At 60.5% G+C, this 115,343-nt stretch carries 94 protein-coding genes, 2 tRNA genes and 4 rRNA genes (2 of these 100 only partly in view); 44 read left to right on the plus strand and 56 right to left on the minus strand.

The window, feature by feature from the left end:
• Window positions 1-357, plus strand: partial view of a DUF1826 domain-containing protein gene (locus NJC40_RS06230; protein WP_253143056.1) — the 3' portion only. The gene continues 294 nt to the left of window position 1, outside the view; only the last 357 of its 651 coding nucleotides appear in the window; its start codon lies beyond the left edge, outside the window; it ends in the stop codon at window positions 355-357.
• A gap of 3 nt (window positions 358-360) precedes the next feature.
• Here the strand turns inward: NJC40_RS06230 and NJC40_RS06235 are convergent, their stop codons facing one another.
• A complete protein-coding gene (locus NJC40_RS06235) occupies window positions 361-708 on the minus strand; it encodes a hypothetical protein (protein WP_045485491.1) in 348 nt (115 codons plus the stop codon).
• Between the two features lie 45 nt (window positions 709-753).
• Between NJC40_RS06235 and NJC40_RS06240 the strand changes: the two genes are divergently transcribed.
• On the plus strand, window positions 754-1,725 hold the full coding sequence (locus NJC40_RS06240) for a CobW family GTP-binding protein (RefSeq protein ID WP_253117774.1): 972 nt from the start codon (window positions 754-756) through the stop codon (window positions 1,723-1,725).
• A gap of 4 nt (window positions 1,726-1,729) precedes the next feature.
• Here NJC40_RS06240 and NJC40_RS06245 read toward each other — a convergent pair whose 3' ends face one another.
• A complete protein-coding gene (locus NJC40_RS06245; RefSeq protein WP_045485495.1) occupies window positions 1,730-2,122 on the minus strand; it encodes a DUF3301 domain-containing protein in 393 nt (130 codons plus the stop codon).
• A 259-nt stretch (window positions 2,123-2,381) separates the two neighbouring features.
• Here NJC40_RS06245 and NJC40_RS06250 point away from each other — a divergent pair, with 259 nt between their 5' ends.
• Window positions 2,382-3,443 carry an RNA-guided endonuclease InsQ/TnpB family protein gene (locus tag NJC40_RS06250; protein WP_492180508.1) on the plus strand — a complete coding sequence of 354 codons (1,062 nt, stop codon included), beginning with the start codon at window positions 2,382-2,384 and terminating at the stop codon, window positions 3,441-3,443.
• A 13-nt stretch (window positions 3,444-3,456) separates the two neighbouring features.
• On the opposite strand, the gene NJC40_RS06255 is transcribed toward NJC40_RS06250, so the two are convergent.
• On the minus strand, window positions 3,457-3,942 hold the full coding sequence (locus NJC40_RS06255; protein ID WP_045485497.1) for an acyl-CoA thioesterase: 486 nt from the start codon (window positions 3,940-3,942) through the stop codon (window positions 3,457-3,459).
• A gap of 291 nt (window positions 3,943-4,233) precedes the next feature.
• Here NJC40_RS06255 and NJC40_RS06260 point away from each other — a divergent pair, with 291 nt between their 5' ends.
• Window positions 4,234-5,997 carry a cation:proton antiporter gene (locus tag NJC40_RS06260; protein ID WP_045485499.1) on the plus strand — a complete coding sequence of 588 codons (1,764 nt, stop codon included), beginning with the start codon at window positions 4,234-4,236 and terminating at the stop codon, window positions 5,995-5,997.
• Window positions 5,998-6,023: 26 nt separating this feature from the next.
• Here NJC40_RS06260 and NJC40_RS06265 read toward each other — a convergent pair whose 3' ends face one another.
• The 3 genes from NJC40_RS06265 to uvrD all read right to left on the minus strand — a co-directional run bounded on the left by NJC40_RS06265 (window position 6,024) and on the right by uvrD (window position 9,779).
• The gene (locus NJC40_RS06265) at window positions 6,024-6,431 is read right to left on the minus strand and encodes an SMI1/KNR4 family protein (protein WP_045485500.1); all 408 of its coding nucleotides are present in this window, start codon (window positions 6,429-6,431) and stop codon (window positions 6,024-6,026) included.
• Between the two features lie 133 nt (window positions 6,432-6,564).
• Entirely contained in the window at window positions 6,565-7,410 is an 846-nt protein-coding gene (locus tag NJC40_RS06270) for a Tim44 domain-containing protein (RefSeq protein ID WP_045485501.1), read from the minus strand.
• Window positions 7,411-7,595: 185 nt separating this feature from the next.
• The gene (gene uvrD / locus NJC40_RS06275; protein ID WP_253142656.1) at window positions 7,596-9,779 is read right to left on the minus strand and encodes a DNA helicase II; all 2,184 of its coding nucleotides are present in this window, start codon (window positions 9,777-9,779) and stop codon (window positions 7,596-7,598) included.
• A 380-nt stretch (window positions 9,780-10,159) separates the two neighbouring features.
• On the opposite strand from uvrD, the gene NJC40_RS06280 reads away from it, so the two are divergent.
• Window positions 10,160-12,520 carry a putative bifunctional diguanylate cyclase/phosphodiesterase gene (locus tag NJC40_RS06280; RefSeq protein WP_492180550.1) on the plus strand — a complete coding sequence of 787 codons (2,361 nt, stop codon included), beginning with the start codon at window positions 10,160-10,162 and terminating at the stop codon, window positions 12,518-12,520.
• A gap of 146 nt (window positions 12,521-12,666) precedes the next feature.
• Entirely contained in the window at window positions 12,667-13,533 is an 867-nt protein-coding gene (gene hexR / locus NJC40_RS06285; protein ID WP_045485504.1) for a transcriptional regulator HexR, read from the plus strand.
• Window positions 13,534-13,623: 90 nt separating this feature from the next.
• Here hexR and NJC40_RS06290 read toward each other — a convergent pair whose 3' ends face one another.
• Window positions 13,624-13,941: a hypothetical protein gene (locus NJC40_RS06290; protein WP_253142654.1), complete on the minus strand. Its 318-nt coding sequence runs from the start codon at window positions 13,939-13,941 to the stop codon at window positions 13,624-13,626.
• A gap of 362 nt (window positions 13,942-14,303) precedes the next feature.
• Here NJC40_RS06290 and NJC40_RS06295 point away from each other — a divergent pair, with 362 nt between their 5' ends.
• Complete coding sequence (locus NJC40_RS06295; protein WP_084709911.1) at window positions 14,304-14,522, plus strand: PA3496 family putative envelope integrity protein; 219 nt, start codon at window positions 14,304-14,306, stop codon at window positions 14,520-14,522.
• On the opposite strand, the gene NJC40_RS06300 is transcribed toward NJC40_RS06295, so the two are convergent.
• Window positions 14,476-15,426, minus strand: a complete 951-nt coding sequence (locus NJC40_RS06300) for a LysR family transcriptional regulator (protein ID WP_045485513.1) — start codon at window positions 15,424-15,426, stop codon at window positions 14,476-14,478. The two genes, NJC40_RS06295 and NJC40_RS06300, sit on opposite strands and share 47 nt — an antisense overlap.
• A gap of 227 nt (window positions 15,427-15,653) precedes the next feature.
• On the opposite strand from NJC40_RS06300, the gene NJC40_RS06305 reads away from it, so the two are divergent.
• From NJC40_RS06305 to NJC40_RS06320, 4 genes are all read left to right on the plus strand, one after another.
• On the plus strand, window positions 15,654-17,069 hold the full coding sequence (locus tag NJC40_RS06305) for an acetyl-CoA carboxylase biotin carboxylase subunit (protein ID WP_253142653.1): 1,416 nt from the start codon (window positions 15,654-15,656) through the stop codon (window positions 17,067-17,069).
• An 11-nt stretch (window positions 17,070-17,080) separates the two neighbouring features.
• Window positions 17,081-18,889 (plus strand): sodium-extruding oxaloacetate decarboxylase subunit alpha, encoded by a 1,809-nt coding sequence (oadA, locus tag NJC40_RS06310; protein ID WP_045485514.1) that lies wholly within the window; start codon window positions 17,081-17,083, stop codon window positions 18,887-18,889.
• 211 nt (window positions 18,890-19,100) lie between these two features.
• Window positions 19,101-20,426, plus strand: a complete 1,326-nt coding sequence (locus tag NJC40_RS06315; RefSeq protein WP_253142652.1) for a type II toxin-antitoxin system HipA family toxin — start codon at window positions 19,101-19,103, stop codon at window positions 20,424-20,426.
• On the plus strand, window positions 20,423-20,698 hold the full coding sequence (locus NJC40_RS06320; RefSeq protein ID WP_045485517.1) for a helix-turn-helix transcriptional regulator: 276 nt from the start codon (window positions 20,423-20,425) through the stop codon (window positions 20,696-20,698). The genes NJC40_RS06315 and NJC40_RS06320 overlap by 4 nt, the downstream gene beginning before the upstream one ends.
• A 9-nt stretch (window positions 20,699-20,707) precedes the next feature.
• On the opposite strand, the gene NJC40_RS06325 is transcribed toward NJC40_RS06320, so the two are convergent.
• Genes NJC40_RS06325 through NJC40_RS06335 form a run of 3 tightly spaced genes read right to left on the minus strand, consistent with a single transcriptional unit; the run spans window position 20,708 to window position 22,483 of the window.
• A complete protein-coding gene (locus NJC40_RS06325) occupies window positions 20,708-21,385 on the minus strand; it encodes a GNAT family N-acetyltransferase (RefSeq protein WP_253142651.1) in 678 nt (225 codons plus the stop codon).
• Between the two features lie 17 nt (window positions 21,386-21,402).
• A complete protein-coding gene (locus tag NJC40_RS06330; protein WP_253142650.1) occupies window positions 21,403-21,849 on the minus strand; it encodes a GNAT family N-acetyltransferase in 447 nt (148 codons plus the stop codon).
• Between the two features lie 10 nt (window positions 21,850-21,859).
• The gene (locus tag NJC40_RS06335) at window positions 21,860-22,483 is read right to left on the minus strand and encodes an FMN-binding negative transcriptional regulator (protein WP_253142649.1); all 624 of its coding nucleotides are present in this window, start codon (window positions 22,481-22,483) and stop codon (window positions 21,860-21,862) included.
• Window positions 22,484-22,572: 89 nt separating this feature from the next.
• Here NJC40_RS06335 and pdxR point away from each other — a divergent pair, with 89 nt between their 5' ends.
• The 4 genes from pdxR (at window position 22,573) to NJC40_RS06355 (ending at window position 27,308) form a co-directional block, all read left to right on the plus strand.
• Window positions 22,573-24,129, plus strand: coding sequence for a MocR-like pyridoxine biosynthesis transcription factor PdxR (gene pdxR, locus NJC40_RS06340; protein ID WP_253142648.1), 1,557 nt, complete (start codon window positions 22,573-22,575; stop codon window positions 24,127-24,129).
• 42 nt (window positions 24,130-24,171) lie between these two features.
• A complete protein-coding gene (locus NJC40_RS06345; RefSeq protein ID WP_253142647.1) occupies window positions 24,172-25,383 on the plus strand; it encodes a YeeE/YedE family protein in 1,212 nt (403 codons plus the stop codon).
• 92 nt (window positions 25,384-25,475) lie between these two features.
• Entirely contained in the window at window positions 25,476-26,363 is an 888-nt protein-coding gene (locus NJC40_RS06350) for a bestrophin family protein (protein WP_045485528.1), read from the plus strand.
• 111 nt (window positions 26,364-26,474) lie between these two features.
• Complete coding sequence (locus NJC40_RS06355) at window positions 26,475-27,308, plus strand: DUF2314 domain-containing protein (protein ID WP_253142646.1); 834 nt, start codon at window positions 26,475-26,477, stop codon at window positions 27,306-27,308.
• Between the two features lie 75 nt (window positions 27,309-27,383).
• Here the strand turns inward: NJC40_RS06355 and NJC40_RS06360 are convergent, their stop codons facing one another.
• Together NJC40_RS06360 and aspA are read right to left on the minus strand one after the other, a co-directional pair.
• Window positions 27,384-28,832, minus strand: a complete 1,449-nt coding sequence (locus NJC40_RS06360) for an alanine/glycine:cation symporter family protein (protein ID WP_045485532.1) — start codon at window positions 28,830-28,832, stop codon at window positions 27,384-27,386.
• A 270-nt stretch (window positions 28,833-29,102) separates the two neighbouring features.
• Window positions 29,103-30,527: an aspartate ammonia-lyase gene (aspA, locus tag NJC40_RS06365; protein WP_253142645.1), complete on the minus strand. Its 1,425-nt coding sequence runs from the start codon at window positions 30,525-30,527 to the stop codon at window positions 29,103-29,105.
• 205 nt (window positions 30,528-30,732) lie between these two features.
• Between aspA and NJC40_RS06370 the strand changes: the two genes are divergently transcribed.
• Window positions 30,733-31,680: a LysR substrate-binding domain-containing protein gene (locus NJC40_RS06370; protein WP_253142644.1), complete on the plus strand. Its 948-nt coding sequence runs from the start codon at window positions 30,733-30,735 to the stop codon at window positions 31,678-31,680.
• On the opposite strand, the gene NJC40_RS06375 is transcribed toward NJC40_RS06370, so the two are convergent.
• Window positions 31,655-32,299: a hypothetical protein gene (locus NJC40_RS06375; RefSeq protein ID WP_253142643.1), complete on the minus strand. Its 645-nt coding sequence runs from the start codon at window positions 32,297-32,299 to the stop codon at window positions 31,655-31,657. The genes NJC40_RS06370 and NJC40_RS06375 overlap by 26 nt on opposite strands.
• A gap of 379 nt (window positions 32,300-32,678) precedes the next feature.
• Here NJC40_RS06375 and purE point away from each other — a divergent pair, with 379 nt between their 5' ends.
• From purE to NJC40_RS06395, 4 genes are all read left to right on the plus strand, one after another.
• Window positions 32,679-33,170, plus strand: coding sequence for a 5-(carboxyamino)imidazole ribonucleotide mutase (purE, locus tag NJC40_RS06380; RefSeq protein WP_045485536.1), 492 nt, complete (start codon window positions 32,679-32,681; stop codon window positions 33,168-33,170).
• A 9-nt stretch (window positions 33,171-33,179) separates the two neighbouring features.
• A complete protein-coding gene (locus tag NJC40_RS06385) occupies window positions 33,180-34,262 on the plus strand; it encodes a 5-(carboxyamino)imidazole ribonucleotide synthase (RefSeq protein ID WP_253142642.1) in 1,083 nt (360 codons plus the stop codon).
• A gap of 115 nt (window positions 34,263-34,377) precedes the next feature.
• Window positions 34,378-34,626, plus strand: coding sequence for a GlsB/YeaQ/YmgE family stress response membrane protein (locus NJC40_RS06390; protein WP_045485542.1), 249 nt, complete (start codon window positions 34,378-34,380; stop codon window positions 34,624-34,626).
• Between the two features lie 79 nt (window positions 34,627-34,705).
• Entirely contained in the window at window positions 34,706-35,239 is a 534-nt protein-coding gene (locus tag NJC40_RS06395; protein WP_253142641.1) for a DUF3299 domain-containing protein, read from the plus strand.
• A 236-nt stretch (window positions 35,240-35,475) separates the two neighbouring features.
• On the opposite strand, the gene NJC40_RS06400 is transcribed toward NJC40_RS06395, so the two are convergent.
• Complete coding sequence (locus tag NJC40_RS06400; protein ID WP_045485547.1) at window positions 35,476-36,384, minus strand: D-hexose-6-phosphate mutarotase; 909 nt, start codon at window positions 36,382-36,384, stop codon at window positions 35,476-35,478.
• A 96-nt stretch (window positions 36,385-36,480) separates the two neighbouring features.
• Window positions 36,481-36,882, minus strand: coding sequence for an acyl-CoA thioesterase (locus NJC40_RS06405; RefSeq protein WP_045485549.1), 402 nt, complete (start codon window positions 36,880-36,882; stop codon window positions 36,481-36,483).
• A 358-nt stretch (window positions 36,883-37,240) separates the two neighbouring features.
• Between NJC40_RS06405 and NJC40_RS06410 the strand changes: the two genes are divergently transcribed.
• The 9 genes from NJC40_RS06410 to NJC40_RS06450 all read left to right on the plus strand — a co-directional run bounded on the left by NJC40_RS06410 (window position 37,241) and on the right by NJC40_RS06450 (window position 51,259).
• Complete coding sequence (locus NJC40_RS06410; RefSeq protein WP_045485551.1) at window positions 37,241-38,530, plus strand: MFS transporter; 1,290 nt, start codon at window positions 37,241-37,243, stop codon at window positions 38,528-38,530.
• Between the two features lie 141 nt (window positions 38,531-38,671).
• Window positions 38,672-39,664 carry a PstS family phosphate ABC transporter substrate-binding protein gene (locus NJC40_RS06415; protein WP_045485553.1) on the plus strand — a complete coding sequence of 331 codons (993 nt, stop codon included), beginning with the start codon at window positions 38,672-38,674 and terminating at the stop codon, window positions 39,662-39,664.
• 98 nt (window positions 39,665-39,762) lie between these two features.
• Window positions 39,763-42,024, plus strand: coding sequence for an ABC transporter permease subunit (locus NJC40_RS06420; RefSeq protein WP_253117828.1), 2,262 nt, complete (start codon window positions 39,763-39,765; stop codon window positions 42,022-42,024).
• A gap of 16 nt (window positions 42,025-42,040) precedes the next feature.
• Window positions 42,041-43,711, plus strand: coding sequence for a phosphate ABC transporter permease PstA (pstA, locus tag NJC40_RS06425; RefSeq protein WP_253142640.1), 1,671 nt, complete (start codon window positions 42,041-42,043; stop codon window positions 43,709-43,711).
• A 77-nt stretch (window positions 43,712-43,788) separates the two neighbouring features.
• On the plus strand, window positions 43,789-44,622 hold the full coding sequence (gene pstB / locus NJC40_RS06430; RefSeq protein WP_253142639.1) for a phosphate ABC transporter ATP-binding protein PstB: 834 nt from the start codon (window positions 43,789-43,791) through the stop codon (window positions 44,620-44,622).
• Window positions 44,623-44,831: 209 nt separating this feature from the next.
• Window positions 44,832-45,593 carry a phosphate signaling complex protein PhoU gene (phoU, locus tag NJC40_RS06435; protein WP_045485563.1) on the plus strand — a complete coding sequence of 254 codons (762 nt, stop codon included), beginning with the start codon at window positions 44,832-44,834 and terminating at the stop codon, window positions 45,591-45,593.
• A gap of 252 nt (window positions 45,594-45,845) precedes the next feature.
• The gene (locus NJC40_RS06440) at window positions 45,846-46,751 is read left to right on the plus strand and encodes a response regulator (RefSeq protein ID WP_045485566.1); all 906 of its coding nucleotides are present in this window, start codon (window positions 45,846-45,848) and stop codon (window positions 46,749-46,751) included.
• A gap of 166 nt (window positions 46,752-46,917) precedes the next feature.
• On the plus strand, window positions 46,918-50,238 hold the full coding sequence (locus NJC40_RS06445; protein WP_253142638.1) for a deaminase domain-containing protein: 3,321 nt from the start codon (window positions 46,918-46,920) through the stop codon (window positions 50,236-50,238).
• Window positions 50,239-50,356: 118 nt separating this feature from the next.
• Window positions 50,357-51,259 carry a peptidoglycan DD-metalloendopeptidase family protein gene (locus tag NJC40_RS06450; RefSeq protein ID WP_045485571.1) on the plus strand — a complete coding sequence of 301 codons (903 nt, stop codon included), beginning with the start codon at window positions 50,357-50,359 and terminating at the stop codon, window positions 51,257-51,259.
• A 289-nt stretch (window positions 51,260-51,548) separates the two neighbouring features.
• Here NJC40_RS06450 and NJC40_RS06455 read toward each other — a convergent pair whose 3' ends face one another.
• The 5 genes from NJC40_RS06455 to NJC40_RS06475 form a co-directional block, all read right to left on the minus strand.
• A complete protein-coding gene (locus NJC40_RS06455; RefSeq protein WP_253117833.1) occupies window positions 51,549-52,889 on the minus strand; it encodes a hemolysin family protein in 1,341 nt (446 codons plus the stop codon).
• Window positions 52,890-53,025: 136 nt separating this feature from the next.
• Complete coding sequence (phoR, locus tag NJC40_RS06460; protein WP_492180552.1) at window positions 53,026-54,312, minus strand: phosphate regulon sensor histidine kinase PhoR; 1,287 nt, start codon at window positions 54,310-54,312, stop codon at window positions 53,026-53,028.
• Between the two features lie 81 nt (window positions 54,313-54,393).
• A complete protein-coding gene (gene phoB / locus NJC40_RS06465) occupies window positions 54,394-55,083 on the minus strand; it encodes a phosphate regulon transcriptional regulator PhoB (protein WP_045485577.1) in 690 nt (229 codons plus the stop codon).
• A 98-nt stretch (window positions 55,084-55,181) separates the two neighbouring features.
• On the minus strand, window positions 55,182-56,072 hold the full coding sequence (ubiA, locus tag NJC40_RS06470) for a 4-hydroxybenzoate octaprenyltransferase (protein WP_253142636.1): 891 nt from the start codon (window positions 56,070-56,072) through the stop codon (window positions 55,182-55,184).
• On the minus strand, window positions 56,072-56,626 hold the full coding sequence (locus NJC40_RS06475) for a chorismate--pyruvate lyase family protein (protein ID WP_253142635.1): 555 nt from the start codon (window positions 56,624-56,626) through the stop codon (window positions 56,072-56,074). The genes ubiA and NJC40_RS06475 overlap by 1 nt, the downstream gene beginning before the upstream one ends.
• A 334-nt stretch (window positions 56,627-56,960) precedes the next feature.
• On the opposite strand from NJC40_RS06475, the gene NJC40_RS06480 reads away from it, so the two are divergent.
• The 3 genes from NJC40_RS06480 (at window position 56,961) to NJC40_RS06490 (ending at window position 58,359) form a co-directional block, all read left to right on the plus strand.
• Window positions 56,961-57,233 carry an HU family DNA-binding protein gene (locus NJC40_RS06480; protein WP_045485585.1) on the plus strand — a complete coding sequence of 91 codons (273 nt, stop codon included), beginning with the start codon at window positions 56,961-56,963 and terminating at the stop codon, window positions 57,231-57,233.
• A gap of 215 nt (window positions 57,234-57,448) precedes the next feature.
• Window positions 57,449-57,886, plus strand: a complete 438-nt coding sequence (locus NJC40_RS06485; protein WP_045485588.1) for a hypothetical protein — start codon at window positions 57,449-57,451, stop codon at window positions 57,884-57,886.
• Window positions 57,887-57,984: 98 nt separating this feature from the next.
• A complete protein-coding gene (locus NJC40_RS06490; RefSeq protein WP_045485590.1) occupies window positions 57,985-58,359 on the plus strand; it encodes a hypothetical protein in 375 nt (124 codons plus the stop codon).
• Here NJC40_RS06490 and NJC40_RS06495 read toward each other — a convergent pair whose 3' ends face one another.
• The 10 genes from NJC40_RS06495 to NJC40_RS06540 form a co-directional block, all read right to left on the minus strand.
• Complete coding sequence (locus NJC40_RS06495) at window positions 58,360-60,321, minus strand: DUF7844 domain-containing protein (protein WP_045485592.1); 1,962 nt, start codon at window positions 60,319-60,321, stop codon at window positions 58,360-58,362.
• Window positions 60,318-60,638, minus strand: coding sequence for a DUF2388 domain-containing protein (locus tag NJC40_RS06500; RefSeq protein WP_045485593.1), 321 nt, complete (start codon window positions 60,636-60,638; stop codon window positions 60,318-60,320). Before NJC40_RS06500 ends, NJC40_RS06495 begins: the two co-directional genes overlap by 4 nt.
• A 33-nt stretch (window positions 60,639-60,671) precedes the next feature.
• The gene (locus NJC40_RS06505) at window positions 60,672-60,977 is read right to left on the minus strand and encodes a DUF2388 domain-containing protein (protein WP_253142634.1); all 306 of its coding nucleotides are present in this window, start codon (window positions 60,975-60,977) and stop codon (window positions 60,672-60,674) included.
• Between the two features lie 134 nt (window positions 60,978-61,111).
• Window positions 61,112-61,429 (minus strand): DUF2388 domain-containing protein, encoded by a 318-nt coding sequence (locus tag NJC40_RS06510; protein WP_045485597.1) that lies wholly within the window; start codon window positions 61,427-61,429, stop codon window positions 61,112-61,114.
• Between the two features lie 282 nt (window positions 61,430-61,711).
• The gene (locus NJC40_RS06515; protein WP_253117839.1) at window positions 61,712-61,927 is read right to left on the minus strand and encodes a DUF1127 domain-containing protein; all 216 of its coding nucleotides are present in this window, start codon (window positions 61,925-61,927) and stop codon (window positions 61,712-61,714) included.
• A gap of 319 nt (window positions 61,928-62,246) precedes the next feature.
• Window positions 62,247-63,740, minus strand: a complete 1,494-nt coding sequence (scpC, locus tag NJC40_RS06520) for a succinyl-CoA:acetate CoA-transferase ScpC (protein ID WP_253117840.1) — start codon at window positions 63,738-63,740, stop codon at window positions 62,247-62,249.
• 178 nt (window positions 63,741-63,918) lie between these two features.
• Window positions 63,919-65,373, minus strand: coding sequence for an NAD(P)(+) transhydrogenase (Re/Si-specific) subunit beta (locus NJC40_RS06525; RefSeq protein WP_045485606.1), 1,455 nt, complete (start codon window positions 65,371-65,373; stop codon window positions 63,919-63,921).
• A complete protein-coding gene (locus NJC40_RS06530; RefSeq protein ID WP_045485609.1) occupies window positions 65,370-65,687 on the minus strand; it encodes an NAD(P) transhydrogenase subunit alpha part 2 in 318 nt (105 codons plus the stop codon). The genes NJC40_RS06525 and NJC40_RS06530 overlap by 4 nt, the downstream gene beginning before the upstream one ends.
• An 11-nt stretch (window positions 65,688-65,698) precedes the next feature.
• Complete coding sequence (locus tag NJC40_RS06535; protein ID WP_045485611.1) at window positions 65,699-66,820, minus strand: Re/Si-specific NAD(P)(+) transhydrogenase subunit alpha; 1,122 nt, start codon at window positions 66,818-66,820, stop codon at window positions 65,699-65,701.
• Between the two features lie 433 nt (window positions 66,821-67,253).
• On the minus strand, window positions 67,254-68,162 hold the full coding sequence (locus tag NJC40_RS06540; protein ID WP_253142633.1) for a LysR family transcriptional regulator: 909 nt from the start codon (window positions 68,160-68,162) through the stop codon (window positions 67,254-67,256).
• A 156-nt stretch (window positions 68,163-68,318) separates the two neighbouring features.
• Here NJC40_RS06540 and NJC40_RS06545 point away from each other — a divergent pair, with 156 nt between their 5' ends.
• From NJC40_RS06545 to rrf (NJC40_RS06580), 8 genes are all read left to right on the plus strand, one after another.
• A complete protein-coding gene (locus NJC40_RS06545; protein ID WP_253142657.1) occupies window positions 68,319-69,500 on the plus strand; it encodes an acyl-CoA dehydrogenase in 1,182 nt (393 codons plus the stop codon).
• Window positions 69,501-69,519: 19 nt separating this feature from the next.
• On the plus strand, window positions 69,520-70,740 hold the full coding sequence (locus NJC40_RS06550; RefSeq protein ID WP_253142632.1) for a CaiB/BaiF CoA transferase family protein: 1,221 nt from the start codon (window positions 69,520-69,522) through the stop codon (window positions 70,738-70,740).
• A gap of 570 nt (window positions 70,741-71,310) precedes the next feature.
• Window positions 71,311-72,847, plus strand: a 16S ribosomal RNA gene (locus NJC40_RS06555).
• A gap of 125 nt (window positions 72,848-72,972) precedes the next feature.
• A tRNA-Ile gene (locus NJC40_RS06560) sits at window positions 72,973-73,049 on the plus strand.
• Window positions 73,050-73,056: 7 nt separating this feature from the next.
• Window positions 73,057-73,132, plus strand: a tRNA-Ala gene (locus NJC40_RS06565).
• A gap of 222 nt (window positions 73,133-73,354) precedes the next feature.
• Window positions 73,355-76,246: ribosomal RNA gene (locus NJC40_RS06570) — 23S ribosomal RNA — on the plus strand.
• Window positions 76,247-76,379: 133 nt separating this feature from the next.
• A 5S ribosomal RNA gene (rrf, locus tag NJC40_RS06575) occupies window positions 76,380-76,495 on the plus strand.
• A gap of 104 nt (window positions 76,496-76,599) precedes the next feature.
• A 5S ribosomal RNA gene (gene rrf / locus NJC40_RS06580) occupies window positions 76,600-76,715 on the plus strand.
• The 16S, 23S and 5S rRNA genes sit together here with 2 tRNA genes alongside, the layout of an rRNA operon.
• Before the next feature lie 65 nt (window positions 76,716-76,780).
• Here the strand turns inward: rrf (NJC40_RS06580) and NJC40_RS06585 are convergent.
• From NJC40_RS06585 to NJC40_RS06610, 6 genes are all read right to left on the minus strand, one after another.
• Entirely contained in the window at window positions 76,781-79,279 is a 2,499-nt protein-coding gene (locus NJC40_RS06585; protein WP_253142997.1) for a TonB-dependent siderophore receptor, read from the minus strand.
• A gap of 82 nt (window positions 79,280-79,361) precedes the next feature.
• Window positions 79,362-80,303 carry a DUF4880 domain-containing protein gene (locus tag NJC40_RS06590; protein ID WP_253142996.1) on the minus strand — a complete coding sequence of 314 codons (942 nt, stop codon included), beginning with the start codon at window positions 80,301-80,303 and terminating at the stop codon, window positions 79,362-79,364.
• Window positions 80,300-80,800: a sigma-70 family RNA polymerase sigma factor gene (locus NJC40_RS06595; protein WP_045485630.1), complete on the minus strand. Its 501-nt coding sequence runs from the start codon at window positions 80,798-80,800 to the stop codon at window positions 80,300-80,302. Before NJC40_RS06595 ends, NJC40_RS06590 begins: the two co-directional genes overlap by 4 nt.
• A 111-nt stretch (window positions 80,801-80,911) precedes the next feature.
• The gene (locus NJC40_RS06600) at window positions 80,912-81,652 is read right to left on the minus strand and encodes a GntR family transcriptional regulator (RefSeq protein ID WP_045485635.1); all 741 of its coding nucleotides are present in this window, start codon (window positions 81,650-81,652) and stop codon (window positions 80,912-80,914) included.
• A 298-nt stretch (window positions 81,653-81,950) separates the two neighbouring features.
• Window positions 81,951-82,958 (minus strand): aldo/keto reductase, encoded by a 1,008-nt coding sequence (locus NJC40_RS06605; protein WP_045485637.1) that lies wholly within the window; start codon window positions 82,956-82,958, stop codon window positions 81,951-81,953.
• A gap of 31 nt (window positions 82,959-82,989) precedes the next feature.
• Window positions 82,990-83,682: an HAD-IA family hydrolase gene (locus tag NJC40_RS06610; protein ID WP_045485638.1), complete on the minus strand. Its 693-nt coding sequence runs from the start codon at window positions 83,680-83,682 to the stop codon at window positions 82,990-82,992.
• A 252-nt stretch (window positions 83,683-83,934) separates the two neighbouring features.
• Here NJC40_RS06610 and NJC40_RS06615 point away from each other — a divergent pair, with 252 nt between their 5' ends.
• Window positions 83,935-85,419 carry a YdgA family protein gene (locus NJC40_RS06615; RefSeq protein ID WP_253142995.1) on the plus strand — a complete coding sequence of 495 codons (1,485 nt, stop codon included), beginning with the start codon at window positions 83,935-83,937 and terminating at the stop codon, window positions 85,417-85,419.
• Between the two features lie 159 nt (window positions 85,420-85,578).
• Here the strand turns inward: NJC40_RS06615 and NJC40_RS06620 are convergent, their stop codons facing one another.
• The 19 genes from NJC40_RS06620 to tssA all read right to left on the minus strand — a co-directional run bounded on the left by NJC40_RS06620 (window position 85,579) and on the right by tssA (window position 111,533).
• Window positions 85,579-86,406 (minus strand): mechanosensitive ion channel family protein, encoded by an 828-nt coding sequence (locus NJC40_RS06620; RefSeq protein ID WP_253142994.1) that lies wholly within the window; start codon window positions 86,404-86,406, stop codon window positions 85,579-85,581.
• Window positions 86,407-86,591: 185 nt separating this feature from the next.
• Window positions 86,592-87,182 (minus strand): hypothetical protein, encoded by a 591-nt coding sequence (locus tag NJC40_RS06625; RefSeq protein ID WP_253142993.1) that lies wholly within the window; start codon window positions 87,180-87,182, stop codon window positions 86,592-86,594.
• A complete protein-coding gene (locus NJC40_RS06630) occupies window positions 87,179-91,531 on the minus strand; it encodes an RHS repeat-associated core domain-containing protein (RefSeq protein ID WP_253142992.1) in 4,353 nt (1,450 codons plus the stop codon). Before NJC40_RS06630 ends, NJC40_RS06625 begins: the two co-directional genes overlap by 4 nt.
• 31 nt (window positions 91,532-91,562) lie before the next feature.
• Entirely contained in the window at window positions 91,563-91,997 is a 435-nt protein-coding gene (locus tag NJC40_RS06635) for a DcrB-related protein (RefSeq protein WP_253117009.1), read from the minus strand.
• Between the two features lie 21 nt (window positions 91,998-92,018).
• A complete protein-coding gene (locus NJC40_RS06640) occupies window positions 92,019-93,959 on the minus strand; it encodes a type VI secretion system Vgr family protein (RefSeq protein ID WP_492180509.1) in 1,941 nt (646 codons plus the stop codon).
• Between the two features lie 39 nt (window positions 93,960-93,998).
• Entirely contained in the window at window positions 93,999-94,190 is a 192-nt protein-coding gene (locus NJC40_RS06645) for a hypothetical protein (RefSeq protein WP_045485655.1), read from the minus strand.
• A 2-nt stretch (window positions 94,191-94,192) separates the two neighbouring features.
• On the minus strand, window positions 94,193-98,131 hold the full coding sequence (locus NJC40_RS06650; RefSeq protein WP_253142819.1) for an RHS repeat-associated core domain-containing protein: 3,939 nt from the start codon (window positions 98,129-98,131) through the stop codon (window positions 94,193-94,195).
• A 30-nt stretch (window positions 98,132-98,161) separates the two neighbouring features.
• Window positions 98,162-100,228 (minus strand): type VI secretion system tip protein TssI/VgrG, encoded by a 2,067-nt coding sequence (locus NJC40_RS06655; RefSeq protein ID WP_253142818.1) that lies wholly within the window; start codon window positions 100,226-100,228, stop codon window positions 98,162-98,164.
• A 90-nt stretch (window positions 100,229-100,318) separates the two neighbouring features.
• Window positions 100,319-102,994, minus strand: coding sequence for a type VI secretion system ATPase TssH (gene tssH, locus NJC40_RS06660; protein ID WP_045485661.1), 2,676 nt, complete (start codon window positions 102,992-102,994; stop codon window positions 100,319-100,321).
• 1 nt (window position 102,995) lies between these two features.
• Window positions 102,996-104,039 (minus strand): type VI secretion system baseplate subunit TssG, encoded by a 1,044-nt coding sequence (gene tssG / locus NJC40_RS06665; protein ID WP_253142822.1) that lies wholly within the window; start codon window positions 104,037-104,039, stop codon window positions 102,996-102,998.
• The gene (gene tssF / locus NJC40_RS06670) at window positions 104,003-105,859 is read right to left on the minus strand and encodes a type VI secretion system baseplate subunit TssF (RefSeq protein ID WP_253142817.1); all 1,857 of its coding nucleotides are present in this window, start codon (window positions 105,857-105,859) and stop codon (window positions 104,003-104,005) included. Before tssF ends, tssG begins: the two co-directional genes overlap by 37 nt.
• The gene (gene tssE / locus NJC40_RS06675) at window positions 105,856-106,359 is read right to left on the minus strand and encodes a type VI secretion system baseplate subunit TssE (protein ID WP_492180510.1); all 504 of its coding nucleotides are present in this window, start codon (window positions 106,357-106,359) and stop codon (window positions 105,856-105,858) included. The genes tssF and tssE overlap by 4 nt, the downstream gene beginning before the upstream one ends.
• A gap of 5 nt (window positions 106,360-106,364) precedes the next feature.
• The gene (locus NJC40_RS06680; protein WP_253142815.1) at window positions 106,365-106,775 is read right to left on the minus strand and encodes a hypothetical protein; all 411 of its coding nucleotides are present in this window, start codon (window positions 106,773-106,775) and stop codon (window positions 106,365-106,367) included.
• Window positions 106,776-106,798: 23 nt separating this feature from the next.
• The gene (locus NJC40_RS06685; protein WP_253142814.1) at window positions 106,799-107,248 is read right to left on the minus strand and encodes a hypothetical protein; all 450 of its coding nucleotides are present in this window, start codon (window positions 107,246-107,248) and stop codon (window positions 106,799-106,801) included.
• A complete protein-coding gene (locus tag NJC40_RS06690; RefSeq protein ID WP_253142813.1) occupies window positions 107,245-107,682 on the minus strand; it encodes a type VI secretion system amidase effector protein Tae4 in 438 nt (145 codons plus the stop codon). Before NJC40_RS06690 ends, NJC40_RS06685 begins: the two co-directional genes overlap by 4 nt.
• Before the next feature lie 80 nt (window positions 107,683-107,762).
• The gene (locus NJC40_RS06695) at window positions 107,763-108,251 is read right to left on the minus strand and encodes an Hcp family type VI secretion system effector (protein ID WP_045485680.1); all 489 of its coding nucleotides are present in this window, start codon (window positions 108,249-108,251) and stop codon (window positions 107,763-107,765) included.
• Between the two features lie 137 nt (window positions 108,252-108,388).
• A complete protein-coding gene (tssC, locus tag NJC40_RS06700; RefSeq protein WP_253142812.1) occupies window positions 108,389-109,882 on the minus strand; it encodes a type VI secretion system contractile sheath large subunit in 1,494 nt (497 codons plus the stop codon).
• Window positions 109,883-109,896: 14 nt separating this feature from the next.
• Window positions 109,897-110,427: a type VI secretion system contractile sheath small subunit gene (gene tssB, locus NJC40_RS06705; protein ID WP_045485686.1), complete on the minus strand. Its 531-nt coding sequence runs from the start codon at window positions 110,425-110,427 to the stop codon at window positions 109,897-109,899.
• A gap of 86 nt (window positions 110,428-110,513) precedes the next feature.
• On the minus strand, window positions 110,514-111,533 hold the full coding sequence (gene tssA / locus NJC40_RS06710) for a type VI secretion system protein TssA (protein WP_253142821.1): 1,020 nt from the start codon (window positions 111,531-111,533) through the stop codon (window positions 110,514-110,516).
• A gap of 425 nt (window positions 111,534-111,958) precedes the next feature.
• Between tssA and tagH the strand changes: the two genes are divergently transcribed.
• The 3 genes in view from tagH to tssK are tightly spaced (at most 29 nt apart) and all read left to right on the plus strand, a layout consistent with a single transcriptional unit that may run on beyond the window.
• Window positions 111,959-113,461, plus strand: coding sequence for a type VI secretion system-associated FHA domain protein TagH (gene tagH, locus NJC40_RS06715; RefSeq protein ID WP_253142811.1), 1,503 nt, complete (start codon window positions 111,959-111,961; stop codon window positions 113,459-113,461).
• 29 nt (window positions 113,462-113,490) lie between these two features.
• Complete coding sequence (gene tssJ / locus NJC40_RS06720) at window positions 113,491-114,006, plus strand: type VI secretion system lipoprotein TssJ (protein ID WP_253117064.1); 516 nt, start codon at window positions 113,491-113,493, stop codon at window positions 114,004-114,006.
• A gap of 15 nt (window positions 114,007-114,021) precedes the next feature.
• Window positions 114,022-115,343, plus strand: the 5' portion of a protein-coding gene (gene tssK, locus NJC40_RS06725; protein WP_253142810.1) for a type VI secretion system baseplate subunit TssK. 13 nt of this gene lie beyond the right edge of the window; only the first 1,322 of its 1,335 coding nucleotides appear in the window; its start codon is at window positions 114,022-114,024; its stop codon lies beyond the right edge, outside the window.

Genomic DNA, 115,343 nt, shown 5'->3' on the forward strand with positions numbered 1-115,343 from the left:
GTCAGCGCCTACGCCTGCCTGCTGGGTGCCGAACGGGTCGGCCTGCGTCTGCGGGCGATGGACACCGCCATGTGCCCGCGTTTTCATGTCGATCACGTGCCGATGCGGCTGATCACCACCTACGCCGGGATCGGCAGCCAGTGGCTCAAAGAGCGTGACATGGATCGCTCGCGCCTTGGGCAGGCTCAGGCCGAACCCAAAGACCCGGCGCTGATTCAGCAAATTCAGTGCGGTGCAGTGGCGCTGCTCAAGGGCGAGCGCTGGATCGGCAACGAGGGCCATGGCCTGATCCACCGTTCGCCGCCGTTGAGCCGTAACGAACGACGCCTGATTCTGACCCTCGACTGGCTGGCCTGACCCTCAAGGGGTCTGCCACTGCCCTTGGCTCTGGCCCTCGCAAAACGGTTTGAGGTACGCAGCATCGCTGGCCACGCCGTAATAGTGGATATGCTCGCGATAGGGCATATTGGCAACCTGAGCGTCACGGCATACGCCAAAAGCGCCTGCCGGGCATTGCTCGACAAACTGTACCTCGACCTTTTGCCCGGCCAGTTGCGGCTGGCAGAAACTGTCGTGGAACAGGTTGTCTGGCACTGAGACATTCTCCTGACACACCTTCACATCCAGGCGCTGCGCCTGGGTGTGGACAACACAGGCTGCGGCCCGCACCTGGCCTGAGGCGAGTGTCAGCAGTGCTGTCGCCAGCATGGTTGCCCATCGTGATTGCAAACCCTGTCCTCCTGAAGCGAACTGATGCTGCAGAACATTCCCACTCATGTCATCGGTGGCCCGTTGGGCGCCGGCAAGACCAGCCTGATCCGTCACCTGTTGGCGCACAAACCCGCTGACCAGCGCTGGGCGGTACTGATCAACGAGTTCGGCCAGATCGGCCTGGACGCCGCGCTGCTGACCACCGGCGCCGATGGTATCGCACTTGGCGAAGTGGCTGGCGGCTGCCTGTGCTGCGTCAATGGCGTGCCGTTCCAGATTGGCCTGGGTCGGCTGCTGCGCAAAGCCCGGCCCGACCGGCTGTTGATCGAACCGTCGGGTCTTGGCCATCCGGCACAGTTGATTGCCCAGTTGCAGCAGCCACCCTGGCAGGGCGTGCTGCGGGTGATGCCAGCGGTCATGGTTCTCGATGCCCAGGCATTGGCGGCCGGCCAGCCATTGCCCGATACCCAGCAGCAGGCGCTGGCGGCTGCCGGGTTGCTGGTGCTTAACAAGGCTGAGGGTTTATCCGACGCTGTCCGCCAGCGGCTGGCCGAGCGTTTGCCGGCGTTGCCACGGGTCTGGTGCAGCCAGGGCCGCTTGTCATTGTCACAGTTGCCGGGTGTGGACAGTTTGACAGCTGTGGATAACCCTCAGGCTGAGCAGGCACTGCCAGCGAGCATTCAGGCAGCAGCGCCGCACTGGGCAGATGTTGCGACGCCATGGGTGCTCAGCCAGGGCAGTGCCGACGGCTGGAGCGTAGGCTGGCGCTGGCACCCTTCGCAGCGTTTCGATTGCAGGCAACTGGCGCAGTGGCTGGCTGCCCTGAACTGGCGACGCGCCAAACTGGTGGTGCACAGCGAGCAGGGTTGGTGTTCAGCCAACGCGCTGGCAGGGGCGGGTGTGCAATGGCAAGCCAGCGAGTGGCGCCAGGACTCGCGGCTGGAGCTGATCTTTGATGAGGCTCAGGATGTGGCGGCCCTTCAAGCCGGGTTGAGTGCTTGCCGAATAGCCTGAAAAATCATTGCTTCCATTTCTGATGCGACTGGCGCCATTCGTCGAGACGGATCACTTCGGCAGACGGTGGAGGCGGCTTGATCTCGAAAGGATAGGGGGCCAGCTCGATCTGCGCGCTGTGCGCGCCGAATTGAGTAATGCTGCCAGGATGACGCTGTTCGCCAGTGACGGTGAATTCAAAACTGTAGATACGCGCCAGGCGTTTGCGGCCATGGGCGTCGGCGGTCCACGCCAGACGCTTGAAGGCGACGTTCTCGTCGAGCAGTTCCAGATCGAGCCGTGCGCAATGTTGCTTGACCCGCTCCAGCGCTTTTTCACGCAGACCGTGGGCATGCCAAAGCCAGGCTGCCCCGGTGGCGAGCAGCATCAGCACAAAAATATTACCCAGGGTCAGCATGACGGTGTACTCCAGCCGATGAGCCAAACAGGCTGCTACAGATTAACTGGGTGCGATCAATTCCAGCCAGAGCGGGCGCAGTAAATTTCGCACGACTGCATTTGTGTCCTGTTACGCAACGCAGATGAAACGTATCTGTATTTTTACCAAGCTGGCGCGAAAAGCCCCTTCCTTCAGGTGGGGGATGAAAGCGCCACCGCGAAGCGGTCATAGGGGTTAACATCCATAAAACCGCCCTATCCTGTGTTTCATGACTGAAATGAAAGCGACCAAAACCCTCAAGGTTCGAGTGCGGGACAAGCATGCAGCGCAGCTGCGTGAAGCTTCTCGTGCTGTGAATTTTGTGTGGAACTACGTAAACGAGTTGAGCCGTCGCTCGATTCGTGAGCGCGGTCGTTTTCTGTCAGCGTTCGACATTCACAAGTACACCAACGGGGCCAGCAAAGACCTGGGGCTGCACAGCCAATCGGTGCAGGCTGTTGCCGACGAATATGTCACACGGCGCAAGCAGTTCAAAAAGCACCAGCTCCGCTGGCGCTGCTCGGGCGGCGCTCGGCGCAGCCTGGGCTGGGTGCCCCTCAAGGCCGGCGCTGCTGTCTGGAAAAACGGCCAGGTCGTCTTCAACAAACAGCACTTCAAGGTCTGGGACAGCTACGGCCTGGCGGGCTTTAAATTCAGGTCCGGTAGCTTCAACGAGGACACCCGTGGGCGCTGGTATTTCAACGTCGTGGTCGAGGTCGATCGCCAGTTATCGCCAGGCCAGGACGCGGTGGGTATCGACCTCGGACTGAAAACCACGGCCACCTGCAGCGACGGTCATCGCCTTGAAAGCGGCAGGTTCTACCGGGATCTGGAGAGAGCCCTGGGCACGGCCCAGCGCGCCGGCAAGAAGGCCCGTGTGCGGGCGATTCACGCCAGGATTGCGAACCGCCGCAAGGATGCCCTGCATAAGTTCAGCAACGCGCTGGTAGCGCGTTGTGGCGTCATTGTGGTGGGCGATGTGAACTCACTGAAACTCGCGAAAACCAGGATGGCCAAGTCGGTGCTGGACGCCGGCTGGGGTCAATTGAAAACCATGCTGGAATACAAATGCGATCACGCAGGCACGGTTTTCAAGGTTGTTAGCGAGAGAAACACCACCCAAACCTGTTCGAGCTGCAAGCAATTGCCGGACTCGAGGCCGAGAGGTATCGCAGGGCTTGGAATAAGGGAATGGACTTGTTGTGGGTGTGGTGCCACCCACGACCGCGACGTCAACGCCGCCAAGAACATTCTCGCGCTCGGGCATGAGCGTCCAATTGTGGGAATCCCGGCCCTTTAGGGCGGGGAGGATGTCAAAGCGCCTCTTCCTTGATTTCCTGATAGCGCTTTTCCAGTTCCTGACGCAGTTGACGACGATGCTGGGCCTGCATGAAGCGGCGGCGGGCATCCGGGGTCTGCGGCTCCAGCGGCGGGACGCGCACCGGTTTGCGATTGTCATCAATCGCGACCATGGTAAAGAAGCAACTGTTGCTATGGCGTACCGAGCGCTCGCGGATATTTTCGGTGACCACCTTGATCCCCACTTCCATGGAGGTATTACCGGTGTAGTTCACCGAGGCCAGAAAGGTCACCAGCTCACCGACATGCACCGGCTCGCGAAAGATCACCTGGTCCACCGACAGGGTCACCACATAACTGCCAGCGTAGCGTGCGGCGCAGGCATAGGCGACTTCGTCCAGGTACTTGAGCAGGGTGCCGCCGTGCACATTGCCAGAGAAGTTGGCCATGTCCGGGGTCATCAATACGGTCATCGTCAGTTGCGCGTTTCCAGGTTCCATTGCTGATTCTCACGGTCAAGGTAGGGAGAAGACGCCTATGCTGGCATTTGCTGATACGTGCAGATAACGCGACGCCTGGCGAGTATTTTACGTCACGCGCGGTAACCGATCTGTTTCCATATATTGCACCGGCTTTATGGCAAAGGGTGCAGTGTTACTCTGCAAAAACCCTTGCACAGGGTTTTCCCACACCTATACCCAATTGACGACGTTGCCGGTCACCTGACCTTGCCTGCGCTATGGACCATGCGTGCAAGCGGCAGCGCCATTATTTAAGGAGCCACACCCGCCATGCATGCTGTTGACTTCATCCAGGATCTGGCAGTGATCATGCTGGTGGCCGGGGTGGTGACGATTGTCTTTCACCGCCTCAAGCAGCCGGTGGTACTGGGCTACATTGTCGCCGGCTTTCTGATCGGGCCGCATACGCCGCCGGTTGGTCTGATCCATGACGAACACACGATCAAGATTCTTGCCGAACTGGGGGTGATCTTCCTGATGTTCTGCCTGGGCCTTGAGTTCAGCCTGCGCAAGCTGTTCAAGGTCGGTGCGACGGCGTTCATCGCGGCGTTCCTGGAAATCTTCCTGATGATCTGGCTCGGTTACGAGATTGGCCAGTATTTCGGCTGGGGAACCATGGATTCGCTGTTCCTGGGGGCGATTCTGGCGATTTCCTCGACGACCATCATCGTCAAGGCGCTCAACGACCTGAAGATGAAGAACCAGCATTTTGCCCAGTTGATCTTTGGCGTGCTGATCGTCGAAGACATTCTGGGGATTGGCATCATCGCGCTGCTGTCGGGTATCGCGGTCAGCGGTGCGGTCAGTTCCGGCGAGGTGTTCTCCACGGTCGGCAAGCTGTCGCTGTTCATGATCGTTGCCTTGGTCGTCGGCATCCTGCTGGTGCCGCGTCTGCTGGCCTATGTAGCACGCTTTGAAAGCGACGAAATGCTACTGATCACCGTACTGGGCCTGTGCTTCGGCTTCTGCCTGCTGGTTGTGCGGCTGGAATACAGCATGGTGCTGGGCGCGTTCCTGATCGGCGCGATCATGGCCGAGTCGCGCCAACTGTTGAAAATCGAGCGCTTGATCGAGCCGATTCGTGACATGTTCAGTGCCATTTTCTTCGTTGCTATCGGCCTGATGATTGATCCGGCGATTCTCATCGAATACGCCTGGCCGATTGTGGTGATCACCCTGGCGGTGGTGCTGGGCAAGATGATCTCCTGCGGTCTGGGGGCGTTCATTGCCGGTAACGATGGCCGCACGTCGCTGCGCGTCGGCATGGGGCTTTCACAGATTGGCGAGTTTTCGTTCATCATCGCCGGGCTGGGCATGACCTTGCAGGTGACCAGCGACTTTCTCTATCCGGTGGCCGTGGCGGTGTCGGTTATCACCACCTTGCTGACGCCGTACCTGATCCGCGCGGCTGATCCTTTGTCGATCAAGCTGGCCGGTGTGGTGCCGCGTCGTGTCGGGCGGGTCTTCACCATGTACGGCGAGTGGCTGCGCAGCATCCAGCCGCAGGGTCAGAGCGCAATGCTGGCGTCGATGATCCGCAGGATTCTGCTGCAGGTCGGTGTCAACCTGGCGCTGGTGGTGGCGATCTTCTTCAGCGGCGGTTATTTCGCCGGCCGCATCGGCGCTTACATGAGCGATTGGGTGGCCGATGTCGGGCATCAGAAGGCCTGGATCTGTGGCGCGGCGCTGCTGTTGTCGCTGCCGTTCCTGATCGCCGCCTACCGCAAGCTCAAGGCGCTGTCGATGCTGCTGGCCGAAATGGGCGTGAAGCCGGACAAGGCCGGCCGTCACACCGAGCGGGTGCGCAAGATCGTGGCTGAAGTGATTCCGCTGTTGTCGCTGGTGGTCATCTTCGTCCTGCTGGCCGCATTGTCAGCCAGCATTCTGCCAACCCTGGAGCTGCTGGTGGTCATCCTGCTGGTTGCGGCGGTGGTCGCCGCAGTGCTATGGCGCTGGTTTATCCGTGTGCATTCACGGATGCAGATTGCCCTGCTGGAAACCCTGGGCAATAACCAGGACACCCCAGGGCATTGACCTTGCGCGCGGGTCTGGCTGGAAACTCAGCTTTCCAGCCAGACGTCGCGGGCCCAGTGCCAGACCGATTCCCAGCTCTCCTCGGTGACGATTTCTTCTTCGCCAGACCACAGCACCACGGTGCCGTCTTCTTCAACGCAGTAATAGTCGTCGCCATCCTGGCACAGCGGCACCAGATCGCGCTCGACACCGGCATCCCAGGCATTGGCTGCCACGTCGGGCAGGTAGGTGTGCGATTGCGGGTCGGTCACGGTGACCGGCTCAAGGCTGCCGTAGACCACATCGCTGACCTGCAGCAAAAACTCCCGCAAGCCAAATGGCATGTTGATCAGCAGTTCTTCCTCGATTTCGACCAGCAGGTCTTCGTCGGGCAGTTCAAGCCGCACCGGAACCGGCTCGTTCTGTTCACGCAATTGTTCGATGACTTCTTCCACGGCATGGATCCTCTGAGCTAGATGGCGCGGGTTATACAGTAGCCGAAAGCCGCTTTCAAAATAACTATCCGAACGGGTAACAAAAAACCCCGGAACGAGTCCGGGGTTTCGATCACACAAGGGCGCCGGTAGTTCAGCCGTTCTGGCGAATACCTGCAACCAGCCATGGCTGGTTTTCACCTGGCGCGCGTTCCATGTTCCAGCTTTCGCTAAAGGCTTCGCCCTTGTCGAAACGCGAGTTTTTGGACACGCCGTGGAAGGTCAGGGTGGCGATGGTGCGGTCGGCACGGTCATCCACACCGTCAAGTTGAACCTGCAGGTCGTCGATGTAGGTGGACTGGAAGCCGTCACCCTGTTCGGCACGTTCGCGTTTCAGGAATTGCAGCATGTTCGGGGTGACGAACTCGGCAATCTTGTCCATCTCGTTGGCGTCCCAGTGTTGCTGCAAGGCCTGGAAGTGCTGACGGGCGGCTTCCAGGAAGCGCTCTTCGTTGAACCAGGCAGGCGCATTGATCGCCGGGGCCGCAGCGGGCGCAGCCGACGAACCGAAGATCGGAGCGTTGTTCGGCTGAACGGTTTCACGCTGGTAGGGCGCACCGGCACCCGCCATGCTCGCTTGTTGCTGCTGGGCGCGGCGACGGGCGATGAAGCGGAAGATCAGGAAGGCGATCAGGCCGATGATCAGGAAGTCGAACAGCTGCATGCCGTCGAAGCCGTCACCCATGAACATGGCGGCCAGCATGCCACCGGCGGCGATGCCTGCCAGCGGGCCGAGCCAGCGCGATGCGCCGCTGGCCGCAGGGGTTGGACGGGCAGCAGCGTTAGGGGCCGCAGCCGGGGTGGCTGGAGTGGCCTGGCGCGATTGATGAACCGGTGCCGAGCCGCTGCTCTTGCCGCCGCCGAAACGTGCGGCGTTGGCGTCCAGGCTCAGCGTCAGGCTGAGGCACAAGGCCATGGCGATGCTGAAAAAGCGTTGCATAAGGGGATTCCCGTTTTTATGAATAGCACGCGCGCAATGGTGCACAGGGTGCAGGCCATTGGCTAGTGAAGGTATGTTTCGAGCTTTTGCATGAAGCTGAAAGCGGCACTGAAGACACCGCATACCGTAGGAGCGGCTTTAGCCGCGAAGGCTTCGCGGCTAAAGCTGCTCCTACGGGGGGCGTGTCAAATCGCTTCGAGCTTGGCGTAGCCCATCATCAGCCACTTGCTGCCTTCGGCGAAGTTGACCTGCACCCGGGCCTGGGCGCCGGCGCCTTCGAAGTTGAGGATCACGCCTTCACCAAACACTGCGTGTTTGACCTGCTGGCCCAGGCTGAACTGGGTTTCCGGGATGCCGGTACCGCTGAACAGGCTGCTGTTGTTGACCTTTGGGGTGCCGCCGAACGGCCGGCTGACGCTGTTGGACAGGCGTACTTCCTGGATCAGCCCGGTCGGGATCTCGCGTACGAAACGCGACACCTTGTTGTAGGTCTCACTGCCGTACAGGCGGCGGGTTTCGGCGTAGGTCATGACCAGTTGCTGCATGGCCCGGGTGATACCGACATAGGCCAGGCGCCGCTCTTCTTCCAGGCGCCCCGGCTCTTCGAGGCTCATCTTGTGCGGAAACAGGCCTTCTTCCATGCCCACCAGGAACACGTGGGGGAATTCCAGGCCTTTGGCGCTGTGCAGGGTCATCAACTGAATGCTGTCTTCGTGCTCATCGGCCTGGGCGTCGCCGGCTTCCAGCGAGGCGTGGCTGAGGAAGGCCGCCAGCGGCGACAGGTCTTCTTCGTTTTCGCTGTTTTCGAAAGCGCGGGCGGCGCTGACCAGTTCCTCAAGGTTTTCTACCCTGGCCTGGCCTTTTTCGCCCTTTTCCTGCAGATGGTAGTCGATCAGCCCCGATTGCTCGATGACGGTCTGGGTCATCAGGTGCAGCGGCATGTCCATGACCTTGGCGGCCAGGTTGTCGATCAGCTCGACAAAACCGTTGAGGGCGCTGGCAGCGCGGCCGGTCAGGCCCTTGTTGGCCACCAGCAGGCACATGGCTTCCCACATGGAGACGCTGCTGTGCCGGGCATGTTCGCGGATGGCTTCGACAGTCTTCTCGCCGATGCCGCGGGCCGGCACATTGATGACCCGCTCCAGCGCAGCATCGTTGCCACGGCCTTCGAGCAAGCGCAGGTAGGCCATGGCGTTTTTGATTTCGGCGCGTTCGAAGAAGCGCTGGCCGCCATAGATACGGTACGGAATTCGTTCGCGCAGCAGCGCTTCTTCAAGCACCCGGGACTGGGCGTTGGAGCGATACAGGATAGCGATATCGCTACGTGACAGACCGCTCTTGAGCGCGCTCTCGATGGTCTCGACCACATAGCGTGCTTCGTCGTGTTCGTTGAAGGCCGCATACAGGCTGATCAGTTCGCCATCGCCGCCGTCGGTCCACAGCTCTTTGCCCAAGCGGCCACTGTTATTGACGATCAGACCGTTGGCCGCCTTGAGAATGCTGGCGGTGGAGCGGTAGTTCTGCTCCAGGCGGATGACTTCTGCGTCGGGGAAGTCTGAAGAATACTGCTGGATGTTCTCGATGCGTGCGCCGCGCCAGCCGTAGATCGACTGGTCGTCGTCGCCGACCACCATCAGGCTGTCGCCGCCCTTGGCCAGCAAGCGCAACCAAGCGTACTGCACGGCGTTGGTGTCCTGGAACTCGTCGACCAGCACATGCCGGAAACGGCGCTGATAGTGTTCCAGCAGGCCGGGATGGTCACGCCACAGGTCCAGGGCACGCAGCAGCAGTTCGGAGAAGTCGATGACCCCGGCGCGCTGGCAGGCGACCTCGTAGGCCTCATAGATGCTGCGCATGGTCATCAGGAACAGATCGCCACTGGCCTGAATGTGTTGCGGGCGCAGGCCTTCGTCCTTCTGGCCGTTGATGAACCATTGAGCCTGGCGGGCCGGCCATTTCTGCTCATCCAGCCCCAGCTCACGGATTACCCGCTTGACCAGGCGCTGCTGGTCGTCGCTGTCGAGAATCTGGAAGGTCTGGACCAGGCCGGCTTCCTGCCAGTGCGCGCGCAGCAGGCGATGGGCCAGGCCGTGGAAGGTGCCGACCCACATACCGGCCGGGCTGATGCCCATCAGTTGCTCGATACGGTGACGCATCTCGGCGGCGGCCTTGTTGGTGAAGGTCACCGACAGGATCGAGTGCGTCGAGGCCTGCTCGACCTGCATCAGCCAGGCGATACGGTGCACCAGGACGCGGGTTTTGCCGGAGCCAGCGCCAGCCAGGACCAACTGACGACCCATGGGCGCGGCTACTGCCTGGCGCTGGGCGTCGTTGAGGGAATTGAGCAAAAGGGAGAGGTCATCATGCATGGGCGACATTCTAGGGTTTGCATTGATGCCGGGCAAACCATGCGTGCACCCATGGATATAAAAAGTCTGGGTCAGCAAACGATTGCGCGCTGGCGCAGCGCCGGTATCAAGGCCGCAACCTGTCTGGCTCAAGGTTGTCAGAGAAATAAGGCGATAATTTTTCTACACTCAGGCTGTTTGGACTTGCCGAGTGCTTGTGTATGCTCCGCACACGCTCAAGGCACCCTAATATCAACAAGAATGACGCCATGACTCTCCGCTTCAGTCCGCACGATCCCTTTGGCACGCGTCGTCGGGACATCCGCCAGCAGTTTGCCCCGCACCTTGAGGTCGAGCGCACCCGGCTGCTCTATCAAGGCTCGCTGCTGCCCACGCTGTGTATGTTCATCAATGGCCTGATCTGCGCCTGGCTGTTATGGAGCCCGCAGCGCGACTGGCAGGTGGGTATCTGGCTGGTCTGGCTGGTGGCTCTGGTCGGCTTGCGCATCGTGCAGGTCACCGCGTTTCATGCCGCAGCGCCCGAGCGTCAGGCGCTGCCAGCCTGGCGGCACCGGTTTTTGCTCGGCGCGCTGGTCAGCGGTCTGACCCTGGCCTGCGCGGCGATGCTGCTGGTGCCGGTGGACAATTTCGAACAGCAAGCCTGGGTGTTCGGCATGATCGGCGTGGCGACTCTGTCGGCCAGTGTCGCTTATGCAGTGAGCCTCTCGGCGTTCTTCACGTTCAGCCTGTCCTGCCTGCTGCCGCCGATCATCTACCTGTTCTGGGGCACAGATGTGCCCAATCGTGGCTGGGGCTGGCTGGGGCTGGTGGTGTTGCTGGCGCTGATCGTGGTGGTGGTGCAGATCAATCGTCTGGTCCGGCGCAGCCTGATCCAGCGCTTTCAGAATCAGGCGCTGATCGAGCATCTGCAGCAGGCTCAGAGCCGCAGCGAACAGCTCAATGAAGAGCTGGCCAGAGAAATCGAACAACGCCGCCAGGCCGAGCGCAGTTTGCGCAAGGCTCAGGCCGGTCTGCAGAATCGTGTCGAACAGCGCACCCGGGAGCTGGAGCAGGCTCGCCAGGCGTTGAGCAAGAGCCCGCCGCCCCTGGCGGCGACGGTATTTGCCTCGGCCAACGAAGGCATTGTCATCTTCGACCCCGAGTACCGGATTCTGACCATCAACCAGGCATTCAGCCGGGTTTCGGGTTACAGCCAGGAAGACCTGGTCGGCCGTAAGGTCACCGATATCGCCAGCAGCCGCGATGCCCGGCGCTACTTCCCGGCCATTCATCAGGCGCTGGAAGAAACCGGCCATTGGCAGGGCGAGTTGGTAGAAGCGCGCAAGAACGGCGAACTGTACCCGCAATGGTTGCAGTTGAGCCTGGTACGTGATGCTGCGGGAACGGCCAGTCACATTGTCGGCTTCTTTACCGACCTGTCATTCAAGCGTGAATCCGAAGAGCGTCTGCGCTACCTGGCGCACTTTGACGAACTGACCGGTCTGGCGAATCGCTCGCTATTTAAAGAACGCCTCAACCAGGCTTGCCAGCGAGTACGCCAGGGCTCGCGCAGTCTGGCCTTGCTGCACATCGATCTGGACCGCTTCAAGCTGCTTAACGACAGCCTGGGTCATGAAGTGGCCGACCAGTTGCTGCAGCACATCGCCCGGCGGCTGAGCAGCGCCTTGCCGGAAGCCGACACCATTGCGCGGCTGTCTGGCGATGAGTTTGCCGTGTTGTTCGATACCTATGCCAACCTCTCCAGCCTGGCGCGGGTCACTACCCGGATGCTCAACAAACTGCATGCGCCGGTACTGGTGGCCGGCCACGAGCTGGTAATCAGTGCCTCGGTAGGTATCAGCCTGCTGTCGGATTCGGCGCGCGATGTCAGCGCTTTGGTCAATCAGGCCAATATGGCCATGAAGCATGCCAAGCATCTGGGCGGCAATAACTTCCAGTTCTTCACCGAGAGTTTGCAGGCCAGCACGCTGGAACGCCTGCAAATGGAAATCCAGCTGCGCAAAGCCATCGAAGAGCAGCAGTTGCGGGTCTTTTACCAGCCCAGATTGTGCCTGAGCAGCGGACGCCTGGATGCCGCTGAGGCGCTGGTGCGCTGGCTGCATCCGGAGCGCGGCATGGTGCCGCCCGGCGAATTCATCGGCCTTGCCGAAGAAACCGGGCTGATCGGTGCGATTGGCGAGTTCGTGCTGCGCCAGGCCTGCCGGCAAGCCTGTGAGTGGGAGCGTATGGGGCTGGAGCCGATCCGGGTGTCGGTCAACCTGTCGGTGTATCAGTTGCGCCAGGGCAAGCTGGTCAGTCTGGTGCGTCAGGTGCTCGAAGAAACCGGGCTGGACCCGCACCGCCTGGAGTTGGAACTGACCGAGAGCCAGTTGCTCGACAGCGTGGAATACATCATCGCCACCTTCCAGCAACTGCGCGGGCTGGGGGTGAAGCTGGCGATCGATGATTTCGGCACCGGTTATTCGTCGCTGAGCTACCTCAAGCGCTTCCCGGTGGACTACGTGAAGATCGACCAGACCTTCATTCGTGGTCTGGACGAAGGCTCCGGTGATGCGGCGATCATTCAGGCGATCATCGCCATGGCCCACAGTCTGGGCCTGAAAGTAGTGGCCGAAGGGGTCGAAGAGCAAACCCAGCTTGAGTTTCTCAAGCAGCAGGGCTGCAACGAAGTGCAGGGCTATCTGATCAGCAGGCCGGTAGAAGCGCAGGTGCTGGCAGAAAAGCTGCAGGCTACGGTCTGAATGACGTTCGGGGCAGGGCAGTTATCGCCTTGCACGCTCTGATGTTTGCTTGGATGTGCCCTTTAGCTGGGCGTCTGGCGGCTCATGTAGTATAACTACAAGCCAGCTACACACCTGCCACCGCACCTTCTGATCGAGTCTTTCCTGTGAATCTGCTGCAACACATCACCCAGTCCCGCAACCTGCTGCGCAAGTCGGAACTCAAAGTCGCCGATCATGTGCTGCTTGATCCTGCGGCCGTGATGCACAGCTCCATGGCCGATCTCGCGCACAGCGTGGGTATCAGTGAGCCGACCATCGTGCGCTTCTGTCGCGCCATTGGCTGCACCGGCTTTCAGGACCTGAAGCTCAAGCTCGCGCAAAGCCTGGCGGCGGGTGCCAGTTTCGGTCAGTTCGCGATCAATGAAAACGACTCGGTCGCCGACTACAGCCTGAAGATTTTCGACACGACCCTGCACACCCTGATGGAAGTGCGTGAGAGTCTTGATTCCCAGGCTGTGCAGTTGGCGGTGACCGCCATGGCTGGCGCCAATCGGGTCGAATTCTACGGTTTCGGCGCTTCCGGCGCGGTGGCGGCTGATGCCCAGCACAAGTTCTTCCGCTTGCTGCTCAATGCTGCGGCCTACTCCGACCCGCACATGCAGGCCATGTCGGCGGTGACGCTCAAACCCGGTGATGTAGCGGTGTGCATTTCTCAGTCGGGGCGCTCCAAGGACCTGCTGATCAGCGCCAACATGGTTCGCGAAAGTGGCGCCACGCTGATCACCCTGTGCCCCAGCCAGACCCCGCTGGCCGAGCTGTCGACCATCAACCTGGCGATCGATGTGCATGAAGACACCGAGATTTACACGCCACTGACCTCGCGCATTGCGCACCTGGTGGTCATTGATGTGTTGGCCATGGGCGTGGCCATGGCCCGCGGCCCAAGCCTGGTCAATCACCTCAAGAGCGTCAAGCGCAGCTTGCGCAGCCTGCGGCTGTCGCCCAAGTCGATCAAGAATCACGACGACTGATCCGCATTTTTTGCCTGGGCTGGTTTGTTCCGCGCATGGCGAGTGCCAGCGAACACAAGGATCGCTGGCAAATCACGCTGGCGGGTTAAATCAGGCTGCCGGCTGAATACCGCTGATGCTCAGGATGACTTCGCCTCTATGGTAGACCGACACGCTTTGGTAGCTGATCAGGTCGAACACGGAGAAACACACGGGTTTTTCGACCGCGATATTGTTGCCAATAACGGGCTTGCGGGTCAGCTGCAGGTCCAGTTGCAGGTGGGTGGGTGAACGATCTGCTGCCTGGATCAGTACCGGCTCATAGGCAGCGCTCGGCACAGTGACCATCGCTGACACCTTGACCTCACTCTTGTTGGTGCTTGCTACGTTTTCGAACTGGATATTCCAGTTTTTGGTTTGAATGCTCATCTCGAATATTCCTTTATTTATGGTTGGCTGCGGGATGCCAAGAAGCTTTTGCGTCCTGCAGATTCACTGTCCGGGAATCGAGAAACCGGTGTGCGGTACATATGGATATTGGCTTGCGGGTTCTTGATATCGTTTTATTCAGATGTGTTGGTGAGTAGCCGTGCGTTGGCGCGAAGGACTGTTGCGCGCCTGTTTTATCCTCGCGCTGGCTGGCTCGTCTGGGTTTTTAGAGGTGCGCCAGAGGCGCTCGGAAGGTTTTGAAGCGCTTGCAAAATTTCATCAGCCTGTCATGCCTTTGCCAAGGTATCGTCATCGCTGCAAGCCACTCTGAAGCTCCCGCATAACGTACTGGGAGACAGAAAATGGCTCGGCATTACGATGATATTCAGAACAGCGCCGTAAAAACCCGCCGTCAGCAAGAAGATCAGCGGCGCATGGCGTTTCGCCGTGCAATCGAAACCTACTCCGAAGAACGTCGCCTGACCCAGAGTCTTGGCGACTATATCGACGACGTTCCTGACCAGCTTTGGCAAGTCAGCCTCGCGTCTTCTGATCGTCGAAGCGCTCGGCCAGCCGGCTGATCTGCGCTCGCTCGGTGCGGATAAAGCCCAGGAAGGCATGCGCCACCGGCGACAGCCGCTTGTCCCGGGCCTGAACCACGCACCAACTGCGATACAGCGGCAACTCGGCCACCGGCAGCTCCTTGAGTGTGCCGCTGGCCAGTTCGGCGCTCAGCGCATGGCGAGTCAGCATCGCCAGCCCGAGACCTGCGACCACGCACTCGCGCTGCGCTTCACTGGAGGACACTTCCAGGGTCTGGGTGAAGTGCACACGCTTTTCCTTGAAGTATTCCTCGCAGGCTTTGCGCGTGCCCGAGCCGCTTTCACGAATCAGCAGCGGCCATGGCTCCAGATCTTTCAGGCTCAGCTGCGCCTGCTCGCACAGCGGATGACCGGCAGGCGCCACCGCGACAATCGGGTTGTTGAGAAAGGGCAGGAACTCCAGGTCCATGTCCTGGGGCACCATCGACATGATCACCAGGTCATCGCGGTTATCTGACAAACGCCGGATCACCTGAGCGCGGTTGACCACTGCCAGTGCCAGGCTGACTTCCGGGTATTGGCGCTTGAAGGCAGCGAACAGGTGCGGCACGAAGTATTTGCAGCTGGACTCGATGGCCAGCTTCAACTGGCCCTGAAGCGAGCCCTGCATGTCCGATAATTGCATGTCCAGGCTTTCGAGACGCCCAAAAATATCGCGACTGGCCTGGCGCAGAGCGTCGGCGGCTTCGGTCAGGTATAGCTTTTTGCCCACGTACTCGAACAGCGGTTGGCCGACCAGCTCTTCAAGCTGGCGAATCTGCAGGCTGACAGCAGGTTGAGTGAGCGACATTTCTTCTGCCGCCCGGCTGTAGGAGCGCAGGTCGCACACTTCGTTGAAAATTCGTAATTGACGCAATGTCATACGCATCAATGACTTACGCATTTTTTTGGCATCCGGTTCAGGCTTGAGACACTGACTATAAGCTTTTGCTTATGCTTCACCCAATTTTTACTGATTTTTGTTTATCGCTGATCCGGCTTAGGGTGTCTTGGCGTCGACGAGTCACATGAGCTGTTACAAAAATAGAGCGACGACTGTCCGGGTTCACGGGCAGTCCAGTGCCGACCGGGATACCCGGAAGGTCTGAATCAATGGTCGAGGAAAAGCCAGTGATCAAGAAAATCCTGATCGCCAACCGCGGAGAGATTGCCGTGCGCATCGTGCGCGCCTGCGCCGAGATGGGCATTCGCTCGGTTGCGATCTATTCGGATGCTGACCGTCATGCGCTGCATGTAAAGCGTGCCGACGAAGCCTATAGCATTGGCGAAGAGCCGCTGGCCGGGTATCTGAACCCGCGCAAGCTGGTCAACCTGGCGGTAGAGACCGGTTGCGATGCGTTGCACCCCGGTTATGGTTTTCTGTCGGAAAACGCCGAACTGGCGGATATCTGCGCCGAACGCGGGATAAAGTTTATCGGCCCGGCGGCCGAAGTCATCCGCCGCATGGGCGACAAGACCGAAGCGCGACGCAGCATGATCAAGGCCGGCGTGCCGGTGACTCCCGGCACCGAAGGCAACCTGGCCGATATCGCCGAGGCGCTGACCGAAGGTGACCGCATTGGCTATCCGGTGATGCTCAAGGCCACCTCCGGCGGCGGCGGGCGCGGCATCCGCCGTTGCAACAGCCGCGAAGAGCTGGAGCAGGCATTCCCTCGGGTGATTTCCGAAGCCACCAAGGCGTTTGGTTCGGCAGAAGTGTTCCTGGAAAAATGCATCGTCAACCCCAAGCACATCGAGGCGCAGATTCTCGGTGACAGTTTTGGCAATGTCGTGCACCTGTTCGAGCGTGATTGTTCGATTCAGCGCCGCAACCAGAAACTGATCGAGATCGCCCCCAGCCCGCAACTGACCCCCGAGCAGCGTGCCTATATCGGTGACCTGTCGGTGCGTGCGGCCAAGGCGGTGGGCTACGAGAATGCCGGTACTGTGGAGTTCCTGCTCGCCGAGGGCGAGGTGTACTTCATGGAGATGAACACCCGGGTGCAGGTGGAGCACACCATCACCGAAGAAATCACCGGCATCGATATTGTTCGTGAGCAGATCCGCATTGCTTCGGGCCTGCCGCTGTCGATCAAGCAGGAAGACATTATCCACCGCGGTTTTGCCCTGCAGTTCCGGATCAACGCCGAAGATCCGAAAAACGGCTTTCTGCCCAGCTTCGGCAAGATCACCCGTTACTACGCGCCCGGTGGCCCTGGCGTGCGTACCGACACGGCGATCTATACCGGCTACACCATTCCGCCGTACTACGACTCGATGTGCCTGAAGCTGATCGTCTGGGCGCTGACCTGGGAAGAGGCCATGGACCGCGGCCTGCGGGCGCTGGATGACATGCGCTTGCAGGGTGTGAAGACCACCGCTGCCTATTACCAGGAAATCCTGCGCAATCCGGAGTTTCGTACCGGGCAGTTCAACACCAGCTTCGTTGAAGCCCATCCTGAACTGACCAATTACTCGATCAAGCGCAAACCTGAAGAGCTGGCCCTGGCCATCGCCGCCGCCATCGCTGCCCACGCCGGCCTGTGAGGAATACAACAATGAGTAAGAAGATTTTCGTCACCGACACCATCCTGCGTGACGCTCACCAGTCGCTGCTGGCCACCCGCATGCGCACCGAGGACATGCTGCCGATCTGCGACAAGCTCGACAAGGTCGGTTACTGGTCGCTGGAAGTCTGGGGCGGCGCGACTTTCGACGCCTGTGTGCGCTTTCTCAAGGAAGACCCATGGGAGCGCCTGCGCCAGCTGCGCGCGGCATTGCCCAACACTCGTCTGCAGATGCTGCTGCGCGGTCAGAACCTACTGGGCTACCGCCACTACAGCGACGATGTGGTCAAGGCGTTTGTTGCCAAGGCAGCGGTCAACGGCATCGACGTGTTCCGTATTTTCGACGCCATGAACGACGTGCGTAACCTGCGCGTGGCCATCGAAGCGGTCAAGGCTGCCGGCAAGCACGCCCAGGGCACCATTGCCTACACCACCAGCCCTGTGCATACCATCGATGCGTTCGTGGTCCAGGCCAAGCAGATGGAAGCCATGGGTTGCGACTCGATCGCCATCAAAGACATGGCCGGCCTGCTGACACCATTCGCCACCGGTGAGCTGGTCCGGGCGCTGAAGTCCGAGCTGTCGCTGCCGGTGTTCATCCACTCCCACGACACTGCCGGCCTTGCTGCCATGTGCCAGCTCAAGGCCGTCGAAAACGGCGCCGATCACATCGACACCGCGATCTCCAGCTTCGCCTGGGGCACCAGCCATCCGGGCACCGAGTCGATGGTCGCTGCGCTCAAGGGCACTGAGTTCGATACCGGCCTGGATCTGGAACTGCTGCAGGAAATCGGCCTGTACTTCTACGCGGTGCGCAAGAAGTACCACCAGTTCGAAAGCGAATTCACCGCTGTCGATACCCGTGTGCAGGTCAACCAGGTGCCGGGCGGGATGATTTCCAACCTCGCCAACCAGCTCAAGGAGCAGGGTGCCCTGAGCCGCATGAGCGAGGTACTGGCCGAGATTCCACGGGTACGCAAGGACCTCGGCTACCCGCCGCTGGTGACCCCGACCTCGCAGATTGTGGGTACCCAGGCGTTCTTCAACGTGCTGGCCGGCGAGCGCTACAAAACCATCACCAACGAGGTGAAGCTTTACCTGCAAGGCGGCTACGGCAAAGCGCCGGGTGAGGTGGACGACAAGCTGCGCCGTCAGGCCATCGGCAGCGAAGAGCTGATTGATGTGCGCCCGGCCGACCTGCTCAAGCCGGAAATGGCCAAACTGCGCACCGATATTGGCGCTCTGGCCAAGTCCGAAGAGGACGTGCTGACTTTCGCGATGTTCCCGGACATTGGTCGCAAGTTCCTCGAAGAGCGCGCAGCGGGCACCCTGACTCCAGAAGTGCTGCTACCGATCCCCGAAGCCGGCGGCGTGGCCCGTGCAGGCGGCGAGGGTGTACCGACCGAGTTCGTCATCGACGTCCACGGCGAGACTTACCGGGTCGATATCACCGGGGTCGGGGTCAAGGCTGAAGGCAAACGCCACTTCTACCTGTCTATCGACGGCATGCCGGAAGAAGTGGTGTTCGAGCCGCTCAACGAGTTCGTCAGCGGCGGCGCCAGCAAGCGCGGCCAGGCCAGTGCGCCAGGCCATGTCAGCACCGCCATGCCGGGCAACATCGTCGACGTATTGGTCAAGGAGGGCGACACCGTCAAGGTCGGCCAGGCCGTGTTGATCACCGAAGCGATGAAAATGGAAACCGAAGTTCAGGCACCGATTGCCGGCAAGGTCGTGGCCATCCATGTGGCCAAGGGCGACCGCGTCAATCCGGGCGAAATCCTGGTCGAGATCGAAGGCTGACCGCTCCTCACAGTTACAACGGTTAACCTCATTTGGGGAGCGTATGCTCCCCTTTTTTTTGCCCGTCATTGACTGTAGGAACGGCTGCAGCCGTAAATACCTGATCTGCAGTAAAGTGCATTTTTTACGCTGCCAGGCCGTTAAAAATGCACTATAGTGCAGATTAACCGCTCAGCCTGATCGGTTAAATGCATTAAATTGCAGGTGAGCTATGTATAACCTGACATTGCAGGCATTCTTCAACGGAGCCTGGCAAGACGCCATGACGCTGTCTTTCGCCGAGCCAGCCAAAGGCTTCGAAAGCCCGTGCCGCATCAGTTACAAATCCACTTATGTGCATGCCAACCCAGAAGCGTTCGAAAGCACATTCGAGCCTGCGGTGAGCATTGGCATGCCGGTGGACTTTGAGCCGCTCTCGCTGCCGCACGCCCCGGCCTTCTTGCATGACATTGCCCCGGCGGGTGCGGCGAAGCGCTATCTGATGGCCTTTTTGGGTCGGCAAAAGCCGCAAGACATCAACGACGACCTGTATTTATTGGGCCGTTGCACGCCTGCCCCGGTTGGCCATCTGCGTATCAAGGAGTCGGCCGAGGCGCTTGATCAGGACCCGCCGCTGGGCTTTGCTCGTGATGATGTGATTACCCGGGACCAACGGTTTCTGGAATATGCCTACGAGCAGGGCGCGGCGATTGGCGGTGCCACCGGTGCCGGAGGGGAAGCGCCGAAACTGCTGATGACCCAAGGGGCTGATGGCCTGCTGTATCCGGACGCGATCCTGCCCGATCAGCAGGCGCGTGCACATTGGTTCATCAAGTTCGCCCGCAATCAGGCCTTGAACAATGATCAGGACATTCTGCGCAGCGAATACCTGTATTACCGGGCGCTTGGGCAACTGGGCATCGATAGCGTGGCCACTGCCGACATGGTGCTGGAAGAGGGCAAAAAACCAAGCCTGTGGATGAGGCGTTTTGACCGGCAGGTTACCCGTCAGGGTGTCGAGCGACTGGCGGTCGAGTCGATCTACTCGCTGGCCGGTGTCACGGTGCCGGGCAGTGCGATGGAGCATGTGGAGGTCATCAGGTTATTGGCTGGTCTCTGGAGGCAAAACGGACAGCAAAAAGACATTGATGATCTGGTGGCCGAGTATCTGCGTCGTGACCTGATCAACAAGATCCTTGGCAACTCGGACAACCACGGTCGCAATACCGCTGTGATCCGCAGCCATGGTCGTTATCGGCTGGCGCCGATCTATGATCTGGCGCCCATGGTCATGGATGCCGAGGGCGTTACCCGCACCACCAAATGGGCCAGGCCGATTGAATTGGCAGGGGATATTGATTGGCGCGCAGCCTGCGAGACGCTGGCCGATATTGTTGTGCCTCAACAGGCATTCGAACGCCTGCGCCGTGACGCTGAATCACTTCGTGCCTTGCCCGACATTCTGCGTGACAGTGGCCTGCCTGAGGTGACCTTCAATCATCCGGCGATTGCCTTGAGCAACCTTGACCAGCGCTTGAGTGACTGGGGGTTGCGATGACGCTTTCCATGGATATTCGCGCACTGCTGATCGAAAACGTGCAGCAAGGCATTGCCGACGGCACCTTGCAGATTGGCGAGGCGGTAAAACGCCTGCGGGTGGAAGGGGCCGGGATGCTTCAGACCCAATATGCGCGGATGTGCAAAATCTCGGTGCGCACCCTGATCCAGATCGAGCAGGGCGAGGGCAACCCGACCATGAAGTCCCTCAATGCCGTGTTCCGCCCCTTCGGTTTGCAGATGGGTGTGGTGCGACGGCCCCGGAAGTTGTAGGCGCCCGAGTCAGATAGCCTGGCGGCACGCTTGCAGGCTTTTGATCTGCTGCCCGCCGATAAAGTTATCCTCTGCCAGCCACTGTTCGAACGCCCGCTGCAGGGGCGGCCATTCGCTGTCGATGATCGAGTACCAGGCGGTGTCGCGGTTAACGCCCTTGACCACCATGTGCTGGCGGAAAGTGCCTTCGAAGCTGAAGCCGAAGCGATCCGCCGCGCGCATGGAGCGGGCGTTGTTGGCGTTGCACTTCCACTCCAGGCGGCGATTGCCCAGGGCGAAGGACTCGCGTGCCAGCAGGTAGATGGCTTCAGTGCTTTTGGCGGTGCGCTGCATGGGCGCGCCGAAGGTGACGTGGCCGATCTCGATGCGGCCCTGGGCCGGGACGATGGACATCAGGCTGAGCATCCCTTCGACCTTGCCGGTGGTTTTGTCCACCACGCTGTAGAACCACGGGTCGCTGCTGGCGGCGTGGCCGGCCAGCCAGCTGTCGAAGTCGCTGCGTGCCTGGAAGGGGCCGTACGGCAGGTAGTCCCAGAGTTTTGCATCGGCGCCCGGACCTTCCAGTGCCAGCCACAGGTCGTCGCCATGGCGTGCCGGGTCGAGTTTTTCCAGGCGGATAAAACGTCCTTCCAGCGCTTGGGAGGTGGGCAGGCGTGCGGTTTGCCAGTTCAGCTGTACGTCGGACATGGGCAGCGATCCTGTACTTAGAAAGTCTTGCGAAATTGAATGAAGCCACCGCGCTCGGCCACTTGCTCATAGAGCCCGATGGCGGTGCTGTTGGTTTCGTGGGTCAGCCAATGCACCTTGCGACTGCCGTGTTGTGTGGCGCTGGCGTAAACGTACTCGATCAATTGCCTGCCCACGCCTCCGCCGCGTTGCTGTGGGGCGACGAACAAGTCTTGCAGGTAGCAGGCGTCTTCGATGCTCCAGTTGGAACGATGGTAGATGAAGTTGACCATACCCACCGCCGCATCGCCTTGCCAGGCCAACGCGCTATGGCAGGGTTGTGCCGGGTCGAGCAGGCGTTGCCAGGTTGTCGCGCTGACGTCATCGGCCAGTTCGGTTTCGTAGAAGCGCAGGTAGGCCAGCCACAAGCCCAGCCAGGCGGCATGATCGGCAGCGCTTACCGGGCGGATCTGTACAGCGGTCATGGCGTCTCCTTCAGCCCATCAATTGAGCAATACGTTGATCCTGTGGGTCAGGACTGGCGGCCAGGCCCTCGCGGACCCCGGCGATATCGCGGGCGTCGCGGTTCTGGCTGAGTTTGCGTTTGCCTTGCAGGCGCTCGATGGGCAAGGCGAAACCGGCAATGGCGGTGAGCATCTTGTCGATGTATTCGGCCGGCGCGTCAGCGATGGACCATGGCTGGCTGCGGCCGCTTTCATGCCGCTCAGTCAGGGCACCGAGGAGCGCGCGCAAGGGCGCCGCTTCAGTGATCAGGCGCGGCCTGCCGTAAGCATGAACGGCCAGGTAGTTCCAGGTCGGCACTGCTTTGCCGTGTTCGGCCTTGCTGGGGTAGAACGAGGGGCTGATGTAGGCGTCCTCGCCGGGAAAGACCACCAGCACTTCAGCGCTGCCGGACAGCTCACGCCACTGCGGATTGCCTTTGGCCAGGTGGCCGTACAGCGTGCCGTGAGGTCCTTCGTCACGACGTAGCAGCAGCGGCAGGTGAGTGGCCTGCAAGCCGGATTCACCTTGAGTGACCAGCAAGGCCAGGCGGCAGCGTTCGATCTGTTGCCATTGGCTGTGCAGGTCGTTGTCGCGGAAGGCAGTGGGTGTGTACATGAGATTCCCCTTGGCGGATGGACTCATCCTAGGCAGGCTAATGGCTCTTTGTAAGAGCCATTACTGAGCCATTTGATAGGGCCAATTCAATGACCGACGCACCGCTGTTTCCCTTCGACCCGGCCGGTTTTGCTCTGGACCGGCGCAAGGGGCTGAGCCGTCAGCTCTACCAGGCACTGCGCGAACGTATTCTGGATGGGCGTCTGGCCAGTGGTACCCGGCTGCCCGCCAGCCGGGATCTGGCCGCCGTGCTGGAGATCTCGCGCAATAGCGTGATGCGCGCCTTCGACCAGCTGTATGCCGAAGGCTTTACCGAGGCCCAGGTGGGCGACGGAACCTATGTCGCCAAATTGTCGCGCATTGTGCTCAAAAAAACCTCGCCCGCAGAGTTTTCCACAATACTGTCCACAGGGTTATCAACAAGCTTATCCACTGGTTTATCCACAAAATCGTCAAAATCGGCCTATCTTGAACTCTCGAAAGTTATCCACAGTGATGCGCTACAGATCCTGGAGAGGCATCACTTACCCGCGCCCAAGGGTGGACCGCCGCGGGCTTTTCGGGTCGGTATCCCGGCGTTCGATCTGTTTCCGTTTGCCACCTGGAGCAAGCTCCACGCGGCTTTCTGGCGCAAGCCTGACTTGCAGCAGCTCGGTTATGGCGACCCGGCCGGGGATTGGCGTTTACGTGAGCTGATTGCGGTTTATCTGCGAACTTCTCGCGGTTTGTTTTGTACCCCTGAGCAAATTGTGATCACCAGTGGCGCGCAGCAGGCAATCAGCCTTTGTGCACAATTGCTTCTGAATGCCGGGGACGCCGTGGCTGTGGAAAACCCCGGGTATCGGGCGGCAGGGCACGCGTTCGCGATCGCTGGGGCGCGTTTGCAGGGTATGCCGGTCGATAACGAGGGCATGTGCTGCGCGCGATTGAAGGCCACCGGTTGCAAGTTGGCTTATGTGACGCCGTCGCATCAATACCCGACCGGGGTCGTGATGAGCCTGGCGCGGCGCCTGCAACTGCTCGACTGGGCACACAAACATGGCGGCTGGATTGTCGAGGATGACTACGATGGCGAGTACCGCTACAGCGGCGCGCCGCTGGCACCGTTGGCGGCACTGGATGCTCAAGGACGGGTGCTATACGTCGGCACCTTCGGCAAGGTTGCCTTTCCGGCGTTGCGTCTGGGGTATCTGGTGCTGCCGCCCGGTCTGGTCGCGCCATTCAGCCAGCGGCGGGCGCTGGACGTGCGCCATTCTGACGTGGCGACCCAGGTCGTCATGGCGCAATTCATCGCCCAAGGGCACTTTCAACGGCATATCCGGCGCATGCGGCGCGCCGCGTTGAACCGCCGTGATGCGTTGCTGAGCGGCTGGCCGCAGGCATTGCCTGGCTGTGAGGCGATGCCTAAAGCCGTCGCCGGTCTGCATGTGGCGGTACGGGTCGACAGCCTGGCGCGTGAGCAGCAACTGATTGCCCAGGCTGAAGCGGTCGGGGTGGAAATCAACGCCCTGAGTGACTATTGGCTGGCGGACGACAGCGCGCCGCCGGACCTGCGGGCCGGGCTGGTGCTGGGGTTTGCTGCCGTGGCCGAAGCAGAGATCGCCGCTGCGCTGGGGCGTTTGCGGCGGGCCTGGGGTTGTCAGTAACCGTTATACTCGGCGGTCTTTCTTGCAGGCTTGGGATACATCATGAGTAATTCGCTATCAGCCATGCCCCAGCGCCGGCTCGGTGCACCGTTGGCTGCGCTGTTTCTGTTGCTGATGGGTACGCAGTTTTTGCTGCTCAGCGTCGGCATGCGCCAGGTTCTGCTGTTGTTGCTTGGCGCAGCATTGGGCGTGACCCTGTACCACGCCGCTTTTGGTTTCACCTCGGCCTGGCGGGTGTTCATTCTGGAGCGCCGTGGCGCGGGCCTGCGTGCGCAGATGGTCATGCTGGCCATCGCCGTGGTGCTGTTTTTCCCGACCCTGGCCAGCGGATCGCTGTTCGGCCAGCCGGTCAATGGCCTGGTGGCGCCCGCCGGGGTTTCAGTGATCGTCGGGGCGTTTATTTTCGGTATCGGCATGCAACTGGGTGGCGGCTGCGCCTCCGGTACTTTGTTTACCGCAGGTGGCGGCAATGCGCGGATGCTGGTGACCCTGGTGTTCTTCATTCTCGGCTCGCTGATCGCGACCCACCACGTGCACTGGTGGTTCGCTTTGCCGTCGCTGCCGGCCACCTCGATGGTCAAGAGCTTCGGCTGGCTGCCGGCACTGCTGCTGAATCTGGCTATTTTCGGCTTGATTGCCTGGGTCACGGTGCGCCTTGAAAAGCGTCGTCATGGCCAGCTTGAAGCGCCGGTCAGCAGCGCGCATCGCGGCTGGCGTCGGCTGCTGCGTGGTCCGTGGGTGCTGGTCTGGGGCGCAGTGGCGCTGGCGCTGCTGAACTACGCGACGCTGGCCCTGGCCGGGCGGCCGTGGGGCATTACCTCGGCGTTCGCCTTGTGGGGTGCGAAGATTTCCATGGCGGCGGGGCTGGATGTCAGCACCTGGCCGTTCTGGCAGAGCGCCGGTAATGCCAAGGCGCTGGCTGCCCCGGTGTGGCAGGACATCACCAGTGTGATGGACATCGGCATCATGATCGGCGCCCTGTTGGCGGCCGGCCTGGCCGGGCGTTTCGCGCCGAATCTGGATATCCCGACCCGTTCGCTGGTGGCGGCGGTGATCGGTGGCTTGCTGTTGGGCTACGGTTCGCGGCTGGCCTACGGCTGCAATATCGGCGCGTACTTCAGCGGCATCGCCTCGGGCAGTGTGCATGGCTGGCTGTGGCTGGTGGCGGCTTATCTGGGCAACTGCGTCGGGGTTGGCCTGCGGCCGATTTTCTTCGCCGCTGAGCAGCCCAAGGTCGGCCTGAGCGGCTGCTGAATCGTAACAGTCGTCGAACCATCTGCAGCAAAGGCATTCAAAGCCCTGCGGGGTGGTTCGACTGCCACCTCTTTCACTGACGAGGTGGCTCGGTGCAGAAAACCATCATTTCCAAGCTCAGGTTCCTGGGCAAAACCTTCGGCTATGTAGGTTGGTCACTGTTCTGGTTGCTGATCTGGGACGTGATCGTCACGGTCGATTTCATGCTGTTTCTCGACTACAAATACTCGATGCCGGCCATGCCGCTGACGCTGCTGGGTTCGGCGCTGGTGGTGCTGACCAGCTTTCGCAATTCCAGTGCCTACAACCGGTGGTGGGAGGCCCGCACCCTGTGGGGCGCGCTGGTCAATAACTCGCGCAGTTTTGCCCGCCAGGTGCTGACCCTGGTCGAGGATGAGGGTGAAACCAATCCGATCAAGGCGGTGTTGCTGCGCCGTCATGTCGCCTATGTGAAATGCCTGTCGGCGCACCTCAAAGGCGAGAGTTGTGGCGCTGAGATCCAGGCGCTGATCGGTGCCGACGAGTTCGAACGTCGGCATGAAACCAACAATTTCCCCAATGACCTGCTCAACGTTTCGGCACTGATGATCGCCAAGGAGTATGAGGCCGGGCGTCTGGACAGCATTCGCCTGGCGCGTATCGAATCGACTCTGGTGGATATCTCCAACTGTCAGGGCGGCATGGAGCGGATCGCCAATACGCCGTTGCCTTACCCTTACGTGGCCTTTCCACGGCTGTTCATCACCCTGTTTTGCCTGATCGTGCCGATCGGTCTAGTGGAAACCCTGGGCTGGTTCACGCCGCTGGCTTCGACGGTGGTGGGGTTCATGCTGCTGGCCATCGAGAAGATCGGCACCGACCTGCAAAGCCCGTTCCGTACCAGTGAGCATGAGATTCAGATGAAGGCACTGTGTGAAAACATCGAGCGTAATCTGGACTCGATGTTGCGGGTGACCGAGTTCGAGCGCAGGGTGCGCTGAGCGGCTCGTCACACAATGGGTTTATTCTTCGTTGAGCGCTGAACGCCAGGGCGTTGTCCTGATCTGATGGGCTTTGGCAACGCCAGCGCGATGACAGGAGTGATCTGACGCATGACGCAAAATCCCATCTACACCGTCGAAGGCGAAAACAGCGAGTTCCAGCGTGCCGTCGCGGCGGCCCAGGCCACGTTCAAGTTCATGTACCGCGAGCTTTCCTGGGAGCGCCGCCGGGTGGTGCCGGGCCTGGACCTGGCGGCGGTGAAAATTTCTTTCCCGGTTGAGCCCCTCGATGCGTCATCCCCCTCGGTGGAGAATATGTGGGTGACTGACGTGCTGTTCGACGGGCTGACCCTGCGCGGCGAGCTGATGAACGAGCCGCACTGGGTCACCTCACTGAATGCCGGGGAACTGGTCGCGGCGCCGCTGACAGACCTCAATGACTGGATGTATGTCTGTGGCGGGCGAGTATTCGGGGCCTTCACCGTCGATGCGCTACGCAGTGACATGGAGCCTGACGAACGGGCCGGGCACGACGAAGCCTGGGGGCTGGACTTCGGTGAGCCGGGCAGCATCGAGCTGGTCATGACCGGTACCGATCAGCCACTGCTGCGCTTTTCTCGCGACCTCGACAGCGCAGCAGACCGCGCGGCACTGGCTGAACTGGAGCGTGCCGAGCATCCGATGGCGGTCAATGTGCAGGAAAATATCGAGCAGAACCTGGCTGAGGATCCGGCGCTGGTCACGCAGACCGACGCCAACGGCCAGCAATACCTGCACCGCGAAACCCTGGCGGGCAATTACGGTTTCGTCGAGGCTTTGCTGCGCCACGGTGCCGACCCCGAAGTGAGCGACAGCAACGGACGCACCCCGCTGACGCTGGCGAGAATGGCCGGTTGGCCGCGGATCGTCGAACTGCTGGAGGCGCGCAGCCCGGCAAGTGTCTGATGCACACAATAAAAAGGGCCATCACGTACCAGACTGTGGTCGGTACGCGATGGCCCTTTTTAGCGAATGCTTTGATTAGCGCGCGCTGGGCACGCTTTCAGCATTTTCGCCCGCTTTGACCTGCGGTTGCTGGGTCGGGTTGGCCGGCCAGGCGTTACGGTCCAGATCCAGATCAGGGAATTTGCTGGAGTCGAACACCGGGGTCTTGATGCCGGCGGCACGCTGGTCGTCGTAGTCGCGCAGGATCCGCATGGCGACTTTGAACAGCAGGGCCAGAGCCAGCAGGTTAACGAACGCCAGCAGGGTCATGGTGATGTCGGCGAAGGCGAACACGGTCTTGAGGTCCACTGTCGAGCCCCAGAGGATCAACGCCAGCACGAATACCCGATAGCCGACGATGGCCGACAGCTTCTCGCCGACCAGAAAGCGCAGGCTGTTTTCACCCAGATAGTAGTTGTAGAGAATCGAGGTGAATACGAACAGGGCCAGCGCCACGCTGATGAAGACCCGCCCCCAGTCACCGACCACGGCGGCCAGCGAGTTCTGCGCCAGCACAATACCGTCGCCGCTGTAGCCCACATCGTAGATACCCGACAGCAGGATCAGCAACGCGGTGCAGGTGCAGATGGCAAAGGTGTCGAGGAACACGCTGAACGCCTGGACCACACCCTGGGAAGCCGGGTGCTCGACCTGTGCCACAGCGGCAACGTTCGGTGCGCTGCCCAGGCCCGCTTCGTTGGCGAATACACCACGCTTGACGCCCATGACGATGGCGCTGCCGATCAGGCCGCCGAACACCGGGTCCAGGCCAAAGGCGCTCTTGACGATTGTCAGCAGCATGCCGGGCACGTGCTCGATCTGCAGGCCAATGACGTACAGGGTGACGGCGATGTAGATCAGGGTCTTGACCGGCACCAGCAGGTCAGAGATGGCCGCGATGCGCTTGATGCCGCCGATGAAACCCAGACCCAGCAGGATCGCCAGGCAGATGCCGGCGGTGGCTCTGTCGAAGCCGAAGGCGTTGTTCAGCGAACTGGTCACCGCGTGCGATTGCAGGCCGTTGAAGGCGAAGCCGAAGGTGACCAGCAGCAGGACCGCCATGATCATGCCCAGCCAGCGCTTGCCCAGGCCGTACTGGATGTAGAACGAAGGGCCGCCACGGTACTGGCCTTCGGAGTCCTTGCGCTTGTAAGTCTGCGCCAGGGTACATTCGATGAAGCTGCTGGCCATGCCGACCAGCGAGGTGACCCACATCCAGAACACCGCACCTGGACCACCGAGGGTGACGGCCAGGCCGACGCCGGCAATGTTGCCTGCGCCGACACGACCGGCCAGGCTGAGCATCAGCGCCTGAAAGGAGCTCAGTTGGCCGGAGCTGCTGCGCAGGCTGTCACGGAACACCGCGAACATATGGGTGAAATGACGAAACTGTACAAAACGCGAACGGATGGTGAAGTAACCGCCCAGACCGACGATCAACACGATCAGCAGTTGGTCAGCTATGTGAACGAAAAAATCCAGCATCTTATTATTGCCTCGTGTTTTTGAGGGGGCGCACTATACCGGTGCAATACCGAGACGTCTGTAGTCGTTTTCTTGTATGTAGATGTACGGCTATAGAACATCGCGCTTGCGAGGGTTGTGCTAAGAGTTTTGCCGGTGAAACCGGAGCCTCCTTGCGTCCTGTAATCGGCAGTCATAAAAAAAGGGCCTGGAGGATTTTCCAGGCCCCTGAAAAAGCGGAGGGGTGTCTAGGCCCTCAGCCTGGTGAGCGGTGTCGGTGGAGCAATAACCTCAGGCCTTCAGTGGAACCAGGCGTGGCGCGATCATGTTTTCCGGACGCAGGATGTCAGCCAGTACGTCTTCTTCCAGCAAGCCTTCTTCACGCACCAGTTCCAGTACGCCACGGCCGGTTTCCAGGGCGATGCGTGCGATACGGGTGGCGTTTTCGTAGCCGATGTAAGGGTTCAGTGCGGTGACCAGGCCGATCGAGTGCTCGACTAGCTCGCGGCAGCGTTGTTCGTTGGCCGTGATGCCGGTGATGCAATGCTCGCGGAGCATGTCCATGGCGCGTTGCAGCAGGCGGATCGAGTCGAAGATCTTGTAGGCGATCAGCGGCTCCATCACGTTCAGTTGCAGTTGGCCGCCTTCGGCTGCCACGGTCAGTGCCAGGTCGTTGCCCATGATGGCGAAGGCCACCTGGTTGACCGCTTCCGGAATCACCGGGTTGACCTTGCCTGGCATGATCGAGCTGCCTGGCTGGCGCGGCGGCAGGTTGATTTCGTTGATGCCGGTACGCGGGCCGCTGGACAGCAGGCGCAGGTCGTTACAGATTTTCGACAGTTTGACCGCGGTACGCTTGAGCATGCCGGAGAACAGCACGAACGCGCCCATGTCGGAGGTCGCTTCGATCAGGTCAGCTGCCGGCACCAGCGGCTGGCCGCTGATCGTCGCCAGGCGCTGCACGGCCAGGCTCTGGTAGCGCGGGTCAGCGTTGATGCCGGTACCGATTGCCGTACCGCCCAGGTTGACCTCGGTCAGCAGCTCTGGGGCCAGGCTGCGCAGCCGGTTCAGGTCTTCGGTCAGGGTGGTGGCGAAGGCGTGGAATTCCTGGCCCAGGGTCATCGGCACGGCGTCTTGCAACTGGGTGCGGCCCATTTTCAGCACGTGGCTGAATTCTTCGCTTTTGGCGGAGAACGCATTGATCAGGCTGTCGAGGCTGGCCAGCAACGCGTCGTGACCGAGCAGCAGACCCAGGCGGATCGCGGTCGGGTAGGCGTCGTTGGTCGACTGCGCCATGTTCACGTCGTTGTTGGGGTGCAGGTACTTGTACTCGCCTTTTTCATGGCCCATGGCTTCCAGGGCGATGTTGGCGATAACCTCGTTGGCGTTCATGTTGGTCGAGGTGCCGGCCCCGCCCTGAATCATGTCGACCACGAACTGCTCGTGGAAATCACCGCGTACCAGCCGCGCACAGGCTTCGCTGATTGCAGCGTGCTTGGCCTGGCTCAGGTGACCCAGCTCAAAGTTGGCATCGGCTGCCGCCTGCTTGACCATGGCCAGGGCCACGACCAGTTTCGGATAATGCGAAAGAGGAACGCCGGAAAGGTGAAAGTTGTTCACCGCACGAAGGGTCTGGATGCCGTAGTAGGCGTCGGAGGGTACTTCGAGCACACCAAGCAGGTCTTTTTCGATACGCGATGATGCAGGCGAGGACATGATAGAGGTCATCTCAAGGAAGGCATGAATAATGCCGGAGCGCCTTGATATTGGGGCTCCAGGAGAATCTTGACCAATGCTGTTGCATAATATGCCATGCACTAACGGCATAATGTCATGTGACTTGACCTAATTTATGCTTTATATACGCGCGTCAATCGCGCTTTGCGTTTCTTAGTGAAAAACGGGTGTCCGGGAGGACCAGATGAACCTGGAAAGCAAATGGCTGGAGGATTTCAGCGCCCTGGCCGCGACCCGCAGTTTTTCCCAGGCGGCCGAACGTCGATTCGTCACCCAGCCGGCCTTTAGCCGGCGTATCCGCAGCCTTGAGGCGGCGCTGGGGCTGACCCTGGTCAACCGTTCGCGTACGCCCATCGAGCTGACCGCTGCCGGGCAATTGTTTCTGGTTACCGCGCGTACGGTGGTCGAGCAGCTCGGGGAGGTGGTGCGCCACCTGCATCATCTGGAGGGCGGGCAGGGCGAGGTTATCCAGGTGGCAGCGGCGCACTCGCTGGCGCTGGGTTTCTTCCCGCGCTGGATCGCTCAATTGCGCAATGACGGCCTGAACATTGCGACCCGTCTGGTGGCGACCAACGTCGGTGAAGCGGTGCATGCCTTGCGTGAAGGTGGTTGTGACCTGATGCTGGCATTTTACGACCCGGATGCGGCGTTGCAGATGGACGCCGAAATTTTCCCCTCGCTGCATCTGGCGCACAGCGAGATGCTGCCGGTCTGCGCTGCCGACGCGCAGGGCCAGCCGCTGTTCGATCTGGACAACGGCAGTACCGTGCCACTGCTGGCTTACAGCGCCGGCGCGTTTCTCGGGCGTTCGGTGAACTTGTTGCTGCGCCAGAGCAATCTGCGTTTTTCCACGGTGTACGAGACGGCCATGGCCGAGAGTCTCAAGTGCATGGCCGTGGAGGGGTTGGGCGTTGCCTGGGTTCCGCGCCTGAGCATGCGTGCCGAGCTGGAGCGCGGTGAACTGGTGGTGTGTGGCGGGGCGCACTGGCATGTGCCGCTGGAAATCCGCCTGTACCGCTGCGCCCTGGTACGCAAAGCCAACGTGCGCCTGCTATGGCGCAAGCTGGAAAGCGCGGCGGCTGGCACCAGCGAAGACGTCGAAGGGATCATTCATCCTTCAGGTAATGCCTGATGGCCTCACGATTGGGTTCGCTGAACTCATAGCAATTGGCGACCAGTGCGGTGTGATTGGGGTACATCAAGGTACGGCAGGGTGGCAGGGCGGCGAGCCGGAAATAGGCGTTCTCATGGGTGGCGCCAAACAAATGGCCGACTTCGTGGGCGATATTGATGTAGGCACGCAGCGAAGCAATGGCTTCGTTCATCTGCACCCGGGCAATTCCGCCCACGTCGTGGGTCAGGTTGTGGCGGGTCACCAGCACATACTTGTGGCGTCGGGAGTCGAGGGGCAGGTTGTTGGCATGCAGGTAGGCGCTCAGCCGCTGGCGCCATTGCTCGATGGCCTGGGTGCTGTCGCCGGTCCTGTAGCCGAAATCGGTGATTCCCGGTTGATGGCGCTTGGTGATGACATGGGTCCGGCGACCGGTAACTTCGGTTAGCTCCTTTAAAAACCAGTCAAGATTGTCAGATTTGACCCCGGCGATTTCCTGATCGGTGAGTTGGTCGTGGAAAAACAGGGTCAGAAAGATCGGTTGCAGGTGGTCACTATCCACCTGGTCGTGAGCGGCCAGGGCGCTGCTTGAGAGGTACAGATTCAAGGCCAGTATCAGGCCAAGTTGTTTCAGGCTCATGTTCAAGACTCCATTCAGGGAACGTGGCAACCGGGCAAGTCCGGTTCAAGGTTCACCTAATCGTCTTTGTCAGTGTCGGGGAAGCACCTGCAGCCAGCACGAGGTGTATGGCTATTGCGAGCCGTGGTGCAGGAAAAACCGCTGTCGTGCTGGCCAGGTTTGCAGGATTTTTCCGGGCTGCTTGCCGTCTCTGCTGGCGCCTGACTCCGGAAGGCAGACGGATGGTCGCAGAGGATGCTTTTGTTATTCGACTTTGGGGTATACTGCGCGGCCTTTGGCCGGCTCGACGGTCATTTTTTGTACAGCAAGCCACGCCGGTTTTCCTGCGTGGCTTGTTGTTTTTAGACGCGCCTGCGGGCGCCCGATGAGAGGCTCGACGATGAGTGCACTGGTTGGCGTGATCATGGGCTCCAAGTCCGATTGGTCCACCCTTAGCCACACCGCCGATATGCTGGAAAAGCTCGGCATCCCTTACGAAGTCAAGGTGGTGTCTGCACACCGCACGCCGGATCTGCTGTTCCAGTACGCCGAAGAGGCTGAAGGACGTGGCATCGAAGTGATCATCGCCGGTGCCGGTGGTGCTGCTCACCTGCCAGGCATGTGCGCTGCCAAGACTCACCTGCCGGTGCTTGGCGTGCCGGTGCAGTCCTCGATGCTGTCGGGCGTAGACTCGCTGTTGTCGATCGTACAGATGCCGGCCGGTATCCCGGTCGCTACCCTGGCCATCGGCAAGGCCGGTGCGATTAATGCCGCGCTGCTGTCGGCGAGCATCCTGGGCGCCAGGCATCCGCAGTATCACGCGGCGCTCAAGCAGTTCCGCACTGAACAGACTGAAACTGTTCTGGACAATCCAGACCCGCGCATCGCCTGAGGTTTTTCCATGAAGATCGGTGTTATCGGTGGCGGCCAGTTGGGCCGCATGTTGGCTCTGGCGGGGACACCGCTGGGCATGAACTTCGCTTTTCTCGACCCGGCACCGGATGCCTGTGCGGCGTCGTTGGGCGAGCATCTGCGTGCCGATTACGGCGATCTGGATCACCTGCGGCAACTGGCCGACGAGGTTGATCTGGTGACCTTTGAGTTCGAAAGCGTACCGGCTGAAACGGTGGCGTTCCTGTCGCAGTTCGTGCCGGTCTACCCGAGCGCTGAAGCGCTGCGTATTGCCCGCGACCGTTGGTTCGAAAAAAGCATGTTCAAGGACCTGGGCATCCCGACGCCCGAGTTCGCCGATATCCAGTCGCAACAGGACCTGGATGACGCGGTGGCACGCATCGGGCTGCCAGCGGTGCTCAAGACCCGGACCCTGGGTTATGACGGCAAGGGCCAGAAGGTCTTGCGCAGCCAGGCCGATGTGGCCGGCACCTTTGCCGAGCTGGGCAGCGTGCCATGCCTGCTCGAAGGCTTCGTACCGTTCACTGGCGAAGTGTCGTTGATCGCGGTGCGTGCCCGTGACGGCGAAACGCGTTTCTACCCGTTGGTCCACAACACCCACGAAAGCGGCATTCTGCGCCTGTCGATCGCCAGCACCGATCACCCATTGCAGGCGCTGGCCGAAGACTATGCGGGCCGGGTGCTCCAGCAACTCGATTACGTCGGTGTGCTGGCATTCGAGTTCTTCGAGGTCGACGGTGGCCTCAAGGCCAACGAAATCGCGCCGCGGGTCCACAACTCCGGGCACTGGACCACCGAAGGTGCCGAGTGCAGCCAGTTCGAGAACCATGTGCGCGCCGTTGCCGGTCTGCCGCTGGGCTCCACCGCGAAGGTGGGTGAAAGCGCGATGATCAACTTCATCGGCGAAGTGCCGGCGGTTGCCGCCGTGCTGGCGGTTGAGGATTGCCACTTGCACCATTACGGTAAGGCCTTCAAGGCTGGCCGCAAGGTCGGCCACGCCACCGTGCGCAGCGCCGACCGTGCCACCCTCGACCGTCAGGTCGCGCAGGTCCAGGCGCTGGTCAAGGCCTGATCGCGGAACATCCGGGGCTCTGCCCCGGAACCAAACCGCCGTTTCCGTCCTCACATAGCAACACGCCAAGATGTACAGCGTCCTGGCGGGTTCTATTCATCGGGAGGAAAACCACATGGGTATCATCGGAACTATCTTCATCGGCTTGATTGTCGGTCTGCTGGCGCGGTTTCTGAAACCGGGTGATGACAGCATGGGCCTGATCATGACCGTCTTGCTGGGTATCGCCGGCTCCCTGGCCGCGACCTACGGTGGCCAGATGCTGGGTATCTATCATGCTGGTGAGACCGCCGGCTTTCTTGGCGCCCTGGTCGGCGCGATCATCCTGCTGGTGATCTACGGGATGATCAAAAAGAAATCGTGAAACATCCGCTTCTGCCCTCTGCTTCGTGCGTGCGCAGGGCTAGAATGCGCGACTTCCATCTGTCTTGCCGAGTCGTACGATGCGCCGCTTCCTGTTGCTGCCCCTGCTGCTGGTGTCCACCCTGGCCTGCGCTGAAATTCCGGAAACCGACTGGCTGGAGCTGATGCCGAAGTCGGACCAGAAGGCTCTGGAAGCCATGCCTGAGATTGATCACAACTCGCCGGAAGCGATGGGGACCTTCGACAGCAAGGGCGGGCTCAAGCAGAGCAAAGGCTTGCCTGCGGTGATGTACTCGACCAAGACGGTCGCCGGCATGAACGGCAAGACCATCCGGCTGGGTGGCTATCCGGTACCGCTGGAGACCGACGCCAAGGGCAACAGCACGCTGTTTTTCCTGGTTCCGTATCCGGGTGCCTGTATCCACGTACCGCCGCCGCCGCCCAACCAGCTGGTGCTGGTGCGCTACCCCAAGGGGGTAAAGATCGACGATATCTATACCCCGTTGTGGGTGACCGGTGGGCTGAAAATCGAGAAGGTCAGCAACGACCTGGCCGACGCCGCCTACGCCCTGGATGCGGCGAAGGTGCGGGTGGTGGTCGAGGCTGACCTCTAGGGGCTGTTGCCATTTCAACGCGAGCCGCGTTGCAGCGCCAAATCGTGTCAGGCGAGGCGAAGGACGCAGGAAATGGTCGCTCCCTTTTCAAGTCCTTCAACGACGCATGGCGCGATTTGGGGCGCAACCCGCAGGGCCGTGGCTGTTTTGTCACACACACTTCAACAGAGTGAAGCCTATGCAGGCCGACAAAACAGACCTCGGCGCGGTTGTGATGAAACGGCAACAGACCCTAGTCACTCGCCCTGCAGCGCCTCGCTCCAGATGCTGACACTCAAGACATGCATCTGATCCGGGGCCAGGGTGACCACATCGCTCATCACGTTGGCGGTTTCCACGCACAGCATGCGCTGCCAGCCGTCGTCGGCCATGTCGGGCAGGGCGCGGGCGCGATCTATCCAGGGATTCCACACCACGGCTGAATGCGAGCCGCTGGTCTGGATCTGGATACGCCGCTGCAGGCCGGGGTCAACGATGCTCAGCAGGGGCGGGGTGTCGAGGTAGATGCGGTCGGTTTCGCCGGCAAAACCCAGGTCGCCGGACTGCTTGCGCTCTTCCCAGTTCTCCAGAGTTTCGATATAGCGCAGGCCGTCGACGCCCTGCAGGCTGACCTGACGCACGTCGCTGACCACGAAATAAGTGTGCAGTGCCTGGCTCAAGGTCACTGTTTCAGCGCCGCAGTTATAGCTGACCAGGCTGACGTTCAAGGCCTGGTCCAGGCGGATGCTGAGTTTCAGGGCGACTTTGTGCGGCCAGCCGGGCAGGCCTTGTTCGGCGTGGGGTTGAATGAACTCGACCAGCAGGGCATCACCGTCTTCGCCGATGCCCAGCAGTTGCCAGTCCAGAATACGCACTTCGCCGTGGGCATTGGCAGGTTCGGTGCTGTCGCGCATGGCCTGGACGCTTTCGGGGTTACGTGCCAGGTTGCCGAACCATGGCCAGCACACCGGGATGCCGGCGCGAATGGGCGTGCCTTGTTTGAACGACGCCTTATCGTTGTGCCACACCAGCGGTTGCTGGCCGGCGAGCTGATAGCTGAGGATGTGCGCGCCTTGCTGGGCAATCAGCAGCTCGGCGTCGCCGTGGCGGATGCGCAAGCATTCGAGCTCATCGATGGTAATGGATTCAACCTGGGGCGTGGGCATGGGAAGTTCTCACTCAAAGGCTATGGACATTGACTGCACCAAAGCCGTCGAGTTTAGCGCCAACCGGCGCTCCTGTGCCCGCCTGTGTGGCTGAACTCAGCCGCGGCGCTTGATCGAGCGGGTCCGGCCCCTGTCGTCTATGGCGACAAAGACGAAGGCGGCTTCGGTCACTTTGCGCCATTCGCTGGTCAGCGGGTCATCGCTCCAGACCTCGACGAGCATCTTGATCGAGCTGCGGCCGACTTCCTGGGTGCGGGTATAGAAGGTCAGTTGTTCGCCGACTGCCACCGGAACCAGAAAGGCCATGCGGTCGATGGCCACGGTTGCAACCCGCCCGCCCGCGATCTTGCTGGCCATCGCAGTGCCTGCCAGGTCCATCTGTGAAACCAGCCAGCCACCATAGATATCGCCGAAACCGTTGGTTTCACGCGGCAGCGCGGTGATTTGCAAGGCCAGATCGCCCTGCGGGATTGGATCTTCTTGTTCAAGCTCGATCATGCCTGGGGTGCCTCTGACCCATGACTCTCTTGGATAGCTGAAAAGACGCTCTACCAGAGCTTTCGGGAAGCCTGAGCCGCTCTGGCACAGGGTTCTGGTGTCTGGCGAGTATATCGGTCGTGCTCTCATGCGACGACCGTCAATGCGTATTTGTAACAGGTACGCGCAGTGCTCATGAGTTTTTTGCAACATTTTGCTATCTTGCCAGACCCGTACCGGTAACAAGATTACTGATACAGGCAATTTTGATGCCTACCCGCGCCATTGCCATGGACAAGCGCTTCTGCCCGCTACAGCGAGGCAGCCAGCGTCGCTGTCGCTTGCCACTCAAAAGAAATGCCCTTAGAGAAGCCTTGTCATGTCCTCTGTTCCTTCTGATAGTGCGTCTTCCTCGCGCCCTTTGACCCGTAGCGACTACAAAACCCTGTCGCTCTCTGCGCTGGGCGGCGCTCTGGAATTCTACGATTTCATCATCTTCGTGTTCTTTGCTGCGGTCGTCGGCAAGTTGTTCTTCCCGCCCGACATGCCGGAGTGGCTGCGTCTGATGCAGACCTTCGGCATCTTTGCCGCCGGTTATCTGGCCCGGCCGTTGGGCGGTATCGTCATGGCTCACTTCGGCGACCTGCTGGGCCGCAAGAAGATGTTCACCCTGAGCATCATCATGATGGCGATCCCGACGCTGATCATGGGTTTGCTGCCGACTTACGCGCAGATCGGCCTGTGGGCCCCGGTGTTACTGCTGTTGATGCGGGTCATTCAGGGCGCGGCAATTGGTGGTGAAGTCCCGGGCGCCTGGGTGTTCGTTTCTGAGCACGTGCCGGCCCGGCAGATCGGCTTCGCCTGCGGCACCCTGACCGCTGGCCTGACTGCTGGCATCCTGCTCGGCTCGTTGGTCGCCACGCTGATCAACAGTATCTACAGCCCGGTAGAGGTCTCGGACTACGCCTGGCGGATTCCGTTCCTGCTCGGCGGTGTTTTTGGTCTGATGGCCGTGTATCTGCGTCGCATGTTGCACGAGACCCCGGTATTCGCCGAACTGCAACTGCGCAAGGCGCTGGCCGAGGAAGTGCCGCTCAAGGCGGTACTGCGCGAGCACCGTGGTTCGGTGGCGCTGTCGATGCTGCTGACCTGGCTGCTGTCAGCGGGCATCGTGGTGGTGATCCTGATGACCCCGACCCTGCTGCAGACCGGTTACGGTTTTGCCGCCGCCACGGCGTTGAAGGCCAACAGCCTGGCTATTGTTTGCCTGAGTATCGGTTGCGTCGTCGCCGGCGTGCTGTCTGACCGCTTCGGACCGGGCTGGGTGCTGCTGCTTGGCAGCATCGGCCTGCTGCTCAGCTCCTGGACCTTCTACCATACCCTGAGCGCTCATCCGGACTGGCTGTTCCCGCTGTATGCCGTGACCGGCGCGTTTGTCGGCACCATCGGTGCGGTGCCCTATGTGATGGTCAAAGCCTTCCCGCCGGTGGTGCGCTTCTCGGGCCTGTCGTTCTCCTACAACCTGGCGTATGCGATCTTTGGCGGGCTGACGCCGATGGTGGTGACCCTGATGCTTAAACAGAATCCGATGGGGCCTGCCTGGTATGTGGCGGCGCTGTGCGGGCTGGGCATGCTGTTGGGGCTGTTTTTGCTTTCACGCAAGCGCTGAGTCTGGTTCCAGCCGCTTTGATAAAGGCCGACTTGCGTGCGCAAGTCGGCCTTTCATCTTATTGTCATAATCAGTTCATACAGTGGTCATCCGTTCTGCGTATTCGGGCGGATTGATGAGTATTTTCCGGGAGCCCCAGGCATGACACTCAAGCGTTGGATGGTGATCTTGTCTCTGGCTGCCGGAGGTTATGCAAGCCATGCGCTGGCTGCTGTCGACCCGTCGATTGCGTCCTATACCAAGGTCAGCGGGGTGTCAGGTAACCTGTCGAGCGTCGGCTCCGACACCCTGGCCAACCTGATGACGCTGTGGGCCGAGGCCTACAAAAGAGAATACCCGAGTGTAAATATCCAGATTCAGGCGGCCGGTTCGTCCACTGCGCCCCCGGCACTGGCCGAAGGTACGGCCAACCTGGGGCCGATGAGCCGCAAGATGAAGGATGGAGAAGTCTCTGCGTTCGAGCAGAAGCAGGGCTACAAGCCGACGGCGGTGCCGGTGGCGGTGGATGCCCTGGCGATATTCGTGCACAAGGACAATCCGATCAAAGGGCTGAGCATGCCGCAGGTCGATGCGATCTTTGCCGAGACCCGTTTGTGTGGCGCAAAAAAACTGGCCCTGACCTGGGGTGATGTCGGGTTGACAGGCTACCTGGCCAATCAGCGCATTCAGCTGTTTGGCCGTAACTCGGTCTCCGGCACTTATGGTTATTTCAAGGAAGAAGCGCTGTGCAAAGGCGACTTCAAAAACAGCGTGAACGAGCAGCCTGGCTCGGCTTCTGTGGTGAGTGCGATCAGCGGCTCGCTCAACGGCATAGGCTATTCAGGTATTGGTTACAAGACCTCTAGCGTCAAGACCGTGCCGCTGGCCAGGCAGGCCGGTGAAGAGTATTTCGAAGCCACCGAGGCCAATATTCTCGCTGGCCGCTATCCGCTTTCGCGTTTGCTGTATGTCTACGTCAACAAGGCGCCGAACAAACCGCTGGCACCGCTGGAAGCCGAGTTTCTCAAGTTGATCCTGTCCAGGCAGGGGCAGGAGATCGTCATGAAGGATGGTTACATTCCGCTCCCGGAGCCGGTTCTTGACAAGGCGCTTGTCGATCTGGGGCTCAAGGCGCCGGTCAGGGCTGCTCGCTGATGCCTTGGCATGAGTGTGTTTCGACAGTTCGGCGCCAGAGGGTTGGGCGCCGGGCTCTTTTATGTCATTTAGTGCCGCACGGATGAACCGAAAGTCAGATGAATCGTAGTCCCGCACCCGAAGGCATTGACTTCAATACCCCAGCGATGCAACGCAAGCGGCGTGCCCGGGCGTTCAAGGATCGCCTGACTCGCTGGTATGTCGCGTTGGGCGGCATGGCGGTGCTGGCCGCTATTACCCTGATTTTCTTCTATCTGGCCTGGGTGGTCGCGCCGCTGTTCAAGGGCGCGAGCCTGAACGTTGCCGCACCGATGACGCCGGCCTGGATGCAGGCTGCCGGCAAACCCTTGATGATCAGCATCGAGGAGCAGAACCAGGTGGGGATGCGAATCTCCGATCAGGGCCAGGCGATCTTCTTCGACGTCAGCAGCGGAGCGCAGCTAAAGCAGATGGCCCTGCCGTTGCCCGAAGGTGTGCAGATCACCGCGATCGGCAAGGACCAGCCCGGCACGCCGCTGATTGCCGTGGGCCTGTCCAACGGCCAGGTTCTGGTGTTCCGTCATGCCTATGAAGTCAGCTACCCGAACAACCAGAAGACCATCACCCCGGCCATTGCCTGGCCTTACGGGCAGGCGCCACTGACCCTGGACGAGCAGGGCCAGGCCATCGGCCAGGTGACGGTCAGCGTCAGTGGCAGCCATCTGCGTCTGGCGGGCAGTACCGGCACGCAACTGCATGTACTGGCTGTGGAACTGGGCGAGAACCCGCAGACCGGTGAAGTGCTGCGTGAGCAGAGCCGCATCGAGTTGCCGCAGTTGTCGGCTGAAGTGAAAGCCATTTACATCGACCCGCGCCAGCAGTGGCTGTATGTGATCAATGGCCGCGCCCAGGCTGACGTGTTCAGCCTGCGTGATCGTACCCTCAATGGTCGTTACAAACTGCTGGAAAACGCCAACGCCGAAATCACCTCCTCGACTCAACTGGTCGGTGGTGTTTCACTGCTGTTTGGCGACTCGCGTGGCGGCATCAGCCAGTGGTTCATGGTCCGTGATACCGATGAAGAGCCGCGCTTCATGAGGATCCGCGATTTCCGTCTGGGTGATGCGCCGATCGTGCAGATCAGGGCCGAACAGCGCCGCAAGGGCTTCGTCGCACTGGATAGCACGGGGCAATTGGGGGTTTTCCACAGTACCGCGCACCGTACCTTGCTGGTCGAGAAGGTCACCGACGGCGCCGGCCTGATGACCCTGTCACCGCGCGCCAATCAGATCCTGATCGAGTCTGGCGGTACATTGCGCGGCGTGGGCCTGGATAACCCGCACCCGGAGATTTCCTGGAGCGCGTTGTGGGAGAAGGTCTGGTACGAAAACTACGACGAGCCCCGGCATGTCTGGCAGTCGACGGCTTCAACCACTGACTACGAACCCAAGCTGAGCCTGGCGCCATTGACCTATGGCACGCTCAAAGCGGCGTTCTATGCCATGTTGCTGGCCGCACCGCTGGCCATTGCGGCGGCGATCTACACCGCGTACTTCATGGCCCCGGTCATGCGCCGCAAGGTCAAGCCGGTCATCGAATTGATGGAAGCCATGCCGACGGTGATCCTTGGCTTCTTTGCCGGTCTGTTTCTGGCACCGTACATGGAAGCCAACCTGCCAGGGATCTTCGCCCTGATGTTGCTGACCCCGGTCGGTATCCTGCTGGCCGGCTTTCTGTGGAGCCGCCTGCCCATTTCGCTACGCCTGCGGGTGCCCGATGGCTGGGAAGCGGCGATCCTGATTCCGGTGGTGCTGGGCGTGGGCTGGCTGTCGCTGGGCATGAGCCCGCACCTTGAAAGCTGGCTGTTCGACGGTGACATGCGCACCTGGATCAGCCACGACCTGGGCATTACCTTTGATCAGCGCAACGCGCTGGTGATCGGCCTGGCCATGGGCTTTGCAGTGATTCCGAATATCTACTCCATCGCCGAAGATGCCATTTTCGGCGTGCCGCGCAGCCTGACCCTGGGCTCGCTGGCGCTGGGTGCCACACCGTGGCAGACCCTGACCCGAGTGGTCTTGCTGACCGCCAGCCCCGGTCTGTTCTCCGCGCTGATGATCGGCATGGGGCGGGCAGTGGGTGAAACCATGATCGTGCTCATGGCCACCGGCAACACGCCGATCATGGACATGAACCTGTTCGAGGGCATGCGCACCCTGGCGGCCAACGTGGCGGTGGAAATGCCTGAATCGGAGGTGGGCAGCAGTCACTACCGCGTGTTGTTCCTCGCGGCCCTGGTACTGCTGATGTTTACCTTCGTCATGAACACCCTTGCGGAGCTGATTCGTCAGCGCCTGCGCAAGCAATACTCGTTGCTCTGAGGGAGACTTGATTCAAATGAAACGAGACTCTCTGAACAAATGGACCAAAAGTGGCGCGCCGGGCATCTGGCTCAGTGCCGGCGCGGTGTCCATCGCGGTGATCCTGACCATCGGTCTGCTGACGATCCTTGCGGTGCGCGGACTCGGGCACTTCTGGCCTGCTGATCTGGTGCGGGCGCAGTACAGCGTGCCGGGGCAGGCAGCGCATGTGCTGATCGGCGAGCGGGTCGAACGTGAGCAGGTGCCGCGCTCACGCCTGCTCGATGCCGGCTTGCCGGTGGCAGATGATGGCTCGGAGTTTCTCGGCCGCGAGCTGTTCAAGGTCGGCAACCGTGACCTGACCCGCAGCGATTTCACCTGGGTGGTCAGCGAATGGCTGAGCCAGCACGGCAAGCCGGCCGAGCTGATGACCCTGGAGCGGCGTGAGTGGGGCAACTTCTACGGCTATCTGGTCAACGTCAAGGAAGCGGGCCGGGTGGTGGCAGTTGGCGAGGCTGCCTGGGGGCCATTGCAGGAACGCCTCAAACGCGTCCAGGCGCTGGCCGTGCAACTGCATCAGCTGGAAAAGCGCGACATCGTGCAGGTCAATAACAGCCTGGAGCAGTTGCGCCTGCAAACCCGGCAACTGGAGCTTGATGGCCGATTGGATGCGATTGCCCAGGCAGACATTGCCGCCTCACAGGCGCAGCTTGAGGCCCGCTACACCGAGGTCGAAGGCCGTCTGGTGGAACTGCGCCAGGCGGTCGAACGTGACAGTCTGACCGCCAGAGACGCCGAAGGACGAATCACGGAAATCAGCCTGGGCAAGGTGGTGCATGCCTACCAGCCCAACACCATGAGCGTGCTGGACAAGCTCGGGTTCTATTTCCAGAAGCTTTGGGAATTTCTGAGCGAAGACCCGCGCGAAGCCAACACCGAAGGTGGAATTTTCCCGGCCATTTTCGGCACCGTGATGATGACCATGATCATGGCGATCATCGTGACCCCGTTTGGTGTCCTGGCGGCGGTCTATCTGCGTGAGTACGCCCGCCAGGGGCCTGTGACCCGACTGATCCGGATTGCCGTGAACAACCTGGCCGGCGTGCCGGCGATTGTCTATGGCGTGTTTGGCCTGGGCTTTTTTGTCTATGTGCTGGGTGGTTCGCTGGACCGACTGTTCTTTGCCGAAGCCTTGCCGGCGCCGACCTTCGGCACGCCCGGCCTGTTGTGGGCCTCGCTGACCCTGGCGCTGCTGGCGGTCCCGGTGGTGATCGTCGCCACGGAAGAGGGCCTGGCGCGCATTCCGCTGAGCCTGCGCGAGGGCTCGCTGGCCTTGGGCGCGACCAAGGCCGAGACCTTGTGGAAGATCGTTTTGCCAATGGCCAGCCCGGCGATCATGACCGGCCTGATCCTGGCGGTGGCCCGCGCCGCCGGTGAGGTGGCGCCGTTGATGCTGGTGGGGGTGGTGAAGATGGCGCCGTCGCTGCCGGTGGACGGCAATTACCCCTATCTGCATCTGGATCAGAAGATCATGCACCTGGGCTTTCATATTTACGATGTCGGTTTCCAGAGCCCCAATGTCGAGGCCGCGCGCCCGCTGGTGTACGCCTCGGCCTTGCTGCTGGTGCTGGTGATCGCCTTGCTCAACCTCTCTGCTGTGGCCATTCGCAATCACTTGCGTGAGAAGTACAAGGCGCTGGACGACTAGCGTTCGTAAAGCCCAGGATCCGTGGAAGCCGTGCGTAGCACGGCGCTATGCAACGACCGTTCTTTCAGGAGTCACCCATGCCACATGACAGCCCGAACCGGGGTGCCACTATTGATGTTCTGGCGCGCAACAGAGACGGGTCGCGCCTGGCCGCCGACAATGTGGCGTTCGAAGTGGCGGGCCTGAACCTGTTTTATGGCAACAAACAGGCACTGTTCGACATCGGTCTGGATATTCCCAGGCAGAAGGTCACCTCGTTCATCGGGCCTTCCGGTTGTGGCAAGTCGACCCTGTTGCGCACTTTCAACCGGATGAATGATCTGGTCGATGACTGCCGCGTCGAGGGCACCGTCAACCTGTACGGGCACAACATCTACAGCAAGGGTGAGGAAGTCGCGGAGCTGCGGCGGCGGGTCGGCATGGTGTTCCAGAAACCTAATCCGTTTCCCAAGACCATCTACGAGAACGTGGTCTACGGTTTGCGTATCCAGGGCATCAACCGCAAGCGCATGCTCGACGAGGCCGTGGAGTGGGCGCTGCGCGGTGCGGCGCTATGGGACGAGGTCAAGGACCGCCTGCACGAGTCGGCCCTCGGGCTGTCGGGCGGTCAGCAACAACGTCTGGTGATTGCCCGGACCATCGCCGTGGAGCCTGAGGTTCTGCTGCTTGATGAGCCTTGTTCGGCGCTGGATCCGATTTCTACGTTGAAAGTCGAAGAGCTGATCTACGAACTGAAATCGAAATACACCATTGTGATCGTTACTCACAACATGCAGCAGGCGGCGCGGGTCTCTGACTACACCGCTTTCATGTACATGGGCAAACTCGTCGAATTCGGTGATACGGACACGTTGTTCACCAATCCGGCAAAGAAGCAGACCGAAGATTACATCACCGGCCGTTATGGCTAGCGGGTACTTCGTCAGGCCTTAGAGGGGGTCTGCAAAACGCTGACTCGGCAATACGGCGTTGAAAACGGGCTAAAAAGACTCATCGACTTGATGTCAACTGCGCTTTTTCACCCAATTTCGTCTTGTCTTGCCTTCGTCCGCCTGTTTTGTAAACACCCTCTTACCACCGTGCGTTTTCGCCTCAACCGGACGTTCCAAGGACACCCAGCATGATCCATAAAGACAGCCTCACGCATCACATTTCCCAACAGTTCAACGTCGAACTCGAAGATGTTCGCAGCCACTTGCTCGAAATGGGCGGTCTGGTTGAAAAGCAGGTCAACGATGCCGTGACCGCGCTGATCGAAGCCGACTCGGGCCTGGCTCAGCGGGTCCGGGAAGTCGACGAGCGGATCAATCAGATGGAGCGCAACATCGACGAAGAATGCTTGCGCATTCTCGCCCGCCGCCAGCCGGCCGCTTCGGACCTGCGCCTGATCATCAGTATCTCCAAGTCGGTAATTGATCTGGAGCGTATCGGTGACGAAGCGACCAAGATCGCCCGCCGTGCCATCCAGTTGTGCGAAGAAGGTGAAGCACCACGTGGTTATGTGGAAGTGCGCCACATCGGTGACCAGGTGCGCAATATGGTTCGCGATGCGCTGGATTCGTTCGCCCGCTTCGACCCGGAACTGGCCTTGTCGGTCGCCCAGTACGACAAGGTTATCGACCGCGAGTACAAAACGGCGCTGCGCGAGCTGGCTACTTACATGATGGAAGATCCACGCTCGATCTCCCGCGTATTGAACGTGATCTGGGTGCTGCGTTCGCTGGAGCGGATCGGCGACCACGCGCGCAATATCTCGGAACTGGTGATCTATCTGGTACGCGGCACCGACGTGCGCCATATGGGGCTCAAGCGCATGCGTGAAGAAGTCCAGGGTCACGCTAGCGAAAAGGCTCATGTTCCGGACGCTGCTGACGATAAATAAGATTGTCTGCCAAGAACGCCCAGCATGCGCTGGGCGTTTTGCGTTGCAGCACCAGGGTTGAATCGACCGCGCGGCTTGCGTATCGCCAGCATCGAGCCCTGGTTTTTGCAGTTGCCCGCCAGGAAAAATGCCGAGGTACTGTCAATCAAAGTGGCCGTTGGCCATGCGTCAACGATATGCTAGCCGAAACAAAGGGGCGTGTTGGCATACTGCAGCTCACCCGCCAAGGTGAACACGTCCGCAGGAGCGTCGATGAGTAAAGTCAGTGTATTGGTTGTGGATGACGCGACTTTCATTCGCGACTTGGTGAGAAAAGGGCTACGCAATTATTTTCCCGGCATTCATACCGATGAAGCCGTTAACGGACGCAAGGCCCAGGTCATGCTGAGCCGCGAAGCGTTCGATCTGATTCTATGTGACTGGGAAATGCCCGAAATGTCCGGGCTTGAGTTGCTGGAATGGTGCCGTCAGCAGGAAAACTACCTCAAGACAGTACCGTTCATCATGGTCACCAGCCGTGGCGACAAAGAAAACGTCGTCCAGGCTATTCAGGCCGGGGTATCGGATTTTGTTGGCAAACCGTTCACCAATGAACAGTTGCTGACCAAGGTCAAAAAAGCCCTGGCCAAGGTCGGCAAGCTTGACGCAGTGATGTCCAGTACAGGTGTACCAAGCCGTATAAACTCTGCGCTCAACGACTCATTGAGCGCCCTGACCGGCGGCAAGGCTGAGGTGGTGCGTCCGACCGCGCCTGTGGCAGCGGCAGCTCCTGCGCCCCGTCCTGCCGCCGCTCCCGCCCCTGCCGCCAGCCAAACGCTGAACGGTCGTGGCCAGGGCCAATTGCGCCTGCCCAGTGGCAACCAGTCATGCATCATCAAGAGCCTGACCCTCAAGGAGGGGCTGTTGGTGATCAAGCGCAGTGAGGCGCTGCCGCAGATTCTGGAAAGTGCCGTGCTGGATCTGGAGCAGGGCGAAGAGAACGAAGTGGCCCGCCTCAATGGCTACATCCACGCCATCGTGGCATTCGAGCAGAAGCCTGACAGTGAGTGGCTGCAAGTGACCTTCCGGTTCGTCGACCAGGACGCCAAGAAGCTCGACTACCTGTCGCGGCTGATTGCCCGCGGTACGGCGCAGAAGCACTTCGTGCCAGGGGCATGACCGATCAGCGGCAGGCAAGCCACGTTATACCTTGTGGTCTGACCTGCCGCGCTGCCTTTTCCTGCTGCCCACGTCCGGGTAGGCCCCTTCAAGGCTGTGTAATCCTTCGTTTAGCTCATCCGTAGACCCGCAACATTCTCAAGCGGGTATTACAGGATAGCTTCGTATGGATGAGGTAACAGTCCGGCTTCTGGACAACACACGCGTCGATGATCGTTCGGCGTATGACGTCAGCAATCTTGCCCAGTTGCGGGTGACAGGCGTTCCCGACCACTTGCAATACGGACGCTCGTTACAAAGCGTCGCCCTGATCCACGGCACGGCACTGATCGAGGCGCTGGCGCCAGGGCTGTCGGCCGACGTGAGCTTTGATGATCTGGTTCGGGTCAGTGCGACCCTCTGTGCCAGCCCCGAGCCGGCGATCCAGGCCTTGTTGGCCACAACCCTGGTGCGACCGGCGTTGCTCTATGCAAGCGCCCATCAGGCCGTCGAACTGGAGGGCGATGCTACCGACACGGCCAGCGCCGCGCAGATCGCTACGGCAATGGACCACCTCAAGGCCCGGCAGGATGCCCATGCCGGTGAACTGCAGGCGTTGTTGAGCCTCAAGGCACCGGATCGTCGGCAGCTGGCCGACAACCTGTTGCGCGAGTCAGGCATTGCTGAGGACGTCTGGACCTTACCCGCAGACCCTTCGGGCATTGCGTTGCTCCAGACGCGAGGCTTCAGCCTCGCCTGGTCTTACTCGCTTGATCGGCTGGCCGCATGGAATCGACCGCAGGCAAGCCTGGTCGAACTGGTGATGATGGGCGAGCTCTGGCGTGACGGCCAGTCCACGATCCCTGAAGCCTATGAGCGTGCCTGGCAGGTTTACGAGGCGGCGCTGCTGCGTGCACAAACGGCGGTGATCGCCCGCCTGTTTGGCGAGATGCAGCCCGCACAGCGTGAGCTGCTGCTGAAATCGACCTGCGAACTGAACCGGGTCAGATTCCAGGACGGCGAGGGGACACACGGTCTGTTGATTCGCTGTCGACAGGTGGATCAGCCGAGCGAATTTCATAATCAGGCGGCCGGCGAGACCTTCTTCGAGCTGTTTCCGGCGGCGGGTGTGGTGCGTTTGACCACCCAGCGCTTCGACTACCATCCTGCGCACCGTTCCATCGACTCGATCAATCTGCCTGAGCTATGGCGCAATCACGAGGCCAACCTGGCGCTTGATGCCAAGGCGCCGTTCATCGCACTGAACCCTTTCGACAGCGATGCCTACCTGTATGGCCAGCTGTCGCGCAGCGCGAAGAGCCTGCACACACCCGCTTTGGGCGAGTTGGTTCCGGCGGCGCAACTGTGCACGCCTGACTCCCTTGCCTCACTGGCAAGCGCGGCTGCCCGGCATCTGCTGGCCGGATTCTTGAAGCAGAGCAAGCAAGCGCATCGGCACCTGAATGGCTGGGAGCAAACCTGGGCCAAAGAGCGCGAATGGGCGGACACGGCCGCCCGCTGGCTGGTGCCGTTCTATGGCTGCATCAAGGACCTGTCGAGCGGCGAGCACTCTGCTGCGGTGGTGGCGCAATGCAGCCTGGACACGGCATTTGCCTTGATCCCCTTGGGGCAGTTTGTCAGTGCCACGACCCGTATCGTGCTGCGTGCCGGGGAACTGAGCGTAGTATCGCTGGGCGTCCAGGGTGCCAAGGCTGTTGCTGGCCTGGCCGAGGGGCTGGCACAACAAAGTGCGGCGTTTCTGGCGCGTGATGTTGCCCAGGCTGCTGCGCTGGCCGGCCAGTCTGCGCTGGACCTGCTGCATGAGCTGCCGTCCTTCAAACGCGTGTTTGCGTCGTCCGTTGGAGTGGATTGGCATGAATCCGGGTTCGCTATGCGCCAGTTGGCGGGTGAGGCGTTCAGCCCTGAAGGTGTTCGCCTGCAACGGGTGGAACGTAGCTGTAGGATGCGCCGCGATCTTGTGCCTGTCGCCTGCACCGAAGGGATCGTGCTGCAAACCCCGCCGCCCTTATTGCCAGAAGAGCCGCTAGAGCAGGTAAAGGCGGGCCATCACTACAGTCATGCGATGGCCGCTCGCCGCTTTGAACTGGCTACGCTGAATGCCGGGTCGCAGCAATTGCACGTCTTCGTGCATGAAAACCGGCTGTTCACATGGAAAGTGCCTGATGCGCTGCAGCCTTCTTCTTCCACGCAGGCGGTTGCCGCAAGAGCGGTTGAAGTCAGCATCCCTGACAAGGTGACGTATAACTTGCCTCTACAGCCGCAGTTGCAGTATCGGCAGAGGCTCAACGCTCAGCAACTGCAGGAGCCCGATTTTGGCGTGAGCGCGCATGCCATGGAGCTGAACCTGAATTTATTTGAGCACCAAGAGCCGGTCATACGATTGGGCGGTATTGTCGAGGGTGTCGAAGACGCTCGGGTTTTGCGTGGCTCGTGTCTTTTTAGCCCCTTGAATCAGCGCCAATGGATCTACATCGAGGCTGACCACAGTATCTTCTACCGGGCACCGGCCCCCACCAAGGCGTCACCAGAGCTACTGTTTGAGCGCTTGGAGGAGGGCGATCCAGGCCTCGCCGATTATCTGTCTCACACCGAGCAGTATCGGTTGGTGCGGGAGGTCCCGAGCATCTGGCAAGACCGGCAGAACATTGCCCGCATGCTGTTTGACATGCTCAATGAGACCGAGCGTGCCCTGCTGCCAGAGGCTGGCATGACTTTCGAGCAATACGACCAACTGTGTCACGACCGGCAGTGGACCAATCAGTTCTTCGAATACGCCACCAACGTGTTGTCGGGAAAATCGTTCCAGGACGCTTATATCGAGCTGGCCAGGCAAACCGTGGCGGACTTCAGGCCAATGGCCGAGCGCAGTCCGGCAGAGGTCCAGCCCTTGCTGGACGTGCTCAATAACCTGCTGCCTGCCAAGCCTGTGCGCAAAGGCTGGCAGGCGCTGAGCGCCGACAACATTGTGCAGCCCGCAGCGATCAAGCGGATTCGCAAGCAGGTCAACGGCGCCAACCTCGCATTCGCTTGCGTGCATGTGGACGGGCGTCAGGCCTATGTGTTTTATGCCGTCTCCGGCGGCCGGCTCGGCGAGAACGTGCGATTGCAACCGGAGTGGCCGTGGACCGACGGCTCGTTTATCAACGGAGTCGATTACATTGATGCTCACCCACGTCGCCCGACCCTGGTTGACCCTCAAGAGTATGCGATTGCGGATGACCCGCGTTTCACCACGTTGCCCACGTTGCGCCATGCCGACCGCCTGCAGGTGCGTGCTATCAACCGTAGCCTGGACTCGGAGCGGCTGATCGGTACGCGGCTCAAGGATGAACTGCAAGACAGGGCTGGCTCCGTTACCCGCATCGACTTCTTTACCTTGCTGGATGCCTGTCGTTCCTGTGGTGGCTTCGCCTTGCCGAGGCTCAAACATGATTTCCCAACGGCTGAGTTTTCGGTGACCTATCTCAAGCCTTACCAGGACGACTGATTCACTGGCGCAGATTATCTGGCGCAATCGCGTCAGGTCATTGATAACCATGAGTGCTTATTGATCAGTAAGCCTGCTAGGCTTGGTGCCCATTGCCAATCAGCCCGCGCTTACTCTTATGCTTGAACGCTTACTGACCTTGGGCGGCCTGCTGCTGGTCGCACAGATGGCGCAGGCCGTGACCATCTACAAAACCACAGACGCCAATGGGGTGGTGTCATTCAGTGACCGGCCTTCGCCGGGCGCGGCCGTGGTGGTGTTCCGCGACCGGATGGTCGAGCACATCGAGCGCCAGGTGCGGCTGGACGTGCGCAAGGTCAATGGGGTCGACAGCCTGTATGTGCGCAATGACCTGTATGCGCCGGTCGAGATCGAACTCAGGCTGAGCAACCTGAAGAACGTGCTGGGTGTGCAGGGCAATTCCACGACCCTGCGCCGCACCTTGGCGGCGCGCAGCAATGAACGGGTGATCGTGCTCAGCCCCAGGCAGGCAGGGCAAGCGATCAACTACAGCACCAGGCTGACCTCGACCCTGGGGGCGCCAGGAGGCAACCCTCTGGCGTACCGCTACCCGCTGCCGTGGGTGGGCGGGCCATTTCGCCTGACTCAGGGGCCGGGCGGCAAATACAGCCACAGCGACCCCAAGGGCCGCTATGCGATGGATATCGCCATGCCTGAGGGCACGCCGATCATCGCGGCGCGGGCCGGCACAGTGATCAAGGTGGAAAACAACCAGACCGGGCGTGGTTCGAACCCGGCTGGCAACTTCGTCAGGATTCTCCACGACGACGGCACCATGGGCGTTTACCTGCACCTGATGCGCGGCTCGGTGGTGGTCAGTGAAGGGCAGAAGGTCAGCGTCGGCAGCGCCCTGGCCCGGTCAGGCAACACCGGCAACAGCACAGGTCCACACCTGCATTTTGTCGTGCAGCGCAATGTCGGCCAGGAGCTGGTGTCGATCCCTTACGAATTCAACCGGCCGATCCAGAGCCTGCCGAATTTTGCCGTGGGCGGCAATTGATAAGCGGACCGCCTGCCGATCCTGATACACCGCAGGAGCAGCTTCAGCTGCGAATTCTTTGCCCTTCGCGGCCAGAGCTTCGCAGCTAGAGCCAATACTGTTCAGTTAAGTGCACAAGTCTCGGTGGCTTGCCGGAGTGCCGGACCACAACGAAGACGGCGGCACATTCACAACAGATGTAGTGTCTTTACCGGCCTCTTCGCGACCAAGGTCGCTCCCACAAAAAGGCATGCGGCGCTTATCGGAACAGTATTGCAGCTAAAGCTGCTACGGCGCGGGCCGGTGGTGATCAATCGAGCTTGAGCACCTTGGCCAGGACGATCTTCGGGCCTTTCATCTTCTTGATGATGATGCGCAGGCCTTCGAACTCCATCTGCTCCTCTTCTTCAGGCACGCGTTTGAGCGATTCGTAAATCAGCCCGGCGAGGGTCTCGGCTTCGATATGATCCAGGTCGATGCCCAGCATGCGCTCGATCTTGAACAGCGGGGTGTCGCCACGCACCAGCAGCTTGCCGGGCTGGTAAGCGAGGATGCCGCGTTCGACCTTGCGGTGTTCGTCCTGGATGTCGCCGACCAGTACCTCCAGCACGTCTTCCATGGTCAGATAGCCAATGACCTTGCCGTCGGCTTCTTCGACCAGAGCAAAGTGAGCGCTGCCCTGACGGAACTGCTCCAGCAGACGGGCCAGCGGCATGTGCCGCGAGACGCGTTCCAGCGGCCGGATCAGGTCGGCAAGGTTGAACAGCTCGGGAACGTGGTCGAGTTCGGCCAGCTCCAGCAGCAGGTCCTTGATATGCAGCAGGCCGACGAACTCGCCGCGCTCGGCATCGAATATCGGGTAGCGACTGAACTTGTGGCGGCGAACCTGGGCAAGGATTTCCTTGAGTGGCGCATGGAAGTCCAGAAAGATCATGTCTTCGCGCGAGTTGGCCCAGTCGACCACCTCCAGTTCGCCCATCTCGACCGCTGAGGCCAGCACGCGCATCCCCTGATCGCTGGGGTCCTGGCCACGGCTGGAGTGCAGGATCAGTTTCAGTTCTTCGCGGCTGTAGCTGTGTTCGTGATGCGGGCCAGGCTCGCCTTGCCCGGCGATACGCAGAATGGCATTGGCGCTGGCATTGAGCAGGTAGATGGCCGGGTACATCAGCCAGTAGAACAGGTACAGCGGCGCAGCAGTCCACAGCGACAGCAGTTCAGGCTTGCGAATCGCCCATGATTTGGGCGCCAGCTCGCCGACCACGATGTGCAGGTAGGAAATGATAAAGAATGCGGTGAAGAACGACACGCCCTTGATCACTTCCGGGCTGTCGACGCCAGCCGCGGCCAGCAGAGGTTCAAGCAGGTGGGCGAAGGCCGGCTCACCGACCCAGCCCAGGCCCAGCGAGGCGAGGGTAATACCCAGTTGGCAGGCTGACAGGTAGGCGTCCAGTTGCCCGTGCACGGTGCGCAGGATCCGTCCGCGCCAGCCGTTCTTGTCGGCGATGGATTCGACCTTGGTCGAGCGCAGTTTGACCATGGCGAACTCGGCGGCAACGAAGAAGCCGTTGAGCAGCACCAGCAGGAAAGCGAAGAGAATCATGCCGAAATCGGCGAACAGTGAAGCCAGGTTGATACCAGGGGAAGGGTCCATGATGGAGATTTACAGTTTCCGTTTGATCCGAAGAGATTTGGCTTTGACTTTGGCTTTATCCATAGCAAATACAAGGCCATGAGAAACGCAATGTAACGATTGCGCGCTTGCTTGCATAGGGACATGAACGGCGAGGTCAGAGTTCGTCGAAGTCGTCGTCCGGGTCGGCCATCTGGATTGACGAGAAATGACAGACAAATACGCTGCCTTTGCCGATCACGCTGTTGATTTCCAGCTTGCCACGGTGGCGCAGCAGCACGTGCTTGACGATTGCCAGGCCCAGGCCGGTGCCGCCGGTGTTCGACGCGCGGCTGGTGTCGACCCGGTAGAAGCGTTCGGTCAGGCGCGGCAGGTGCTTGGTTTCGATGCCGATGCCCGAGTCCTGAACGCTCAGGTGTGCACCACGGGTATCGACCCACCAGCGCACGCGTATCTCGCCGCCGGCCGGGGTGTACTTGACCGCATTGAAAATCAGGTTGGAAAACGCACTGCGCAGCTCGGTCTCGCTGCCCTTGAGCCCCATGTCGCTGTCGATGGCCAGGCTGATGCTGTGATTGTTGCTGGCCGACAAGGCCTGGGCATCGCTGGTGATGGTTTTGAGTAACGGGCCGACAGCGATCGGCTGGCTGTCTGAGGGGTAGTCGGTGGCTTCGAGCTTGGCCAGCAGCAGCAGGTCGTTGAGCAGGGTCTGCATGCGGCTGCCTTGCTGGTGCATCTGCTGCAGCGCGCGGACCCAGCGCGGGTTGACGCTTTCACTGTTGTCGAGCAGGGTTTCCAGGTAGCCGAAAATCACTGTCAGTGGCGTGCGCAGTTCGTGAGACACGTTGGCCACGAAGTCTTTGCGCATCTGTTCCAGTTGATGGATACGGGTGACATCACGCACCAGCATCAGGTGCTCGTTATTACCGTAGCGGGTAATCAACAGCTGGATACGGATGCGGTCGTTGTTGGGTGAAGGAATTTCCAGCGGCTCGGCGTAGTTACCGTGGGCGAAATACTCCTTGAAGCGCGGATGGCGTACCAGGTTGGTCACCGGCTGGCCGCTGTCCTGAGGGGTCTTGAGGCCCAGCAGGGTTTCGGCGGCGCGGTTCCACCACTCCAGGTTGCCTTCGGAGTCGAGCATGATGACCGCGTCACGCAGCGCGGCGGTGGACTCCTGAACCCGGTCAATCACCGCCTGCAAACGTCCGCGTACGCGTTGGTCGCGGCGTTGCAGGTGATAGATGCTGTCGAACACGTCGCCCCACAGGCCGTAGCCGTCCGGTGGCGGCTCATCGGCTTTGTGGCTGCTCAGCCAGGTATGCAGGCGCAGCAGTTGCTTGAGTGTCCAGGCCAGATACAGCCCAAGGCCGACCGACAGGCTCCAGCCATATTCGCCGCTGATCAGACCAACGACCATGCAGGCGGTCACCAGCAGCAACATATGGCGTATCAGGGTGCCGTGCCAGTTGGGGTTCAATTAGGGGTGTATCCTTGTCTGTACAGCGGGTTCAGGCGGCCGGATTCAGCTTTTGGTTGAGAACCGGTAGCCAGTGCCGCGTACGGTCTGTACCAGGTTCTCATAGGCATCACCCAACGCTTTGCGCAGACGACGGATATGCACGTCTACGGTGCGTTCTTCGACATAGACGTTGCCGCCCCACACCTGATCGAGCAACTGGCCGCGGGTATAGGCGCGCTCCTGGTGGGTCATGAAGAACTGCAGCAGGCGGTACTCGGTCGGGCCCATCTCGGCTGGTTTGCCGTCGATGGTGACGCGGTGGCTGATCGGGTCGAGCAGCAGGCCACCGACTTCAATCGGTGCTTCGCCGTCGGTCGGGCCGGCGCGGCGCAGGACTGCCTTGAGGCGTGCGACCAGCTCGCGCGGCGAGAACGGCTTGGTGATGTAGTCGTCGGCACCGACTTCCAGGCCCTGGATCTTATTGTCCTCTTCGCCCTTGGCGGTGAGCATGATGATCGGGATGTCCCCGGTCAGCTCGTCACGCTTGAGGCGCCGTGCCAGCTCGATACCGGAGGTGCCGGGCAGCATCCAGTCGAGCAGGATCAGGTCCGGCTTGCGATCGATGATGATGGCGTGCGCCTGTTGGGAATTTTCGGCTTCAAGGCAGTCATAGCCGGCCATTTCCAATGCAACGGCGATCATTTCGCGAATAGGCGCTTCGTCGTCAACGATCAGAATGCTCCTGCCAACCATGCTTGAACCTCTTGTCATTTAACTGTCTTGGGGCGCATTAGATAACGGAATTATTGCAGTCGTGTGACATCTGTGGTCAGGCTAGCATTGCGGGGCTCTTAACGCAGCGCATAATCGGCCACGATCCCGCCGAAGATCGCCATGCCCGCCCAGTGGTTATGCAGGAATGCGTTGAAGCAGGCGTCACGATCACGCTGCCGGGTACTGTGCCACTGCCAGGCGAAGCAGCCAGCGGCGCCCAGCAGGCCGAGCTGGAACAGGCCGCCCAGGCCGAACCGGTTGCCAGCCAGCAGCAGGCAGCCCAGCGCCAGGGCTTGCAGCGTCACGATGATGGTACGGTCGGCATCGCCGAACAGCACGGCGGTGGATTTAACGCCGATACGCAGGTCGTCGTCACGGTCGACCATGGCGTAGTAGGTGTCATAGGCCACAGTCCATAGCAGGTTGGCGATATACAGCAGCCAGGCCGCCGCCGGCAGGCTGCCGGTCTCGGCAGTGAAGGCCATCGGCATACCCCAGGAGAACGCAGCGCCCAGCACCACCTGCGGGTAATAGGTGTAGCGTTTCATGAACGGATAGCAGGCCGCCAGGGCCAGCCCGCCGAACGACAGCCAGACCGTCGTCGAGTTGGTCAGCAATACCAATAGAAAGCTCAAGGTCACCAGCACGGCGAACAGCACCAGTGCTTCGCGGGACGTCACCTTGCCACTGGCCAGCGGGCGCTGCTGGGTGCGTTTGACGTGGCCATCGACCTTGCGGTCGGCAAAGTCGTTGATCACACAGCCCGCTGCACGCATCAGGAACACGCCGATGACGAAAATCAGCACATTGCCCAGCGACGGGCTGCCGGTGCCGGCAATCCACAACGCCCAGAGCGTTGGCCAGAGCAGCAGGTAGATACCGATCGGTTTGTCGATGCGGGTCAGTTGCACAAAGTCCCAGGCGCGTGGATTCAGGCGATTCAACGATTTGAGCAGCGACAGGTACATCAGGTGAGATCCTTTAATGAATTCCAGAAGGCCGGCAAAAATACCTCCGCGACCAGGATACTCAGCGGGCCGCGGCTGAAACACGAGCGGCGTGCCCACAAGCCTTCGGCGCGGTCCTGGGCGGGCAGCCACTGGCCGGGCCAGGCGCGCACCTGCAGGGCGCCGCGATCGAAGGCCGGGTCGCTGAACAGCAGTTCGCCCAGCGAGCGGGTGCCCAGTTCGTCCATCTGCAACCCGCAATCCTGTAACGCCGCATGGCCGGCCACACTGCGGGCGAAGACCCAGGCCTGGCCATTGCCGCGCAGATAGACTTCGCGCACCCAGCCCAAGCTGGCCGGGGCCAGCTTCAGAGCCGCGCATTCGTCGTCACGCAGGGTTTGCCAGCCTTGATCGACCAGGGTGACGCTGAAGCCGTCATTGGACAGGCGAGTCAGGCGCCGGGTGAGCGAGTCCTGATTGAACAGCCAGTCCGCTATGCGGGCAGGCGGCAGCGGATTGAGTTGCTGGCGTTCGAGCCACTGATCGGGCGGGGGAGCGGGATTTTGCTGGGTCACGGTCAGCCATTGGCGGCAATCTTCGAGGCGCCGAGCTTAGCATGAGCGCTGTGGCGCTTGCGCCGTTTGCAGGTGCTGCGGCGAGGTCGCAAACGGCTCTGTTCTGGCCCGTTGTGTCGCGTCCGGCGCGGCCAGACCGGAAAAATCGGGTTATTTGTCGACTTGAGTGCATTTTTCGTCGCAGATTCGTCGCGCCCCCACTGGCGCGGGCGTTTGCCGCGTGCCATTCTGCTGTTCGACCGCCGTTGCGTGGAGCCGTAACGGCAGCTGAACGCCGGCCCGAATGGGTGGCGCGGTACATAAAAACAAAAAATCGCAGAAAGAGGCTTAGTACATGCGTAAACCAGATCTCGCAGCCGCCATTGCTGAAAAAACGGACCTGACCAAAGACCAGTCCACTCGCGTTCTCAACGCCATTCTCGAAGAAATCACCGGCGCACTGCACCGCAAGGACAGTGTCACCCTGGTCGGTTTCGGTACCTTCCTGCAACGTCATCGCGGTGCCCGCACCGGCAAGAACCCGCAAACCGGTGAGCCAGTGACCATCAAGGCCAGCAACACGGTGTCCTTCAAGCCAGGCAAGGCTCTGAAAGACACGGTCAACTGATCGCCAGGCGCAGGCGGCTTCAAACGGTCAAAGCCCTCGATTCTGGAGGGCTTTACTTTTTGTGTTTATGTTTATCGCTGTAACTTGGGAAATATCCTACATATTTTGGTAGATATTCCGTCTTTTCTGCGGATTTTTCCGACATTTTTTCCGAACTTTTCTCCGTAAAGTGCGCGCCCGTTGCATCTCTTAAACGCGTCTCTTTGGGAAAAAAAATGAAAAAATTATGGATGTCGGCCGCCGTGGCAGTACTGATCGCAACCACCAGTGGCTGCGTCAGCTATAACACCAGCCAGCCGAGTGCTCCGGTCAGCAGTTCGGTCAAGGCAGACCTGAAGGCTGACGTCGCCGTGGGCGGTTCCATCTCCGGTCAATCCTCGACCAATATCCTGTTCAACTTCCTGAGCTTCGGCGGTGATAACGAGTTCGCCGACGGTGTGGTTTATGGTGGCTCTGACGGTGGCTTGAGCCTGAGCATGCTGGACCCGATTTCCAGCGTAAAGGCGGCAGCCGCCTACAAGGCGGTTAAGTCCTCCGGGGCCGATCTGATCGTGGCGCCGCGCTACGAGGTCAAGGTGCAGAACTACTTCATCTTCAAGAAGGTAGAGGTGAAGGTGACAGGCAATAAGGGCAGCATCAACAGCATCCGCTGACGATTGCGCCGGATGTGGGGACAAACCGCATCCGGCTGTTTAATTCAAGAATCAACCCGCTACACTGCCTGCCGCTCTTACTGATCGGCGCAACCTGCATGAAGTTTCGTTTCCTTCTCTGGGCACTGGGTCTATTGATGGCCCGTGCCAGTCGCAACAATCCGGCATTCCAGCAACAGTTGGTCGATAAAGACCTGACCTTCCAGCTGCAAACCGCTGACGGCAAAGTGGCGCGTCATTACATCGTGCACGGGCAGCGGATACGCAGCGCGAGAGGTGCCGCTCAAGCGCCGGCGTTCACCATCGCCTTTCGCGATTGCGCTTATGGGTTTGCCACGCTGCAGGCCAGCAACAAGCAGCTGGCGTTCATGCAGGGTATCCAGAGCAAGGATATCCAGATCAAGGGCAACCCGGCGTTGGTCATTTGGTTCCAGGGCCTTACTCGTTACCTGAAACCGAAAAAGAAAGCCTGATCAGGGTAATTGCAAACCACCTGCTGCCTTGTGCATGGCACGCAGATGCTCGCCGATCTGTTTGAGGTTGGCTTCGGTTGCCGTGATCTCGGCGGCCCGCCCCGGTTCAAGTAAAGCGCGGATTTCGCCGTCCAGATCGCCGGTCAGGCGCTTGAGCAGTTTCTGTCGCTCGCTGCTCTGTGATTCCAGGCGCTGCCATTCATCGACTTGCGGCAGGCCATAACCGCGGCTGTCGAGCAATTCGGCAGGCCGACTCAGAAAACCGCTGTTGGCCAGGATGTCCTGTAACGTGCCGGTGGCTTTCGAGACCCGGCCGTCTTGCTGTTCTCTGGCACTCAGATAGCGTTGTTTGACCTCGTCCTGGGCCAGTAGTAACTGGCGACGCAGGCTGGCCTGCTCAAGCAGCAGAATGGCCGCACTGGTGCGCAGGTCGGCCTTGGCAAGCCACGGACGACGCTCACTGGCTGGCTGTTGCAGCCAGTCTTCCACGCTGTTCTGGCGGATCGGCAGGTTCTTTTTCAGCACCTCGAACATCGCCTGGTAGCGGTCGCGGTAGGAGTCGAAGCGATAACCCAGGCGTAGCGCCTCTTTGGGATTGTCCAGCACGCTGGTGTCGGCCAGTTTGCGGCCCTTGAGCACTTCCAGCAGACCGTTGGGCAAGATGCTGTCCAGAGCCGTCAGACCAGGATTGGCAGTGCCGGCGCGCAGCAGCTTGAGGGTTTCCACGGCGCAGTTATTGGACAGGAAGTAATAGTCGCCGTCGTAACTCCAGTGCATTTCGGCGGCGTGGCGCACCAGATTGTCGATCTCCTGGCGGTTCAGCTTCAGCGGCACGGAAGCCAGGCTGCGCAGTTCAGTCTTGGTGTATTCGTCGATCACCTGGCCCAGCGGCAACACAAACAGGCGTGACGGATAGGCGCCGGTCAGGCCGTCCCAGCTGGACAACTGTACATCACCGACAAATGCCCGGTAGGACAACACCAGGTGCTGGTCAAGGTCCAGACGGCAATCCGGGCCGCGCGGCCTGCCGGGTTTGCAGATCACCAGGCGCAGCATACTGTGCCCCCAGCGGCTCATCAGGTTCTGGTTGGCTTCTGCCAGCAGGTAATCCACGGTGTAGACCCGTTCAGGGTCGAGCTTGCCCAGCGGCTCGCGGGCAAAGTCATTGCCGGCGTTGAGGTAGGGATAGACCGTCGGGCATGGCTGTTGACTGGCCGGTGCCCAGCCGAACTGCTGCTTGTACCAGGCGTACAACGCGGGGCGTCGGCAAGCATAGGCCGGATCAAGCAGGAAGTACTCCATGTTGACGGCGACAAACTCCAGCGGGCTGCTCAGCTCGTAGCTGTCCGGGCTGCGTACGCCCTGGCCATTGTGTTGTTCGCGCTCGCCACGACGGCCGACATATTGCTGCCAGCCGGCCAGATCCAGCAGCCGTGGGTCGTCACTGAGGGTGAAGCGGCGCTCGGTCTGGCCCCGACATTCATCGGCCAGGCCGACCTTGCCCAGGGCGCTGTGCTGCCGGCTACAGCGCACGATCAGGCTGCGCTGGGCGGCTGGCCACAAGCGGGCGCGGTCATAGATGTGGGTCAGCTCATGGAGCACGGTGGCCAGCAGTTCGCGGCGCACGGTGCCATGCGGGCGTTGAGTCTGGGCGGTGGCCGCCGAGCCGTCGCTCAGGGAGGACAGCAAGCGGGTATTGAGATAGAGCTGATAAGGTCCCGCAGCCTGGCCATAGGCGTTAGCCGGCATGTCACTGGACCAGCTGACCTGGACCTTGCGATCCAGGTTGTGGATGAAGGCCGGCGGCAAAGCCTGCACAGCTTCGTCCAGCAACGCCTGGGTGGCCTGGCGCTCGGTCGGGCTCAAGTGCTCATCGCGCAAGATCAGTTGCAGATCGGCGAGCGCCGGCAGGGCTGTCAGTGCCAGAGCTGCGGCCAGCAGCCAGGCGCCAAGGCGTCTCACAATGCGAGGATAGCTTCAGCCAGGGTCTGGTCGCTGGCAGTACGCGCTTCAGGCACGCGGCTGCGCAGGGTGTCGAAGGCGGCGTCGAGCCGTGCGCCGTGGATATCGCCATTACTGGCGACATAGCTGGCAGCGTCGTCTCGGGCTTGCTGGACAACCTTTGAGTCACGGATCGAGGTGGTGGTGTCGGACGTGAAATCAATGGAGCGGCCGAAAGCACGAACGATGATGTTGCTGGTGGCCACCACTGTCTGGGCCTGAGCCAGATCGGCCATCAACAGCATGCCTAAGGTCGCGGCAATCAACGGGGTGCGCATGTAACGTCTCCGGAAACAAAAGCTGAAAAGTGCCTATTGGACGAGAATTGCTTCTGCCAGTTCAAGGTCGCTGGCATGAAGTTTTGCCTGGCTTTTACGCAACTGATGCAACGCCGACTCAAGTTGTGCACCGCGTAGCTGCCCGTCGGTAGCGACAAAGGCGGCTGCATCGTCGTGAGCTGCGAGAATCAGCTTGTTGTCGAACGGTGCACTGGTGACTTTGCTGGTTACGTAGCCACTGACAACGACGCCTTGGGTCGTGACATCGAAGGCTTGGGCTGAAGTGCTGTAGGTCAGGCTGGCCAGCAGCGACAGGGATAACAGTTTCAATAAACGCATGGCAGTTCAGGGCAATTGCAGAACGAGGCTCAAGGCTAGCGCAAATGCTTGCAGCAGAGCTACCCGTGAGGGCAGCCAGGGTCTGTGTTCAACAAACGGTGTTACACAAAACCCTGGCCAGACCTGATGGTGTTTCAGATGGCCAGAATGGCTTGGGCCAACTGCGCGTCGCTCGCCTGCAGTTGCGGCTGGACCTGGCGAATATGGCTCAGTGCGGCCTCCAGGCGTGCACCGCGGATCTCGCCGGCGCTGCCCACGAAGCTGGCAGCATCATCGCGTGCGGCGCGTACAACCTTGTCATCGCGCAGTGAGGAGCTGATGTCGGACGTGGCATCGGTAGTCGCCGCAACCGCACCGACGAGCGCATCGGTGGTGACCACGAAGCTGGTTGCATTCGCGTTGAGGGCGGCGGTCAGCAGAGCTGTAGTAGCGAGAACACGAAGCATGGACATGGACGATTTCCGTAAGAAGGTTAATCAACAGCCGTCAGGCTGAATCGTGGCGGCTAGCCTAGCGCAGCCACTCACTCTACGGCTATTGCGGCTGTTTGCCAGCGATTACAGACTGTACTGGTGATATTTTGGTTCAATTGAAACTGTTCTGTTTTTTGCGCTGACGGCCGTTTTCCTGCCAGAAACGACAAGGCCCGTCAGCAGTTTCCTGCGACGGGCCTTGTAGGGATTCGGTGCGCTGGTCGGGGCAGACCTTAGGGTCTCAGACCAGATTGCGCCGTATCAACGCCAGAATGGCTTGCTCAGCTCTTCGTAACGCTGCGACTCGCTGATACCGGCGTCGGCCAGCAGGCGGGCGTCCAGGCGAGCCAGTTGACGGCGGCTCGACAGGCGACGCTGCCACAGCATCAGGGCGGCGAAGGCGCGCAGAGGCAGGGAGGCCTGGGCGTTGGAAACGGTGCTTTCTACAAACTGCTCGGAACTGAGGGTGCGTTCCATGATGTGACTTCCTTCCGCTTGTGGCGGGATTAGAGATTGGCTTGACTGGTGCCTATCTTCCTCTCGTTCGGTCCACATCCATAGACACAGTTCACCTGTATTGTGTGTGTTCAGTTAACTGTTTATGGGCGCTGTTTTGTTCGTAAATAGGGCAACTGTACTGGTGCGCACCTATTTGGTGCGTTTTTACTATTTTGTTACGCATTGAGAGTGGAAAATGGCGTATTTTGACCAGTACAGAAGTACAGTTTTTGCCATATCAGCGTGGGGTGCCGAGACTGTATGGCAAAAAACTGTTTGCCTTTGATTGCGGCATTAATCAGGCCGGCAGCATGCGCCCGGTTTCCTCCAGATTAATGTGCCAATTCAGTGCGTCGCGCAGCAGGTGCGGGGTATGCCCGCCCAAGGCGCAGGCCTTGTTGAAGTAGTCATTGAGTGCTTGGCGGTAGCTCGGGTGCACACAGTTGTCGATGATCACCCGCGCCCGCTCGCGCGGCGCCAGGCCGCGCAGGTCCGCCAGGCCCTGTTCGGTGACCAGAATGTCGACATCATGTTCGGTGTGATCCACGTGGCTGACCATGGGCACCACACTGGAGATGGCGCCGGCCTTGGCAATCGACTTGGTGACAAAGATTGCCAGGTGCGCATTGCGCGAGAAGTCTCCCGAGCCGCCTATGCCGTTCATCATCCGCGTGCCGCACACGTGGGTGGAGTTGACGTTACCGTACAGATCGAACTCCAGCGCGGTATTGATCCCGATAATGCCCAGGCGGCGAATCACTTCCGGGTGGTTGGATATCTCCTGCGGGCGCAGCACCAGCTTTGACTTGTAGCGGTTGAAGTCGGCGAACACCTGAGCATGTTTGGCTGCCGAGAGGGTCATCGAACTGCCCGAGGCAAACGCCAGCTTGCCGGCATCGAACAGGTCGAAGGTTGAGTCTTGCAGCACCTCGGAGTACATGGTCAGGTTCTCGAACGGCGACTCCAGCAAACCATGCATCACCGCGTTGGCGATGGTGCCGATCCCGGCTTGCAGCGGCATCAGGCGTTCGGTCAGGCGTTGCTCGCGCACTTCATTTTTGAAGAACTCCACCAGGTGGTTGGCGATCGCTTGGGTTTCGATATCCGGCGGCAGCACTGTCGAGGGGGAGTCGGCCTGTTCGCTGATCACGATGCCGACGATCTTGGCCGGGTCGATTTTCACCGCTGCGCTGCCGATCCGCGAGTCGGCTTCGAGTACCGGGATGGGCAGCCGGGTCGGACGGTAGCTGGGAATATAGATGTCGTGCAGGCCTTCGAGCTCCAGTGGCTGTGACAGATTGATCTCGACGATCACCTGTTTGGCCAGAATCGCGAAGCTGGCCGAGTTGCCCACGGAGGTGCTCAGCACCAGATGGCCCTCTTCGGTAATGGCCACGCACTCGATCACCGCCAGGTCCACCGCCTTGATCTGCCGGTTACGCAGTTGCTCGACGGTGTCGGACAGGTGCTGGTCGATGAACATCACTTCACCGGCATTGATTGCCTTGCGCAACGTGCTGTCGACCTGGAAAGGCATGCGCCGTGACAGCACACCCGCTTCGGTCAGCTGTTTGTCCAGATCGTTACCCAGGCTGGCGCCGGTCATCAGGCTGATCTTCAAAGGCGTCTGGCGCGCACGCTCGGCCAGCGCATGGGGGACGGCCTTGGCCTCGCCGGCACGGGTAAAGCCGCTCATGCCGACGGTCATGCCGTCTTCAATCAGGCCGGCGGCATCTGATGCGTTCATTACCTTGCTCATCAGGCCAGGCATGCGGATACGATCACGGTACATGGTTTATTGTCTCGGGTAGGAGCGAGCGCCAAGTCTAGTGGCTGGTGAGCGTCGCGTCCCCCGACCAAGGTCGTATTCGAAGGCTCTAATTGGCGGCTTTCAGAGCAAAACACTTTTACCGTGGGTGTAAAAAAGCCCCGGTTCGCGCGCGGCCGGGGCTTGGTTCGGTGCGGTCTGATCAGAGGTTGTCGACGGCCTTGACCATGTCCTCAATGACCTTCTTCGCGTCACCAAAAACCATCATGCTTTTGTCCAGATAGAACAGTTCGTTGTCCAGGCCGGCATAGCCGCTGGCCATCGAGCGCTTGTTGACGATGATGGTCTTGGCTTTATAAGCCTCCAGGATCGGCATGCCGGCAATCGGCGACTTGGGATCGTTTTTCGCCGCCGGGTTGACCACGTCGTTGGCGCCCAGCACCAGCACCACGTCGGCCTGGCCGAACTCGGAGTTGATGTCTTCCATCTCGAACACCTGGTCATAAGGCACTTCGGCCTCGGCGAGCAGCACGTTCATGTGCCCCGGCATGCGCCCGGCCACCGGGTGGATCGCGTATTTCACGGTCACCCCGTGGTGGACCAGTTTTTCGGTCAGTTCCTTGAGCGCGTGCTGGGCCCGAGCCACCGCCAGGCCGTAGCCGGGAACGATGATCACGGTGTCGGCGTTGGTCAGCAGGAAAGTCGCATCGTCGGCCGAGCCGGATTTGACCGAGCGCTGCTGCTGGCCTGCTTGCGCCGGGCCTGCCTCTGCCGCCCCACCAAAGCCGCCACCGATCACGTTGAAGAACGAACGGTTCATCGCCTTGCACATGATGTACGACAGGATCGCACCGCTGGAGCCCACCAGAGAGCCGGCGATGATCAGCATCGAGTTGTTCAGCGAGAAGCCGATACCGGCCGCCGCCCAGCCTGAATAGCTGTTGAGCATCGACACCACCACCGGCATATCGGCGCCGCCAATCGGGATGATCAGCAGTACGCCGATCACGAAGGCCAGCACCAGCATGATGGCGAATGCAGTGAGGTTGCCGTTGATCATGTAGGTGAGGCCGCAGAACAGCGTGGCCAGGCCCAGAACCAGGTTCAGCTTGTGCTGGCCGGCGAACTGTACCGGTGCGCCCTGAAACAGGCGGAACTTGTACTTGCCTGACAGCTTGCCGAAGGCGATGACCGAACCGGAGAAGGTGATGGCACCGATGGCCGCGCCGAGGAACAGCTCCAGGCGGTTGCCTACCGGGATTGCATCGCCCAGATTGGCCACGATACCCAGCGACTGTGGCTCAACGACTGCGGCGATAGCGATGAACACGGCGGCCAGGCCGATCATGCTGTGCATGAACGCCACCAGCTCAGGCATCTTGGTCATCTCGACGCGCTTGGCCATGATTGAGCCGGCGCTGCCGCCGACCAGCAGGCCGACGATGATGTAGCCGATACCGGCGCTGGTCCCTTCAACGGACGACAGGGCCGCCAGTTTGTAGACCAGGCCGACCGTGGTCAGCACCGCCAGGCCCATGCCCAGCATGCCGAACAGGTTGCCGCGCCGCGAGGTGGTGGGGTGCGACAGGCCCTTGAGTGCCTGAATAAAGCAGACCGCCGAAACCAGGTAGAGCAGGGTGACGAGGTTCATGCTCATTTCTGCACCTCATCCTTGGCCTTGGCTTTCTTTTTGAACATTTCCAGCATCCGCCGGGTGACCAGGAAACCGCCAAACACGTTGACCGCAGCGAGGGCCACCGCCAGGGTGCCCATAATCTTGCCCAGCGGGGTCACTGTGAGGGCGGCGGCGAGCATGGCGCCGACGATCACGATGGCCGAGATGGCGTTGGTCACGGCCATCAGCGGGGTGTGCAGGGCAGGGGTGACGTTCCAGACCACGTGGTAGCCGACATAGATCGCCAGCACGAAAATGATCAGGTTGTAGATACCGGGGGAGATCAGCTCTTGCATTGTGGTTGTTCTCAGCCGTTCTTGCGGATGACCTGGCCGTCGCGGCACATCAGGCACGCGGCGACGATGTCGTCTTCGAGGTTGATCGAGAAAGTGCCGTCCTTGTCAAACAGCAGCTTCATGAAGTCCAGCAGGTTGCGTGCGTACAGCGCCGAGGCGTCTGCAGCGACCTGTGCTGGCAGGTTGGTCGGCCCGACAATGGTCACACCATTGTTGATCACTACCTGGTCAGCCACGGTCAGCGGGCAGTTGCCACCCTGAGCGGCAGCCAGGTCGATGACCACTGAACCGGGTTTCATCTGCGCCACGGTGTCGGCACTGAGCAGCACTGGCGCTTTGCGGCCGGGAATCAGTGCGGTGGTGATGACGATGTCCGACTGTCTGGCGCGTTCGTGCACGGCAGCGGCCTGGCGCTGCATCCAGCTGGCCGGCATGGGCCGGGCATAACCGCCGACGCCTTCGGCGCACTCGCGTTCTTCATCGGTCTCGTAGGGCACATCGATAAACTTGGCGCCCAGCGATTCGATCTGCTCACGCACGGCCGGACGCACATCCGAGGCTTCCACCACGGCGCCCAGGCGCTTGGCCGTCGCAATGGCCTGCAAACCGGCCACGCCGGCGCCGAGAATCAGCACCCGGGCGGCTTTTACGGTCCCGGCGGCGGTCATCAGCATCGGCATGAAGCGCGGATAGTGATGGGCGGCCAGCAATACAGACTTGTAGCCGGCAATGTTGGCCTGAGACGACAGCACATCGAGGCTTTGTGCGCGGGAGGTACGCGGTGCGGCCTCCAGGGCAAAGGCGCTGATGCCGCGCTCTGCCATGCGGGCAATGCTCTCGTTGTTGAACGGGTTGAGCATGCCGATCAGCACGGTGCCGCTGTTGATCAGGCTCAGTTCTTCAGCATTGGGCGCTGTCACCTTGAGAATGAGTTGGGCGCCGAAGGCGTCGCTGGCCTGGCCAAGCGTGGCGCCAGCGGCAACAAAGGCGCTGTCCGGGACCCCGGCATGGATGCCCGCGCCGCTTTGCACGGTAATCGTGTGACCCTGGCTGACCAGTTTTTTGATGGTTTCCGGGGTGGCGGCTACCCGTGTTTCGCCCGCGTGGGTTTCGAGAGGAACACCAATGTGCACGTCAAGTCTCCTGCATGATCTTTCTTGTCTTGATGAGTTGGCCGTTGTGCTGCGGCAGTGCCTTGGCGGTGTTCAACCAGCATGTCCTATGCCCTGCAGGCCAGGCGCGACGCATTGTGCAGGCGAGCGTGGGCGGCCTTCAATAGATTCTGTAATAAGACTGGAAAACAACTACAAGTCATCCTGTGACCTATTGTCGCAATATTTTAGTGAGGGCCTTTATTTATAAGGCTTATAGAGAATTCCACTGATTTTATGTGGGTAAGAATTTATTTTTGCTGCGGTCGTGGATTGACTCAAGAAAGTCGCTCAAAGCCACGTAAATAGAAGCTTCAACAGATTTTTGAAAGGATTGTTGAACAGTTCCACAATGGCGACAAAAGCTTACATCTGTAGCGCAATGTAAGTCGTAACTACCTATTTATGAGTCGCCTCAGGCCTTGTCATGCGGCAATTTGAAGCGCTGTGCCTGCTCCATCAGCCAGTTGCCAAACGTTTGCAGCGATACAGTTGCGGTTTTTCGTTCGGGAATCATCAAGTGATAGGCCTTCAGGCTAGTCAATGCATGAGAATTGGCAATGACCAGGCGTCCCTCTTCCAATTCGCGCTGAATCAGAAACGGCGGGATCAGGGCTACGCCCATTTCGTGGATGGCGGCCTGGGCCAGCATCGAAAACAGCTCGTAGCGTGGGCCGGTCATGTCGCGAGGTACTTGGACCTGGCAGTCATTGAACCACTGGCGCCAGGCGTAGGGGCGGGTGGTCTGCTGGAGCAGGGGTAGCAGGGCGATTTGTTCGGCGTCCAGCCGATCTTGGCCGTTCAGGAACGCCGGTGCGCAGACCGGCATGGGGTTTTCACTCATCAGGCGATACGCCCGGGTGCCCGGCCAGTCGGCATCGCCAAAGTAGATGGCGGCATCGAAGTCGGTGTCGGCGAACAGAAAGGGGCGGGTACGGTTGGTCAGGTTCAGGGTGACCTCAGGATGGCGCATCTGAAAGTCTTTCAGACGAGGTAACAGCCATTGGGTGCCGAAGGTCGGCACAACGGCCAGTTCGATGACGCTGCTGCCCTGCTGGCCCATGATCGACAGCGTGTCGCGCTCTACGGCATCGAGTTGCAGGGCGACCCGGCGACTATAGGACAGGCCGGCATCGGTAAGCTTTACCCCACGTCTTGAGCGCTTGAACAGCTCGACCCCGAGAAAGTCTTCAAGGCTGGCGATCTGTCGGCAGATCGCACTTTGGGTGAGCGACAGCTCCTGAGCGGCTTTGGTGAAGCTCTCGTGGCGAGCGGCCGATTCGAAGCTGACCAGAGCGGAAGTGCTGGGGATCTTGCGTCGCATGTACGGAGTCCTCACCTGTGGCTACGAAATACCAAGGTTCTGATGGTTTCGGAGTGAGAAATTAGCACAACACCGTGCATAAACGTCGTTTGTCCCTTGGGTGGTGCGCGGCTAGGCTTGATGCATTACCAATGGCATTTCTGTGAGGCATGGACCATGGGCGGCAAGGCAAGCTTCAACTGGATTGATCCGCTGTTGCTGGATCAGCAACTGACTGAAGAAGAGCGCATGGTTCGTGACAGCGCTGAACAATTTGCCCAGGACAAACTGGCGCCCCGGGTGCTGGAGGCTTTCCGTCACGAGCGCACCGATCCTGCGATTTTCCGTGAAATGGGCGAGGTGGGGCTGCTGGGTGCGACGATCCCTGAAGCGTATGGCGGCAGTGGGCTCAATTATGTGTGCTACGGGCTGATTGCCCGCGAGGTGGAACGTATCGACTCCGGCTACCGCTCGATGATGAGCGTGCAGTCGTCGCTGGTGATGGTGCCGATCAACGAGTTCGGTTCCGAGGCGCAGAAGCAGAAGTACCTGCCCAGACTCGCCACTGGCGAGTGGATTGGCTGCTTTGGCCTGACCGAGCCCAATCATGGCTCCGATCCGGGCGCCATGATCAGCCGGGCACGCAAGGTGGAGGGTGGCTATAGCCTGAGCGGGGCGAAGATGTGGATCACCAACAGTCCGATTGCCGATGTGTTTGTGGTTTGGGCCAAGGATGATGCCGGCGATATTCGCGGCTTCATCCTGGAGAAGGGCTGGGCGGGGCTGAGCGCGCCGGCCATTCACGGCAAGGTCGGGCTGCGGGCATCGATCACCGGTGAGATCGTAATGGATAACGTGTTTGTGCCCGAAGAGAACATCTTCCCTGACGTGCGCGGTCTGAAAGGTCCGTTTACCTGCCTCAACTCAGCGCGCTACGGGATCGCCTGGGGCGCACTGGGGGCTGCGGAATACTGCTGGCATACCTCGCGGCAATACACCCTGGACCGCCAGCAGTTCGGCCGCCCACTGGCAGCCAACCAGTTGATCCAGAAAAAGCTGGCCGACATGCAGACCGAGATCAGCCTGGCGTTGCAAGGCTGCCTGCGACTTGGGCGGATGAAGGATGAAGGGACGGCAGCGGTAGAAATCACGTCGATCATGAAGCGCAACTCCTGCGGCAAGGCGCTGGATATTGCGCGTCTGGCGCGGGACATGCTGGGTGGCAATGGCATCAGCGACGAGTTCGGTGTGGCGCGCCATCTGGTCAACCTTGAGGTGGTCAATACCTATGAGGGGACGCACGATGTACACGCCCTGATTCTTGGGCGCGCACAGACCGGCATCCAGGCCTTCTATTAATAGAGATGGGGAGCAGACCATGGGCGCGCTGTCGCATGTACGAGTGCTTGATCTGTCGCGGGTGCTGGCCGGGCCCTGGTCCGGGCAGATCCTGGCTGACCTGGGCGCTGAGGTCATAAAGATCGAGCGTCCGGGCAGTGGTGACGACACCCGTGCCTGGGGGCCGCCGTTCCTGAAAGATGCCGCCGGCGAGAATACCGCAGAGGCTGCTTACTATCTGGCGGCCAATCGCAACAAGCAGTCGGTGACCATCGACTTCACGCGCCCTGAAGGGCAGGCACTGGTGCGTGAGCTGGCGCAATGCTCCGATATCCTGATCGAGAATTTCAAGGTCGGCGGCCTGGCGGCCTACGGGCTCGATTATGAGTCACTGAAGCTGAGCAACCCACGGCTCATCTATTGCTCCATTACCGGCTTCGGGCAAACCGGGCCTTATGCCAAGCGTGCCGGGTATGACTTCATGATCCAGGGGTTGGGTGGGCTGATGAGCCTGACCGGGCGTACTGATGCTGAGGACGGTGCCGGACCGGTCAAGGTGGGTGTGGCGCTGACGGATATCCTGACCGGGTTGTACGCCAGCACTGCAATGCTTGCCGCGCTGGCGCATCGTGACCAGACCGGGGTGGGGCAATACATCGATATGGCATTGCTCGACGTGCAGGTCGCTTGCCTGGCGAACCAGGCGATGAACTACCTGACCACCGGAACGGCGCCGCGTCGGTTGGGTAATGCACATCCCAATATCGTGCCATATCAGGATTTCCCGACTGCCGATGGGGATTTCATTCTTACCGTTGGCAATGACAGCCAGTTCAGAAAGTTTGCTGAAGTGGCGGGGCAGCCGCAGTGGGCCGACGATCCGCGCTTCCAGACCAATAAGCTGCGGGTGACCAACCGGGCTGAACTGGTGATGCTGATCCGCCAGGCAACGGTGTTCAAGACCACCGCGCAGTGGGTGGCCGAGCTGGAGGCGGTTGGCGTACCGTGCGGGCCGATCAACGACCTGGCCCAAGTGTTTGCCGATCCGCAGGTGCTGGCGCGGGAACTGGCTATCAGCTTGCCGCATGCGCTGGGTGGGCAGGTGCCGCTGGTGGCCAGCCCGATTCGCTTGTCTGAGACGCCGGTTACCTATCGTCATGCGCCGCCTTTGTTGGGTGAGCATACGCAGGGGGTGCTGCAGGCTTTGCTGGGGATGAGCGAGGAGCAGATTGCAGGGTTGCGTCAGGCGAGGGTTATTTAATCTCTTCTCTTCTATATAGAAGAAAGATCAGTTTTGAAGCGGCTGAGCGTTTATTTCAGAATTATTGAAATTAACGGTTGACGGGCTTTCAGATGTCCTTATAATGCGCACCACTTCCAACGCGGAATGAACGAGAAACTCCTTAGTAATCAAGGAGTTAGAAGTTCGGAAAGGGTTGGAGGCGGCGCGAGCCTCCTGGCTCCGGCGGTGAAAAAGGCAGTTGACAGCAACTTAGGATGCTGTAAGATTCGCCTCCCGCTGACGAGCTAATCGAAAGATGCTCGGCAAGCTGTTCGGTTGTAGCGTTTCGAAGTTTTGAATGAGTTTGAAACTTCTGAAAATAAACGCTTGACAGAACAAGAGGTTAGCGTAGAATTCGCGCCTCGGTTGAAGCGAAAGGCTCAACCAACCGCTCTTTAACAATTGAATCAAGCAATTCGTGTGGGTGCTTGCGCTGTCAGACTGAGAGTCAACAGATTATCAGCAACGTAAGTGACCATGCGAGAAATCACATAGTCATTTGAGATTGCTGAGCCAAGTTTAGGGTTTTCTCAAAACCCAAGCAGTATTGAACTGAAGAGTTTGATCATGGCTCAGATTGAACGCTGGCGGCAGGCCTAACACATGCAAGTCGAGCGGTAGAGAGGAGCTTGCTTCTCTTGAGAGCGGCGGACGGGTGAGTAATGCCTAGGAATCTGCCTGATAGTGGGGGATAACGTCCGGAAACGGACGCTAATACCGCATACGTCCTACGGGAGAAAGTGGGGGCTCTTCGGACCTCACGCTATCAGATGAGCCTAGGTCGGATTAGCTAGTTGGTGGGGTAAAGGCTCACCAAGGCGACGATCCGTAACTGGTCTGAGAGGATGATCAGTCACACTGGAACTGAGACACGGTCCAGACTCCTACGGGAGGCAGCAGTGGGGAATATTGGACAATGGGCGAAAGCCTGATCCAGCCATGCCGCGTGTGTGAAGAAGGTCTTCGGATTGTAAAGCACTTTAAGTTGGGAGGAAGGGTCGTTACCTAATACGTGACGATTTTGACGTTACCGACAGAATAAGCACCGGCTAACTCTGTGCCAGCAGCCGCGGTAATACAGAGGGTGCAAGCGTTAATCGGAATTACTGGGCGTAAAGCGCGCGTAGGTGGTTTGTTAAGTTGGATGTGAAATCCCCGGGCTCAACCTGGGAACTGCATCCAAAACTGGCAAGCTAGAGTAGGGCAGAGGGTGGTGGAATTTCCTGTGTAGCGGTGAAATGCGTAGATATAGGAAGGAACACCAGTGGCGAAGGCGACCACCTGGGCTCATACTGACACTGAGGTGCGAAAGCGTGGGGAGCAAACAGGATTAGATACCCTGGTAGTCCACGCCGTAAACGATGTCAACTAGCCGTTGGAATCCTTGAGATTTTAGTGGCGCAGCTAACGCATTAAGTTGACCGCCTGGGGAGTACGGCCGCAAGGTTAAAACTCAAATGAATTGACGGGGGCCCGCACAAGCGGTGGAGCATGTGGTTTAATTCGAAGCAACGCGAAGAACCTTACCAGGCCTTGACATCCAATGAACTTTCCAGAGATGGATTGGTGCCTTCGGGAACATTGAGACAGGTGCTGCATGGCTGTCGTCAGCTCGTGTCGTGAGATGTTGGGTTAAGTCCCGTAACGAGCGCAACCCTTGTCCTTAGTTACCAGCACGTTATGGTGGGCACTCTAAGGAGACTGCCGGTGACAAACCGGAGGAAGGTGGGGATGACGTCAAGTCATCATGGCCCTTACGGCCTGGGCTACACACGTGCTACAATGGTCGGTACAGAGGGTTGCCAAACCGCGAGGTGGAGCTAATCTCACAAAACCGATCGTAGTCCGGATCGCAGTCTGCAACTCGACTGCGTGAAGTCGGAATCGCTAGTAATCGCGAATCAGAATGTCGCGGTGAATACGTTCCCGGGCCTTGTACACACCGCCCGTCACACCATGGGAGTGGGTTGCACCAGAAGTAGCTAGTCTAACCTTCGGGAGGACGGTTACCACGGTGTGATTCATGACTGGGGTGAAGTCGTAACAAGGTAGCCGTAGGGGAACCTGCGGCTGGATCACCTCCTTAATCGACGACCCAGCTGCGTCGTAAGTTCCCACACGAATTGCTTGATTCATTGAAGAAGACGATAGAAGTAGCTCCAAGCTTTAAGCTGCAAGCTTCAGGCTTGATTGTTGTAGGCATCAAGATCTAGGTCTGTAGCTCAGTTGGTTAGAGCGCACCCCTGATAAGGGTGAGGTCGGCAGTTCAAATCTGCCCAGACCTACCAGTTCCCTGGGGCCATAGCTCAGCTGGGAGAGCGCCTGCCTTGCACGCAGGAGGTCAGCGGTTCGATCCCGCTTGGCTCCACCATTAACTGCTTCCTTGGTTAGAAAATAGAAATGAATATTCGCGGTGCGAATGTTGATTTCTGGTTTTTACCAGATCGTTCTTTAAAAATTCGGATATGTGAAACATTTTAGACTGTGCACCACTTTCACTGGTGGGGTGCAGGCTAAGGCAAAGAAAGTTTGTTGAATCAAGCTTTCGGCGAATGTCGTCTTCACAGTATAACCAGATAGCTTGGGGTTATATGGTCAAGTGAAGAAGCGCATACGGTGGATGCCTTGGCAGTCAGAGGCGATGAAAGACGTGGTAGCCTGCGATAAGCTTCGGGGAGTCGGCAAACAGACTTTGATCCGGAGATCTCTGAATGGGGGAACCCACTCAGCACAAGCTGAGTATCTTGCACTGAATACATAGGTGCAAGAGGCGAACCAGGGGAACTGAAACATCTAAGTACCCTGAGGAATAGAAATCAACCGAGATTCCCTTAGTAGTGGCGAGCGAACGGGGACCAGCCCTTAAGTGGCTTGGAGATTAGCGGAACGCTCTGGAAAGTGCGGCCATAGTGGGTGATAGCCCTGTACGCGAAAATCTCCTTGTCATGAAATCGAGTAGGACGGGGCACGAGAAACCTTGTCTGAATATGGGGGGACCATCCTCCAAGGCTAAATACTACTGACTGACCGATAGTGAACCAGTACCGTGAGGGAAAGGCGAAAAGAACCGCGGAGAGCGGAGTGAAATAGAACCTGAAACCGTATGCGTACAAGCAGTGGGAGCCTACTTGTTAGGTGACTGCGTACCTTTTGTATAATGGGTCAGCGACTTATATTCAGTGGCAAGCTTAACCGTATAGGGGAGGCGTAGCGAAAGCGAGTCTTAATAGGGCGTTTAGTCGCTGGGTATAGACCCGAAACCGGGCGATCTATCCATGGGCAGGTTGAAGGTTAGGTAACACTGACTGGAGGACCGAACCGACTACCGTTGAAAAGTTAGCGGATGACCTGTGGATCGGAGTGAAAGGCTAATCAAGCTCGGAGATAGCTGGTTCTCCTCGAAAGCTATTTAGGTAGCGCCTCATGTATCACTGTAGGGGGTAGAGCACTGTTTCGGCTAGGGGGTCATCCCGACTTACCAAACCGATGCAAACTCCGAATACCTACAAGTGCCGAGCATGGGAGACACACGGCGGGTGCTAACGTCCGTCGTGAAAAGGGAAACAACCCAGACCGTCAGCTAAGGTCCCAAAGTCATGGTTAAGTGGGAAACGATGTGGGAAGGCTTAGACAGCTAGGAGGTTGGCTTAGAAGCAGCCACCCTTTAAAGAAAGCGTAATAGCTCACTAGTCGAGTCGGCCTGCGCGGAAGATGTAACGGGGCTCAAACCATGCACCGAAGCTACGGGTATCACCTTTTGGTGATGCGGTAGAGGAGCGTTCTGTAAGCCTGTGAAGGTGAGTTGAGAAGCTTGCTGGAGGTATCAGAAGTGCGAATGCTGACATGAGTAACGACAATGGGAGTGAAAAACTCCCACGCCGAAAGACCAAGGTTTCCTGCGCAACGTTAATCGACGCAGGGTTAGTCGGTCCCTAAGGCGAGGCTGAAAAGCGTAGTCGATGGAAAACAGGTTAATATTCCTGTACTTCCGGTTATTGCGATGGAGGGACGGAGAAGGCTAGGCCAGCCTGGCGTTGGTTGTCCAGGTTTAAGGTGGTAGGCTGGGATCTTAGGCAAATCCGGGATCCCAAGGCCGAGAGCTGATGACGAGTGTTCTTTAGAACATGAAGTGGTTGATGCCATGCTTCCAGGAAAAGCTCCTAAGCTTCAGATAATCGGGAACCGTACCCCAAACCGACACAGGTGGTTAGGTAGAGAATACCAAGGCGCTTGAGAGAACTCGGGTGAAGGAACTAGGCAAAATGGCACCGTAACTTCGGGAGAAGGTGCGCCGGTGAGGGTGAAGGACTTGCTCCGTAAGCCCATGCCGGTCGAAGATACCAGGCCGCTGCGACTGTTTATTAAAAACACAGCACTCTGCAAACACGAAAGTGGACGTATAGGGTGTGACGCCTGCCCGGTGCCGGAAGGTTAATTGATGGGGTTAGCGCAAGCGAAGCTCTTGATCGAAGCCCCGGTAAACGGCGGCCGTAACTATAACGGTCCTAAGGTAGCGAAATTCCTTGTCGGGTAAGTTCCGACCTGCACGAATGGCGTAACGATGGCGGCGCTGTCTCCACCCGAGACTCAGTGAAATTGAAATCGCTGTGAAGATGCAGTGTATCCGCGGCTAGACGGAAAGACCCCGTGAACCTTTACTATAGCTTTGCACTGGACTTTGAATTTGCTTGTGTAGGATAGGTGGGAGGCTATGAAGCGTGGACGCCAGTCTGCGTGGAGCCATCCTTGAAATACCACCCTGGCAACTTTGAGGTTCTAACTCAGGTCCGTTATCCGGATCGAGGACAGTGTATGGTGGGTAGTTTGACTGGGGCGGTCTCCTCCCAAAGAGTAACGGAGGAGTACGAAGGTGCGCTCAGACCGGTCGGAAATCGGTCGTAGAGTATAAAGGCAAAAGCGCGCTTGACTGCGAGACCCACACGTCGAGCAGGTACGAAAGTAGGTCTTAGTGATCCGGTGGTTCTGTATGGAAGGGCCATCGCTCAACGGATAAAAGGTACTCCGGGGATAACAGGCTGATACCGCCCAAGAGTTCATATCGACGGCGGTGTTTGGCACCTCGATGTCGGCTCATCACATCCTGGGGCTGAAGCCGGTCCCAAGGGTATGGCTGTTCGCCATTTAAAGTGGTACGCGAGCTGGGTTTAGAACGTCGTGAGACAGTTCGGTCCCTATCTGCCGTGGACGTTTGAGATTTGAGAGGGGCTGCTCCTAGTACGAGAGGACCGGAGTGGACGAACCTCTGGTGTTCCGGTTGTCACGCCAGTGGCATTGCCGGGTAGCTATGTTCGGAAAAGATAACCGCTGAAAGCATCTAAGCGGGAAACTTGCCTCAAGATGAGATCTCACTGGGATCTTGAATCCCCTAAAGGGCCGTCGAAGACTACGACGTTGATAGGTGGGGTGTGTAAGCGCTGTGAGGCGTTGAGCTAACCCATACTAATTGCCCGTGAGGCTTGACCATATAACACCCAAGCCATCTGCACAGCAGTGGCGGTGTGTGAAGACGATACAGCCGAAAGCTGATCAGCAAACGCCGAAAAATGTTCACATAACCGAATTTGCCAGCGTGTGAAAACGCACTGGCTACCGAATTTCTTGACGACCATAGAGTGTTGGAACCACCTGATCCCATCCCGAACTCAGTAGTGAAACGATACATCGCCGATGGTAGTGTGGGGCTTCCCCATGTGAGAGTAGGTCATCGTCAAGATTCAAACACAGAACCCCTGATCGCTCTGCGATCGGGGGTTTTGCTTTTAGTAGAAGACATTCAAATTCGCTGGCACGTCGTTGACGGGTCGAGCTACAGAATTTCTTGACGACCATAGAGCGCTGGAACCACCTGATCCCATCCCGAACTCAGCAGTGAAACGGTGCATCGCCGATGGTAGTGTGGGGCTTCCCCATGTGAGAGTAGGTCATCGTCAAGATTCAATTCCGAAACCCCTGATCGCCGTGCGGTCAGGGGTTTTGTCATTTCTGCGCCCTGCTTTTATCAGAACTCGTAGCTGACAGTCGCGACCACATTGCGCTCTTCGCCCATGTAGCAGTAACTCAGGCTGGCACAGGATGCGACGTACGACTCATTGCTCAGGTTATTGGCGTTGAGCCGTACATCCACACCTTTGAGTCCGACCTTGCCCAGGTCATAACCCACCGAAGCATCGAACAGGGTATAGGCTGGAACCTTCAGGGTGTTCTCTGCATCTGCCCAGCTATAGCCGACATAGCGTACCCCGGCACCGAGGCGCAGCCCGTCCAGCGCCCCCTGGTTAAAGCGATAGTCGCCCCACAGCGAAGCCATCTGCCTCGGCGCCTGGGTTGGAGAGTTGCCTTTGTTCTCGATTACATTGCTCGCCGTGCTCAAGGTGCTGAGCATCGACTTGGAGTATTCGATGTCGGTAAAGGTATAGCTGCCCAGCAACTTGAATTGCTCGGTGAGCTGCACATGGGCTTCCAGCTCCAGACCTTGCGAGCGTACTGCTCCTATCGGCCGGTAGAAGTTCTCCTGCGGCAGCTTGGACGCCAGGTTCTCCTGATCGATGCGGAATACCGAGGCGGTGAACAGGTTATCGGTGCCCGGTGGCTGATATTTGATCCCCGCTTCCCATTGCGTTCCGTCAGTCGGTGCCAACGGGTTGCCGTTGCTGTCGGCAAACGAGTTGGGGTTGAACGACTCGGAGTAGCTCAGGTACGGCGCCACGCCGTTGTCGAACAGATACAGTACCCCGGCGCGGCCGGTGAATTTGCTACGGCGATCTTCGACCTCGGTACCCAGCGGCCGAGCAAACTCGGCCAAACGGTTTTCTTCCGAGGTCTTGACCCAGTCCTGGCGCAAGCCGAGCGAGACGCGCCAGCGGTCCAGTTCAATCAGATCCTGAGCGTACAGCCCGGTCTGCTCCAAACGACGCAAGTAGCGGGTCGGGCTGTAGTAACTGATGGTCGTGTCGCCATACACAGGCGTAAACGCGTTGAGCGGTGACGCCGCGCCGCTGGTCCAGTCGACCACGGTCTTGCGCCGTTGATAGTCCGCGCCCAGTAATACGGTGTGCTTGATCGCGGCAGTGAAGAATTCAGCCTGCACCATATTGTCGACAATGAACGAATGCAGCCTTTCGCGACCGCCCGAGTAATACCGGTTCAACTCGTTGCCGGTGGCACTGGTCCAGCCATAGCCGTAGACCTGATCCACGTCGACGTCCGAATCCAGATAACGGAAGTTCTGCCGTGCGGTGAAGGTGTCATTGAAACGGTGCTCGAACTGATAACCGAAAGACTGCTGATCGCGGCTGTAGCCATCGACGCCCGGCTCGCCGTCGAAGAAGTGTTCAGAGATCCGTTGGCCATTGCGCTGACGCAGCGAACCATCGGCGGGCACGCCGCTGTGATAACCGCCCTCAGGATCATGCTGCAAGTAGGCCTGCAAGGTCAGCGAGGTGTCTTCGCTGAAGTCGATACTCAAGGTTGGCGCCAAGGCATAACGCTTTTCTTCGACATGATCGAACTGGGTATCGGAGCGTTCGCTGAGGCCGGTCAGCCGATAGGCGATGCGCTTGTCATCGTCCAGTGGCCCGCTGAAATCGAAGCCCAGCCCGCGCTGCCCCTGAGTGCCTATGGTCGCCTGAATCTGATGGTAATCCTCATACAGCGGCTTCTTGCTGGTCAGTGCCACCAGGCCACCGGGTGAACTGCGGCCATACAGCACCGATGACGGCCCCTTCAGCACGTCCACCCGCTCCAGAAAGTACGGGTCGACCTGCATGGTGCTGTAGGTGCCGCTGTCGCCCATCGACTTGAGGCCATCGAGGTAGATGTTATCCACCGAGCCATCGTTGAAGCCACGCATCGCCACATAGTCATAACGATGCGTTGCACCATAGGGATTGGTCAGCACGCCGGGGGAGTAGCGCATGGCCTGGGCGACGCTCTGGGCGCCCTGGTCATCCATCTGCTGGCGGGTCACCACCGACACCGACTGTGAAGTCTCCAGCAGCGCGGTACTGGTCTTGGTCGCCACTTGGCTGTGGGTCGCGTTGTAGCCTTCGGCACTGCCCAGTGCGTTGCCCAGCGAGAAACCGCGAATGTCCGTCGAGGGCAGCGACAAGGTCTGCTCGACGCTGCTGCTCAGGATGTAGTTGCTGCCATCGGCCGAGCTGGCCTGCAGGCCGGTGCCCTGTAACAGCAGCTGCAGAGCCTGGTCAGTGGCGTAACGGCCTTGCAGACTCCGGGAGCGCAGGCCGGCAGTTTGCTCTGGGGTGGTGGCCAGGCTGATGCCGGCCTGGCGGGCGAATTGATTCAAGGCTTCGCCCAGCGGCGCTGGCGCAATTGAGTAGTTACGTAGCGCCTGGGTCACGCTCTCTTGCGCTTGTGCCTGGAATGACCAAGTGACGGCTCCTAGCGAAGAACAGATGATGGCTGTGCGTACGGCCAGCCCCAGGGCTGAGCGGATGATTGGTCTGGCAGCGGATAGCGAGGCAGAGTGAGGCTGGTTCATGGGCCGTTCCATTCGGGTCAGTAAGACAATGAGGGTTACTGACTGCTATGCCGAAGCAGCGGCACAAACCCGCCAGAAAATTTCACACCTGACGCTGCAGGGTGATCCACCAGCGTGTGCGGTAGTTGAGTTGGACCGGCAGGGTCTTGGGCAGCATGGCCAGCAACTGGTCGGTATCGGCAAGGCGGTACACACCCGACAGACGCAAGCCGGCGATGTCGTCAGTGCAACCCAGATAACCACGGCGATAGCGGCCGAGCTCCGCCAGAAAATCCGCCAGCCGCATATTGCGGGTGACGATCAGCCCTTGCGCCCAGGCGCCAGCCTCCATGTCCAGTTCGGCCAGGCGCTGCACGCCCTTGGTGTCGAGCCAATAGTGTTGCCCGGCCGCTACCTGAGTGACGGGGCCGCCGACACCGTGAATACTCAGTTGGCCTTGCAGCACACTGACCCGGCTACGTGACGCTTCCTGGCGGATCACAAAACGCCCGGCCTGGGCTTCGAAGTGTCCATGGCGGCCCGCGACGCTGACCGGGGTGGTGCAGTCCAGCAATAGTTCGCCACGTTCCAGCTGCAACTGACCAGGCCCGGCCAGGCTGGCGACGCTGTCAGTATTGAGCTGCAACTGGCTGCCGTCGGCCAGTCGATAACTCTGGCACTGGCCGATTCCGGTACTGAAGTCGGCATTCCACGCCGGGTAATCCCTGGCCAGCCAGCTTCCCGCGCTACCGAGCAGCACAGTGCCCGACAACAGCTTCAGGGTCCGTCTGCGGCTCAACTGGCGTGCGCTGTTTTCCAGTGTCTCGAAGGTCTGGCCTGCACCAGGCAGCGCGTCGAAGGTGCTGTTCAGGTCACTGCTCAATGTCTGGACCCGCTGCCAGGCCTGCTCATGATCGGCATGTGCGCTGCGCCACTGGGTGCACTGTTCATACAGGCGTGGATCGACTTCGGGCTGTCTCAGGCGCAGTGACCAGTCGATAGCCTGGCGCACGACCTGCGCTGAAGGGGAGTGCAGGGTGCTCACGTCTCGTACCGCAACAGGTAGCAGTGATACAGCGCGTCGGCGACGTAGCGTTCCACAGAACGTATCGAAACGCCCAGGCGTTCAGCGATCTGCTTGTGGGTCAGCCCTTCGCATTGTGCCAGCAGAAAGGCCTGACGCACTTTGGGCTTCATGCCATCGAGCATGCGTGCCACGGCATTGAGCAATTCGAGGATCAATTCACGGGTTTCCGGGGACGGTGCTTCGCCAGGCGGCAAATGGGCGATAGTGTGCAGCCAGGCCCGATGCAATTCTTCACGACGCCAGTGATCAATCACCAGCCCGCGTGCCACGGTGCGCAGAAACGCGCGTGGGGTTTTCAGCTCCAGAGGCTCATGCCGGTTGCACAGGCGCACAAAGGTGTCCTGGGCCAGGTCAGCGGCATCTGCAGCGTTGCCCAGCTTGCTGCGCAGCCAGGCGTTGAGCCAGCTGTGATGATTGCTGTAGAGGTTATGCAGGGCCAAATGATGGGCAGACATCGTGACACGCCATCTCGATGTGTAAATGATAATAAGTCGCATTGTGTTGAGGCCGACAACAATTTGCAACTATTGCAGCGCGCAAGGCGCCCGTCGGAGTGCTCCGGGGGCTCAAGCGTCGACGGTGCCTTGCTTACGTTGGCGTCTGGGCCGGGTTTCAGCTGCCTTGCTCGCCAGATAACGGGTAATGGCGTTGACCGCACGATTGAGGTGGTTATGCAGGGCCTCGACAGTGGCGTCGATCTCCCGGGCTTCGGCAAGGCGCAGCAGTTCCCAATGGTCGTCCTGAACAAGTTTGCCCAGGCCCATGGCGGAAAGATTAAACCGCAGGAAGCGCTCTTCTTCGTTCAACCCGGCCTCGACCAGACGCATCAAACGCTTGTTGGGCGTCTTGGCGTACAGCGCCATATGGAACATGCGGTTGAGCGTACCGATACGGCTGTAGTCGGTTTCTATTTCCAGCTCTTCGATGCATTGGCGCGCCAGAGCGTAGTCCTCGGCATCAAGCAGCGGGATCGACAGGCGCAGCGCCTCGGACTCGAACAGGATGCGCAGCGCGTAGGCGTCTACGGCGTCTTCCGTGATCAAGGGAGCTACTACGGCGCCTTTATGCAATTGGACACGTACCAGCGACTGAGCCTCAAGCTGGCGCAGGGCTTCGCGTACCGGCATGCGGCTGACGCCGAACAGGGTCGCCAGCTCTTGCTGGCGCAATGCCGTGCCGCTGGGCAGGCGGCCGTCGAGGATGGCGCTGCGTAGTTTTTCTTCGATCACGGTTCGGGCAAGGTGCGCCGGCAGCTGCTCGTTGCCCAGCACTTCGTATAAAAAGGCTTCTCTATCGATCTTGCGCATCGCCATATTTCTTTATCAACCTGGCCTAATGGGATCCAATAAATGCACAGCCTGCCAACAGACTAGTCAAAATTCTTCCAGTGGCCATGGAAAACAACGGCCTGAGCCGTCTCAAGTACGTTGATTCGCATACAGGCGTAAAAAACGAGACGCATTCTTCTCATTCAAGGCGCGTTCATCAATATCTCTGGCAGATATTTTAATGTCGCTCGTCGGTCTGATGGATATGAGTATCTACCGACACAGGCGTTATGAAGTGTGGCATCGTGCGGGAGCGAGCCCGCACGGCCACTGTTCGTCAGCGCAGTGGACGCCCTGATACGAAGTGCTGCACATCATTGAAACCCGGCGTCGAGGCATGGCCAGGGGTAACCAGCGAGTCGACGAACGCTTCGTCTTCGGCGCTGATGCGCACCTCAAGTGCCTTGAGGTAGCTGTCCCATTGTTGCTCGGTACGCGGCCCGACAATGGCCGAGGACACCGCCTGGTTGTTCAGTACCCAGGCAATCGCAAACTCGACGATGCCCACGCCCTTCTCGCGGGTGTAGTCCTGAATGCGCCGGGCGATCTGCAGCGATTCGGCGCGCCATTCGGTTTCCAGCAGACGCTTGTCCTGGCGCCCGGCCCGGCTGTCACTGGCCGGGGCTGCATCCACGGCATATTTGCCACTGAGCACGCCACGCGCCAGCGGGCTGTAAGGCACCACGCCCAGGCCATGAAACGCTGCGGCAGGAATCTGTTCCAGTTCAGCCTGACGGTTGACGATGTTGTACAACGGCTGGCTGATGACCGGTTTGTCCACCCCCAGACGCTGAGCGACATTGGCGATCTCGGCGATCCGCCAGCCGCGAAAGTTCGACACCCCCCAGTAACGGATCTTGCCCTGACGAATCAGATCGCCAATCGCCGATACCGTCACCTCCAGCGGCGTGTCGTGGTCTTCCTTGTGCAGGTAATAGATATCGATGTAATCGGTGTCGAGGCGGCGCAGGCTGTTGTCGATGGCGTTGAAGATATGCTTGCGGTTAAGGCCGGCCCGATTGGGCACGCCGTCGCTCGGCCCCACCGCGACCTTGGTTGCCAGCACCCATTCGCTGCGCCGCGCGGCGATGGCTTCGCCGACGATTTCTTCCGAACGCCCGCCGTTGTATACGTCGGCGGTGTCGATGAAATTCACCCCTTGGTCCCAGGCTTTATCAATGATGCGCAGTGACTCCTCGGTGCCGGTTTGTTCGCCGAACATCATGCTGCCCAGGGTCAGGGTGGAAACTTTAAGGCCCGATTGGCCCAGTGTGCGGTAGCTCATGCTCAACAATTTTCCATATGACTGAAGGGGATCAGGTTGGCAGCGCAGGCAAGCCCCATTGCGCCAGCGGCGCCTCACTCAGCGAGCCGAGCACCAGGTCGGCGTGGTGATAGCGATCAGTCGGCATGTTCGGGTCCGGGATGGCCACGGCGAGCATGCCGGCGGCTTTGGCGGCGGTCACGCCAAAGGGTGAGTCCTCGAACACCAGGCAATCGCCCGGCGCTACGCCCAGGCGCTCGGCGGCACGCAGAAAAATGTCCGGGGCGGGTTTGGCGGCTGTCACCTCAGGGTCGTCAGCTGTCACCACGGTATCGAACAGTTCGAACCAGGCTTGGTGCCGGGTGATCTTGGCGTGGTAATAGCGCACCGATGAGCTGGTGCCTACCGCGATGGGAATACGGTGCGCTGCCAGATGCCGGACCAGCGCCTCGGCACCGGGCATTGCCGGGCACTGCGGGAAGCGCTCATCGAGCAGCGGCTGGCGGATCTCCAGGAACTCGTCCACCGAGATCGGCAGCTCCAGGGTGTCGATGATGTAGCCGGAAAAGTCGCGGGCCCCGCGACCGATAGTGTTCTGCTTGATGCTCCAGTCGAAATGCTTGCCATAGCGTCCGGCAATCAGCTCGGTGACTTCGGTGTAGATCCCTTCGGTGTCCAGTAACAGACCATCCATATCGAAAATCACGGCCTTGATCGGCCCGCGCTCGCCCTGCTGTGCACTCATGTGATCGGCCTCTTGTCAGTCCGCAACCAGACTAACGCGTCCATTGCGGCACTGGCTACCCTGGGCCAATTGCAACGAAACACCCGCTAATGTGTCGAACCGCGCATTCAGGCCATGTTCTCGGGCCTGTGGGCGCTGCCGATGTTAATCTTCTCCGGTTTTTCGGCAGGGCATTGCCCGGCCTGGCTCTGCATCCGATAGCGGACAGGGAAGGCCTTTTCCAACCATCAGAACGGACATCTTCAGGTCGATATGAATAAATCAGGTATTGCAGCAGGCGTGATCGTGGCTGTCGGCGCACTGGCCATCGGCGGCGCCTGGTACACCGGTCAGCAACTGCCGGGCGTGCTCAACGAGACCCTGGCCAAGGGCAATCAGGAACTGACCAAGGCTTTTGCCGGCAGCCAGTACAAGGTCGATCTCCAGCTTGAGTCACTGGACAGCGGCCTGTTCAGCAGCACCGCGCGTTATCGTTCGACCGTCCAGGCGCTGGACGAGAATGGCCAGACCCAGACCCTGGAATTCAAATTCGTCGATCATATCCAGCACGGTCCGTTGCCGCTGTCGCGCCTGGCGTCCCTGAAACTGCTGCCGGTCATGGCGGTGAGCAAGGCCGAACTGGAAAAGACCCCCGATGTAGAAAAGTGGTTCGCCATGAGCCAGGGCAAGACGCCATTTCATACCGATGCCAGCATCGGCTATGACCGCTCGGTCAACGGCACCGTGACCTTCGCCCCGCTGCAATACAAGGACACCGACGGCGAATTCAGTTTCTCCGGCCTGACCCTGCTGACCGACGCTTCGGCCGACGCCGACAAGCTCAAGATGACCGGCACCATGGACAGCCTGCAACTCAATGTGCAGTCGCCGGACGGTCCGGTCGCCATGCAGGTCAAAGGCATGAGTTTCGATACCGGCGGCACCAAGGGCAAGGCAGGCTTCTACCTGGGCCACAGCAACGTCAAGGTCGACCAGTTGGTGTTCCAGCCGGTTGGCCGGCCTGCAGTGCAACTGGATAACTTCACCAACACCAACCTGATGCAGGAAGAGGGCGACAAGCTCGCTGCCCAGATCAACTACGATGTGGCAAAGATTTCCTACAGCGGCAAGGACATTGGTGCCGCGCATCTGGGGCTGCGGTTCAGTAATTTCGACGTGGCTTCCACCCGCTCGCTGTATCAGCTGTTCCAGGAAAAGGTCGTGCCTCAGCAACAGGCTGCCGCCGCCGCCGAACAGCCGCTGGAGCTGAACCTCAGCCCTGCCGACCAGGCACTGCTGGACGCCGAAATGCGCAAGCTGCTGGCCGGCAAGCCACACATCGAACTGGAGAAGTTCTCGCTCAAGACTGCCAACGGTGAAAGCCATGCGCACCTGAGCGTCGACCTGACCGACCCGGGTGCATTCGATCAGCCGCAGGACGAACTGCTCAGCAAGAGCCTCGGCCAGGTCACCGCCCGTGTGGTGCTGTCCAAGCCGATGATCCGCGACATCGTTGGCCTGCAAGCCAACCTGCAGGGCGTCACCGACCCGAAAGAAGTGGCCGACCAGGCCAACGCGGTCAGCGACATGGCGGCGGTCATGGCTCAGGGTATGCAACTGGCTAAGGTCGAGGGCGAAAACATCGTCACCAGCCTGCAATACGCCAACAACAGCGTCGACTTCAATGGCCAGAAGATGACCCCGGAGCAATTCGTGGCCTTCATCATGGCCAACTCCGGCGCGCTGGGCGCCCAGTAAGCTTAATGCCAGTATTGTTCGTTTGTGGGAGCGAGCTTGCTCGCGAAGAGGCCAGTAAAACCGGCACATCTGCTGTCGATGTACGCCTGTATTCGCCAGCAGAGCTGCCTCCCACCGGACTGCGCGGGCGTTCACTGATCGGCATTACCCAGTAAGCCGTCACACCGCGCCAGGGCTCTTATGCTCTGGCGCTTTCTCCTGCAACAACCCGCGCAACACCTCCATGGCCTGGTAATACACCGGCCAGTAATGATCGTTATGGCAGAACGAGCGCAGCGTCAGGGTGATGTTGTCGGCGCTGGCGGCTGACAGACGCACTTCGGCCGGCGGCCTGGCCATCACGTTGGGAATGGCCTGCAACTGATCGCTCAGCCGGGCCATGGTCTGCTGAGCATCCACGTCTGCCGGCAAGGTGGCGGTCAGCTCGACGCGCCGATAATCATTGGTCGAGTAATTGATGATGTTGCTCGACAGGATCTTGTTGTTGCTCACCAGCACCCGCACGTTGTCAGCGGTATCAATCTCGGTGACGAACAGGCCGATTTCCTCAACCCGGCCACTGACATCGGCGATGGCAATCACATCGCCGACCTTGAATGGTCGTAACACGATGATAAACCCGCCGGCCGCCAGATTGGCCAGCAACCCCGACCACGCCATCCCGATCGCCAGCCCCACCGCTGCCAGCAGTGCCGCAAAACTGGTGGTCTCGATACCGAAGTAGCCAAGAATGGCCACTACCAGGATGATATTCAGGGTCACGGTCACGAACGAGACAAGATAGCGCAGCACTGTCGGGTCGAACTTCTGCCGGGTCAGCGAGCGTTGCAGCATCCTGACCAGCATCCCGATCGACCAGCGCCCGCCAACCCACAACAGCGTAGCGATCAGCAGCTTCAAGGCGATGGTGGCGCCGTATTGCAACACCAGATTGAGCAGCGCATTGACCTTGTCGGTCCCGATATTGATGACGTTCAATGCATCCACGGTCGCACCTCCACAGGTAAGGCCACACCGGGGCGCGATTGATTGTCATGGCCGACCGGTGCTACGGAACCCTACATTGTGCAAAGTGCGCCGCGAATATCTACTGACAGAACTGACAGGTGGCGAAGTGCTCTATTAGGTATCAACGCGCCTCTTGGCGGGCGGACTGTTTGTCGATGCTGGCATCAGCAGGACTGTTTGAATGTATGGTAGGTATTGGCGGCTGCGTTGAAAAAAACGTAGGCCTGAGAAGTATCGTGACTCAAGTCGCTGACATCCAGTTGCCCCACAAAGACCAAGGGCTTTCCATTCTCGATTGGCCACGCCGGAGCCTGTAACCACTTCGGTGATGTTTTCAGGTAGCGGAATTCGTCCTTGATCTTGTCCTTTAGCCAGGCCTGCAACTCTTTGGGTTTCTGTGACGGAGCCATTTCTAGCAGGCTGGAGAGGTAGCCCGATGACAGGCTCAGCCACTTGGGTTGGACTTTAAGGAGCAGATTGAACAGGTCCTCATATCTCGTGCTTCGCTCATGCTCGACTGCCCGGCTTTGCAAGAAGCTTGATAGTAAGACTTGAGTATTGAATATCGATTCGACATTTGAATAATCCTGCCCAATCGCAAACGTGTACAGGTCAGGCTCTTCGACGTAGTCCGGGAGAGAGAAACCCTCCTGTAAAACGGCAGATAGCGCCGGGTTATCTCGCAACTGGTTTTCGAACTCATCAGGTGTCATCAAAGACTCTACAAACGCTTTTATGATTTCCAACGGTGTCATGGCTTGCTTCCTAAATGTCTGAACTCATCAAGCGCGGCATGTTGTTCACGCGTTACCTCACGTAAATTGCGGGGATTATTGACTTCTCTTCCCCCAAACCGTTGCGGATTGTGATGGTGTAGCTCCATCGGATTTCCGTTCTTGTCCAATGGCGCAGAGCCTCGTTTCATTCGGGCCAGATTGGCCGGGCTGAACTCTGTCGTATTTTTGGTCGCTTCGTGGCGGTTTTTCCAATAACGGGATCTGACGACGTCCCAGGCAGGTGCTTTACCACTGGGCAGTGGCTTGTCGATTGCGTCTCCTCGTTTCCAGCGTTTGAAGCTGGCGCAAGCCCACCCCCACGGATCCACCCACCCAATCGGATTCGGCGCGTACTGATACAGATTGAACCCACCCGCCAACCCAATGGGGTCTGGCGTGGTGAACCTTCCGATATCCGGATCATAGAACCTGAAGGTGTTGTAGTGCAGGCCGCTTTCGCGGTCCAGGTACTGGCCCTGAAATCTGAGGTTCTGCTCCTCCACATAGTAGGGCTCACGCACTTCGCGCAGGGTGTTGCCCCACACCTGGTACTGCGCCTGCCAGACGGCCTGGCCGTCGTGGTCGGTGAGTTGTTCGGGCAGGCCGTTGAGGTCGTTGTGGTAGTAGCGGATACGTTGCTGGTCGCCGCTGCCGTCAATTCGCGCCAAAGGCTCGTAGCTGTCTTCCAGGTACACATACAGGCTGGCCAGGCTGTTCTTCTGTTCTTGCAACAGGCGCAGGCCGTCCCAGATGAAGCGCGTCTCGCCCAGCAGATGGCCGTGGCGGTCGTGTTCGGTTTTGGCGATGCGCCGGCCCAGCGGGTCGTAGTGCATGCGCAGCACATGGCCGTTGTCATTGCGGACTTCGATCAGCCGGTGTTCGGCGTCGTAGGCGAAGCACTGCACGCCGTGGCGGACGCTGCGCTTTTCCACGGTACGGCCGAAGGCATCGTAGCGGTAGCGTTTGTCCTGGTAGGTCAGTACCTGATTGTTGCGCACATAACCCGCGCCGCTGAGCGGGCGGTCGAGCAGGTTGGCAGCAGCGTCCCAGGTGAAGGTTTCGCTGTGCCCGGTCAGGTTGTCCTGACGGGCGACAATGCGTCCGCTGGCGTCGTACTGCAGCAGATCGCGGCGCTCTTGTTGCGGCTGACGATCGCGTTGCAAGCGGCCCACCAGATTGTCGGCCGGGTCGAAGTCGTATTGTTGCTCGGTCGGGGCCGGTAACTGCGGCGGCTGCCCGGCGGGGCGGCGCAAGCGGGCGCGTAGCCGGCCGGCGCGGTCGTACTGGCTGCGGGTGCTGATCCGGCCCTGAGTGCGCAGCACTTCGCGGTGCAGACGGTCACGCTCGAAGTCGCTGATCACCTGGCCATCGAGGTTGATCTGATGCAGATGGCCGCTACCGTAGTACAGCTGGTTAAGCCAGCGACCGTCCGGCAGGCCAGTGCGGGTCAGGTTGCCCAGTTCGTCGTATTCATGGCGCAAGGCGCCAGCACTGCTGTGCTGCTCGCGCATCTGCCCGAGCGCGTCGTAGGCAAAGCCCAGCTTTTGCGTGCGTCCGTCACGGTCTATAGCGCTCACCTCAGCCAGCAGGTCCAGCGGCGTGTAGCGGTAGGCCGTCAGGCCATCGGCGGTGAGCTTGGCTACCAGACGGCCCAGCGCATCGCGCTCGAAGGTCTGCGCCAGTGGCGCCAGCGGCTGTTCGGGCACCAGACTCAATCCGTTGCCATGCGCAGCCGGCAGGTGGGTCAGGCCGATCAGGTTGTCGCGATTGTCGTAGGCGTACTGCCGGGCGCTGCCGTCCAGGTCCTGTTGCTCGATCAGCCGGTCAGCGGCGTCCCAGGCAAACCGGTAGCGCTCGCCATTCTCGTTGCTCAGGCTGTGCAGACGGCCGTAGAGGTCGTAATCGAACTGCACGCGATGGCCCAGCGGGTCGATGCGCTGGCGCACCTGGCCGCGACGGTTGTAGCCATAACGGGTGGTGTGCCCGGCCGGGTCGATGTAGCCGGTCAACTGGCCGCTGCTGTCACGCTGGAACTGCTCGGTCCGGCCGTCCGGCAGCTCGCTGCGCAGCAGACGGCCCTGGGCATCGTGTTCGAACGTGGTCTGTTCGCCAAGGGCATCGGTGATGCTCAGCAGGTAGCCACGGCGGTCGTAAGCGTAGTGGGTGGCGTAGCCGGAACAGTCGGTGTAGGTCAGCAACTGGCCGGTCTCGCTCCAGCGCAGTTGCTTGCTGCGCCCGGTCGCGTCGATGATCTCGACCACCTGGCCCTGACTGTCGTAGCGGTAGCCGGTGCTGTGACCCAACGGATCGGTTTCACGGGTGCAGTTGCCACGCTGATCGTAGCGATACTGCCAGTGGCCGCCAGCCTTGTCGGTTTCACTTAGCGGCAGTGACCAGTGCTCCAGCCACAGAGTCGATTCGGTCTGGCCCAGAGGGTCACAGGTCTCGGTCAGGTTACCGGTTTCGTCATAGCTCAGGCGCCATTGGCCGCCATCGGGGTCGGTCGCGCCCAGCCACTGACGTTCATCGTTCCATTCGAACTGCCAGGTGTGGCCGAGGTTGTCGGTAGCCGCGATGATCTGATGCTGCGGGTTCCAGCGCCGGCTACTGAGCCGGTTCAGGCCGTCACGAATGGTGGTGGTGCCCGCCGCCAGATCGTACTCGAAGGCGTATTCGTCACCCTCGTCGGTCCAGTGCCGCACCACCCGCCATTCGCGCTCCTCGATCATCTCCCACTCATAGAAACAGCGCAGCCCGGTGGGCAACTGGTGCTCGACCATGCGCAGCCCGTCGTCATAGCTGAAGCGCCGCTGCAGCTGGCCGCTGGCATCGCGCACCTCGGCCAGTTGGCCTTGGGCGTCGAGTGTGTAGCTGGCCAGTAGCTCACGCTGTTGATCGGCGAACACACGTTCGATATGGCTCAGGCGCCGTGGCCATTGCAGCGAGTAATGCAGGGCCACGCGCACCTGATCGACGCCGTCACGCAGCCCGCTCAGACGACCCTGGTCGTCGTAGTCGACGAAGATGCGGTTATCGTTGCGGTCGCTGAGCAGGGTCAGGCGTAGCCGGTTGCTGTCCAGCGGTGAGGGTTCGAACAGCCGGTACAGGCCGTCGTCGCTTTCGATCAACAGCTGACCGCGAGCATGGCGTTTGACGCTCAGGCCCTCACCGGCACTGAACACTGCGCCCCCCAAGGGGATGACGCCCATGTCGATGCGCCGGCCCTGTTCGTCGGTGTACACCAGCCGTTCGCCGCCCTGGGGGTGAGGCGCGATCTCGACGCCGATTTCATAGGCCACGCTCCAGCCCGCGCCAAACAGGCCGTCACGGCGCAGGTCATGGCTGTTGTAGAAGCGTTGCCAGTCGATCGGCAATAGACCGGGCAGGGCAAAGTCCAGCTCGTCATCGCCAGCCAGAACCTTGGCGCCAGTGGCGGCATGCACCGGGTTGGGCGAGGCGCTGGTGGCGTTGACGATGGCATTGGTCGCCGTGCTCATCACGTAACTGTTGGCCATGCCCAGCGCCATGCACGGCAGGTTGCTGAGAAACTTGCCCTTGCTGCCCTTGAGCATCATCAGCACCGTGACCGCCAGGCCGATGCCCGGCGTCTTGCCGCTGCGGATCTCGCGTACCGTCAGCTTCTTGCCGCCAATGCGCACATTAGGCGAGATGGGGCCGGCCGACACCACCACGGCTTCACAGGTACTGCGGTCACCACTGCGTACTGCTGGCTGGCTGTTGATGGTGACCTTGTCCGAGCCCTCGGCCAGATACTGTTCGGGCATCGGCGGGTGCTTGCTGCACAGCACTTTGTCTTCGGGCAGCGGTTCGGCACCGGGGGCGGGGCTTGCCACTGTGGGCCGCCACATCTGGGAAAAGATGCTCTTGGCCATGTCCCAATAACTGGTCTCGGGCGGCTCGCCTTGCTGCTCGGCAATCTGCACGCCAGGCGGAATCCAGCCGGCAGCGCGGGCGGCAGGCAGGTTATTGGTTTTGGTGTTGTGCGAGCCCGTGGCGATGGTCGCCTGGATACTGGGCGGGAACAGCCCGTTGCCGATGCTTTCGCATAATCGCGACAGCCCCGTGTCCGCTCCGGTCTTGGCCATCACCACGCCGACCACCAGCCCGACCACCGCGCCGAGCACGCAGGCTCCGATGCCGCCGGTGGCGACGGTAATCCCGGTAGCGGCAACCACTGCGGCGGTGGCCAGTGCGCCAATCGCCACGTGGGCGGCCACTTCGAGCACGCCGCCGACGATATCGGCCATCATCGAGCTGTGTTCCAGACCGTCGCCCAGCCGGGCGGCCCAGATGGCGGCGTCAGACATGATCAATCATCCCTGTACGGTCCGGGGCCGATCAGCCGAGGGCGGCGAAATCAAGCGACTGCTTGATACCCGTCCACTGCGCCACTTCGGCCGCGCCCAGCGGCTGTGCCTTGACGTAGCTCAGGGCGAGCATGCGCCGGGTGCCGGGCAGTACCAGCGCCAGTTGAAACTGATAGACCCGCTCGTTGCCCTTGCTGAACTCGCTGCGCAGCTCGATGGCTTCGACTTCCTGCTGCTGGCCGACCTGCACGGTTTGCACCGGGTCGTGGCGCAGTTCCTGAACCTGCTGGCCGAGGCGCTCCAGCTGGGTGGCGAAGTTGCTGTGCAGGGTCTCGCCCTCGGCCAGCAGGCTGCGGCTGACGATCAGCGAAGTGCCCAGCTCGCCGAACTTGAGGATATTGATGGTCGCGTCCTGCAGTTGCTGATCAGGCAGGGCGAAGCTCAATTCATTGATGCGATAGGTCATGAAGCCGGGTTCCTGTTCTGGTTACTGACTGCCTTCAGGCTTGGGAAACATCTGCTCGACTGCGGCGTCGATCTGACCCTTGACGCCCTGGCCGTCGGCCTCGGTGCCCGAGCCGCTGCCGTTGTTCAGGTGCAGGATTTTTCCTGTGTTGAACAGCGCGGTGTCGCTGGCGTAGAAGTTGATGTTCACCCCGGTCAGGTTGATCTGGCCGCTGGCATTGAGTTCCAGCACGCTTTTGCCGCACACCAGGCGCAGGTTTTCACCAACCTCGATCAGGTAGCTGCGGCTGATGCTGTCGGTCTTGGTCGAGCCGACCAGCAGAATGTCGTCGTTTTTGACCGCGCGCAGGCGATCAATACCGATGGTCACGGTCTCGTTCTTGTCCACGGTCTTGGTGCGGTTGGCGCCCACCCAGTGGCTCTCGTCGTTCTCGACCTCGATGTCCTGATTACGCTCGGCATGGATGAACAACTGCTCCTGACCCTTCTTGTCCTCCATGCGGATTTCATTGAAGTTGGCCGGCGTGCCGCCCTTGCTGGAGCGGCTTTTGATGCCGCTTTGGGTGGCATTGGCGGGCAGGTCGTAGGGCACCGTCTGTTCGGCGTTGTACACCCGACCGGTGATGATCGGCCGGTCCGGGTCGCCTTCCAGAAAGCTGACGATCACTTCCTGGCCGATGCGCGGAATCTGCATCGAGCCCCAGTTCTTGCCGGCCCACGATTGCGAAACCCGAATCCAGCACGAGCTGTTCTCGTTGGACTGATCGTGCCGGTCCCAGTAGAAATGCACCTTGACCCGGCCATATTGGTCGGTCCAGATCTCCTCACCGGCCGGCCCGACCACACGGGCGGTCTGCGGCCCCTGGACCAGTGGCTTGATGGTTGTAGCCAAGGGCTTGAAGCTCTGCTGGGCGTCGATGCAGGTCAGCCCCACCTCGAACTGCAAGCCGCCGCCGTTGCCGCTCTCCAGGCTTTCCTGGGCGATGTAATAACGCCCGGCGACCACCAGGTATTCACGGTTCTGATCCTGGCGGCCAAAGCCGGTCAGGCTGAACAGGTTCCCGGCACCGGGGCCGCGGGCATTGCCGCTCAGCTCGACCCGTTCATGCAGGCTTTGCAGGGCTTCCAGACGAGTGCGGGCATAGTGCTCGCCGTCCTGGCTCTGCACGTAGGCGCCGGGATAGTCGTACAGCGGGTAATCACCGGCGCTGTGCGGGCGCGGCATGGCCGAGCGCACTTCCATACGGGCGCTGGGCCGTTCGAAGTCGTAGTCGTTAAGCTCCAGCGAACCGGGCTGCACCTCCTGGGCCAGCCGCCAGTCATTGAAGTGGTCGCGTTCACGGTGTTGGCCGTCAGGTGGAAAGTACGGCACCGAGGCGTAGCCGGGCGCCGACTGATGCGCGCCGTAGGCGTCGGCCAGCACCAGCACATGACGGTCCTGCTCGTGGCGGAAAAAGTAATAGATGCCCTCGTGTTCCATCAGCCGGCTGACAAAATCCAGGCTGGTCTCGCGGTACTGCACGCAGTATTCCCACTCGCGATAGGGACGGCTCAGCGCGTCTTCAAAATCAGAAAAACCCAGATCACGAAACACCTGCTTGATGATCTGCGGCACGCTCAGGTGCTGGAAGATCCGGCAGTCCGAGGTGCGACTGAGCAGCCACAGCCAGGGCCGCAGGGTCACCTGATAACTGGCGAACTGGCCACGGTCGGCGTTCTGGCTGCAGCGCGCGACGATGCCATGAAAGTAACGCTGGCCACCGCCGCCCAGCTGCACCGACAGGCTCATGGGCTTGCCGAGCAACTGATTGAGGTCCAGCGCACCGTCCTTGGAAGTCAGTTGCAGCTCATAGTTGAACAACCGGCCCAACTCATCGCCACCGCTCATGTCCTTGAGCAACAGCACATCCGGCCCGAGCGGGCTGGTGACTTGGGTCATGCGGGTCAGTTGCTGAAAGCTCATGGCGGTGATCTCGTTGGTTATCTTCGGTTCAGGGCTGGGTCACGGATCCAGCCACGTATCCCGAATACCTTTGGAGCGTCGGTACAGGTACAACCCGATTCGTGCAGCCAGCATCAACGTGATGACGATTCCGGCTGGCCACCAGCTATTGGGCAGGTACCTGTCCAGAACGCTGTAGAGAATTGCGAACGGCAGGCCAACCACGAACACGATCAAGAACTGCTTAAGCATGGTTATTCACACTCATCTTTTTCTCCTTCCCCGAACAGGCACTTGCCTACGGCTTTGGCTGACTGCCAGCCTGCCTGGGTCGCTACGGTTTCTTTGATGGTCTTGGCATGGGCGGCTTTGCGTGCTGCCAGCTTGGCCGCACGGTTGGCGGTATTGGCAGCCTGACCTGACAGGGACTTGATGGCTTTACCGGATTTCCACACGACCTTGGCTGAGTCCTTAAGGCCGGGCGCGACGGTGCTCACGGCCGCTGAGACGGCCACTTCTCCCCAATCGATATCAATGCACCGCAGCTTGATGTCCATCAAGCTGCGGTCGTTGTCCCAATTGTCTTTGACCTGGCCCAAGACCTGTTTGCCGGCCTGTATTCCGGCATCAGCGGCGCCCCCCATCGCGGCCTTTAGCAAGAGCCCGCCAATGATCACCAGCGGCACGAACAACCCGCTTGGGTCATACGCTACCGAAGGCGCATTCAGGGCATAGGTGTAGGCATTCGGCCCGCCGCGAAAACCGATCGGGTCCTGGCTGGCATAGCGGCCGGCTTCGGGCAGGTAGTAGCGATGGCGGTTGTAATACAGGCCGCTTTCTTCGTCGTGGTACTGGCCCTGAAAACGAATCGGCTGGTCGGTTGCGCCGTTTTGTTGCGTCACCGCCTGCCAGTCATCATTAAGAGCCTGCCAGACCACTTGACCCTGTTCGTTGCTCAGTTGCAGCGGCGTGCCGATATGGTCGGTGTGAAAAAACTGCAGCGCCGGTGCCCCCAGGGCAGGCTGACACTGTGCGGGCAGCGGCTGGTCGGCTGCGGCCATTTCGCGCCGCAGGGCCAACAGGTCCGGGCTGTCCGGCTCGCGGCTTTGCTCGATGCGCATGAGCGGGATAAAGCTGTCGGGCTCATGCACGGTGGTGCGCAGCAGGTTGTCGAACACCTCGGCGCACTGACGCTCGCCATCCCAGCCAAAGCGGATCACCTGCTGCTCATCACCTTGCAGCAGGTGCTTGGCGATGCGCCTGGAAAAAGCGTCATAGCGGTAACGGGCCTGGGTGATGGCGCCGTCAGGACCCTGGCGGGTGACACCGATCAGGCGGTTGGCGCCGTCGTATTGCAGGTGCAGGCGTTCACCGTCAGGCGCGGTACGGGCGATCAGATTGCCCTGGCTGTCGAAGTGGTATTCGTAGCCTTCAAGGCGGCCGACGCGATTGCCTGTCCATAAGCCGGCTGGCGCACTCTCGGCTTGGCTGAGTTGCGAGCCGACATAGCCTGAGCGGTACAACTCGTTGTGGGCGTAGTGCTGTTGCCGGTCACCCGTGCCGTCTGGTCCAGTGTCGAGGCGGTTGCCTGCCGGGTCGTAGCGGTAAGTGCGGGGCAGTTCGCTGCCGTGCTGGCTGGAACTCAATCTGCCGCTCAGGTCGTAGCGGTAGTGCAGGTCGGGCCTCAAGTTGTCGTTGACCCGCAACAACTGGCCCAGCGAGTCATAGCGATATTGGCGCTGCCAGTTATCGGCGCCGGCCAGCGTCGAGCGGCTGGCAGTCAGGCGGCCCACAGCGTCGAGTTCACGGTGCTGTTCGAGCAGCGCCTGGGGCTTGCCCTGCAGGCGCACTTCGCGGTGCAGCTCGCGGTGCAGGCTGTCGCGTTCGAACGCCATCTCGACATGGGCGGCGAGCACACCATGCAAATGCCCCGAGCCGTAACTCAGCCAGGTCACTGGCGGGGCATCGCCATACTGGCTGGTCTCGCGCACGCCCAGCGGATCATGCTGATGGGCCACACTGTAAACCCAGCCATCGCTATGAATCTGGCTTTCCAGGCACAGGTTGCCAGCCTCGTCATAGGCCAGCCGCACTTCGCAATCCGGTCCCTTGACCATCGCCAGGCGGTCGTCAGGCAGCCAGTTGTAGTGTTCCGTAAAGGCCTCGCTGCTGGCGGTCGCTGGCAGGTGGCGGCAGATCAACTGGCTGTCGCGGTTGTACTCAAAGTGCGTCTCGCGGCCTTCGGCATCGATCCGGGTGAGCAGCTCATCGGCCTGGTTGTAGCGGTACTGCTGGCGGCGGCCATCGAAGCCGGTTTCTTCGATCAGGCGGTCCAGCACGTCGAAGCCGAAGCAGGCCTGTGCGCCGTTCTGGTTGGTCAGCATGCACAGCCGGCCGGCAGCGTCGTAGCTGTAGTGCAGGCTGTCACCGGCCGCATCGCTGGCTTGCAGCAGGCGCCCGGCGCGGTCCCAGACGAAACGTGTGGCGTGCCCATGGCTGTCGGCGATCAGCGTCTGCCGGCCTTGCGGGTCGTAGTCGTAGACCAGGCGGGTGCCGTCCGCCAGGTTGACCTCGATGACCTGCCCGAGCCGGTTGTAGCCGTAGCGGGTGCTGTGGCCTGCCGGGTCAGTTTCAGTCAGCAGGCGGCCTTCGCCGTCGTATTCATAGTGATGGGTCTGCCCCGAGCAGTCAGTGACACAGGCCGGCAACCCCAGACGGTTCCATTGCACCCGTTTCACGCCACCCTTGCTGTCGGTGATCCGGGTCGCGCGGTCTGGCAGGGCGGGATCATCGTAGCTGTAGTGGATCGTGCCGTTGGGGCTGGTCACGCAGGTCAGGTTGCCGGCCGCATTGCGTTCGAAGCTCCAGCGCCGGCCCACCGCGTTGACCAGTTCCTTGAGCAGCCCGGTCTCTTCATCAATCGTCTGGCGATAGTGCTTCTTGCCCGGTGATTGCTCGGCCAGCACCCGGCCCTGACCGTCGAGGCGCCGCCGTGACTCGCGGCCCAGCGGATCACGCATGGCCACCTGACGGCCATAGATGTCATGTTCGAATTGCGTGCGGCTGCCATCGGCGCGCACCAGCGCGGTCCAGCGGCGCTCGCCGCCCTGACCGCTGAACTCATAGCGCTCGACCCGGCCCAGGCTGTCGATCACGTCGGTGGCGTCGGGGTAATAGCGAAACTCGCGGGTCAGGCCGTCGGTTTCGATCTGTTTCAGCACCCGGCCATGGGGCTGCGTCACGTCCCACTCATAGCGCACCTCCAGGCCGCCCGGTTCGCCGTGGGCGACCATGATGTGGTTGCTCCAGGCGAACACCCGGACCACTTCGCCAATGCGGTCGCGCACGGCAATCAGGTCGCCGCTGGCATTGAACTGATAGCGCACCAGCCAATCGTTGCCGCTGGCCTGCGGGTCGAAAAACTCCGGCACCGGGCCGTTGGGGTTGGCGAGGATCACGCCGCACAAACGTATGCCGTCATCCTCGGCACTGGCTTGGCAGGCCTGCTGATAGACCAGCACATAACTGCGCCCGGCGCTGTCACGGATGTTGCTCAGAAAGCCCCGTGGGCTCCAGTTGAACAGGGTCTGGTAGCCACTGCGGCCAAAGGTCGAATGCAGGCGCCAAAGGTCGTCGGCCTGGCGCATGAAGCACAAATGGCTGTTGCCATTGAGCACCACGACCACGTTGGGGTTGTGCTGCAAGGTGGCAGGCACTCTCGCCCAGCGGCCTGACCAGGGGGCTTGCGGGGTTTGCGGGTCAAAAGCCGCGCCGCGGCGCAGCCAGAGTTGCTCACTGCCTGAATACCACTGCTTGCCCGGCTCCAGCGCCGCAAAGCGAATCCGCCGGCCCTGGGCGTCGGTCAGGGTGCAGCTTTCGCTGTCCAGCTCCAGCAGCATGCTTTCGCCGGGCAGCGACCAGCCCTGGCCGAGCCGGCTGATGCGCGGATTACTCGACAGGTAGCCACGGCTGAAGGTCAGGGTGTCCGGTGCCGCCAGAGCAAAGTCGACTTCTTCGGGCAACAGTTTGCAGCCCAGCATCGGGTTGACCGGCTGGCCGACGAAGGGCACACAGGCCGAGGCGCGGTCGGCCAGGCCTGACGCGACACTGCCGACGTGCACGGTCGGCGAGCCGGTGGCAATCACGTTGCCGGAGACTTTTTCACCGACATGCGAAACGGGAAGGCCGCTCATGACGCTATTCCTGGTTGTCCATGCTGTAGATCAGCAGTTGATGTCGACATTGGGCGAAAGAATCTCGATTTCGTTAGCCGTGATACGAATGGTGCTCTGCCCGCAAGCCAGGCGAATTTCCTGGTCGGCAGTCAGCTCGATGACCTTGCTGCCCAGCTTGATGGTCTTGCCGTCCATGTTGATCGTCGAGCCGTCGTCAGTGCCGCCGACACTGAGGGTGTAGGCCTCGCCTACCGAGGTGGATTTCTTTTTCAGCACCTGGGTGGTCTGGCTCATGCCGACCAGGGTGTTCATCATCATCCCGACGTTGAGGCTGTAGCCGAAGCCGACGTTTTCCATCCGGCCCATGCCGACGTTCTGCAAGGAGGCCATGAGGATGGTTTCCGATTTGTTCATGCCGATCTTCACGGTCTCGTTGCGATCAACCGTCTTGCTGCGGTTGGCATGCACGGTGATGGTTTCGTTGTTATCCACGGTCTCGGTACGGTCGTGCTTCACATGCACGGTTTCGTCATGGTCGATGGTCTTGCGCCGGTCATGCCCGACCCAGTGGGTTTCGTCGTTCTCGACCTCGATGTCCTGATTACGCTCGGCATGGATAAACAACTGCTCCTGACCCTTCTTGTCCTCCATACGGATTTCATTGAAGTTGGCCGGCGTGCCGCCCTTGCTGGAGCGGCTTTTGATGCCGCTTTGGGTGGCGTTGGCGGGCAGGTCGTAGGGCACCGTCTGTTCGGCGTTGTACACCCGACCGGTGATGATCGGCCGGTCCGGGTCGCCTTCCAGAAAGCTGACGATCACTTCCTGGCCGATGCGCGGAATCTGCATCGAGCCCCAGTTCTTGCCGGCCCACGATTGCGAAACCCGAATCCAGCACGAGCTGTTCTCGTTGGACTGGTCATGCCGGTCCCAGTAAAAATGCACCTTGACCCGGCCATATTGGTCGGTCCAGATCTCCTCACCGGCCGGCCCGACGACACGGGCGGTCTGCGGCCCCTGCACCAGCGGTTTGATGGTGCTCGCCAGCGGCTTGAAGCTCTGCTGGGCGTCGATGCAGGTCAGCCCGACCTCGAACTGCAAGCCGCCGCCGTTGCCGCTCTCCAGGCTTTCCTGGGCGATGTAATAACGCCCGGCGACCACCAGGTATTCACGGTTCTGATCCTGGCGGCCAAAGCCGGTCAGGCTGAACAGGTTCCCGGCACCGGGGCCGCGGGCATTGCCGCTCAGCTCGACCCGTTCATGCAGGCTTTGCAGGGCTTCCAGACGAGTGCGGGCATAGTGCTCGCCGTCCTGGCTCTGCACGTAGGCGCCGGGATAGTCGTACAGCGGGTAATCGCCGGCGCTGTGCGGGCGCGGCATGGCCGAGCGCACTTCCATGCGGGCGCTGGGCCGTTCGAAGTCGTAGTCGTTAAGCTCCAGTGAACCGGGCTGCACCTCCTGAGCCAGCCGCCAGTCATTGAAGTGGTCGCGTTCACGGTGTTGGCCGTCAGGTGGAAAGTACGGCACCGAGGCGTAGCCGGGCGCCGACTGATGCGCGCCGTAGGCGTCGGCCAGCACCAGCACATGACGGTCCTGCTCGTGGCGGAAAAAGTAATAGATGCCCTCGTGTTCCATCAGCCGGCTGACAAAATCCAGGCTGGTCTCGCGGTACTGCACGCAGTATTCCCACTCGCGATAGGGACGGCTCAGCGCGTCTTCAAAATCAGAAAAACCCAGATCACGAAACACCTGCTTGATGATCTGCGGCACGCTCAGGTGCTGGAAGATCCGGCAGTCCGAGGTGCGGCTGAGCAACCACAGCCAGGGCCGCAGGGTTACCTGATAACTGGCGAACTGGCCACGGTCGGCGTTCTGGCTGCAGCGCGCGACGATGCCATGAAAGTAACGCTGGCCACCGCCGCCCAGCTGCACCGACAGGCTCATGGGCTTGCCGAGCAACTGATTGAGGTCCAGCGCACCGTCCTTGGAAGTCAGTTGCAGCTCATAGTTGAACAACCGGCCCAACTCATCGCCACCGCTCATGTCCTTGAGCAACAGCACATCCGGCCCGAGCGGGCTGGTGACTTGGGTCATACGCGTGAGTTGCTGGAAATTCATGGATCTCTCGTTATGTAAAAACCTGTAGGAGCAGCTTTAGCTGCGAAGTCATGCAGCCTTCGCGGCTGAAGCCGCTCCTACAGCGGCAGGTCATGGCGTCTCGGCGAATTCATAATGCAACTGCCCGTCGCGCTGGCTGATCCGCACGCCGGCCAGCGGCTGGCCTTCGAGCATGCGGGTCAGGAACTCGCGGCTCATGTCCGGCAGCAGGGTGTTGGTCAGAATGGCGTCGATCATCCGTCCGCCGCTTTCGGTCTCGGTGCAGCGCGAGACAATCAGGTCGATCACGCCGTCGTCGTACTCGAACGGCACCTTGTGGGTGCTCTCCACGCGCTTCTTGATGCGCCCCAGCTGCAGGTCGGTAATCGCCTTGAGCATGCTGTCGCTGAGCGGGTAATACGGGATGGTCACCAGCCGACCGAGCAGTGCCGGCGGGAAAATCTCCAGCAACGGCTGGCGCAGGGCCTTGGCGATGTCTTCCGGGTCCGGGACGTTTCGGGCGTCCTGGCACAGGTCTGCGATCAACTCGGTGCCGGCGTTGGTGGTCAGCAGAATCAGGGTGTTCTTGAAGTCAATCAGCCGGCCTTCGCCATCTTCCATCACGCCTTTGTCGAACACCTGGAAGAACATCTCGTGTACGTCAGGGTGGGCTTTTTCCACCTCATCGAGCAGCACCACGCTGTACGGCTTGCGGCGCACGGCTTCGGTGAGCACGCCGCCTTCGCCATAGCCGACGTAGCCCGGCGGGGCGCCCTTGAGGGTCGAGACGGTGTGGGCTTCCTGGAACTCACTCATGTTGATGGTGATGACGTTCTGCTCGCCGCCGTACAGTGCTTCGGCCAGCGCCAGGGCGGTTTCGGTCTTGCCCACCCCGGAGGTGCCGGCCAGCATGAACACGCCAATCGGCTTGCTCGGGTTATCGAGCCCGGCGCGCGAGGTCTGGATGCGCTTGGCGATCATCTGCAAGGCATGGTCCTGGCCGATGATGCGTTTTTTCAGGTGCTGGTCGAGCTTGAGCACGGTTTCCAGTTCATTGCGGGCCATGCGTCCAACCGGAATACCGGTCCAGTCGGCGACCACCGAAGCCACTGCCTGATAATCCACGGTCGGCAGGATCAATGGGGTTTCGCCTTGCAGTTCGCTCAAGCGCTGTTGCAGAGCGACCAGTTGCCCGCGCAGCTCATGGCTCTGCGCGCTATCGATTTCACTGTCCACCACGCCAACGCTTTCGCGCAGCTGTGCACGCAAGGCCAGCAGTTCATCGACCAGCGCCTTCTCGTCGGCCCAGCGTACTTCGAGGCCGGTCAGGCGCTCGCGCTCGCTGTCCAGCAGCCCCTGAACGGTACTTTGCCGGGTGCCGGTATCCACCCCGATGGCATGTTCGCGGGCGATGATCTGCAGTTCGGTCTGCAGCGCCTCGATCCGCCGACGGCTGTCGTCGACCTGGGCCGGCACCGCGTGCAGGCTGATCGCGACCCGTGCGCAGGCGGTGTCCAGCAGGCTGACCGATTTGTCTGGCAACTGGCGCGCCGGTATGTAGCGGTGCGAGAGTTTGACCGAGGCCTCCAGGGCTTCATCGAGGATCTGCACCTGATGGTGCTGCTCCATGGTCGACGCTACGCCACGCATCATCAGCAGCGCCTTGTCTTCGGACGGCTCGTCGACCTGTACCACCTGAAAGCGCCGGGTCAGGGCCGGGTCTTTCTCGATGTGCTTCTTGTATTCAGCCCAGGTGGTGGCGGCCACAGTGCGCAGGCTGCCACGGGCCAGGGCCGGCTTGAGCAGGTTGGCAGCGTCACCGGTGCCGGCCGCGCCTCCGGCACCGACCAGGGTGTGCGCTTCGTCGATGAACAGGATGATCGGCTTGGGCGATGCCTGTACGTCTTCAATGACCTGACGCAGACGCTGTTCGAATTCGCCCTTCATGCTGGCGCCGGCCTGCAACAGGCCGACGTCGAGGCTGCGCAGCTCGACGTCCTTGAGTGCCGGCGGCACATCACCGGCGACGATGCGCAGGGCAAAGCCTTCCACCACGGCGGTCTTGCCGACCCCGGCCTCGCCGGTCAGGATCGGGTTGTTCTGCCGGCGGCGCATGAGGATATCCACCAGTTGGCGAATCTCTTCGTCACGCCCGACGATCGGGTCCAGCTCGCCGTTGCGTGCCTGCTCGGTGAGGTCGATGGTGAATTTCTTCAGCGCCTCCTGCTTGCCCAGAGCACTGGGCGCCATCGCGCCGCTGGCTTCGCCCGGTGCGCCGGCATTGAAGCCGTCGGTGGCGGCCAGGGCATTTTCCGGCGAGTCGCCGACGTATTCGTCGAAGCGTTCGGTGAGGCTTTCGATTTTGAGCTTGTTGAATTCAGTCGACAGTCCCAGCAGCGCGTTGCGCAGGCTTGGGGTCTTGAGAATGCCGATCACCAGATAACCGGTGCGCACCTGGCTTTCACCGAACATCAGGCTGCCGTACACCCAGCCGCGCTCGACGGCTTCTTCGACATGCGACGACAAGTCAGTGATCGAGGTCGAGCCGCGTGGCAGGCGGTCCAGCGCGTCAGTCAGGTCACGGGCCAGGCGTGCCGGTTCGACATTGAACTGCCGGATGATGCGGTGCAGGTCCGAGTCCTGCAATTGCAGCAACTGATGCAGCCAGTGCGCCAGCTCCACATAAGGGTTGCCGCGCAGCTTGCAGAACACCGTGGCGGCTTCGATGGCCTTGTAGGCGACGCTGTTGAGTTTGCCGAACAGCGCGGCACGACTGATTTCACTCATATCACTTGCTCCTTGAGGTCGTTACCGAGCTGGCCTGGTCGGCGTAGTGCCGGGCCAGGATCAGGTCGTCGGCGTCTTGTGCCGGTGTGCCCAGCCAGGTGTTGAATCCCAGCCGTTGACGGTTGTTGAGTTGCAGGCGCGGAACCTCGGGCTGCTCCAGCATCAGGTTCAGGTCCCAGTCCAGTTCGTGGCCCAGGTACTCGGCGACCCAGGCCACCAGTTCGCGAAACGGCTGGCCATCGGGCAGCATGCCCATGTAGTCGTCGAGCTTGAGCGGCCCCAGCCGAATTCTGAATTTGTGCTGGCGATCCCACACATGACTGCCCAGGCACAGGTCCATGCCGAGCCGGTTGGCGGTCACCCCGACCCGGCTGCGCTCGGGCAGCTCCAGCCATTGACCGACGTATTCCTCGATGTTCACCGGCACGCCGAAGTATTCGCTGAGGATCGCCCGTAATCCGTCGGGGTAGCGGGTCTGGGCGGCGAGGTGGCCGCTGTAGTGGAGCATCGCGGTGCCGGGCAGTTCGCTCTGCTCCAGTTGCCCTGGCAAGCCACGGCCACACAGCGCGGCCAGCCGCCCGGACCAGTAATCATCGTCAGGCCGGTCGTGGCTGACGGTCGGTCGGGCTTCGGCCCAGGCGCGGTAGAACAGGCTCAACAGGCGGTGGTGGAACACATCCAGAAAGCGCTTGCTGGTCGGGTCGGCGTGATGGCGCTGGCGCTCGCGCACGTACTCGGTCAGGTGCAGCGGCAGCGGACCATTGGGGCCGCCGAGGCCGAAGAAAAACTGTTCCAGGCGCGCCGGCAGCTCGTCATCGCCCGGCTGTACGCTGGCCAGGGTCGAGGGTGCGAAGGCGCTGTCCTGACGCTGGCTCAGGCGCACCGGATCATCGGCCAGGCGCAGCGAATGGCCGAACCTTGGCAGGTCGGGATTTTCATTCTCGATGCGCCGCAGCGCCTGGAAGAAGTCGTACTCCCAGGGTTTTTCCTGCATCTGCTCCAGGCTGCTCACAGCGTCGGCCGCCGGCCGGGCGTGGCTTTCCAGCGCATGATCTCGCCGCGCTCGGTGCTGCGCAGCACGGTTTCGGTAAAGCTGTTGATCGAGACGTAACGGGCCAGGAAACGCTCGAATACCGCGCCGAGCAGGAACACGCCGCTGCCGCGAAAGGCGTTCTCATCGAAGCTCAGGGTGATTTCCAGGCCGCGGCCGAACACGATCGGGCCAGGCATCGGCAAGCGTCGGGTCACCGGCTTGCTGCTGACTTCGTGCAGGCCCTCGATCTGCAATTGCAGCGCGGCATCCTGATCGTCACCGTACAGGCGCAGCAACTCGCGCAACGCCGCCGCGCCCTGACCCTGTTCACTGAGTGACAGGTAGTTCAGCGACAACTGGCTGATCAGCCGCCAGGCTTTATTGTCATGCGCATGGCTGGCGCGCGGACGACTGGGGCCGGCCAGGCAACGGATGGCGGACACCGGCGCGCTGTCGGCCAGGGTGAAGTCGCTGTCACCGCCCAAGCGCATGAACAATGGCAAATCCCGGTTTGTGCACAGCGCGCTCAGGCCCAACTGGCGCAGGTCGTGGCGCCACGGCGATTGCTGGCTATCGACCAGGCTGATGAAGGTTTCACTGCCCACGTAGCTGGAACGGGTGCCGGTGCGGCGTTGCTCGCTGGACAGCACGCGGGGCTCGCGGCGCAGGATGTAATAGGCCTTGTCGCGGCCATAGCGCGACGGCTCACGCACGGCATAGAACGGCAGGAACGACTGATCGGGACCGGTGCCATGGCCGGTGACGCCGGTCAACGAGTGAATCTCGAAATCCATTGGCCGGGTGCGGTCGGCAATCGCGTGGTACTCATGCACCCGGTCGGTCAGGTGGATACGGTCCAGGCGGCGCGCAAACAGGTTGATCGCCGGTGTGCAGTACGGCACCAGGTGCTCGCGGCCAATGCTGTTTTCCAGCTGCGGGTCCAGGCGCTCGAACAACACAATCAGTTCCAGCTCCTGACCATGGCAACGCTGCACGGCGCGTTGCAGGCCACTGAAATCGACGAACAGAAAACGCTGCGGCAGGGCGAAATATTCCTGCAGCAAGCGATAGCCCTGGAACGCCTGGGGCACGACTGGCAAGGCGGCTTCGCGGTCATCGAAGCCGCAGGGGCGCAGGCTTTCTACCGGTATGCGCTCGACCCAGTCGCGGCCCGGCTGACGGGCGAATACCGCGCAGGTATTGCCCAGCAATTGTTCGTAGAGTCGATAGGGCAGTTCGTCGGTACCGTTGAGGTACAACGGCAGGTTGTCCAGCTTCAGGCTGTTGAACGGCAGTTCGGCGCCGCTGCGCAAGGTGATCCGCAGCGCCGCCTTGGCCTTGGGCTCTGCGGCGGCCAGCCGGCCCAGCACGGTGCCCGGGTTGCCGAAGTATTCGGCCTGGCTGACCTGCACCGGCCACAGGTTGACGTCCTGGGTGCTGCGGTATTCGCAGGACGTCTGCGAGTCGCGGCCCAGCGCGGCGCGCAGCACACTGCCGCGTGGCAGGGTAAAACCGTCAGCCAGCGAACCTTCGTCCGGGTCGGCCTGCATCTGCACCACGGTCATCGACGGCGTGGGCGCCAGGTAATGCGGGTAGGCGACTTCCAGCAGGTTATGAGTAAAGGTCGGGTACTCGGCATCGAGCTTCAACTGCACCCTGGCGGTCAGGTAGGCAAAGCCTTCGAGCAGGCGTTCGACATACGGGTCGGCGCACTCCATCCCTGACAGGGTCAGGCGCCCGGCGATCTTCGGATACTCGCGGGCGAACTCGGCAGCACTTTCACGAATGTGCTGCAGCTCCTGGTTATACAGCCCGAGCAGGCGCGGATTCATGAGCGTCTCCGTTGATCGGCAGGCAGCACCTGCACATGGCCGGACTCCAGGTCCAGTTCGGTGCGCAGCAGCAAGGGCAGTGCCACCGGCTGGGCCCACAGGTCGCCCTGAATCTCGAAGCTCAGGGCGTTATGGTTCATCTGTTCTGAACCGACATGCGCCCGGACCCGCACGGTATGCGCCAGCAGGCGCGGTTCATAAGTGGTAATCGCCCGGTGGATCAGGGTTTCCAGCACTGCGATATCGACCCCGGAGACGCTGGTGCCAGCCAGCGCCGGCAAGCCGTAATTGACCACCGAGGTGCCGGCCGGGGTGTGCAGCGTGGCATCGGCGTCGAGCAAGGAGGTGGTGTTGAGCAACCAGCTCAAGTCGCGCAGCACCGAGGCCTTGAGCTGGCTCAGCGACAACACGCGCTTGTCGGCGCTTTCCTGCGGGTTGCCGGGGTCGTCGTCGGTCAGACGGTCGAGCAGGGAAGGTTGCAGGCGCTCGCGCGGGGTCATGGGACTTACCAATCGAATACCCCGGTATAGGCTTTCTGGTCGCCCTTGCCACGCATGCAACTGGCGTAGCGTCCTGCAACCGATGGTTCAAGTTTTCCCTTGTAAAGGCGGATCGCCTGATATTGCGAGCGACATTCGCTAGGCGTATCCGCAAGTGTCTTGATGTGCAGTGCCATTACGATCGGCACATTCTGGAATGTTTCGATGTGAGCCTTTGCGGGCTCACTGATGCTGAAATGACAAGGCCAAGGTATATCCAGCATCAGCAAGCTCTGGTCAGGTTTGCGCAACGCACAACGGTGCTGCTGATTCTCCAGCGCATAGCTCTGACCTGCCAGTACAGCCTCTAATGGCAAATCTGCATCGACGGCTTGGCCAGCCTGTGCCAGACCGGGCAAAAGCGCGGCAAGCAGCATGATATGAGCCGCCCTGATCATGCTCACCACTGGAACAGACCGCTGAACATTTTCTGATCCTGTTGGCCGATATTGCACATCGCACTTTTATTGACTCGTGATATCTCCAGCGTGCCATTGCGCAAGCGGACGGCCTGGGATTTCTTGATGCATTCGATATCAGGTGCGGGGTTGGCCTGAACGTGCTCGACCAACACGATGGGCGTCTTGTTGAACACTTCGGTCTGGACTTTGCCCTGCTTGTCGGGTGTGAACTGGCAGGGCCACTCCATACCCATTTTCAACTGGCTTTTGTCCGACCTGACCAATACGCACTGGCCGTCTGCTTCGATCAGATGCACAGATGAATTGCCCACTGTCGCTTGGGTCAGTTGCTTTGATTGAACGTTCGTTTGCCCGTCGGGTTGCGCACAGGCACTCAGGCTGAACAACGCGCACGCAATCAGAGTGGCGCTTGAAAAAAGATTGCTCATGGCAGCTCCCAGAACCAGACCTGCTTGGACAGGTAGTCGCCGTCGTTGAAGCCTTGAGTCAAGCCCCGATTCCAGAGATCGATATGATCGCCGCTGCGTTGTTCCAGCGTTTCTGATGCTCTGCGAAAGCAATCCTTGAAGAAAATGATGCCACGCTTATCACGTAGCACTTGTCGGTCAGCGGCACTGCCACCGATGATCAGTGGACGGCCCAGATGATGACGCCACAACCAGTTGGCCAGCGACTCTGCACCACGGGCATGGTCGTGTTTGCACTTTGGTTCGGTGTAGGTCGATTTATTGATGCGAATGCTCTTTTCGCCGTTAAGCGCGATGCTCATGCGAATGGCGCACTGGTTTCCCCAAGGCTGGTCGCAAGGATCGGCAACTTTTGGGTAGGCCTGCTGCAAATTGATAAACGAAGGCTTTGCCACAACTCAGTCTCCTTGCCACATCAATCGGAGTCTTCCTGAAGCCGATCGCTCCCGATGCATGCACCGGGAGCGAGTCCGGATCAGATCTTGACGTTGGAGCGAATGTTCCAGCCGTACTTGATCGGGCCGCCTTCCTTGGTGCCGTCGGCCTTCTGTGGCTGATAGTCGACGGTGACTTTGGCGAAGTTCAGCGTGACGTTCTCGATCAGGCGATCATCGCTGCCCGAACCGCCGGTGCTCAGCGAGGAGATCAGCACTTCTTCGAGGTTGATGATCAGGTACTCGACCTGATTGTCGCCGCCGGCCTTGCGCACGGTCAGGGTGACCTTGGCGACGTGCTTGCCGCTGGAGCAATGCATCATCAGGTTGGGGGTCGCTTTATCGACGTATTTGGTCAGCGACAGGTCCTGGATACTGACCTTGCCAGCGCCGCCGCCGGTGCCGGTGTGCATGTTGCCGGACTGGGACATGCCCCAGCTCCAGTTCAGCACTTCGATTTCGTCCTTGTGAGTCTTGTCGACCGACTCGCCCTTGATGTCACCGATCTTGATGAAAATATCGACAGCCATGTTTTTCTCCTGAGGTGGCATGGGCCACGGATATGATCTTGGGTTGACCGGCAGGAGCGGGCTTGATCGCGAAGCATTATTCGCGAGCGAGCTCGCTCCCACCGTGGTACGACGCCAATGTGGCGGTTAACCCCGGGTTATGCGCCTTTGGCCGACGGCAGCTTGGAAACCAGACGCAACGACACGGTCAGGCCTTCGAGCTGGTAGTGCGGACGCAGGAAGAACTTGGAGGTGTAGTAGCCGGGGTTGCCCTCGACGTCCTCGACCACCACTTCGGCTGCGGCCAGCGGGTGCTGGGCCTTGGTGGTTTCGGTGGAGTGGGTCGGGTCGCCGTCGACATAGTTGAGGATCCAGTCCTGCAACCAGCGTTGCATGTCGTCGCGCTCTTTGAACGAGCCGATCTTGTCGCGCACGATGCACTTGAGGTAATGCGCGAAGCGGCAGGTGGCGAACAGGTACGGCAGGCGCGCGGCCAGGTTGGCGTTGGCGGTGGCGTCCGGATCGTCATACTCGACCGGCTTTTGCAACGACTGGGCGCCGATGAAGGCGGCAAAGTCCGTGTTCTTTTTGTGCAGCAGCGGCATGAAACCGTTCTTGGCCAGCTCTGCCTCGCGGCGGTCGGAAATGGCGATCTCGGTCGGGCACTTCATGTCCACGCCACCGTCGTCGGTGGGGAAGGTGTGCGCCGGCAGGTTCTCGACCTCACCACCGGATTCCACACCGCGAATCCGCGAGCACCAGCCGAAGTGCTTGAACGAGCGGTTGATGTTCACACCCATGGCGTAGGCAGCGTTGGCCCAGGTGTACTTGGCGCTGTCGGCACCGTCGGTGTCTTCTTCGAAGGCGAAGGCTTCCACCGGGTCGGTCTTGGCGCCGTAAGGCAGGCGCGCCAGGAAGCGCGGCATGGTCAGGCCGATGTAGCGCGAGTCTTCAGACTCACGCAGCGAGCGCCAGCCGGCGTACTCCGGGGTGGTGAAGATTTTGCTCAGGTCGCGAGGGTTGGACAGCTCCTGCCAGGAGCCCATGCCCATCACGGTTGGCGAGGCCGCCGAGATGAACGGCGCGTGCATCGCGGCGCAGACTTTTGACAGTTCACCCAGCAATTCGACATCCGGCGGCGACTGATCGAAATAGTAGTCGCCGATCAGGCAGCCGTAGGGCTCGCCGCCGAACTGGCCGTATTCCTCTTCGTACATCTTCTTGAAGATCGGGCTCTGGTCCCAGGCGGTGCCCTTGAACTTCTTCAGGGTCTTGTGCAGCTCCGGCTTGGAGATGTTCAGCACCCGAATCTTCAGTTGCTCGTCGCTTTCGGTGTTATTGACCAGGTAATGCAGGCCGCGCCACGCGCTTTCCACCTTCTGGAACTCGTCGTGGTGGATGATCTGGTTGACCTGGGCGGTGAGCTTGGCGTCAATGGCCGCGATGATCGACTCGATCGACTTGATCGCGTCATTGGACACCAGGCTGGTTTGCGCCAGGGCCTGTTCGGCCAGGGTTTTTACCGCCGTTTCTACCGCTTCGCGGGCGCGCTCGGTCTTGGGTTTGAATTCCTGCAACAGCAACGAGGCAAATTCGCTGGTCTGTTCCTGAGAAGCCGGCTGGCTCTGGGTGTCGCGCAACAGTTCGCTCATGATCAAAGGTCCTCTCAGGCGTTGGGCTCGGCGTCATTGGAAGTGGCATCGCCAGGCTTGGGTGCGCTGGCAAGGGCCTGGAGCAACGCCGGGTCCTTGATCGCCTTGAGGATGATTTCCTCGGCGCCGGTCTTGCCGTCCATGTAGGTCAACAGGTTGGCCAACTGGGTACGGGCTTCGAGCAACTGGTTCAGCGAGTCGACCTTGCGGGCCACGGCGGCAGGGCTGAAGTCGTCCATGCTTTCGAAGGTGATATCCAGGCTCAGGTTGCCTTCACCGGTCAGCTCGTTGGGCACATGGAAGGCCACGCGTGGTTGCAGGGCCTTGAGCCGCGAGTCGAAGTTGTCGACATCGATCTCCAGAAACTTGCGCTCGGCCACCGGTGCCAGGGGCTCGGCAGGCTTGCCGGTCAGGTCGGCCATGACGCCCATCACGAACGGCAACTGGACCTTTTTTTCGGCGCCGTACAGTTCCACGTCGTATTCGATCTGCACACGGGGCGCACGATTGCGCGCAATGAATTTCTGCGAACTGGTTTTCGCCACGTTGCTTCTCCTGGTCGCTGTTGCGACGGTGTTGGCATCAATGCCGGTAACGGGCTGCACGATTGGGGCGTGATCCGGGTGGCGGATCAGTCAGCCTCGGGGCCGCGCAGGGTTTCAAACTGGGACATGCCGTCGGGAATCAGATTGCGCACGATGCTGGCGAAGTCGGCGTGGACCAGCCCTCTGGCCCTGTTCAACAGCACCGGCAACGGGCTGGAAGGCTCATGGCGGGCGTAGTACGCCAGCAGGCGCTCAAGGTTACGCACGACATCATCACGATCAGTAATCTCGCCGCTCGCGCGGGGTGCGGCGGCGACCGGGGCAGGTGCTGCGGCATGCGGCTGGTCGCTGGCGGCGGGCTCATCGTGGGCTGGCGGGGCGTGTGCCGGGGCCGGCTCACCGAGAGCCTGCAAGGCCTGCCGCAAGGGCTGTTTGAGCGGCGTCAGGTCGACGCCCTGGGCCGAGCCGACCTGCTCGTTGACGAAGGCCTCGATGCCTGTCGCTCGTTGCAGCGCCAGGCTGAGTGCGTCCCGGGTGTCCTGCAGGCTCTGCGGATCGCTGTCGCGCAGCGCGGCGTTGAAGGTGTCGAGGCTCAGCGACTCATCGCTGGCAATCGCCACGCCACTGGCATGCAATGCGGCGCGCAGGCTCAGCGTACCGAAGGCTCTTGAGCGCACCAGCGGGCTGTCACGCAGCAAGCGCAGATTGGTGTCGCCGCTCAGACCTGCCAGGGCATTGATGCGCAGGGTCGGATCGTTGTCGTCATCGGCGTCGAGCAACGGATACAGCCCGTCCCAGTACTGACGCAGCAGTTGCTCGATCAGATCCAGGGTGTTGGCCAGGCCTGCAATGCCATCGAGTGCCAGTGCACTCTGGGCCAGGAAATGGGTGATGCGCAGGTCTTTGCTGCGCTGTAACAGGGCACTGCTGGACTGCTCTATCTGGCGCCACTGTGGTGGTTCGGCCGGTTGCACGGCGTCGCCCATGATGCGCTCGGGTTTACCCAGGGCATCACGCTCCAGTTGCAAAAAATCCGCGTTATATTCCAGGTCTTCGCCACACGGCAACTGGGCTGAAACAGCGCTAAGCAACATTGCGACATCCACCACGTCCGATCTCCTTATCTGTCAGATGATGTCTTGCAGTCGTTTGGGGAAATTTTTTTTGAACCATTTATTAGTGTGGATGTCGCACTTGGTTAGTTAGTGGCAACGTGATATCACACAATATCAGGAGTTGTGCATTCTTGAAGTAGCGCGCAGGGCTTGTCAAGGTGCTTATATGCAGCCGAAAGAGCGGTTGTGACGCAGGTAACAGCTTGTATGTTATTTTGACATCGCCCGCGTCGGCATGATTATCATGGCGCCGCAACCGACGGTCAGTCGGGGCTTAGTGCAAATAGGAAATTATTGAACTTTAGCGAAAGATGCCTGTCAGGGGCTGATTCGCGGCCTTTTCAGCGTAGCGAGAGCAGCGCGGGCAGTTTGCAGGGCACTCAGAAGTTAGTGTGCAAGATAAGCAGGGAATCGCAATGTCACTGAGCTTGACGATCACTAGTTACCATAAAATCACGCCCGGTCAGTGCGCTGAAAAGACACTGGATACCGGAGTGATGGCAATTGGCCGTAGTCAGGATAATGACTGGGTACTTCCTGATCCCGAGCGCCTGGTATCTTCGCGGCATTGCGTCATCCAGTATAAGGATGGCCGCTACTACTTGACCGATAACAGCACCAACGGGGTAGAGCTGGTGCAGGCCGGGGTGCGTCTACGGCGGGGCAACAGTGAAGTACTGCAAGACGGTGAAGTTATCCGTATTGGTGAGTACGAGATTCGCGCGCGTATCGACTTTGATATGCAACTGACGGATCAGGCCGCCCCGCTCAGTGAATCCCCCAACAGTTTTGAAGCACTGATGAGCCGTCAGGAAAGCAACTGGCAGACGCCGCAAAGTGCGCCGGCGGTCGCATCCGGCATGGCTCATTTGCAGGGCGGCTCGGCCCAGGACACCTTCCCGGACCTGTTCGACTTTCTGGGCAGCTCCAATGTCGCGCCGGCCACCCAGCCCGACCATGTACCGGCCCGCCAGCATGATTTCCGCCCACCAACTGCGGTGTTACTCGACAAGCCGGTAGCGCCGCCAGCGCCAGCCGCCGAGGCGGGTGCCGGTCTGATTCCGGATGACTGGGACCCGTTTGCCGATCTCGGCGCCGTTGCCGCCCAGCCATTCGTGGCCACGGTCGAGCCGGTGCCGCCAGCACAAGACATGATTGTCGAGGCAAAGCCTGCCGCGCCAATCCCGCCAATCCCGCTTGTCGAGCCTGAGACCGAGCCGTCCATACCCGTGCCGCCTGTACCCGTGCCGCCTGTACCAGCATCGTTGGCACCTGCTCAGCCGTCGCGGCCAGCCGCTGCGGTGACTGCTGCAGCCGCCCCGGCACCGAGTGGCGAACTGCTCCAGGCCTTTCTGCGCGGCGCCGGTCTGGACCATTTGCGTATCGACCCTCAGCAGGCCGAGGCGCAGATGGAGGCTATCGGCCGTAGCTACCGGCTGATGGTCGAAGGACTGATCGACGTGCTGCGCGCCCGCACCAGCCTCAAGGGCGAGTTTCGCATGCATCAGACGATGATCCGCCCGGTCGAAAACAACCCGCTGAAGTTCGCGCCCAACGCCGATGAAGCGTTGTTGCTGCTGCTGCGCCATGGCAATCAGGCCTTCATGGACCCCGAGCAGGCGGTCAACGACAGCTTCGACGACCTGCGTGCGCACCAGTTGGCGGTGATGGCCGGTGTCGAGGCGGCCATCAAGCACCTGCTCAAGCGTTTCGAACCGGCCGAGCTGGAAGCACGCATGGGTAAGCCTGGCGGGCTGTCGAACCTGTTCAGCGGTTCGCGTCAGGCGCAGTACTGGCAGCAGTTCACCGCGCTGTACCAGCGTATTTCCCAGGAAGCCGAAGACGATTTCCAGGACCTGTTCGGTCGCGAGTTCAGCCGTGCCTATGAAGCGCACAGCGAACGCCTGCGCCGCTCTTGAGAACCCTCTGTGAGAATGCCCCTGTGAAAATGCCGCTGCTCGCCACCGTTGCCCGAATTGCTGTCCTGGCCAGCCTGCTCAGTGCCTGTTCCAGCGCTTCGTCGCCAGCGTCCGGTCCTGCCTCGCAAACGTCTGGCGACGACGCCAGCGTGACCCTCGACATCCATGCCAGTGCCACGCTCAACCCCGGCGCCACCGGGCAACCGGCACCAGTGCGGGTGCGGATCTTTGAACTCAAAAACAGCGCAGCTTTCAGCCGCGCCGATTACTTCGCGCTGGCCGAGCGTGGCAGTCAGACCCTGGGGGCTGACCTGGTCGATCAGGACGAAGTGCTGATCAGGCCCGGCGAAACCCGCAGCGTGGTGCGCCCGCTCAACCCGGCGACCCGGCATATCGGCCTGGTGGTCGGCTACCGCGAAATCGACCGTGCCCGCTGGCGCACGGTCCTGAACCTGACGCCGCAGCACGGCTCGCACTACCGGATCGACCTCGATGCGCTGGCGATCAGCAGTGCTGCCGCCGCCGCAACCCGCCCCGCTCAATAGGCAATCGGAGAACCCATGTCCTGGAACAATCGTGTGGTCTGGTCGGAAGGCATGTTCATCGGAACACAGCATTTCCAGCAGCATGACCGTTACCTGGAAAACCTGATCGACGCCCGCAGCCGCCCGCTGTCGGCGGCGGCCTGGGGGTTTTCCGAACTGCTCATCGATCAGGGCCTGCTGGCCCAGGGCAAGCTGGCCATCGTCGCGGCCCGTGGCCTGTTGCCTGACGGCACGCCGTTCAACATCCCTCACGATGATCCGGCACCGAGCCCGTTGAGCATCGATGACAGCCTGCGCGATGGCCTGGTGTACCTGGGCCTGCCGCTGCGCCGGGCCGGGGTGCGTGACACGGTCGAGCAAGGCGAGGCTGCGGGGGCGGCACGTTATCAGAGCCAGGTGCGTGAAGTGCGCGACGACAATGCGCAGTTCGAAAGTCGTGCGCCGGTGGCGGTCGGCTCACGGGCGCTGCGCCTGCTGACCGACAAGGACGGCCTGAGTGACTACGCCGTGCTGGGCGTGGTGCGGATCATCGAAAAGCGCGCCGACAACGTACTGTTGCTTGACGAGCAGTACATCCCGCCGCTGCTGGATGTGGCGGTGAGCCGTCCACTGAGTGCATTTCGCAGTGAGCTGCAAGGCTTGCTGCGCCAGCGTGGCGAGGCGCTGGCCGGGCGGGTGGTGGCTTCGGGTGCCGGCGGCGCCTCGGAAATTGCCGACTTCATGCTGCTGCAACTGGTCAATCGCGCCGAGCCGCTGATCCAGCATCTGGGCCAACTCAGCCCGCTGCACCCGGAGCGCTTCTACAGCGAGCTGGTCAGCCTGGCCGGTGAGTTCGCGACCTTCTCGACCCGCGAGCACCGCCCGCAGGAGTTCCCGCGTTATCAGCACGACGACCTGCAAGTCAGCTATGCGCCGGTCATGCAGGCCCTGCGCGAGGCGCTGTCGATGCTGATTGACAGCAAGGCAGTACCGATTCCGATCGTCGAAAAAGCCTACGGCGTGCACGTGGCAATGCTGGCGGACAAGAGCCTGCTGGACAACGCCAGTTTCATTCTGGTGGTGCGCGCCGATATTCCGGGCGAAACCTTGCGGGCGCGGTTCGGCCAGCAGAGCAAGATCGGTTCGGTGGAGCACATCCGCGACCTGGTCAACCTGCAACTGCCGGGCATTGGTCTGCTGCCGTTGCCGGTGGCGCCACGGCAACTGCCGTTCCATGTCGGTTCGACCTACTACGAACTGGACCGGGGCAGCGAGCACTGGCAGCAACTGAGCCGCTCCGGTGGTTTTGCCTTTCACATTGCCGGTGAATTTCCCGGCCTGAACCTGGCTTTCTGGGC

This window comes from Pseudomonas sp. 21LCFQ02 (assembly GCF_024129895.2).
In the GTDB taxonomy this organism is placed as follows: domain Bacteria; phylum Pseudomonadota; class Gammaproteobacteria; order Pseudomonadales; family Pseudomonadaceae; genus Aquipseudomonas.

Coding starts and splice junctions, on each gene's coding strand:
- NJC40_RS06600 (WP_045485635.1), bottom strand. CDS start 81,652: ATGCGCAAGATCGATAGAGAAGCCTTTTTATACGAAGTGCTGGGCAAC.
- NJC40_RS06550 (WP_253142632.1), top strand. CDS start 69,520: ATGGGCGCGCTGTCGCATGTACGAGTGCTTGATCTGTCGCGGGTGCTG.
- NJC40_RS06450 (WP_045485571.1), top strand. CDS start 50,357: ATGCTTGAACGCTTACTGACCTTGGGCGGCCTGCTGCTGGTCGCACAG.
- NJC40_RS06480 (WP_045485585.1), top strand. CDS start 56,961: ATGCGTAAACCAGATCTCGCAGCCGCCATTGCTGAAAAAACGGACCTG.
- phoU (WP_045485563.1), top strand. CDS start 44,832: ATGATCCATAAAGACAGCCTCACGCATCACATTTCCCAACAGTTCAAC.
- NJC40_RS06650 (WP_253142819.1), bottom strand. CDS start 98,131: ATGAGCGGCCTTCCCGTTTCGCATGTCGGTGAAAAAGTCTCCGGCAAC.
- tssJ (WP_253117064.1), top strand. CDS start 113,491: ATGCCGCTGCTCGCCACCGTTGCCCGAATTGCTGTCCTGGCCAGCCTG.
- NJC40_RS06625 (WP_253142993.1), bottom strand. CDS start 87,182: ATGACACCGTTGGAAATCATAAAAGCGTTTGTAGAGTCTTTGATGACA.
- NJC40_RS06290 (WP_253142654.1), bottom strand. CDS start 13,941: ATGAGCATTCAAACCAAAAACTGGAATATCCAGTTCGAAAACGTAGCA.
- NJC40_RS06515 (WP_253117839.1), bottom strand. CDS start 61,927: ATGGAACGCACCCTCAGTTCCGAGCAGTTTGTAGAAAGCACCGTTTCC.
- NJC40_RS06370 (WP_253142644.1), top strand. CDS start 30,733: ATGAACCTGGAAAGCAAATGGCTGGAGGATTTCAGCGCCCTGGCCGCG.
- NJC40_RS06545 (WP_253142657.1), top strand. CDS start 68,319: ATGGGCGGCAAGGCAAGCTTCAACTGGATTGATCCGCTGTTGCTGGAT.
- NJC40_RS06610 (WP_045485638.1), bottom strand. CDS start 83,682: ATGAGTGCACAGCAGGGCGAGCGCGGGCCGATCAAGGCCGTGATTTTC.
- phoR (WP_492180552.1), bottom strand. CDS start 54,312: ATGTTGCTGCTGGTGACCGCCTGCATGGTCGTTGGTCTGATCAGCGGC.
- NJC40_RS06390 (WP_045485542.1), top strand. CDS start 34,378: ATGGGTATCATCGGAACTATCTTCATCGGCTTGATTGTCGGTCTGCTG.
- NJC40_RS06320 (WP_045485517.1), top strand. CDS start 20,423: ATGACGCTTTCCATGGATATTCGCGCACTGCTGATCGAAAACGTGCAG.
- NJC40_RS06315 (WP_253142652.1), top strand. CDS start 19,101: ATGTATAACCTGACATTGCAGGCATTCTTCAACGGAGCCTGGCAAGAC.
- NJC40_RS06685 (WP_253142814.1), bottom strand. CDS start 107,248: ATGAGCAATCTTTTTTCAAGCGCCACTCTGATTGCGTGCGCGTTGTTC.
- oadA (WP_045485514.1), top strand. CDS start 17,081: ATGAGTAAGAAGATTTTCGTCACCGACACCATCCTGCGTGACGCTCAC.
- NJC40_RS06530 (WP_045485609.1), bottom strand. CDS start 65,687: ATGCAAGAGCTGATCTCCCCCGGTATCTACAACCTGATCATTTTCGTG.
- NJC40_RS06635 (WP_253117009.1), bottom strand. CDS start 91,997: ATGACCTATCGCATCAATGAATTGAGCTTCGCCCTGCCTGATCAGCAA.
- NJC40_RS06525 (WP_045485606.1), bottom strand. CDS start 65,373: ATGAGCATGAACCTCGTCACCCTGCTCTACCTGGTTTCGGCGGTCTGC.
- NJC40_RS06280 (WP_492180550.1), top strand. CDS start 10,160: ATGTTCATCAATGGCCTGATCTGCGCCTGGCTGTTATGGAGCCCGCAG.
- NJC40_RS06415 (WP_045485553.1), top strand. CDS start 38,672: ATGACACTCAAGCGTTGGATGGTGATCTTGTCTCTGGCTGCCGGAGGT.
- pstA (WP_253142640.1), top strand. CDS start 42,041: ATGAAACGAGACTCTCTGAACAAATGGACCAAAAGTGGCGCGCCGGGC.
- NJC40_RS06345 (WP_253142647.1), top strand. CDS start 24,172: ATGAGTAATTCGCTATCAGCCATGCCCCAGCGCCGGCTCGGTGCACCG.
- NJC40_RS06360 (WP_045485532.1), bottom strand. CDS start 28,832: ATGCTGGATTTTTTCGTTCACATAGCTGACCAACTGCTGATCGTGTTG.
- tssE (WP_492180510.1), bottom strand. CDS start 106,359: ATGACCCCGCGCGAGCGCCTGCAACCTTCCCTGCTCGACCGTCTGACC.
- NJC40_RS06355 (WP_253142646.1), top strand. CDS start 26,475: ATGACGCAAAATCCCATCTACACCGTCGAAGGCGAAAACAGCGAGTTC.
- pstB (WP_253142639.1), top strand. CDS start 43,789: ATGCCACATGACAGCCCGAACCGGGGTGCCACTATTGATGTTCTGGCG.
- NJC40_RS06640 (WP_492180509.1), bottom strand. CDS start 93,959: ATGAGCTTTCAGCAACTGACCCGCATGACCCAAGTCACCAGCCCGCTC.
- NJC40_RS06250 (WP_492180508.1), top strand. CDS start 2,382: ATGAAAGCGACCAAAACCCTCAAGGTTCGAGTGCGGGACAAGCATGCA.
- NJC40_RS06540 (WP_253142633.1), bottom strand. CDS start 68,162: ATGCGACGCAAGATCCCCAGCACTTCCGCTCTGGTCAGCTTCGAATCG.
- NJC40_RS06385 (WP_253142642.1), top strand. CDS start 33,180: ATGAAGATCGGTGTTATCGGTGGCGGCCAGTTGGGCCGCATGTTGGCT.
- uvrD (WP_253142656.1), bottom strand. CDS start 9,779: ATGCATGATGACCTCTCCCTTTTGCTCAATTCCCTCAACGACGCCCAG.
- tssH (WP_045485661.1), bottom strand. CDS start 102,994: ATGAGTGAAATCAGTCGTGCCGCGCTGTTCGGCAAACTCAACAGCGTC.
- NJC40_RS06295 (WP_084709911.1), top strand. CDS start 14,304: ATGGCTCGGCATTACGATGATATTCAGAACAGCGCCGTAAAAACCCGC.
- NJC40_RS06695 (WP_045485680.1), bottom strand. CDS start 108,251: ATGGCTGTCGATATTTTCATCAAGATCGGTGACATCAAGGGCGAGTCG.
- NJC40_RS06490 (WP_045485590.1), top strand. CDS start 57,985: ATGAAGTTTCGTTTCCTTCTCTGGGCACTGGGTCTATTGATGGCCCGT.
- NJC40_RS06500 (WP_045485593.1), bottom strand. CDS start 60,638: ATGCGCACCCCGTTGATTGCCGCGACCTTAGGCATGCTGTTGATGGCC.
- NJC40_RS06615 (WP_253142995.1), top strand. CDS start 83,935: ATGAATAAATCAGGTATTGCAGCAGGCGTGATCGTGGCTGTCGGCGCA.
- tssF (WP_253142817.1), bottom strand. CDS start 105,859: ATGAATCCGCGCCTGCTCGGGCTGTATAACCAGGAGCTGCAGCACATT.
- ubiA (WP_253142636.1), bottom strand. CDS start 56,072: ATGTACCTGTCGCTGCTCAAATCGTTGAATCGCCTGAATCCACGCGCC.
- NJC40_RS06400 (WP_045485547.1), bottom strand. CDS start 36,384: ATGCCCACGCCCCAGGTTGAATCCATTACCATCGATGAGCTCGAATGC.
- purE (WP_045485536.1), top strand. CDS start 32,679: ATGAGTGCACTGGTTGGCGTGATCATGGGCTCCAAGTCCGATTGGTCC.
- NJC40_RS06445 (WP_253142638.1), top strand. CDS start 46,918: ATGGATGAGGTAACAGTCCGGCTTCTGGACAACACACGCGTCGATGAT.
- tssC (WP_253142812.1), bottom strand. CDS start 109,882: ATGAGCGAACTGTTGCGCGACACCCAGAGCCAGCCGGCTTCTCAGGAA.
- NJC40_RS06485 (WP_045485588.1), top strand. CDS start 57,449: ATGAAAAAATTATGGATGTCGGCCGCCGTGGCAGTACTGATCGCAACC.
- NJC40_RS06260 (WP_045485499.1), top strand. CDS start 4,234: ATGCATGCTGTTGACTTCATCCAGGATCTGGCAGTGATCATGCTGGTG.
- NJC40_RS06395 (WP_253142641.1), top strand. CDS start 34,706: ATGCGCCGCTTCCTGTTGCTGCCCCTGCTGCTGGTGTCCACCCTGGCC.
- NJC40_RS06645 (WP_045485655.1), bottom strand. CDS start 94,190: ATGCTTAAGCAGTTCTTGATCGTGTTCGTGGTTGGCCTGCCGTTCGCA.
- NJC40_RS06330 (WP_253142650.1), bottom strand. CDS start 21,849: ATGACCGCTGTACAGATCCGCCCGGTAAGCGCTGCCGATCATGCCGCC.
- phoB (WP_045485577.1), bottom strand. CDS start 55,083: ATGGTTGGCAGGAGCATTCTGATCGTTGACGACGAAGCGCCTATTCGC.
- NJC40_RS06235 (WP_045485491.1), bottom strand. CDS start 708: ATGCTGGCGACAGCACTGCTGACACTCGCCTCAGGCCAGGTGCGGGCC.
- NJC40_RS06505 (WP_253142634.1), bottom strand. CDS start 60,977: ATGCGTTTATTGAAACTGTTATCCCTGTCGCTGCTGGCCAGCCTGACC.
- NJC40_RS06335 (WP_253142649.1), bottom strand. CDS start 22,483: ATGTACACACCCACTGCCTTCCGCGACAACGACCTGCACAGCCAATGG.
- NJC40_RS06245 (WP_045485495.1), bottom strand. CDS start 2,122: ATGCTGACCCTGGGTAATATTTTTGTGCTGATGCTGCTCGCCACCGGG.
- NJC40_RS06270 (WP_045485501.1), bottom strand. CDS start 7,410: ATGCAACGCTTTTTCAGCATCGCCATGGCCTTGTGCCTCAGCCTGACG.
- NJC40_RS06585 (WP_253142997.1), bottom strand. CDS start 79,279: ATGAACCAGCCTCACTCTGCCTCGCTATCCGCTGCCAGACCAATCATC.
- NJC40_RS06455 (WP_253117833.1), bottom strand. CDS start 52,889: ATGGACCCTTCCCCTGGTATCAACCTGGCTTCACTGTTCGCCGATTTC.
- NJC40_RS06240 (WP_253117774.1), top strand. CDS start 754: ATGCTGCAGAACATTCCCACTCATGTCATCGGTGGCCCGTTGGGCGCC.
- tagH (WP_253142811.1), top strand. CDS start 111,959: ATGTCACTGAGCTTGACGATCACTAGTTACCATAAAATCACGCCCGGT.
- NJC40_RS06325 (WP_253142651.1), bottom strand. CDS start 21,385: ATGTCCGACGTACAGCTGAACTGGCAAACCGCACGCCTGCCCACCTCC.
- NJC40_RS06410 (WP_045485551.1), top strand. CDS start 37,241: ATGTCCTCTGTTCCTTCTGATAGTGCGTCTTCCTCGCGCCCTTTGACC.
- NJC40_RS06440 (WP_045485566.1), top strand. CDS start 45,846: ATGAGTAAAGTCAGTGTATTGGTTGTGGATGACGCGACTTTCATTCGC.
- NJC40_RS06405 (WP_045485549.1), bottom strand. CDS start 36,882: ATGATCGAGCTTGAACAAGAAGATCCAATCCCGCAGGGCGATCTGGCC.
- aspA (WP_253142645.1), bottom strand. CDS start 30,527: ATGTCCTCGCCTGCATCATCGCGTATCGAAAAAGACCTGCTTGGTGTG.
- NJC40_RS06605 (WP_045485637.1), bottom strand. CDS start 82,958: ATGAGCTACCGCACACTGGGCCAATCGGGCCTTAAAGTTTCCACCCTG.
- pdxR (WP_253142648.1), top strand. CDS start 22,573: ATGACCGACGCACCGCTGTTTCCCTTCGACCCGGCCGGTTTTGCTCTG.
- NJC40_RS06420 (WP_253117828.1), top strand. CDS start 39,763: ATGAATCGTAGTCCCGCACCCGAAGGCATTGACTTCAATACCCCAGCG.
- NJC40_RS06630 (WP_253142992.1), bottom strand. CDS start 91,531: ATGTCTGACGCCGCCATCTGGGCCGCCCGGCTGGGCGACGGTCTGGAA.
- NJC40_RS06510 (WP_045485597.1), bottom strand. CDS start 61,429: ATGTCCATGCTTCGTGTTCTCGCTACTACAGCTCTGCTGACCGCCGCC.
- NJC40_RS06375 (WP_253142643.1), bottom strand. CDS start 32,299: ATGAGCCTGAAACAACTTGGCCTGATACTGGCCTTGAATCTGTACCTC.
- NJC40_RS06595 (WP_045485630.1), bottom strand. CDS start 80,800: ATGTCTGCCCATCATTTGGCCCTGCATAACCTCTACAGCAATCATCAC.
- NJC40_RS06655 (WP_253142818.1), bottom strand. CDS start 100,228: ATGAATTTCCAGCAACTCACGCGTATGACCCAAGTCACCAGCCCGCTC.
- NJC40_RS06255 (WP_045485497.1), bottom strand. CDS start 3,942: ATGGAACCTGGAAACGCGCAACTGACGATGACCGTATTGATGACCCCG.
- NJC40_RS06680 (WP_253142815.1), bottom strand. CDS start 106,775: ATGCTGCTTGCCGCGCTTTTGCCCGGTCTGGCACAGGCTGGCCAAGCC.
- scpC (WP_253117840.1), bottom strand. CDS start 63,740: ATGTACCGTGATCGTATCCGCATGCCTGGCCTGATGAGCAAGGTAATG.
- NJC40_RS06300 (WP_045485513.1), bottom strand. CDS start 15,426: ATGCGTAAGTCATTGATGCGTATGACATTGCGTCAATTACGAATTTTC.